Below are 100,944 nucleotides of genomic sequence, written 5' to 3' on the forward strand. Positions count from 1 at the left end.
GTATGTTCACTCAGAGACTTGGTATTCATTTATTGTCCGAAGACATTAAGAATCCATGTCACTTTGAGTGCCCACACAGATTGTCTGATAAATTGTTAAAGAGCAGTTGCAACGCGGCGTTAAGCTCACCGTTGCGAGGTCCCGTATATTACGTTTTCCTCATTCAGAGTCAAGCGATTATTTTTGCTTTTCTCTGCCGGCGTTCATCTCTGAACCCCGCTAACCCGGCGGCCTGTAAGCCGTTGTTCCGTGTCAGTGGAGGCGCATTATAGGGAGTTCTCAGACGTTGACAACCCCTCTTTTAAAAAAAACTTTCAACCGTCTCTTTTTTGCTCAAAACCGTGCTACAGCGCCAGTTTTTCGAGCGTTTCAAAGCCATAACGGCGTAAAACGGGTAAAAGTTGCTCAGTCTCTTTCGTGATGGCCATACAAAACGCGATATTCGCATCGGTAGATTTCGCATCCGGCGCTTCATGCTCCAGTAGCCAGGCCGTACGACGGGCGATAGCCGCGCCGGAATCCACCAGGCGCGTCCCCTCCGGCAATACCTCTAATAACTCTTCCTGTAATAGCGGGAAGTGGGTGCAGCCCAGCACAACGGTATCCGGAGGTTCGGGCATCCGCAGCCACGGACGAAGAATACGACGCAGCTCGTCGAGTGATACCGCTTTTCCATGCAGCTTCGCTTCAGCCATCTCCACCAGCTCAGCCGAACCCAGCATCGCAATCTGGCATTCGTTGGCAAAACGGTCGATCAGCTCGCGGGTATAAGGACGCTTTACCGTGCCTCGCGTTGCCAGCAAACCCACAATGCCGTTCGCCGTCAGGCGCGCGGCAGGCTTTATCGCAGGAACAACGCCCACAACCGGGAACTGGAATTTTTCACGCAGGGCGGGAAGAGAAACGGTGCTTGCCGTATTACAGGCGATGACGGCCAGCGCAAGGGGATAGCGCTTTTGTACAGCGGTGACGATTTCAACCACACGCTCAACAATAAAATCTTCGCTCTTTTCCCCATACGGGAAAGCGACGTTATCGAAGGCGTAGATGTAATGGAGATCCGGCAGGAGATGCCGAATCTCATCATAGACCGAAAGCCCACCGACGCCGGAATCAAACACCAGCACGGTGGGACGCGGATTAGAAGGTGTAGCTGCCAGACAAGGTGTATTCCCGTCCTGCAGTTTGGTAGCCATAAACTGTCTCGTAATCTTTATCGAACAGGTTGGCTATTTTACCACGAACTGTGAGATGTGAGGTGACAGGATACGAAACTGCGACATCCCACAGGCTGACACCACCCATTTTTACTTTCTCAGACGGATAAGCACCAAAGTCAGTGTCGTAACGCGTACCGAGATAGTGATAAGTCAGGCTCCAGTCGAAATCATAGATCTGCGTGTCGAGCTGATATTTCACCTGCTGCTTAGCACGACGGTCCAGAAGTTCGTTGGTTGCGGCATTGCGGGCATCCACATAGTCGTAGCCTACAGTATGCGTCAACGGGCCCGTATCAAACGATGCTGTCGCTTCCACACCTTTAATGCGCGCTTTACCAACGTTGTAATATTGCTGAAGGTTATTATCGAAGTCGATGAGATTATCGACGTCATTACGGTAGCCGGAGACGCGCCAGCTCACGCCCGCCGTCAGGCCTTCAAACGCACCTTCCCACTGCTTACTCTCTTCTGGATCAAGATGGTCATTGCCATAGAAACCATAGAGCTGACCCAGATTCGGAGCCTTATAGGCCGTACCATAAGAAGCAACGAAGCGGTAACCCTCCACGAACTCCCAGGCCGCACTACTTTGCCAGGTGCCATGGCGGCCGAACTGAGAGTTGTCATCGCTGCGAACCGCTCCTTCCAGAGTGAAGTCACCAAACTGCTGCAGCCCGGTCAGGTAAACGCCGGTGTTACGCAGGTCGTAGCCGTTGGTCACGTAGTTTGTACCCGGCTCGGTGCTCTGCTTCTGCCAGTCAACGCCCGCGCCAATGTTTCCATGGCCAACATCAACGGAGTTCAGCCACTGGACGTTGTACTGTTTGATTTCATCCAGTGTGGCTGTCGAATCGTAGCGGCCCAAATTTGGGTCGTAGTTATAGTCCTTGCTGTGACTATAGCTGGTGAGCAGCTGTGAATGGAAGATGTCATCATTGAAGCGCAATCCTGCATCCCAGGTCTGACTATAGAGCTGGCGGGTATCGACCAGTACATCGGGGGTAAATGAGCTGTAGTAACCGTCGTAGGCAGTACGGTTGCTGTAGCCAAAGCCGCGAACAAATCCGCTCCACTGCTCCGAGAATGCGTGATCCAGTGCACCATAGAGCGTTTTATTCATAAAGCCGTCGCGATCGGTCTGGGCAAAGCCACCATTGTTGCCGTCCGCAACCACATCAAACCCTTTGGTATAGGTGTAATCACCCGCAAGCGTGACGCGCGTGCTGTCGCCCAATGTTTGCTGAGTACTGCCGCCATAATTCTGGTAACCATGCGACCCTGCACCTGCATTCAGCGTGGTACCGTCCTTCGCGCGAGTGGTAATAATGTTTACGACTCCGCCGATCGCGTCCGAGCCGTATACCGCCGAACGCGGTCCACGAACATATTCGATACGCTGCACCAGGGAGATCGGGAACTGGCTGAGATCGGATGACCCCGTGACGCCCGCCTGGTTAAGGCGGATCCCATCAACCAGGATCAGGACGTGGCTGGAGTTGGTGCCACGTATAAAGAGAGAAGAGAGTTGCCCCATCCCGCCACTTTGCGCCGTATCCACGCCGGGCAGGCGACGCATAACATCCAGGACTGAGGTTGATTGCCAACGGTCAATATCGGCACGCGTAACAACGGAGGTTGCAGCCAGAATAGTTTTTTCAGGTTGTTCAAAACGATTTGCCGTCACCACCAACGAGTCGGCGCTATCCTGCGCCCAGCCCGAAAATGCCGTGACGGACAACGCCGTCAACAGCGATACTTTTTTAATCATTGTTAAAGCATCCACAATATAAGAAGGATGCCGCAGGCCTCATCGATAGCACGCGATGATGAAACCAAATGCGACGTGATCCCGGCAGGTCTTCGGGCTAGGTGGCTATATAAGGATGAAGACTTCCCATTTTCACAGTGTCTACAACGCTCATCCCGCCAGACTTTACCGCTGCGCGTCAGCTCCAGATTTACACTGGATTCCCTTTTCACTCTCAGGAGACCGGAAACAGAATGCTACAATTAGACACGTATGGATGTCCAGACAGCTATTGCCCATTAAATCTGGACATCCCCTGAACAATGCCTACAATCCCCGCGTAATTCTTTATCACTCAGGACGCATCATGACCCCAGAACACCTCCCGACAGAACAGTACGACGCGCAGCTGGCAGAGAAAGTCGTCCGCCTGCAAAGTATGATGACGCCTTTCAACGCGCCCGTTCCCGAGGTGTTCCGCTCTCCCGTCAGCCACTACCGCATGCGCGCCGAATTCCGCATCTGGCACGACGGCGACGACCTGTACCACATCATTTTCGATCAGCAGACGAAATCCCGTATCCGCGTGGACAGCTTTCCGGCGGCGAGCGAGCTCATTAACCAGTTGATGACGCTGATGATGGACGGCGTACGCAACAATCCGGTACTGCGTAACAAGCTGTTCCAGATTGACTATCTGACCACGCAAAGCAATCAGGCGATTGTCTCTCTGCTGTATCACAAAGCGCTTAACGACGAGTGGCGCGAGCAGGCAGAAGCGCTGCGCGATGCGCTGCGCGCGCAGAACATCAACGTTCACCTGGTTGGCCGCGCGACCAAAACCAAAATCATGCTGGATCAGGACTACATCGACGAGCGCCTGCCGGTGGCAGGTAAAGAGATGGTGTATCGTCAGGTAGAGAACAGCTTCACCCAGCCGAACGCCGCGATGAACGTGCAGATGCTGGAGTGGGCGCTGAAGGCGACGGAAGGGTCAACGGGCGATCTGCTGGAGCTTTACTGCGGTAACGGCAACTTCTCGCTGGCGCTGGCGCGTAACTTCGATCGCGTGCTGGCAACGGAAATCGCAAAGCCGTCGGTGGCAGCCGCGCAGTACAACATTGCCGCCAACCATATCGACAACGTGCAGATCATTCGTATGGCCGCAGAAGAGTTCACGCAGGCCATGAACGGCGTACGCCAGTTTAACCGCCTGGAAGGGATCGATCTCAAGAGCTACCAGTGTGAGACGATTTTTGTCGACCCGCCGCGCAGTGGCCTGGACAGCGAAACCGAGAAGATGGTGCAGGCGTACCCGCGTATTTTGTACATCTCCTGTAACCCGGAGACGCTGTGCAAGAACCTCGAAACATTAGGCCAGACGCACAAGGTTGAACGTCTGGCGCTGTTCGATCAGTTCCCGTATACGCACCATATGGAGTGCGGCGTTTTACTTACCGCACGGTGATCTGTAGGCCGGATAAGCGTAGCGCCATCCGGCGTTTTTGGCAGGTGGCGCTTCGCTTACCTGCCCTACAAATAATTCATTACTCTGGTAACTGGCTCTTACGGCTACGCATGCGCGAGCCAATCCAGAACACCAGCGCCACAGACAGTACCGCAGGGAAGAAGTTAGAGCCGATATCCGGATACTCCGCGCGAACAACGGTGCTATACAGCAATACGCCCAGAATAAAGCAGGCAGCGGCCAGCCCCGGTAACCCCACCGGCATGGTGCGGTTCAGGTAACGTTGATGCAGGCAGTAAACCGTCAGCACCAGCGCAATAAGCGGGAAAATCGAAAATGGAACGATTGAGCTAAAAATAGCGGCAAACGTACCATTAATGGATAAGCCAGCGATCAATGCCAGCAACAGCGTCCCTTTATCCTGACCTGACTGTTTCATTACTCACCTTCACTCTTCGGTTTGATGTGCCAGTTTCTCTTGTTCACGGCGATACCAGTAGTACGCGCCTTTGGAGATCATCCTGAGCTGCAATACCAGCCGCTCTTCAAGCTGCTTGCGTTGTTCAATGCTGACATCCAGCGCTTCGGCACCCGCGCTGAAAACAATCGTCACCATCGCCTCAGCCTGTGCTTCAGTAAACGCGCGCGGCATATGGTTTTCGAGTTCAAGATAGTCGGCAAGTTCCGCGATGAAGTGCTGAATTTCACGCGCGACGGCGGCACGAAACGCCGCCGATGTGCCCGAACGCTCGCGCAGAAGCAGACGAAACGCGTTGGGGTTATTGCCGATAAATTCCATAAAGGTCGATACGGAGGTGCGGATCACGCTGCCCCCTTTGGCGATACGCTGACGCGCCTGGCGCATCAGCTGGCGCAGCATCAGGCCGCTCTCGTCGACCATGGTCAGGCCCAGTTCATCCACATCACGGAAATGACGATAGAAGGACGTTGGCGCAATCCCGGCCTCGCGTGCGACTTCGCGCAGGCTCAAACTGGCAAAACTTCGCTCAGCACTCAGTTGACTGAATGCGGCTTCCACCAGCGAACGCCGGGTTTTCTCTTTTTGTTGTGCTCTTACGCCCATCACGATAGTTGAATCCTTCCAAAGGCCTGATGGCACTATACCAGAGAATAAAATTAATCTGTTTGCCTGGCTTTGTGAATGATTGTTTACGTGCGGTTTGTGCTCCACTGCCCGAAAAAAGCACAACGATAATTGGGTTACCCTGGCAATGATGTTATGATTCTGTTGCTTTTATGTATAAGAACAGGTAAGCCTTACCATGCCACATTCCTACGATTACGACGCAATAGTTATTGGTTCCGGCCCCGGCGGCGAAGGTGCTGCTATGGGTCTGGTGAAACAGGGAGCCAGAGTAGCGGTCATCGAGCGCTACCATAATGTCGGCGGCGGTTGCACCCACTGGGGCACCATCCCTTCGAAAGCCCTCCGCCACGCCGTTAGCCGCATTATCGAATTTAACCAGAACCCTCTTTACAGCGACCACTCCCGACTTCTTCGTTCATCCTTTGCTGACATCCTGAATCATGCGGATACCGTTATTAACCAGCAGACACGCATGCGTCAGGGATTTTATGAGCGTAACCACTGTGAAATTTTGCAGGGCAATGCGCATTTTGTGGATGAACACACCCTGGCACTCGAATGCCACGACGGTTCGGTTGAAACCATCACGGCTGAAAAATTTGTTATCGCCTGCGGCTCACGCCCTTACCATCCGGCCGACGTGGACTTCTCGCACCCGCGCGTTTACGACAGCGACTCGATTCTGAGCCTGCACCATGAACCCCGCCACGTCATTATCTATGGCGCAGGGGTCATTGGTTGTGAATATGCGTCGATCTTCCGCGGAATGGACGTCAAAGTTGACCTGATCAACACCCGTGACCGCCTCCTGGCGTTCCTCGATCAGGAGATGTCGGACTCCCTCTCCTACCACTTCTGGAACAGCGGCGTGGTGATTCGCCACAACGAAGAGTACGAGAAGATTGAGGGCTGTGACGACGGGGTGATCATGCACCTGAAGTCCGGTAAGAAGCTGAAAGCAGACTGCCTGCTCTACGCCAACGGTCGTACCGGCAACACCGATTCACTGCAGCTGGAAAATATCGGGCTTGAAACCGACAGCCGCGGTCAGCTGAAGGTCAACAGCATGTATCAGACCGCCCTGCCGCACGTTTACGCAGTCGGCGACGTGATTGGCTACCCAAGCCTGGCCTCAGCCGCTTACGACCAGGGACGCATTGCCGCACAGGCGCTGGTAAAAGGCGAAGCGACGGCGCACCTGATCGAAGATATTCCGACGGGCATCTATACCATCCCGGAAATCAGTTCTGTCGGCAAAACCGAACAGCAGCTGACGTCAATGAAGGTGCCTTACGAGGTGGGTCGCGCCCAGTTTAAACATCTGGCGCGGGCGCAAATCGTGGGGATGAGCGTGGGAACGCTGAAGATACTGTTCCATCGCGAGACCAAAGAGATCCTCGGCATTCACTGCTTTGGTGAACGCGCGGCGGAAATCATTCATATCGGCCAGGCGATAATGGAGCAGAAAGGCGGTGGTAACACCATTGAGTACTTCGTTAACACCACCTTTAACTACCCGACCATGGCGGAAGCCTATCGGGTAGCTGCGCTGAACGGCTTAAACCGCCTGTTTTAACGCGCTGTCGAAATGGCCATCCATCGAACCACGGATGGCCTCTGCCAGCTGCTCATAGCGGCTGCGCAGCGGTGAACCCGGACGATACACCAGGCCGATAGTGCGACGCGGCTCCGGCTTAATGCACGGCAGATAAACCACGCCATCACGTTTACGCTCGCGCGGCACGGCCAGCGCAGGCAGCAGCGTAATACCGCTTCCCGCCGCGACCATATTACGCAGCGTTTCCAGGCTGGTTGCGCGGAAATGGGTATCTTCATCCGCACCCGCTTCAAAGCAAAAGCCCATCGCCTGATCGCGCAGGCAGTGGCCATCTTCCAGCATCAGCAGCTTTTCACCGGCCAGATCGGCCATCGGTACGCGATCGCGGTTCGCCCACGGGTGATCTTCATAGATCGCCAGCATCATCGGCTCATCGAACAGCGGCACTTCAATAAAGGCTTCACTCTCTTTCACCAGCGCCAGAATGGCGCAGTCGAGCTTGCCGCTGTCTAACTGCGCCAGCAGCTGATGGGTCTGCGCTTCATGCAGGTACATTTCGAGTTTCGGGAACGTCTGGTGCAGCATCGGAATGATGTGCGGCAACAGGTACGGGCCAACGGTTGGGATCAGGCCAATATGCAGCGGGCCGGACATCGCCTCCCCCTGCTGGCTTGCCATTTCCTTGAGCACTTTGACCTCGCGCAGCACTGTGCGCGCCTGATCCACCAGCAGCAGACCTGCCTGTGTGAACAGAACCTTACGACTGGTGCGCTCCAGCAGCATCACGCCCAGCTCGTCTTCCAGCTTGCGGATCTGACCGCTCAGCGTGGGCTGGCTGACGTGGCAGGAGTCTGCCGCGCGGCGAAAGTGACGATGCTCGGCTAACGCTACCAGGTATTCAAGATCACGAATATTCATTATTCATCCTCCGTCGCCACGATAGTTCATGGCGATAGATAGCATAGCAACGAACGATTATCCCTATCAAGCATTCTGTTGAATAATACACCACATAGACGAGGCGGCACGTGTTTGACCCTTGACGTCCCCGCTCCGTCAGCGAGTTTCTCTCAAAACTCGAACAACTAAAGCCAACGTGAACTTTTGCGGACCCCGTGGTCCGCTTTTTTTTTGCGTAAAAAAAACCCGCAGATAAAAGCAAAATGGCAACCGAAGCTGCCATTTTTAGTGTTTGCTCCCTCTCCCCGTGGGAGAGGGCCGGGGTGAGGGCACCAGCCCGCACTGTTCAAACCAAATCAAACCAACCGGTTTTTCGCATCCGCTATCGCCTGCGCCACCTGCTTAGGCGACACGCCGCCTTTCGCGGCACGTTTATCCAGGCAAGACTGCAGCGCAAGGATCGGATACACATCATCCCCGATAACCGCGCTGAACTTCTGCAGGTCGGCCAGCGCCAGATCTTCCAGCGGTTTACCCTGACGAATGGCTTCCACCACCGCTTCACCCACAATATGGTGCGCTTCACGGAACGGTACGCCTTTCGCCACCAGATAATCCGCCAGTTCGGTAGAGTTCGCATAGCCCTGCTGAGCCGCTTCCTGGCAGCGCGGACGTTTCACCTGAATGCCGTCCAGCACCAGCGCGCCCATATGCAGACAGTCCAGCCAGGTGTCGAGCGCGTCGAACAGCCCTTCTTTGTCTTCCTGCATGTCTTTGTTGTACGCCAGCGGCAGCCCTTTCAGGGTCATCATCATGCCGGTCAGCGCGCCCTGCACGCGGCCACATTTGCCGCGGATCAGCTCAAGCGCGTCCGGGTTTTTCTTCTGCGGCATCAGGGATGAGCCTGAGGTCACGCGGTCAGACAGCTCGACGAAGCCCGCTTCGCCAGAGTTAAAGAAGATTAGGTCTTCGGCAAAGCGCGAAAGGTGCACCATTCCGATAGACGCATTGGATAGCAGCTCCAGCACGTGGTCGCGGTCGGACACGCTGTCCAGGCTGTTACGGGTGGCGGAGGCAAAGCCCAGCCAGCCTGCCAGCTGCTCACGGTCGATTTCATACGCCGTACCGGCCAGCGCGCCACTGCCCAGCGGGCTGACGTCCAGACGTTTCAGGGTATCCTGAAGACGGCTTTCGTCACGCGCCAGCATCTCGACGTAGGCCAGACACCAGTGTGCGAAGGTCACCGGCTGCGCGCGCTGCAGGTGGGTATAACCCGGCATCACCGCGTCCTGGTTGTTCTGCGCGGTCTCCACCAGCGCGCTCTGCAGCTGACGGTTAGCCGCCAGCAGTTCGCCAACGGTATCTTTACACCACAGCTTCAGATCGGTGGCGACCTGGTCGTTACGGCTGCGGCCGGTATGCAGCTTTTTACCCAGCTGGCCGACTTTGTCGATAAGCTTGCCTTCCACCCAGCTGTGAATATCTTCAGCATCGCTTTCGAGGATCTGCTGCGGATTAAGACGTACCTCTTCCAGCAGATTGTTCAGCGCCTCTTCCAGCCGTAATTGTTCGTCTGCGGTCAGTACGCCCACCGTCACCAGCGCTTTGGACCAGGCCACAGAGCCGACAATATCCTGTTCGGCCAGGCGGTAGTCGAAGCGCAAAGAGTCGTTGAACTGTTTGAACCGCTGATCCGCTGCCTGTGTAAAACGCCCACCCCAAAGTGCCATAACATGATTCCTTTATTCGTTAGTTCTGCCGGGTGGCGCTTCGCTTACCCGGCCTACGGTCATTCAATAAAAACTTACGCTAAAATACGCGTGCCAATCGGCGTGCCGTTGAACAGCGCAGGCAGTTGTTCCGCGTGGCGCCAGGAGGCGATATCCACCGGGCGGCCCAGCGTGCGTGCGGCATCCAGCGCGGCGTTCACTTTGACGATCATGCCGTCGGTAATAATACCCTGGGCAATCAGCTGCTCGGCTTTCTCAGCCGTCATTTCCGCAATGCGCTGGCCTTTGCCGTCCAGAATGCCGCTCACGTCGGAAAGCAGGATCAGATCCGCGCCCAGCGTTGCCGCCAGTGCCGTCGCCGCCTGGTCAGCGTTGACGTTCATCAGATCGCCCTCTTCGGTCACGCCGATAGAGCTCACCACCGGCAGGAAACCCCCTTCCAGCAGCGTGTTAATCAGCTTAGGCGAACCTGGCTGCGCCAGTCCAACGTGACCGAGCTCTTCGTCGAGCTGGGTCACTTTTACGCTGTCGCCATCGCCCAGATAGAGGCCCACGGACGCGATGTGGTGTTTCTTCGCCCACGCCAGCAGCGTTTTGTTCGCCGTGCCCGCCAGCGCGCCGGTAATGATGTCAATCTGATCGGCAGGCGTGACGCGCAGGCCGTTCTTCTTTTTCACCGGCAGGTTGAGCCCTTTCATCAGCTCGTCCACCACGCAGCCGCCGCCGTGCACAATCACCAGCGGACGCTGGTGTGATTCGCGATAGTTCACCAGCGCGGTAAACAGACGCTCCAGCGCTTCTTCGCTGTCCAGCAGTACACCACCGAGTTTGATAATTAATGGGTTCATCATCACACCTTAAATAAGAGCCTGCGTTTCAGGGAAGCCGAAACGAATATTTGCACACTGCATTGCCTGTGCGGCAGCGCCTTTGAGTAAGTTATCTTCCGCGGCGACCACAATCAGATGCTCGCCCTGCACGGCAAAGCCGATGTCGCAGAACGGCAGGCCGACCACGTTTTTCAGCGCCGGCACGCCTTTATCGTACAGGCGCACCAGCGGTTTATCCGAATACGCCTGCGTGAAGGCCTCGTTCACCTGCTCTTTGGTCACGCCCGGCTTCAGGCGACAGGTAATGGTTTCGAGGATCCCACGCGGGAAGCTGCCCAGGTGCGGGGTGAAAATAACGTCCGCGCCCAGATGCGTCGTGATTTCAGGGTGATGACGGTGATTAAACACGCCATACGGCTGAAGGCTCACTTCGCAGAAGCTGTTGGAGATAGCCGCCTTGCGGCCTGCGCCGCTCACGCCGCTGGTGGCGTTGATCACCGGCCACTGGCTCAGATCCAGCAGGCCCGCGTCGATCAGCGGCTTCAGGGAAAGCTGCGCCGCCGTCGGGTAGCAGCCCGGAACGGCAATCAGGTCCGCTTCTTTCAGTTTGTCTGCGCTCCACTCCGCCAGGCCGTACACCGCTTTTTCCAGCAGATCCGGATGCTGATGGGTGAAGCCGTAATATTTTTCGTAAAACGCACCGTCGTTCACGCGGAACGCTCCGGAAAGGTCGAAGACCACGCAGCCGGCCGCCAGGAACTGCGGCGCCAGGTCGTGGCTGACCTCGTGCGCGGTGGCTAAAAACACCACGTCGACGCCGTCGGTAAACTCGCTGATGTCAGACATGGGCTGCAGCGGCAGATCGACAATGCCCTTAAGCTGCGGATGCAAATCGGAAATTAACTTTCCTGCATCATTGCTTTGCGCTGACACGGTCAAAGCGGTTATGGTCATATGTGGATGGCGATTCACGTAGCTTACAAGCTCTGCGCCCGCATAACCGCTAGCGCCTACAATCAGCGTATTCAACATCGGGTTCCTTTATGCTCAACGTTAGTGTATTTTTATTCACATTTATTGCATGAATATTGATACTATCACGACCTAAGGTGTGTCAACAATGAAAATGAACTTACCGCCATTTATCGAGATCTACCGCGCCCTGATTGCCACACCGTCCATCAGCGCAACGGAAGAAGCGCTGGATCAGAGCAATGAGTCTTTAATCAATCTGCTGGCGGGTTGGTTTAGCGATCTTGGGTTTAACGTTGAGGTTCAGCCCGTCCCCGGAACCCGCCACAAATTTAACCTGCTCGCCAGCACCGGAACCGGTGCGGGCGGCCTGCTGCTGGCCGGTCATACAGATACGGTGCCGTTTGACGACGGCCGCTGGACGCGCGATCCGTTCACCCTGACCGAGCACGACAACAAGCTCTATGGTCTCGGCACCGCCGACATGAAAGGCTTCTTCGCCTTTATCCTCGACGCGCTGCGTGACGTGGACGTGACGAACCTTAAAAAACCGCTCTACATTCTGGCGACCGCCGATGAAGAAACCAGCATGGCGGGCGCGCGCTACTTCTCTGAAAACACGTCGATTCGCCCGGACTGCGCGATCATCGGCGAGCCGACGTCTCTGCAGCCGATCCGCGCGCACAAAGGCCATATTTCTACGGCCGTGCGCGTGCTGGGCCAGTCCGGCCACTCCAGCGATCCGGCGCGCGGCGTGAACGCCATTGAGCTGATGCATGACGCCATCGGCCGTATCATGACCCTGCGCGACGATCTGAAAGAGCGCTACCACTACGACGCGTTCACCGTGCCGTATCCGACCCTGAACCTCGGCAGCCTGCACGGCGGCGATGCCTCGAACCGCATCTGCGCCTGCTGCGAACTGCATATGGACATTCGCCCGCTGCCGGGCATGACCCTCAGCGATCTCGACGGCCTGCTGAATGAAGCGCTGGCTCCGGTGAGCGAGCGCTGGCCGGGCCGCCTGACGGTCTCCGAACTGCATCCGCCGATCCCGGGTTACGAATGCCCGCCGGACCATCAGCTGGTTGAGGTGGTGGAAAAGCTGCTCGGTGAGAAAACCGACGTGGTGAACTACTGCACCGAAGCGCCGTTTATTCAGACGCTTTGCCCTACGCTGGTCCTGGGCCCCGGTTCCATCAACCAGGCCCACCAGCCGGATGAATATCTGGAAACCCGCTTCATCAAGCCAACCCGCGAACTGATTACCCAGGTTGTGCATCACTTCTGCTGGCATTAAAACCGCACCGAAGAGTCCCCTCTCCCAGTGGGAGAGGGTTAGGATGAGGGCAACAAATCGCATGATCTCCGTCACATTCCCATAAGCATCTCTTATCTGACGCAATGCGAATTAAATTTCGTAAATTGCCCGCATTTATTCGTTTGCTGAACCGTTTTCGCAGCAATTGACGACGGGGGTTTTACGTGGCTTTATAAAGGGAGATGACAAAATAATGTCCAGAAAATTTTCGCCTGGGCATAAACAAAAATGATGGGGTGACTGGGTTTTTATGAACGAACAATATTCCGCGTTGCGTAGTAATGTCAGTATGCTCGGCAAAGTGCTTGGAGATACCATCAAAGACGCGTTGGGGGAGAACATCCTCGACCGCGTTGAAACCATCCGCAAGCTGTCTAAATCTTCCCGTGCCGGTAACGAGGCCAGTCGTCAGGAGCTGCTCACCACCTTGCAGAACCTCTCAAACGATGAGCTGCTGCCCGTTGCACGCGCATTCAGCCAGTTCCTGAACCTGGCCAACACCGCTGAGCAATACCACAGCATTTCGCCAAATGGCGAAGCGGCAAGCAACCCGGAAGTCATTGCCCGCACCCTGCGTAAACTGAAAGACCAGCCAGACCTCAACGAAGCCACCATTAAAAAAGCGGTGGAGTCGCTTTCGCTGGAGCTGGTGCTGACCGCACACCCCACTGAAATTACCCGTCGCACCCTGATCCATAAAATGGTGGAAGTGAACAACTGTCTGAAGCAGTTGGATAACAAAGACATTGCCGACTACGAACGTAACCAGCTGATGCGCCGTCTGCGCCAGCTGATTGCCCAATCCTGGCACACCGATGAAATTCGTAAGCATCGTCCAAGCCCGGTCGACGAAGCCAAATGGGGCTTTGCGGTGGTGGAAAACAGCCTGTGGGAAGGGGTGCCTAACTACCTGCGCGAGCTGAACGAACAGCTGGAAGAGAACCTCGGCTACCGCCTGCCGGTCGACTTCGTTCCGGTCCGCTTCACCTCCTGGATGGGCGGCGACCGCGACGGCAACCCGAACGTGACCGCGGAAATCACCCGTCACGTCCTGCTGCTGAGCCGCTGGAAAGCGACCGACCTGTTCCTGAAAGACATTCAGGTGCTGATCTCCGAGCTGTCGATGGTTGAAGCGACGCCGGAACTGCGCGCGCTGGCCGGAGAAGAAGGCGCCAGCGAGCCGTACCGTTTCCTGATGAAGAAACTGCGTGGTCAGCTGATGGCCACTCAGGCCTGGCTGGAAGCGCGTCTGAAAGGTCAGCGCCTGCCAAAACCAGAGGGTCTGCTCAGCCAGAACGAACAGCTCTGGGAGCCGCTGTATGCCTGTTATAAATCCCTGCAGGCCTGCGGGATGGGCATCATCGCTAACGGCGAACTGCTCGACACCCTGCGCCGTGTGAAGTGTTTCGGCGTGCCGCTGGTGCGTATCGACGTACGTCAGGAAAGTACCCGTCATACCGAAGCCCTGGGCGAGCTGACCCGCTATCTCGGCATCGGCGACTATGAAAGCTGGTCCGAAGCCGACAAACAGGCCTTCCTGATCCGCGAGCTGAACTCGAAGCGCCCTCTGCTGCCGCGCAACTGGGAGCCAAGCAACGAAACCCGCGAAGTACTCAACACCTGTAAAGCGATTGTGGACGCGCCGAAAGGATCGGTGGCCGCCTATGTGATCTCCATGGCGAAGACCCCGTCAGATGTGCTGGGCGTTCACCTTCTGCTGAAAGAAGCGGGAATCGACTACGCTCTGCCGGTCGCCCCGCTGTTTGAGACCCTCGACGACCTGAACAACGCCAACGACGTCATGACCCAGCTGCTGAATATCGACTGGTACCGCGGCTTTATTCAGGGCAAACAGATGGTGATGATTGGCTATTCCGACTCCGCGAAAGATGCGGGCGTGATGGCGGCATCCTGGGCGCAGTATCAGGCGCAGGACGCACTGATCAAAACCTGCGAGAAAGCCGGTATTGAGCTGACCCTGTTCCACGGACGCGGTGGCTCGATTGGCCGTGGCGGCGCGCCTGCACACGCAGCGCTGCTGTCGCAGCCGCCGGGAAGCCTCAAAGGCGGCCTGCGCGTCACCGAGCAGGGCGAGATGATCCGCTTCAAGTACGGTCTGCCGGAAGTGACCATCAGCAGCCTGTCGCTCTACACCAGCGCGATCCTGGAAGCAAACCTGCTGCCGCCGCCGGAGCCGAAAGCATCCTGGTGCCATATCATGGACGAGCTGTCTGATATCTCCTGCGATCTGTACCGCGGCTACGTGCGTGAAAACAAAGATTTCGTTCCTTACTTCCGCTCGGCCACGCCTGAGCAGGAGCTGGGTAAACTGCCGCTGGGCTCACGTCCTGCGAAGCGTCGCCCGACCGGTGGCGTAGAGTCTCTGCGCGCGATCCCGTGGATCTTCGCCTGGACGCAGAACCGCCTGATGCTGCCCGCCTGGCTGGGTGCCGGTGCCGCACTGCAAAAAGTGGTGGAAGACGGTAAACAGAACGAACTGGAAACCATGTGCCGCGACTGGCCGTTCTTCTCTACCCGTCTGGGCATGCTGGAGATGGTCTTCTCGAAAGCTGACCTGTGGCTGGCGGAATACTACGACCAGCGTCTGGTGAAACCAGAGCTGTGGGCGCTAGGTAAAGAGCTCCGCGAACTGCTGGAAGGCGACATCAAAGTGGTGCTGGACATCGCCAACGACTCACATCTGATGGCGGACCTGCCGTGGATTGCCGAGTCTATTCAGCTGCGTAACATCTACACCGACCCGCTGAACGTCCTGCAGGCAGAGCTGCTGCACCGTTCGCGTCTGGCAGAAGAAGAAGGGAAAGAGCCGGATCCGCGCGTTGAACAGGCGCTGATGGTGACGATTGCGGGCGTTGCTGCGGGAATGCGTAACACCGGCTAATACTCTATGCCCGGCGGCGCCGCGCTTGCCCGGACCTGTGACTGGTAGGCCGGGTAAGCGTTAGCGCCACCCGGCACATTTCGGTAGTCTTCTCATGCATTCCGATATCACCCGAATTTTGGCAGACCTGGTAAACCGCACGCTACCGCTGGGCCAGATTCATTTCTCAGCGCAGTCTGAACAGCATTCCCGAACATCTCCCTGCCTCGTCATTACCCTTGATGCCCCCTGTGAGGCGATATTTTCATCCTTTGGACATTTAACGCATCCATCGTCTAACGCCCTGAGCATACATTTCGGTAAGCAGCTGCTGACTATCGAGTTACAGCATGACAATACGCTTGTGCAGCAGCTCCAGGTTGCCCGCCGCGGTCCGCGAACTGGTGCTTTTCTTCTGCAGACGCTAACCGAATTACAGATGCAGCCGGATGAGCAAGAGACCGCGATACTGGTGGTATTAAGCTTGCTCAGCCACTGCCGGGATCTGCTTGGCAGCGATATCCACACCGCCAGCCGCAGCCGCGCCCTGTTTGAGGCCATTCGCCGCTTCATTGAAGAACATCACGCTTCGGCGTTAACCCGTGAATCCGTCGCGCAGGCGTTCTACGTCTCGCCGAACTACCTTTCCCACCTCTTTCAGAAGATTGGCAACGTGGGGTTCAACGAATATCTGACCCAAACGCGACTCGAGCACGCGCGCCAGCTGCTCAAAGGCTACGATCTTAAAATCAAAGATATCGCCGCACGCTGTGGGTTTACAGACAGCAATTACTTCTGCCGTCTCTTTCGCAAGCACACCGAACGCTCTCCTTCCGAATATCGTCGCCAGTATCACAGCGAGCTGACCGCCAAAAAATAGCATTGTGATCGCTCTCGCACTTCGCTAAGGACATTACATTTGTCCAGTATTTGGCAAAATTGGCCTGTATCCGCCCTGCTCGCCCGCGCCTTATCCTTTGTTCAACCTTTCTGACTTAAGGAAAAATAATGGAACTATATCTGGATACCGCCAACGTGGCGGAAGTTGAACGTCTGGCCCGCATCTTCCCTATTGCGGGCGTTACCACCAACCCGAGCATCATTGCCGCCAGCCGTGAATCCATCTGGGACGTGCTCCCGCGCCTGCAAAAAGCCACTGGACCGGAAGGCACGCTGTTTGCTCAAACCATGAGCCGCGATGCTGAAGGCATGGTAGCGGAGGCAAAACGTTTGAGTAACGCCGTCCCCGGCATCGTGGTGAAAATCCCGGTGACGGCTCAGGGGCTCATCGCGATTAAAGCATTGAAAAAAGAGGGTATAACCACGCTGGGGACCGCCGTTTATAGCGCGGCACAAGGTTTGCTTGCCGCGCTGGCAGGCGCGAAATATGTCGCGCCGTATGTGAACCGCGTTGACGCTCAGGGCGGTGATGGCATTCGCATGGTCCAGGAGCTGCAGTCCCTGCTGGAACTGCACGCACCGGAAAGCAAAGTGCTGGCCGCCAGCTTCAAAACGCCGCGGCAGGCGCTGGACTGCCTGCTGGCGGGATGCGAGGCAATCACGCTTCCCTTAGACGTAGCGCAACAAATGCTCGGCACGCCAGCGGTAGAGTCAGCCATAGAGAAGTTCGAGCAGGACTGGAAAAACGCGTTTGGTAACCTCAACCTCTAAGGGAGAACTGTTATGGACCGTATCATTCAATCGCCGGGAAAATACATCCAGGGCGCTGATGTGCTTACCCGTCTCGGCGACTATCTGAAACCCCTGGCCAATCGCTGGCTGGTTGTCGGCGATAAATTTGTTCTGGGTTTTGCCGAAGAGACCCTGCGCCAGAGTTTTAAAAAAGCCGAACTGCATGCCGAAATCGCGCCGTTTGGTGGCGAATGTTCACAAAATGAAATCGATCGTTTGAAAAAGCTGGCCGACAGCGCCGACTGTCTGGCGGTGCTGGGCATTGGCGGCGGTAAAACGCTGGATACCGCCAAAGCGCTGGCCCATTTTATGGACGTTCCCGTGGCTATTGCCCCGACGATTGCCTCCACCGATGCGCCGTGCAGCGCCCTTTCCGTTATTTACTCCGACAGCGGCGAGTTCGACCGCTATCTGATGCTGCCGCACAACCCGAACATGGTTATCGTCGACACCAAAGTAGTAGCGGGGGCGCCGGCACGTCTGCTGGCCGCCGGGATTGGCGATGCGCTGGCGACCTGGTTCGAAGCACGCGCCTGCTCGCGCAGCGGCGCGACCACCATGGCTGGCGGCAAATGTACGCAGGCTGCACTCGCGCTGGCCGAGCTGTGCTACAACACGCTGATTGAAGAAGGTGAAAAGGCCATGCTTGCAGCGGAACAGCATGTGGTTACGCCGGCGCTGGAACGCATTATCGAAGCCAACACCTATCTCAGCGGCGTGGGCTTTGAAAGCGGCGGACTGGCCGCAGCGCACGCTATTCATAACGGTATGACGGCGGTACCGGACGCGCACCACTACTATCACGGTGAAAAAGTGGCGTTTGGCACGCTGACGCAGCTGGTGCTGGAAAACGCGCCGGTAGATGAAATAGAGACCGTCGCGGCGCTTTGTCACAGCGTTGGGCTGCCGATCACGCTGGCGCAGCTGAACATCAAAGAGGATATTCCGGCCAAAATGCGTCTGATCGCGGAAGCCTCCTGTGCCGAAGGGGAAACTATCCACAACATGCCCGGCGGCGTAACGCCGGATCAGGTGTATGCGGCGCTGCTGGTGGCCGACCAGTATGGACAGCGGTTCCTGCAGGAGTGGGAGTAAATAGCGTGAATAAAAATCCCCGCATCAGCGGGGATTTTTTTGCCCGTACGCCGGGTAAGCGTCAGCGCTACCCGGCACAGGGGTTACTGCAGGTCAAACCGGTCCAGATCCATCACCTTCGCCCATGCTGCAACGAAGTCGCGAACAAACTTCTCATGCGCATCATCACTGGCATAAACCTCTGCCAGCGCGCGCAGAACGGCGTTAGAACCGAAGACCAGATCGGCGCGGGTGGCGGTGTATTTCACTTCACCGCTGGCGCGATCGCTTCCGGCAAACAGTTCATTAGATTCGTCGGTCGCCTTCCACTGGGTGTTCATGTCCAGCAGGTTCACGAAGAAATCGTTGCTCAGCACGCCCTCGCGGTCGGTGAACACGCCATTCTTGCTGCCATCAAAGTTGGCACCCAGCACGCGCAGGCCACCGATCAGCACCGTCAGCTCAGGCGCGGTCAGCGTCAGCTGCTGGGCTTTATCAATCAGCAGTGACTCTGTCGTGGACACATCCACCTGCGCACGGTAGTTGCGGAAGCCGTCGGCAATCGGTTCGAGCAGGTTAAACATCTCGATATCCGTCTGATCCTGACGCGCATCGACGCGGCCCGGGGTGAACGGAACGTTGACGTAAACGCCTGCCGCTTTCGCCGCCTGCCCAACGCCCACCACGCCCGCCAGCACGATGATATCCGCCAGAGAGGCTTTGTTGGTGGTGCGCTGGATAGCTTCCAGAGCCGGCAACGCGCGAACCGCTGCGGCGTTCACATCCCAGTCGCGCTGAGGGGCCAGCGCCAGACGCGCGCCGTTGGCGCCACCGCGCTTGTCGCCGCCGCGGAAGGTTGAAGCTGACGCCCAGGCAACGGAAATCAGTTCGCTCACGGAGAGGCCAGAGGCAGCGATTTCCGCCTTCAGGCTTTCAATGTCTTCTTTCGACGGATTGAACACCGCCTGCGGCAGCGGGTCCTGCCAGATCAGATCTTCTTTCGGCACTTCCGGGCCAAGGTAACGCGATTTTGGCCCCATATCGCGGTGGGTCAGCTTGTACCACGCGCGCGCGAAGGCTTCGTTGAAGGCCTGCGGATCGTTCAGGAAACGGCGGGAAATTTTCTCGAATTCCGGGTCAAAACGCAGCGTCAGGTCGGTGACCAGCATGGTAGGTTTGCGTTTTTTCGACGGGTCGAACGGGTCAGGCATGATTTCCGGCGCATCCACGGCTTCAAACTGAATCGCTCCCGCCGGGCTGCGGGTCTGCACCCATTCGTATTTGAACAGGTTCTCGAAGAAGTAGTTGCTCCACTGGGTCGGGGTTTGCGACCAGATGACTTCCAGACCGGAGGTAATGGCATCTGCGCCAACGCCCGTGCCGTGCGTGCTGGCCCAGCCCAGGCCCTGCGCTTCAATCGGCGAGGCTTCCGGGTCGGTGCCGACGTGCGTGGCTTCACCCGCGCCGTGGGTTTTGCCGAGGGTGTGGCCGCCCGCGATCAGCGCAACGGTCTCTTCGTCGTTCATCCCCATGTTGCCGAAGGTCGCGCGAATTGCCGCCGCAGCAGACAGAGGTTCACCGCTGGCGTTTGGCCCTTCCGGGTTAACGTAGATCAGGCCCATTTCGGTGGCGGCCAGAGGACGCTTGGCCAGCGCTTCCGGGTCACGGTGGGTCAGCCAGGCTTTTTCATCACCCCAGTTCACGTCCAGGTCTGGTTCCCAGACGTCTTCACGCCCGGCACCAAAACCAAACGTACGGAAGCCGGAGTTCTCCAGCGCCACGTTACCCGCGAGGATAAACAGGTCGGCCCAGGAAATTTTTTGTCCGTATTTTTGCTTGATGGGCCACAGCAGACGGCGCGCCTTATCCAGGCTCACGTTATCCGGCCAGGAGTTCAGCGGCGCAAAGCGCTGTTGACCGCGTCCGGCACCGCCGCGTCCGTCAACGGAGCGATAGGTACCCGCGCCGTGCCAGGCCATACGGATAAACAGGCCCGCATAGCTGCCCCAGTCGGCAGGCCACCACGGTTGAGAGTCGGTTAAAAGGGCTTTAAGGTCGCCTTTAAGGGCGGAGTAATCAAGTTTGCTGAATTCTTTGCGGTAGTCGAAGTCTTCACCCAGCGGGTTCGAACGATTGGAATGTTGATTAAGAAGATCGATGCGGAGTTGTTTTGGCCACCAGTCGCGGCTGCCTGTACCTGCCCCCGCGCTGTGATCGACGCCGCCCTGGTGGAACGGGCATTTGCCGACCGATGCCGCTTTATTGGTCTCGTCTGACGTGCTCATCGCTATGCTCCCTTTTACAGTGTTACCGTTACGATATACACCACTAGCAATAAGTTATAGTTGAATTAATCCACAGATTCGATAGCTAATACCTTTTAACTATTCGCGTGACAAAAAAGCCCTCGTAAAACGAGGGCTTTGTGCTTATTACGCTGGACGAACGCCCAGCGTATGGCAAATGGCGTAGCTCATCTCCGCGCGGTTCAGCGTATAGAAGTGGAAATCTTTCACCCCTTCACGGCTTAAAATTTTCACCATGTCCATCGCGATATTGGCCCCCACCAGCTTGCGGGTTTCTGGATCATCGTCCAGCCCTTCGTACATTTTGGACATCCACAGCGGAATGCGAACATTGGTCATATCAGCAAACTTCTTCGCCTGTTTGAAGTTAGAGACCGGCAGAATACCCGGAATAATTTCAACGTCGATGCCCGCGGAGACGCAGCGGTCACGGAAACGCAGGTAGCTTTCCACATCAAAGAAGAACTGGGTAATGGCGCGGTTCGCGCCGGCGTCCACTTTACGCTTCAGGTTAAGCAGATCGGCCTGGGCGCTTTTCGCTTCCGGATGCACCTCAGGATAAGCGGCAACGGAGATATCAAAGTCAGCCACGTCTTTCAGCAGCGCGACCAGATCGGCGGCATACATGTCCGGCTTACCGCTGCCCGGCGGCAGGTCACCGCGCAGTGCGACGATATGACGAATGCCGTTATTCCAGTAATCCTGGGCGATGGCCCGTAACTCGTCGCGGGTCGCGTCGATACAGGTGAGATGCGGCGCCGCTTCCAGACCGGTACGATCTTTGATGCCTTTAATGATGCTGTGCGTACGGTCACGCTCGCCAGAGTTAGCACCATAAGTCACGGAAACGAACTTCGGCTTCAGGCTGCTAAGACGATCGATAGAGCTCCACAGGGTTTGCTCCATTTCACTGGTGCGCGGCGGGAAAAATTCAAAAGAGACGTTAATCTGGCCGTTTACTTCGGCCAGGCTCTGATTCAGTGCTTCCCGCTGGTTGGCGTGAAAAAAGCTCATACCTTACCTCTATCAATCGCATGTCGTTATTTGTTGTGTTGTGAACTTCTATACGTTTAGACGTCCAGATGTAAAAATGACGGAAAAGCGGAGGGACGTCAACATAAATAATCAACAATAACGGTGAGGTTTGCTCAGGGAATATGAGGGAAATTCAGGATGAGGGTGAGTGCGGTCTGAGCCCTGACCCTAACCCTCTCCCACAGGGAGAGGGAAATTCATGCTTTACAGTAGCTTAGCCAGACGGTTGATGTCGGACTGAATGGCTCCAGCGGTGACATCGCGTCCCGCGCCCGGACCACGGATCACCAGCGGGTTATCGCGATACCAGCGGCTTTCGATGGCGAAGACGTTATCGCACGGCAGCAGCGCCGCCAGCGGATGTTCAGGACGCACCGCCTCGACGCCGACTCGCGCTTTTCCGTTGGCCTCGAAACGCGCCACGTAGCGCAGCACCAGCCCCATCTCGTTCGCCGCCTCCAGACGCTGTACCATCTGCTCGTTAAGCTCTTCACCATTTTCAAAGAAATGATCCACAGAACCTTCTTCACAGCCGGCAGGCACCAGCGATTCGACGCGTACGGCATCCGGTTCGATATCGTAACCGGCCTCACGCGCCAGGATCACCAGCTTACGCATCACGTCTTTACCGGAAAGGTCAACGCGCGGATCGGGCTCGGTTAAGCCCTGCTGCCACGCCTGATCCACCAGGTCGGTGAAGGGTACGGTGCCGTCAAACTGCAGGAACAGCCAGGAGAGCGTGCCGGAGAAGATACCGCTCAGCGCCAGAATGCTGTCGCCGCTTTCAATCAGGTCACGCACGGTGTGGTTAACCGGCAGGCCAGCCCCAACGGTGGCGTTATAAAGCCAGTGGCGCCCCGTTTTTTCAAACGCATCGTGGATCTGGCGGTATTTATCGGTACTGCTCGCCCCCGCCAGCTTGTTCGCACTAATAACGTGGAAACCGTGGCTGGCGAAATCCAGATACTGATCCGCAAGCTGTTCGCTGGCGGTAACGTCCAGCACCACCAGATCGTCATACGGGTGCGCGCGCATCCACAGGAACAGCGACTCTTCATCCTGCTCTACGGCTTCATCATTAAAGAAGGCAAGCGCGCGGCTGGCGTCCAGCCCTTCGTAGTTCAGCAGGCTGCGGCGGCTGTCCACCACGCCCGCAAGAACGAATTCGAATCCGGTACGCGCCGAGAGCGTCACCTGTTCGCGGGCAAACAGCTCCAGCCAGCGGGAACCGATGTTGCCTTTCCCGAACAGCACCAGACCGATGCGCTTTTCCGCGCGGAACAGAGAGGTGTGCAGGCCCTGGATCAGGCTCTCGGTTGGCCCTTTACGCAGAACGGCGACCAGGCTGATGCCCTCCTCCGACTGCCAGGTGAACTCCACCGGCTGGCCTTTCAGCTGCTGCCAGAAGCGGTGGCAGTGCAGCGGGTTACGGGTGACGCCCGCGCCCACCATCGCCACCAGCGCCAGCCCCTGACGCAGGCGAAGCTCGCCCGGCAGGCCAGCTTCATCCAGAATTTTCAGCGCGCTGTCCGCCACTTCAGCGGTGTAGCAGAACTGCAGCAGTTGACGATCGTTATGCACGCCAACGGCCAACGGACGCACCTGGGCGCGTTTAAGGATCGTGTCGATATCTTTATGCGCCAGCTTGAAGTCCTGGCCTGCAGGCACCTGGAACTCAATCAGGCAGATGTCGTCGTGGCTGGTGACAATACGCGCCCCGGTACCGGACGCCAGCACGCGCTCAATGCGCGTGGAGCCTTGATCCGGAGTGTAACTGCAGCGCAGCTGGAGGTCGATATCGCTGCCGGAAACCGGCTGCAGCGTGCGCGCGTGCAGCACTGGCGCGGCCAGACGCGCCAGCTCGCTGGCTTCGTCGAGACGCAGCAGCGGCAGCAGGCAGGCATCTTTTACTTTGCGCGGATCCGCGCTGTACACACCGGCCACGTCGCTCCAGATGGTGACGCGGGAGACGCCCGCCAGCGCGCCAATCTGCGTTGCCGAGTAGTCGGAGCCGTTACGGCCCAGCAGCACGGTTTCGCCCGCGTTGCTGCGGCTGATAAAGCCGGTGACGACAATACGTTTGCCCGGGTGCTGCACCAGCAGCTGTTGCAGCAGCGGGTAGGACAACCCTTCATCCACCTGTGGCTGCGCGGCGCGTTCGGCGCGCAGAAAATCACGCGCGTCGAGCCAGGCCGCTTCCACGCCCAGGTGCTGCAGCACGGCGGCCATCAGGCGCGCGGACCACACTTCACCGTGGCCCACCACTTCGGCATACACCGCGTCGGTAATCCCGCTGTCCAGCAGGGCAGCCAGACGCTCAAGGTCATGCGTGAAGGCGCCGATCAGCCCGTCCGCCACGTCCGCAGGCAGCAGGCCGGCAATCAGCTCGCTCTGGTAGCGGCGTAAGGACTGTTGCACCTGATGCGCAGAAAGGCGATCGGTCTGGCTCAGTTTCAGCCAGCTAATCAACTGGTTGGTGGTGCTGCCCGCCGCCGAGACAACCATCATGTCACCCGGCTGTGAATATTCCGTCATGATGCCTGCAACGCGCAGGTAACATTTCACATCAGCAAGACTACTACCACCAAACTTGTGCAGCTGACGACCCTTCGCCCCTGCCTGCGCTATCACACTCATGATTACCCCTTGGCTGCGACCCGGAAGCCATTTTCCAGATCGGCAATTAAATCTTCAGAATCTTCAATGCCGGTTGAGATACGCAGCAGCGTCTCGGAAATTCCGGCGGCGGCACGAGCTTCCGGTGCCATACCTGCGTGCGTCATGGTCGCGGCGTGGGAGATCAAGCTTTCAACCCCACCTAAGGATTCCGCCAGCGTAAACAATGACAACCCGCTCAGGAAGCGACGCAGCGTTTGCTCGTCACCGTCCAGTTCAAAACTTAACATCGCGCCAAACCCTTTCTGCTGACGCGCGGCAATCTCGTGCCCCTGATTTTCCGGCAGCGACGGGTGATAGAGCTTCTTCACCAGCGGCTGGGTTTTCAGGAAATCGACAATCGCCTGGGCATTGCGCTGCGCCACGTCCATGCGCGGCGACAGCGTGCGGATGCCGCGCAACAGCAGATAGCTGTCGAAGGCCCCCGCGGTGACGCCAATATTATTGGCCCACCATGCCAGTTCGGTGACAACGTCGGGATCTTTAGCAATCACCACGCCCGCCACCACATCAGAATGGCCGTTCAGATATTTAGTGCATGAATGCAATACCAGATCGGCACCCAGTGCGAGCGGGTTCTGAAGGGCCGGACTGAGGAACGTATTATCCACTACACTTATCGCTCCCGCATCCCTTGCGAGCTGACAAATTTTCGCAATATCGACAACGCGCAACAATGGATTGCTTGGACTTTCCACCAGAACCAGCTTCGGTCTCTCTGCCAGGGCCTGTTTCAGCGCTTGTTCGTCGTTTTGATCGACAAACAGCACGCGATAGCAGCCGCGTTTCGCCAGGCTGTCAAACAGGCGATAGCTGCCGCCGTAGCAGTCGTGCGGCGCAACCAGCAGATCGCCCGGTTTCAGGAACACCGTGGTCACCAGATGAATGGCGGACATCCCCGTATTGGTTAATACTGCACCTGCGCCACCTTCCAGCTCGGCCAGCGCGCGCTGGGTCACGTCACGCGTAGGGTTGCCACGACGCGAATAATCATGCGCGCGGGGTTCATTAAATCCGGTGAAGTTATAGGTACTGGAAAGATGAATCGGCGGGACAACGCAGCCGTACTGCTCGTCATCATTTAATCCGCTACGCACTGCAATAGTGGCCTGTTTACGCGTCATGGTGAGGGCTTCCTGGCGAATGAGGTGAAAAGTCAGGCACCAGAGTAAACATTGAAAGTATGGACGTCAATACATCTGGACATCTAAACTTCTTTGCGTATAGATTGAGCAATGCGCAAATAGCCGTTAAAATTATATGCTTTAGTGCACGCTGCAGCGGCAATATCCGTGCCACGGTATCGTCTCTACGGTAAACTAGACAAGATTGCGGTTCAAAACGGGTGGTTACAGGTTTTGCACCTTTAAATAAATGACTGAGAGGATTAAAGGTATCTCATGGCTGAATGGAGCGGCGAATATATCAGCCCATACGCTGAGCACGGTAAGAAGAGTGAGCAAGTAAAGAAAATTACGGTTTCCATTCCTCTGAAGGTGTTGAAGATCCTCACCGATGAACGTACGCGTCGTCAGGTGAACAACCTGCGCCACGCGACCAACAGCGAACTGCTGTGCGAAGCGTTTCTGCATGCGTTTACCGGTCAACCGTTGCCGAACGATGAAGATCTGCGCAAAGAGCGCAGTGATGAAATCCCGGAAGAGGCGAAGGTGATCATGCGTGAACTGGGTATTGACCCGGATACGTGGGAATACTGAGAAGCGGATACAAAAAAGGCACCTTGCGGTGCCTTTTTTTCGGGAAACTTATTTAGCGCCCGGGATGCTGAAACGCTTGTTGAAGCGGTCAACACGACCACCGGTTGCAACGTCACGCTGCTTACCAGTGTAGAACGGGTGGCATTTGCCGCACACGTCCAGGTTCAGATCGTGACCCACGGTAGAGCGGATCTGGATAGAGTTACCGCAAGAACAGTTTGCAGTAATCATTTCGTATTTCGGGTGAATATCTTTTTTCATGGGAGAACCTCAGTTAAGGCCGCGTCGCTCTTCCAGCCCTAACGCCAGACACCACGCGATGTTGATTGTAAGTTCTTTGGCGTAAAGTACACCAAAGGCGGCGAATCATACAGAATTTGACCAACGTATGCAAACTGATCCGCACGCCGCTTTTACTAATGTGTATACTAACGCGCCACTTTTCAAGTCAGGAAGATTCGATGCCCGTCGCTCACGTTGCCCTGCCCGTTCCGCTTCCCCGCACCTTTGACTACCTGCTGCCCGACAGCATGAGCGCCAAAGCGGGCTGCCGCGTGACCGTGCCGTTTGGCAAACAGCAGCGCGTGGGGATCGTCGTCTCCGTCAGCGATAAAAGCGAATTGCCGCTTAACGAGCTGAAGTCGGTCGTTGAGGTGCTGGACAGCGAGCCGGTTTACTCTACCAGCACCTGGCGACTGCTGCTGTGGGCGGCGGATTATTATCATCACCCGATTGGCGACGTGCTGTTCCACGCCCTGCCAATTATGCTGCGTCAGGGCAAGAGCGCCAGCCATGCGCCGATGTGGTACTGGTTTGCCACCGAGCAGGGCCAGGCGGTGGATATCAACAGCCTGAAGCGATCGCAGAAACAGCAGCAGGCGCTGGCGGCGCTGCGTCAGGGAAAAATCTGGCGACATCAGGTCGACGAGCTTGAGGTCAGCGAAACGGCGCTACAGGCCTTAAGAAAGAAAGGGCTGAGCGAACTGGCCAGCGAAGCCCCCGCTCTTTACGACTGGCGGGAGAGTTTCTCCGTTTCAGGGGATCGCCTGCGTCTGAATACCGAGCAGGCCACCGCCGTGGGCGCGATTCATAGCGCCTCCGATCATTTCTCTGCCTGGCTGCTGGCGGGGGTCACCGGTTCCGGCAAGACCGAAGTCTACCTGAGCGTGCTGGAAAACGTGCTCGCGCAGGGCAAACAGGCGCTGGTGATGGTGCCGGAAATTGGCCTGACGCCGCAAACCATCGCCCGATTCCGCGAGCGCTTTAACGCGCCGGTTGAGGTGCTGCACTCCGGCCTGAACGACAGCGAACGCCTCAGCGCCTGGCTGAAAGCGAAAAACGGCGAAGCGGCGATTGTGATCGGCACCCGCTCGTCGCTGTTTACGCCGTTTAAAAATCTTGGCGTTATCGTGATCGACGAAGAGCACGACAGCTCCTATAAACAGCAGGAAGGCTGGCGCTATCACGCCCGCGACCTGGCGGTTTATCGCGCGCACAGTGAGCAAATTCCCATTATTCTCGGCTCCGCCACGCCGGCGCTCGAAACGCTGCACAACGTGCGCCAGCGTAAATACCATATGCTGCGCCTGACGCGTCGGGCGGGGAATGCCCGTCCGGCCATTCAGCACGTGCTGGATCTGAAAGGCCAGCAGGTTCAGGCCGGGCTTGCGCCGGCATTGATTACCCGCATGCGCCAGCACTTGCAGGCGGGGAACCAGGTCATTCTGTTTCTCAACCGCCGCGGATTTGCCCCCGCACTGCTGTGCCACGACTGCGGCTGGATTGCCGAGTGTCCGCGCTGCGACCACTACTACACCTTCCATCAGGCCCAGCGGCATTTGCGCTGCCACCACTGCGACAGCCAGCGCCCGGTGCCGCGCCAGTGCCCGTCATGTGGCTCAACGCATATCGTGCCGGTCGGTCTGGGGACGGAACAGCTGGAACAGGCGCTTAGCCCCTTCTTCCCGGACGTGCCGATTTCTCGTATCGACCGGGACACCACCAGCCGCAAGGGCGCGCTGGAACAGCAGCTGGCGGAAGTGCATCGCGGCGGCGCACGTATCCTGATTGGCACCCAGATGCTGGCCAAAGGCCACCACTTCCCGGACGTGACGCTGGTCGCCCTGCTGGACGTGGACGGCGCGCTGTTTTCGGCAGATTTCCGCTCAGCCGAGCGCTTCGCCCAGCTTTATACCCAGGTGGCAGGGCGTGCCGGTCGCGCCGGTAAACAGGGCGAAGTGGTGCTGCAAACGCACCACCCTGAGCATCCGCTGCTGCAAACCCTGCTGCATAAAGGCTATGACGCCTTTGCCGAACAGGCGCTGGCCGAACGCCAGACCATGCAGCTGCCGCCGTGGACCAGCCACGTCATCATCCGCGCGGAAGATCACAACAACCAGCAGGCGCCGCTTTTCCTGCAGCAGCTGAGAAATCTCCTGCAGGCCAGCCCGCTGGTGGATAATCAGCTGTGGATCCTGGGCCCGGTGCCGGCACTCGCACCAAAGCGCGGCGGGCGTTTTCGCTGGCAAATCTTACTTCAGCACCCCTCGCGCGTTCGTCTTCAGCACATCGTCAGCGGCACGCTGGCGCTCATCAACACGCTGCCGGAAGCGCGAAAAGTGAAGTGGGTACTGGACGTCGACCCCATCGAAGGCTGAAGACGGATCGAAAAATTTAACGCTCCTCACACTTTTTATGAAAATTCTGTAACCGATTCCATTAACTATCTGTAAAAATGGTGATGTCAGAAGTTCGGTGTTCAGGCGAGGAGAAGACGTTGAAGTCCAGGAAAGAGGTTGCACCGGCGACCATGAAAGACGTTGCCCAGAAAGCACAAGTCTCTACGGCAACCGTGTCCCGCGCATTAATGAACCCGGATAAAGTCTCCCAGGCGACCCGTAACCGGGTAGAGCAGGCTGCGCTTGAAGTGGGCTATTTCCCACAGGCGATGGGGCGTAACGTCAAACGCAATGAGTCGCGCACCATTCTGGTGATTGTGCCGGACATCTGTGACCCCTTCTTCAGCGAGATTATCCGCGGTATTGAAGTCACCGCAGCGGAACAGGGTTACCTGGTGCTGATTGGCGACTGTGCTCATCAGAACCAGCAGGAAAAAACCTTCATCGATCTCATTATCACCAAGCAGATCGACGGCATGCTGCTGCTTGGCTCTCGCCTGCCGTTTGATGCCAGCATTGAAGAGCAGCGTAATTTACCGCCGATGGTGATGGCCAACGAGTTTGCGCCGGAGCTGGAGCTGCCGACGGTCCACATTGATAACCTCACCGCCGCGTTCAACGCCGTAAACTATCTCCAGGAACTGGGGCACAAGCGCATTGGCTGTATTGCCGGGCCGGAAGAGATGCCGCTGTGTCACTATCGCTTACAGGGCTACGTTCAGGCGCTGCGCCGTACCGGCGTCACCGTCGATCCGCACTACATTGCGCGCGGTGACTTCACCTTCGCCGCGGGTGGACAAGCGCTGGAGAAACTTCTGGACCTGCCTGAACCACCAACCGCCGTATTTTGTCACAGCGACGTGATGGCGCTGGGCGCATTATCGTACGCCAAACGCCGCGGCCTGCGGATACCGAAAGATTTATCGATCATCGGATTCGACAATATTTCGCTTTCAGAATTTTGCGATCCGCCGCTCTCAACGGTCGCTCAGCCGCGCTACCAAATCGGCCGCGAAGCGATGCTTCTTCTGCTGGATCAGCTTCACGGTCAAACAGTTAGCAGCGGCTCGCGGTTGCTGGACTGTGAATTGATTGTCCGCGGCACGACCCAGGCATTGACTTAAAGTAAACGTCTTTCGGATACCCTTATCTGGTCAAAGCCCCGCCGCTTAAGTAACATGGCGGACTGACGAACGAATAAATACAGCGAAACGATAGTGGCACAACGAGATTATGTACGTCGCGGCCAGCCGGCACCTTCGCGACGCAAAAAGAGTAGCTCAAGGAAAAAGCAACGTAACCTGCCTGCTGTCTCGCCAGCAATGGTCGCTATTGCTGCGGCTGTAGTCGTCGCCTTTATTGGTGGCCTGTACTTTATCACGCACCATAAAAAAGAAGAGTCTGAGGCGCTTCAGGCCAGTAAAGTTGCCGGAAACGGCCTTCCTCCGAAGCCTGAAGAGCGCTGGCGCTATATCAAAGAGCTGGAAAGCCGTCAGCCTGGGGTGCGTGCGCCAACCGAACCTTCTGCGGGTGGTGAAGTGCAGAATGCGAATCAGCTGACGGATGAACAGCGTCAGCTGCTGGCCCAAATGCAGGCCGATATGCGCCAGCAGCCTACGCAGCTGAACGAAGTACCGTGGAATGAGCAGACGCCGGCACAGCGCCAGCAAACGCTGCAGCGACGTCAGGCGCAACAGCAGATCCAGCAGCAGCAACAGCAGCAGTGGGCGCAAACCCAGCCGGTGCAGCAGCCGAAAGCACAGCCGCGGGTAACGGAACAGCCATATCAACAGCAGACGCGTACGGCGCAGTCTCAGCCTGTCCAGCAGCAGCCGAAAACGCAGCCGCAGAAACAGGCGGCTCAGCCGTATGAGGATCTGCTCCAGACGCCAGCGCATACCACCGCGCAGCAGCCGAAAACGCAGCAGGCAGCGCCGGTGACCAAAGAGACCGAAGCGCCGAAGCAGACGGCAGAGAAAAAAGACGAGCGCCGCTGGATGGTACAGTGCGGTTCGTTCAAAGGCGCAGAGCAGGCGGAAACGGTGCGCGCGCAGCTGGCCTTTGAAGGGTTTGATTCGCGTATTACCACCAATAACGGCTGGAATCGCGTGGTGATTGGGCCGGTCAAAGGCAAAGAAAATGCCGATGGCACCATTTCGCGGTTGAAAATCGCCGGCCACACAAACTGCATTCGACTCGCTTCCGGGGGTTGAAACCCCCAAAATCCCCCCCATCTATCATTTAATTCAGCCCTGAGCACAGGCTCAGGGCTTCTGTTTCCCGATTCTGTAACCAGGGGGTCTGCTCGTGACAACAATAGTAAGTGTACGCCGTAACGGCCATGTGGTAATCGCCGGTGATGGCCAGGCCACGCTGGGTAATACCGTCATGAAAGGCAACGTGAAGAAAGTGCGCCGTCTCTACAACGACAAAGTGATCGCCGGTTTTGCTGGCGGCACGGCGGACGCCTTCACGCTGTTTGAACTGTTTGAACGCAAACTGGAAATGCACCAGGGTCATCTGGTGAAAGCTGCCGTTGAGCTGGCGAAAGACTGGCGTACCGACCGCATGCTGCGCAAGCTCGAAGCGCTGCTGGCCGTGGCCGATGAAACCGCCTCGCTGATCATCACCGGTAACGGTGACGTCATTCAGCCGGAAAATGACCTGATTGCCATCGGCTCCGGCGGCCCTTATGCCCAGGCTGCAGCCCGCGCGCTGTTGGAGAATACCGACATGAACGCGCGTGATATCGCGGTGAAGGCGTTGGATATTGCAGGCGATATCTGCATTTATACCAACCACAACCACACCATCGAAGAATTGACCTCCAAAGCGTAAGGATCTCCCATGTCTGAAATGACCCCACGCGAAATTGTCAGCGAACTGAACAAACACATTATCGGCCAGGATAACGCCAAGCGTTCCGTGGCTATTGCTCTGCGTAACCGCTGGCGTCGGATGCAGCTTGACGAAGAGCTGCGCCACGAAGTGACGCCAAAAAACATCCTGATGATCGGCCCGACCGGCGTCGGTAAAACCGAAATCGCCCGTCGTCTGGCGAAGCTGGCGAACGCGCCGTTCATCAAAGTTGAAGCCACCAAGTTCACCGAAGTGGGCTATGTGGGTAAAGAAGTGGACTCCATCATCCGCGATCTGACCGATTCGGCGATCAAGATGGTGCGCGTCCAGGCGATCGAGAAAAACCGCTATCGCGCGGAAGAGATGGCCGAGGAGCGCATTCTCGACGTGCTGATCCCACCTGCAAAAAACAACTGGGGCCAGGCAGAGCAGCAGGCGGAACCGTCCGCTGCGCGTCAGGCATTCCGCAAGAAGCTGCGTGAAGGCCAGCTGGACGACAAAGAGATTGAGATCGATCTCGCTGCCGCGCCAATGGGTGTGGAAATCATGGCGCCTCCGGGCATGGAAGAGATGACCAGCCAGCTGCAGTCCATGTTCCAGAACCTGGGCGGCCAGAAGCAGAAAGCGCGTAAGCTGAAAATTAAAGACGCGATGAAGTTGCTGATTGAAGAAGAAGCGGCGAAGCTGGTAAACCCGGAAGAGCTGAAGCAGGACGCTATCGACGCGGTTGAGCAGCACGGTATCGTGTTTATCGACGAAATCGACAAAATTTGTAAGCGCGGCGGCAACAGCTCCGGCCCGGACGTGTCCCGCGAAGGCGTTCAGCGCGACCTGCTGCCGCTGGTTGAAGGCTGCACCGTCTCCACCAAGCACGGCATGGTGAAAACGGACCACATCCTGTTTATCGCTTCAGGGGCGTTCCAGGTTGCCAGCCCGTCGGATCTGATCCCGGAACTGCAGGGCCGTCTGCCTATCCGCGTTGAGCTGCAGGCGCTGACGACCGAAGATTTCGAACGTATCCTGACCGAGCCAAACGCCTCTGCTACCGTACAGTACAAAGCGCTGATGGCGACCGAAGGCGTGAACCTCGAGTTCACCGAAGACGGTATCAAGCGTATTGCCCAGGCCGCATGGCAGGTCAACGAAACCACCGAGAACATCGGTGCGCGTCGCCTGCATACCGTGCTGGAACGCCTGGTTGAAGATATCTCTTACGACGCGAGCGACCTTAACGGTCAAACCGTTACCATTGACGCAGAATATGTGAGTAAACATCTGGATGCGTTAGTGGCAGATGAAGATCTGAGCCGTTTTATCCTATAATCGCGGTTACTGGATTCTCATCACGTTTAATGGGGGCTAATGCCCCCATTTTTATTGGCTAAATACTTATGACTGACATCAGCCGTACTCAGGCGTGGCTCGAAAGTCTGCGCCCTAAAACGCTTCCTCTGGCCTTTGCCGCAATTATCGTCGGCACCGCCCTTGCCTGGTGGCAGGGTTATTTTGATCCGCTGGTCGCCGCGCTGGCACTGATTACCGCCGGCCTGCTGCAAATTCTCTCCAATCTCGCCAACGACTACGGCGACGCGGTAAAAGGCAGCGACAAGCCGGACCGCATAGGGCCACTGCGCGGAATGCAGAAAGGGGTGATTACCCAGGCGCAGATGAAACGCGCGCTGATTATCACCGTAGCGCTGATCTGCGTATCCGGCCTGGCGCTGGTGACGGTGGCGTCTAAGACCACCAGCGATTTCATTGGCTTCCTGGTGCTGGGCTTACTGGCCATTATCGCGGCCATCACCTACACCGTCGGCACGCGTCCTTACGGTTATATTGGGCTCGGGGATATCTCCGTACTGGTGTTCTTCGGCTGGCTGAGCGTGATGGGAAGCTGGTACCTGCAGGCGCATACGGTGATCCCTGCCCTGTTCCTGCCCGCGACCGCCTGCGGCCTGCTGGCGACGGCGGTGCTCAACATCAACAACCTGCGCGACATCGACAGCGATCGCGAGAACGGCAAAAACACCCTGGCGGTTCGTCTGGGGCCGGTCAATGCGCGCCGCTATCACGCCTGTCTGCTCATTGGCGCGCTGGTTTGCCTGGCGCTGTTTAACCTGATTTCCTTGCAGAGCCTGTGGGGCTGGCTGTTTGTGCTTGCCGCGCCGCTGCTGATTAAGCAGGCCCGCTTTGTGATGCGTGAACTCAGCCCGTCCGCCATGCCGCCAATGCTGGAACGTACGGTAAAAGGCGCGTTGCTGACTAACCTTTTGTTCGTCATCGGGATTGTTTTAAGCCAGACGCTGCGTTAGCTGACAAATATCAATTAACAATTGATGATTTTGCCAACAACGCATTTCGCACGATATACTGAACACATTCGCAGCAACTGAGCGTTAAACCTATGAAATACGATACCTCCGAGCTTTGTGACATCTACCAGGAAGATGTCAACGTCGTTGAACCGCTGTTCTCCAACTTTGGTGGGAGGTCGTCGTTTGGCGGTCAAATCGTCACGGTGAAATGTTTCGAGGACAACGGGTTGCTGTACGATCTGCTCGAACAGAATGGCCGCGGCCGCGTTCTTGTGGTCGACGGCGGCGGTTCCGTGCGCCGTGCATTAATAGATGCTGAGCTGGCCGGCATTGCCGTTCAGAATGAGTGGGAAGGCCTTGTGGTGTACGGTTCCGTACGTCAGGTGGACGATCTGGAAGACCTGGATATCGGGATTCAGGCCATCGCGGCCATACCGGTAGGGGCGGCAGGTGACGGCATCGGCGAAAGCGACGTGCGCGTCAATTTCGGCGGCGTGACCTTCTTCTCCGGGGATCATCTCTACGCCGATAATACCGGCATTATCCTTTCCGAAGATCCGCTGGATATCGAGTAGTAAAAAGTCAGCGAGAACCATAAAAAAGCCGGGTGGCGGCGACGCCTTACCCGGCTTATTTCATCTGTATTTCCCGAGAGAAATTAAACTTCTTCCATACGTCCCAGCAGCGCCTGCAGGCGATCCTGCCAGCCGTTCTGCTGTTCACGCAGCTGGTTGTTTTCGCGCTCCAGCTCTTCGCGGCCGTGCTGAGCGTTCTGAACTTCCTGCGCCAGGCTGTTGTTCTTTTCTTTCAGCTCTTCAATTTCCATCTGCAGCAGGGTGATGGTGTCAATCGCCTGCTGTACTTTCGATTCCAGTTTCTCAAACACTTCTAAAGACATGATGCTACCTCTCCTGAATTGCAAGGCGACGCTTTAACATAAACGCGCACGACATATACCGTCGATTGTATGGAGCGCGGCGCTCTGTGTCCAGCGACACACCGCGCAGATCGCGGTTTGCAACACTTTTAGGTCTGGTCCTGGTGTGTTCGCGTCATATACCCCTAAATTGTTAACTGATTCGTTAATGAAATGATTCAGCTCACATTCCTGTACTGATGCAAAAATGTGCTTTATGGCGCGAAAACGCTCATTTTATTGACACAGACCACACATTTTGATTTCGATATTTCTCGTTTTTGCTCGTTAACGATAAATTAACACTATGTCTACAGGGCATCGTGGCTGTCACGGGCGGCCATGCTAACAATAAACATCAATTTCTTCAGGATTCCGATTATGAGTCAGACATCAACCTTAAAAGGCCAGTGCATTGCCGAGTTCCTTGGTACCGGGTTGTTGATATTCTTCGGAGTGGGCTGTGTCGCTGCACTGAAAGTGGCGGGTGCCAGTTTTGGTCAGTGGGAAATCAGTATCATCTGGGGTCTGGGCGTGGCGATGGCCATCTACCTGACTGCTGGGGTTTCTGGTGCACATCTTAACCCGGCGGTGACAATCGCACTGTGGCTGTTCGCGTGCTTCGACGGACGCAAAGTTGTTCCTTTCATTCTTTCTCAGTTTGCCGGCGCGTTTTGCGCAGCGGCGTTAGTTTACGGGCTTTATTACAATCTTTTCATCGACTTCGAACAGACGCATCATATGGTACGCGGCAGCGTCGAAAGTCTGGATCTGGCAGGCATCTTCTCAACCTACCCTAACCCGCATATCAATTTTGTGCAGGCTTTCGCAGTTGAAATGGTGATTACCGCTATTCTGATGGGCGTTATCCTGGCGCTGACCGACGACGGAAACGGCATTCCGCGCGGCCCGCTGGCACCCCTGCTGATTGGTTTGCTGATTGCGGTGATTGGCGCATCCATGGGCCCGCTGACCGGCTTCGCGATGAACCCGGCACGTGATATCGGACCAAAAGCCTTCGCCTTTATCGCCGGCTGGGGCGACGTCGCCTTCACCGGTGGCAAAGACATTCCTTACTTCCTGGTACCGCTGTTTGCGCCGGTTGTCGGGGCTGCGCTGGGTGCGTTTAGCTACCGCAAATTAATTGGTCGCCACTTACCGTGCGACACCTGTGTGGAAGAGGAGAAGGAAACGACTTCTACCGCACAACAAAAAGCTTCGCTGTAATCTGACTACGGGACACATACCATGACCGAAAAAAAATATATCGTTGCGCTCGACCAGGGCACTACCAGCTCCCGCGCTGTCGTAATGGATCATGACGCGAACATCGTCAGCGTTTCACAGCGCGAATTTGAGCAAATTTATCCTCGTCCAGGCTGGGTAGAACACGACCCGATGGAGATTTGGGCGTCACAAAGCTCCACGCTGGTCGAAGTGCTGGCGAAAGCCGATATCAGTTCCGACGAGATTGCCGCGATTGGTATTACCAACCAGCGTGAAACGACGATTGTCTGGGAACGTGAAACCGGTAAGCCCATTTACAACGCTATCGTCTGGCAGTGCCGCCGTACATCCGAGATCTGCGAACAGCTGAAGCGCGACGGTATGGAAGAGTACGTGCGCAGCGCCACCGGTCTGGTGGTTGACCCGTATTTCTCCGGCACCAAAGTGAAATGGATCCTCGACCACGTAGAAGGTTCACGCGAGCGTGCTAAACGCGGCGAGCTGCTGTTCGGTACCGTCGATACCTGGCTTATCTGGAAGATGACCCAGGGACGCGTCCACGTCACCGATTACACCAACGCCTCGCGTACCATGCTGTTCAACATCAACACCCTGGAGTGGGATGACAAGATGCTGGACGCGCTGGATATCCCACGCGCGATGCTGCCTGAAGTGCGCAAGTCTTCTGAGGTTTACGGCCAGACCAACATCGGCGGTAAAGGTGGCACCCGTATTCCTATCGCCGGTATCGCCGGTGACCAGCAGGCGGCGCTGTTCGGCCAGCTGTGCGTCAAGGAAGGGATGGCGAAGAATACCTACGGCACCGGCTGCTTTATGCTGATGAATACCGGTGAGAAAGCGGTGAAATCAGAAAACGGTCTGCTGACCACCATCGCCTGCGGCCCGCGCGGCGAAGTGAACTATGCCCTGGAAGGTGCGGTGTTCATGGCCGGTGCGTCTATCCAGTGGCTGCGTGACGAGATGAAGCTGATCAGCGATGCATTCGACTCCGAGTACTTCGCCACCAAAGTGAAAGACACCAACGGCGTGTACGTGGTGCCTGCATTCACCGGTCTGGGCGCACCCTACTGGGATCCGTATGCACGCGGCGCGATTTTCGGACTGACGCGTGGCGTGAACTCTAACCACATTATTCGCGCCACTCTGGAATCCATCGCCTACCAGACCCGAGACGTGCTGGAAGCGATGCAGGCGGACTCCGGCATTCGTCTGCACGCCCTGCGCGTGGACGGCGGTGCGGTAGCGAATAACTTCCTGATGCAGTTCCAGTCCGACATTCTGGGCACCCGCGTTGAGCGCCCTGAAGTGCGTGAAGTCACGGCGCTGGGCGCGGCGTACCTTGCCGGTCTGGCGGTAGGCTTCTGGCAGAACCTGGACGAGCTGCAGGAAAAAGCGGTTATCGAACGCGAATTCCGTCCGGGCATCGAAACCACCGAGCGTAACTTCCGCTACAGCGGCTGGAAGAAAGCGGTGAAACGCGCCCTGGCGTGGGAAGAACACGAGGAGTAAGACAAACTTACCCCTCACCCTAACCCTCTCCCCAAAGGGGAGAGGGGACTTAAAACTCCCCTCCCCCACTCTGTGATAAACTTCGTGCAATTCCTTTTGATTGCACGAGTACCTCATGAAACGTGAACTTGCTATCGAGTTTTCCCGCGTCACCGAAGCGGCCGCCCTTGCAGGCTATAAGTGGCTGGGTCGTGGCGATAAAAATACCGCAGACGGTGCAGCCGTCCATGCCATGCGCATTGTACTTAACCAGGTCAACATCGACGGCACCATCGTGATCGGCGAAGGCGAGATCGACGAAGCGCCAATGCTCTATATTGGTGAAAAAGTCGGTACCGGCAAAGGCGATGCCGTGGATATCGCCGTCGACCCGATCGAAGGTACCCGCATGACCGCAATGGGTCAGGCCAACGCCCTGGCGGTGCTGGCCGTGGGCGATAAGGGCTGCTTCCTTAACGCGCCGGATATGTACATGGAAAAGCTGATTGTCGGCCCTGGCGCGAAAGGCGCAATCGACCTTAGCCTGCCGCTGGAAGAGAACCTGCACAACGTCGCCAAAGCCCTGGGCAAACCTCTTAGCGAACTCACCGTGACGATTCTGGCGAAACCGCGCCACGACGCCACCATCGCGCAGATGCAAAAGCTCGGCGTGCGCGTGTTTGCCATTCCGGACGGTGACGTTGCCGCCTCGATCCTGACCTGCATGCCGGACAGCGAAGTAGACGTGCTGTACGGCATCGGCGGCGCGCCGGAAGGTGTGGTCTCTGCGGCAGTGATCCGCGCGCTCGATGGCGATATGCAGGCCCGTCTGCTGCCCCGCCACGAGGTGAAAGGCGACAGCGAAGAGAACCGCCGTATCGGAGAAAACGAGCTGGCGCGCTGCGAAGCGATGGGCATCGAGGCCAATAAAGTGCTTGAGCTGGACGAGATGGCCCGTAGCGATAACGTGGTCTTCTCGGCGACTGGCATCACCAAAGGCGATCTGCTGGACGGCATCACCCGCAAGGGCAATATGGCGACCACCGAAACGCTGCTGATCCGCGGTAAATCACGCACCATTCGTCGCATCCAGTCTATCCACTATCTCGACCGCAAAGACCCGGACGTACAGACGCACATTCTGTAAAACCGTTTGATCGATAGAGCTTTCCGGCCCTGACGGGCTGGAAATTGTCACCACAAGTACGGAAGATAGAACAGAGAAACAGCACAGGAGAAGATCATGGCGGACTGGGTAACAGGTAAAGTCACAAAGGTACAGTTCTGGACCGATGCGCTATTTAGTCTCACCGTACATGCTCCCGTTCACCCGTTTAAAGCCGGGCAATTTGCGAAGCTGGGGCTGGACGTCGACGGCGAGCGCGTGCAGCGCGCCTACTCTTACGTTAACGCGCCTGATAACCCGGATCTCGAGTTCTATCTGGTCACCGTTCCTGACGGTAAGCTCAGCCCGCGCCTTGCCGCCCTAAAGCCCGGCGACGACGTGCAAATTGTGAGTGAAGCGGCAGGCTTCTTTGTGCTCGAAGAGATCCCCGACTGCGACACGCTCTGGATGCTGGCAACGGGTACGGCCATCGGCCCTTATCTCTCTATTTTGCAGTACGGCAAAGACCTGGAGCGCTTTAAAAACATCGTGCTGGTTCACGCTGCGCGCTACGCCGCAGACCTGAGCTATTTGCCGCAGATGCAGGCGCTTGAACAGCAGTACGGCGGGAAGTTAAAGATTCAGACGGTGGTCAGCCGCGAAACCGTAGCAGGAGCGCTTACCGGCCGCGTGCCGGCGTTAATTGAGAGTGGAGCCCTGGAAGACGCGGTGGGTTTGCCGCTGAACGCTGAGACCAGCCACGTCATGCTGTGCGGCAACCCGCAGATGGTGCGGGACACGCAGCAGCTTCTGAAGGATACCCGGCAGATGACGAAACATCTTCGCCGCCGACCGGGCCATATGACCGCCGAACACTACTGGTGATCAGCGGTATTTCACCTCAAGGGTGTCTTTACCGTATTTGTTTTCGCTCTGGGTGCCAATAAACGCGCCCAGATCGACAATCATCATCACGAAGATGACCGACGGCAGCAGCCTGCCCACGACCCACGGCAGGATGGACGGCAGCATCGCCCAGTTTCCGGCCACCAGCATCCACGCCAGAATAATCAGAAATGCCCACGCGCCGGAACGTCCGCGATCGTGCAGCCGTTTTACGACAACCGCCGCCGTTGGCCATAGCAGGCAGACCAGCGCGAAGGCCGCCGTTTGCGTGCTCAGCCAGGCATTGTAAGCAACGAAAAACAGAAGCAGCATGGCGATAACCCACGTCACCATCCAGATCCAGAAATCACGGCGTCCAATACGCCCTTTGAATGAAAACAGCCACTGCTGTATGGTCATGTAAGGTTCCTTATTATCGTATAGCGCGCATTTTACCCTGGAGTTGTGACCTTTTGACAAGCCGACCAGATATCGTTTTAATCATGAGCACTTACGGCCAGGGGCAATGTTGATGAAAAGTTCGGCACGTTCTCTTTTCCTGTGTTTAGCGCTGCTCAGCGCGGGTTATCCCCTGCACGCCGCCGAAACCACAGCCCCGACCACAGCACCCTATCTGCTGGCGGGCGCGCCGTCGTTCGATCAGTCCATCAGCCAGTTCCGTGAAACCTTCAATCAGACCAATCCCACGCTGCCGCTGGATGAGTTTCGTGCCATTGATGGCTCCCGCGATACCCCTACACTGACTCGTGCGGCAAGCAAGATAAATGAGAATTTGTATGCTTCCACGGCGCTGGAGCGCGGTACGTTAAAAATCAAAAGCATGCAAATCACCTGGCTGCCGATACAGGGGCCAGAGCAGAAAGCCGCTAAGGCGAAAGCGCTGGAGTACATGAGCGCGGTACTGCAGGCCTTTACCCCTGCGCTGACGAAAAAACAAAGTCAGCAAAAGCTGCAAAAACTCCTTACCGCCGGGAAAAACAAGCGTTACTACGCTGATACCGAAGGCGCGATCCGCTATGTTGTGGCGGACAACGGCGAAAAAGGACTGACCTTCGCTGTTGAACCGATTAAGCTGGCACTATCTGACACCCTCGGCGGGGCGAATTAATGACAAAAAGCAAAGCCTTTCGAGGGAAAATCTCTATACTGATTCACAGACCATGCTGCCCGACAGGGTGGCCATATTCCTTAATTCGCTTATTTAGCGTGGAGAATTGAAATGCGACATCCTTTAGTGATGGGTAACTGGAAACTGAACGGCAGCCGCCACATGGTAAACGAGCTGGTTGCGAACCTGCGTAAAGAGCTGGCTGGCGTGACGGGCTGCGCGGTTGCTATCGCTCCGCCGGATATGTACCTGGATCTGGCTAAACACGCCGCTGACGGCAGCCACATCATTCTGGGCGCGCAGAACGTTGACGTTAACCTGTCTGGCGCGTTCACCGGTGAAACCTCCGCTGAAATGCTGAAAGATATCGGCGCAAAATACATCATCATCGGCCACTCCGAGCGTCGCACCTATCACAAAGAATCCGATGAGTTCATCGCGAAGAAATTCGCCGTGCTGAAAGAGCAGGGTCTGATCCCGGTTCTGTGCATCGGTGAAACCGAAGCGGAAAACGAAGCGGGCAAAACCGAAGAAGTATGTGCACGTCAGATCGACGCAGTGCTGAAAACCCAGGGCGCGGCAGCGTTCGAAGGCGCGGTAATCGCTTACGAGCCAGTCTGGGCGATCGGTACCGGCAAATCTGCAACCCCTGCGCAGGCTCAGGCGGTTCACAAATTCATTCGTGACCACATTGCTAAAGCCGACGCGAAGGTCGCTGAGCAAGTGATTATTCAGTACGGCGGTTCCGTAAACGCTTCCAACGCTGCTGAGCTGTTCACCCAGCCAGACATCGATGGCGCACTGGTTGGCGGTGCATCCCTGAAAGCTGACGCTTTCGCGGTGATCGTTAAAGCGGCAGAAGCGGCTAAACAGGCGTAATTGCCTTTGTGGCGGGTGGCGCTTCGCTAACCCGCCCTACGGTTTTGTAGGCCCGGTAAGCGTCAGCGCCACCGGGCTTTTTTACAGCCGTCCCAGCAGGCTAAACCACAGATAATCCAGCGGCAGCAGCACCAGATACGTTGCAATAGCCAGCGCCAGACAAAGCATCATCCCCGCCCTGGCAGGCACCTTTCCTAGCCCCATCGCCACCACGATCGGCGACGCCTGATACGGCAGCAGCGGCGTGGAATAGCCCAGCACCTGAATCATGATCACCGACAGCAGCGGGAAACCGGTCGCGTCCGAGAAGCTCTGCGCCAGCGTGGTGTAAAGCGCCGGCACGCCGTTGGCGGTCATAATGAAGTTGAGCGCCGTGGTAATACCGGTCAGCGCCAGGAAGCTGGTGAACGGTCTGTCTGCATCCAGCGGCATAATGCGGAGCAACGCCTCGCCCACCGCCGTTCCGATACCGGTTTGCGTCACGACGATCGCCAGCCCCAGAATACCGGCAACGTAGATACAGGTGCGCATATTCACCCCCGCAGAAAACTCTTCCCCGGTAATGAAACCAATGCGCGGCAGCATAACGATGATCGACGCCGCCAGCCCCGTCCACGCGGGCCCCACGCCGTGCCAGCTCTCCGTAACCCACATCCCCAGCACCACCGCCAGCAGCCAGGCAAGACGCTTTTCGTCCCGCCCCATAGGCTCAGACGGCGCCTGTTCTTTCGGCGGTTTTGGGCTGCCGGGAAATAGCCAGCTGATGAGGCCAATCAGAATCAGGCCTTTGAGAATGCCCAGCACCGGCGTGTGCAGCAGCAGATAAGGGACATAGTTCAGATGGATGCCGTACGAACCTTCCGCCGCACCGCTCATCACCAGGTTAGGGACGTTAGCAGGCAGGATCGTCGCCGAAAGCTGGAAAGTCCCGAACCCCACCGCCAGCGCCAGCCCGAACCAGGCGCGGGAGCCGTCGGCGATACCGGCGCGTTTTGCCATCGCCGCGACAATCGGCATCAGCAGCGCAATACGTCCCATGTTCGACGGCATCACAAACGCCAGCGCGTAGCTCAGCAGCACCACGCTCGCCACCATCAACACCCAGGAGTCGGTGAGCTTTGCCGACAGCGCCCGGGCGGCCCTGTCCGCCAGTCCGGTTTTACGGATCGCCACGCCAAGCACAAAGCCGCTGAATACCAGCCAGAAAGCCGACGAGGCAAAACCGCCGAAGATGACCTCCGGCGGGGCGATTCTGGCGGTCATCGCCGCCGTGAAGAACAGCAGCGCGGTGATAAATTCCGGCAATAGCGACGTCGCCCACAGCACGATGGTGACGCCAACGATCAGTGAGGGCAGCAGCAGAGGATACGTTAACCAGAGCGACATACCTGTCTCCTGTAGAATTTTTCAGCAAGTCTACGGTGACAGGCAGCCCGAGTAAACGCGATTTATGGTGGGGTTACTTCAGGATAGCGCATTGATGATCCTGCAATTCCTCCGCAGACGCGCGGTTAAGCGTGAGCAGGTTACGCTCGGTCGCCAGCAAAACAAAAGAGCCATCCGACTGCTGCGCCATTGCCAGCGCGAAACGCCCCATATGCTCGCGCGCTTCCGGCAGCTCTTCCGCCAGCATCATAAACGGGCTGCGCTGGACCAGCTCATTCTCCGTCACCCGACGCGCAAGATACTCATGGCCTTCGAGCCCGCCCGGGAACGGCAGCCACTGGGTGCTGATTTCTCCCTGCGCCGCGTTGAGCTTCTCGCGCACGTCCGGGCGCAGGCAGGAGATATGAATATGAAAATGGTTCTGCGTGCGGCCAGTCGGCGAGTTAATCGTCAGCGAAATGGCGCTATCAGGCACCTCGGATCCACGCTTCAGGGTCATAAAGCTGCGCGACTGCCACGCCAGCCAGAAAAAGTTCGGCGTATGAGCGTCGGTCAGCAGCGGGCTCTCGGTACCTTTGATGCGATATGTTGGCATCAGCAGGTATTGCAGCGGCCCGTTGCGATCTTTAAATACCACATAGCCTGCATCCGTTTTCACCTGCGCACAGGGTGCCGGGTTACGGTTCTGGATCTGATTCGGCACACACTGGTCGAGAACGATATGGCGCAACGCATTCGGATTACCCGCTTTCATCCAGTACACGCCGCCAGCGGCAAGGGCGATGACAATAAGGATCAATAAGATAATTTTTTTCACAACGCGTTCCCTGTTTTCAATAGAGGCAAAAGAGTAACGCAAAATGATGACCAAATAAAAAACCCGGCGGATTTCTCACGCCGGGTCACCGTGTCACAGGCTAATGGTTAGCGCTGGCTAATTTGGTCGAAGGTACCGCCATTGGAGAAGTGCTCTTTCTGCGCTTTCGTCCAGCCGCCGAACACATCGTCAATAGTGAATAGCTTCAGTTTAGGGAACTCCCCTTCGTATTTCTTGGCGACCGCCGCATCGCGTGGACGATAGAAGTTTTTCGCCGCAATTTCCTGGCCTTCTGGCGAGTACAGATACTTCAGGTAGGCTTCCGCCACCGCTTTGGTATCTTTCTTCTCAACCACTTTATCGACCACGGAAACGGTCGGCTCAGCCAGAATCGATTCGCTCGGGGTCACGATCTCGAATTTGTCTTTACCCAGCTCGTGGGTCGCCAGCAGAGCTTCGTTTTCCCAGGCAATCAGCACGTCGCCAATCCCGCGCTCAACGAAGGTGTTGGTGGCGCCACGCGCGCCGGAGTCCAGCACCTCAACGTTTTTATACAGCGCTTTCACGAATTCCTGCGCTTTGGCCTGGTCGCCATTATTGTGATGCAGTGCATATCCCCACGCGCCGAGGTAGTTCCAGCGAGCGCCGCCGGAGCTTTTCGGGTTCGGGGTAATGACAGAAACGCCCGGTTTGATCAGGTCGTTCCAGTCTTTAATTTGTTTCGGGTTTCCTTTACGCACCAGGAAGACGATGGTCGAGGTGTAGGGTGCGGAGTTATCCGGCAGGCGTTTGATCCAGTTTTTGTCGATGCGGCCGCGCTCGGCAATCGCATCAACATCGTAGGCCAGCGCCAGGGTTACCACGTCGGCTTCGATACCGTTTATCACGGACGTCGCCTGCTTGCCGGAGCCGCCATGCGACTGGCGAACCACCACATTATCGCCGGTTTCCTGTTTCCAGTGCGCCGCAAACGCCTTGTTGTATTGCTCGTACAGTTCACGCGTCGGGTCGTATGACACGTTCAGTAACTGGATATCCTTAGCCAGAACGCTGGTCGATGCCAGCAATAATGTTAAACCCACGCCCCATTTATTCATCGCCCAGCTCTCTTGTGTAGTGTTTTGATGAATGCAGCGTGCCAGAAAGCGAATCGAGGATTAAAGAATAAAAAAAGATTGGCTATAACGTAGTGGAATAAAAGAAGTGGATGAGCGGCCTGATGCCCTCACTCCAACCCTCTCCCACGGGAGAGGGAGCAACCATAAAAAAACGGTAACCCAAGAGTTACCGTTTTGCATTTACCTTGCCGCCACCGGGCAACAGAGCCGATCAGTACAATTTTTTCGCGCAGTCCAGCCAGTCACCTTTGAACGGACGCTTCATGTTTTCAATCGCGTCGATGATGTCGTGGTGAACCAGTTTTTCGTTCTGAATACCGACGCAGCGGCCGCCGTGACCCTGCAGCAGCAGATCGATAGCGTACGCGCCCATACGGGACGCCAGAATACGGTCGTAAGGGCCTGGTGAACCGCCGCGCTGGATGTGACCCAGTACGGTCGCGCGAGTTTCGCGTTTGGTTTCGGCTTCGATGTACTTCGCCAGCTCGTCAACGTCACAGATGTGCTCGGTGATAGCCACGATTGCGTGTTTTTTACCTTTCGCGATGCCTGCTTTGATTTCAGCCACCAGATCTTCACGGCTAAATTCGACTTCTGGCACGACGATAAATTCACAACCGCCCGCAATGGCTGCCGCCAGCGTCAGGTCGCCACAGTAACGGCCCATCACTTCAACGATAGAGATACGCTGGTGAGAAGAAGAGGTGTCACGCAGACGGTCAATCGCTTCAACAACGGTACCCAGCGCAGTAAAGAAGCCGATAGTGTAGTCAGTACCTTTGATGTCGTTGTCGATGGTGCCCGGCAGACCGATGCACGGGAAGCCCATTTCGGTCAGACGTTTTGCACCCATGTAGGAGCCGTCACCACCGATAACCACCAGGGCGTCCAGGCCGCGTTTCTTCATGTTTTCGATAGCCACTTCACGAACGTGTTCATCACGGAATTCCGGGAAGCGCGCGGAACCGAGGAAAGTACCGCCACGGTTGATCATGTCAGACACGCTGTAACGGTCGAGCTGAACCATACGATCTTCATACAGGCCCAGATAACCGTCATAAACGCCAAAAACTTCCAGGCCTTCCGTCAGCGCTGCACGGACAACACCACGAATTGCCGCGTTCATGCCCGGCGCATCACCGCCGCTTGTCAACACACCGATTTTCTTAATCATGACTACCTCTGAACTTAGGAATGCAAAATTGAAATCTGTTGCCGGAAGAAACTTATCGACCAACGAATACTGCAAATAGTATATCAATCCCTTCCAGCTGAATTGATTCAGGTCAGACCAAACGGCGGTAATTTATACACAAAATGCTGGCCTGGCTCACTTTTTTACAACGAATTACGAAAGCCCAACATGACCGGGTACAACCGAGCAGGGATCCTGGTGAATGATGACGTCTGAACCAGGAAAACGCTGCAAAATCGCCTGCTCGACCTGCTCAGCAATAACGTGAGCCTGAACCAGTGGCAGGTTGTCTTCCATTTCAATATGAATCTGAATAAAGCGGGTCGGCCCTGACTGCCGCGTTCGAAGATCGTGTGCACCGCTGACGCCGGGCCAGGAGGTCACGATAGAAAAAATTTCATTACGTTCTGAGTCCGGGAGGGCGCGGTCAAGCAGTGATTGCACCGCTTCATACCCCATCCGCAGGGCGCTATATAAAATATAGATACCAATCCCTAACGCAAATAACGCATCGGCGCGATGCCAGCCATACCAGGCCAGACCGAGCGCAATAAGAATAGCCCCATTCATCATAACATCAGATTGATAATGAAGCATATCCGCCCGTACGGCCTGACTTTGCGTTTTGCGAACAACCCAACGCTGGAACGTTACCAGAACAAGTGTGCATATAAGCGCAACGATCGTCACAACTACACCCACGCCGGGATCGTTCATCGGTGTCGGCGAGACGAGATGCTGAATGCCGGTGAGAAACAGGAACAGCGCAGAACCGGATATAAACATACTTTGCGCCAGCGCGGCCAGCGACTCCGCTTTGCCGTGCCCAAACGTGTGCTCTTCATCCGCTGGCTGCAGCGAGTAACGCACGACCAGCAGGTTGGTCAACGAGGCGGCAATGTCCATCAGCGAGTCCACCAGCGCCGCCAGAATACTGACCGAGCCGGTGTACCACCAGGCAAAGATTTTAATCAGTAACAGGCTGGAGGCCATGACGGTCGCCGCAATGGCGGCCCGGCTTACCAGTCTTCCATAGGATTGATTCATAAACGCTCCTGTCATGTCATGCCGCTATTATAACGGAAGCATGGGGAGTCTAAGGATGAATAAACGGTTAACAGGGCGGATGCGGGGCAAAAAAAACCCCCACATCATGTGGGGGAAGACAGGGATGGTGTCTATGGCAAGGAAAACAGGGTTTACTGGTTACTACGGGTACTGCTATTGCTACTGAAAAACGACGTTTCTGAGCTTCGCTGCATCCGTGCAACCTCACGCAGCTGGTCCATTCGCTGCTGATGTTTAGTGTTCAAAACCGCTTGCTGCTCGGGCGTTAGCAGATGGAACATCTGGTTGCGGACCTTCGCCATCTCTACCTGGCGGGCAACCTGTTCCTGTGCCATTTTTTCGGCCTGAGCGCGTACAGCGCTTTCGTCAAAATTTTCTGCGGTGACAAGGCGATGCATTGTCTCCATTTCGCTAACATTAACAGGGGGCTGGTCGTGTCGTGCCCTCTGCATCAGATCTCGCATCTGTTGACGCTGATGTTCGGTTAAACTTATGCCGTCAAACATATGGCTTTGGCTGCTGTTCTGCGTTGCACCCTCTTGTAAGGGACTGTTATCGCTGATGATAGCTTCAGCAGCCTGGCTAAACGCACTGAACGCCAGCGTTGAGGCCATGACGGCAGCGGTAACTTTGCGCATCACTTGCTCCCAAAATCTTTCGTGTCGCGATTCAACGAGAGACAGTCTACGATTCAGGCTGCAAACATGCGTCAGGGGGTGTAAAACAACGTAAAGTCATGGATTAGATAGCCTTGATGTCGTAATTTCTGCCTCGGAGGTATTTAAACAATGAATAAAATCCTGTTAGTTGATGATGACCGAGAGCTCACATCCCTTTTAAAGGAGTTGCTCGACATGGAAGGTTTCAACGTCCTGGTTGCCCATGATGGCGAGCAGGCGCTGAGTCTCCTTGACGACAGCATCGATTTACTTTTGCTCGACGTGATGATGCCGAAGAAAAACGGTATTGATACGTTGAAAGAGCTTCGCCAGACACACCAGACTCCCGTAATCATGCTGACCGCACGCGGCAGCGAACTTGACCGCGTACTCGGCCTTGAGCTGGGCGCGGATGACTATTTACCGAAGCCGTTTAACGACCGTGAACTGGTTGCCCGTATTCGCGCTATCCTGCGCCGTTCGCACTGGAGCGAGCAGCAACAAAATACCGACAACAGCTCACCCACCCTTGAAGTCGATTCCCTGAGCCTGAACCCGGGCCGTCAGGAAGCAAGCTTTGATGGCCAGACGCTGGAACTGACCGGCACGGAGTTCACCCTGCTGTATCTGCTGGCGCAGCACCTCGGCCAGGTGGTTTCGCGTGAACATCTAAGCCAGGAAGTGCTGGGCAAACGCCTCACCCCGTTTGACCGCGCCATCGACATGCACATCTCTAACCTGCGCCGTAAGCTGCCGGAGCGTAAAGACGGTCACCCATGGTTTAAAACCCTGCGTGGTCGCGGTTATCTGATGGTTTCTGCTTCATGATAGGAAGCTTAACCGCCCGCATCTTCGCCATCTTCTGGCTGACGCTGGCACTTGTTTTAATGCTCGTTTTGATGTTGCCAAAACTCGACTCACGCCAGATGACGGAGCTTCTCGACAGCGAGCAACGTCAGGGCGTGATGATCGAGCAGCACGTGGAAGCCGAGCTGGCAAACGATCCGCCGAACGATTTAATGTGGTGGCGCAGGCTGTTTCGCGCTATCGACAAGTGGGCGCCGCCCGGACAACGCCTGCTGCTGGTGACCAGCGAAGGCCGCGTGATTGGGGCCGATCGCAATGAAATGCAGATTATCCGCAACTTCATTGGCCAGGCGGATAACGCCGATCATCCCCAGAAGAAGAAATATGGCCGCGTAGAGATGGTGGGGCCTTTCTCCGTCAGGGACGGAGAGGATAATTATCAGCTCTACCTGATCCGTCCGGCGAGCAACTCTCAGTCTGATTTTATCAACCTGCTGTTTGACCGCCCTCTCCTGCTGCTGATTGTCACCATGCTGGTCAGCTCGCCGCTGCTGTTATGGCTGGCGTGGAGCCTGGCAAAACCGGCGCGTAAGCTGAAAAATGCCGCCGATGAGGTGGCGCAGGGTAACCTGCGACAACACCCTGAGCTGGAAGCAGGTCCGCAGGAGTTCCTTGCCGCCGGAACCAGTTTTAACCAGATGGTGAGCGCGCTCGACCGCATGATGACCGCTCAGCAACGTCTGCTGTCGGATATTTCGCACGAGCTGCGTACCCCGCTTACGCGCTTGCAGCTTGGCACCGCGCTGCTGCGCCGCCGCAGCGGTGAGAGCAAAGAGCTGGAGCGTATTGAAACAGAAGCGCACCGCCTGGACAGCATGATCAACGACCTGCTGGTCATGTCGCGCAATCAGCAGAAAAACGCGCTGGTCAGCGAAACGGTGAAAGCGAATCACCTCTGGCACGAGGTGCTGGACAACGCGGCGTTCGAAGCGGAACAGATGGGTAAATCCTTCACCGTCAACTTCCCGCCGGGCCCGTGGCCGCTGTACGGTAACCCCAACACGCTGGAAAGCGCGCTGGAGAACATCGTGCGTAACGCCCTGCGCTACTCGCATACGAAGATTGAGGTGGCGTTCTCGGTGGATAAAGACGGGATCACCGTCATTGTCGATGACGACGGTCCTGGCGTCAGCCCGGAAGACCGCGAGCAGATTTTCCGTCCGTTCTATCGTACCGATGAGGCGCGCGACCGGGAATCAGGTGGTACGGGACTGGGTCTGGCGATTGTTGAAACTGCCATGCAGCAGCACCGTGGCTGGGTGAAAGCCGATGACAGTCCGCTGGGTGGACTACGGTTAACGCTGTGGCTACCGTTGTATAAGCGTTCTTAGTTTTCCCCTCATCCTACCCCTCTCCCCGTAGGGGAGAGGTGACTGCTCAGTGAGGTTTTTTCACCCTCACCCCTTTGGGGAGAGGGCCGGGGTGAGGGGCTGTTATTTCCCCCACAATCTCCGCGAATTATCTTCTATCTTGCTGCTTAAACGCCGCTTCTGCATCGTTCTCGTCCAGCTGGTCGATAGCCCCGCCGCCGACAGCAGGCGGTGATATTGTTCGTCGTCAAACGGCATATGCCAGGCAATGGCGCAGGCGTCATAAACAGACACATCGCTCAGGCGCGACGCCAGTTCAAGCGGGGCGTCCGCTGAAATCTGCCCAGCCAGCACCACGCGATACAGCCAGCCGGTTTTACCCGCTTTTTGCAGCTGGGCCGACATATCCTGAATACCGAAATGGTAGTTGAGCTTGAAGCACGGCGAGCGCGGCTGCGTCACCTGAATCAGGGCATCGCCCCAGCGGTAGATATCACCGATAAACACGTTCTTTTCGGTGAGCCCTTCGGTGGAGAGATTCTCGCCAAACGCGGGGGCGACGAAGAGGTCCGCCTGCTCGGGGAATTCGGTTTTCCAGTGCTGATAGTGTTCACGCGGGTAGTGGCACAGCGCGCGATCGGGCCCGCCGTGGATTTTCTTTTCGGCCTGCTCGTCACCCGCAAGCCCGAGGTCGGTTAACGTCAGCTCACCGTCGACCTGAATTTTGGCGATGGCACTCGGGCGGCTGCCGTCGTACTCCCTTACCTTGCCTGTAAATACATTCACCGGATAATGCATCGCTGCTCCTTTTATGCCCTAAATAATTCGAGTTGCAGGAAGGCGGCAAGAGAGTGAATCCCCAGGAGCTTACTCAGGTAAGTGACTGGGGTGAGCGAACGCAGCCAACGCACCTGCAACTTGAAGTATGACGGGTATACAGATACAAAAAAAGCGAGTCATAAGACTCGCTTCTCACAGGCGTCAATGTAACCTTATTTTTTAGCGGCGAAACGCGCTGCTGCTTCGTCCCAGTTCACCACGTCCCAGAACGCTTTGATGTAGTCCGGGCGACGGTTCTGGAATTTCAGGTAGTAAGCGTGTTCCCACACGTCCAGGCCCAGGATTGGGAAGCCGGATGCGCCAGAGATTGCTTCACCCATCAGCGGGGAGTCCTGGTTAGCAGTAGACACTACCGCCAGCTTGTCGCCTTTCAGAACCAGCCACGCCCAGCCAGAGCCGAAACGGGTTGCAGCGGCTTTTTCGAATTCCGCTTTGAAGTTGTCAACGGAGCCGAAGTCGCGCTCGATAGCCGCTTTCAGGTCGCCCTGCAGGGTGGTACCGGTCTTCAGGCCTTTCCAGAACAGGCTGTGGTTAGCGTGGCCGCCAGCGTTGTTACGCAGAACGGTTTTCTTGTCCGCTGGCAGCTGGTCCAGCTTGGTGATCAGCTCTTCAGCAGACAGGTTAGCGAACTCTGGCAGGCTTTCCAGCGCGGCGTTCGCGTTGTTCACATAGGTCTGGTGGTGTTTAGTGTGATGGATTTCCATCGTCTGCTTGTCGAAATGCGGTTCCAGTGCGTCGTAGGCATACGGCAGGGATGGCAGTGTATAACTCATAATCCTCTCCATTATTGTCGGGCGGCACAGCTGTTAATGCCGCGTAAGCAGTTGGTTCATTATAGTTAATTAAATGATATTGAAAATGATTATCAATGCCGTAGTTTTTATAAGGTTATTTGATTTTTGCCTTATCACAAAATTGTGAGTCTGCTCACCCGGTTAACGTGCTGATTGCCATCCAAAACTAAATTGCGGCAACAGTCTGAAGGTTCCTGAACTGCCTAATTTTTACACTCATCAAGCCGGGGGGAAGCCACCGGCTATAAAAACGATGAGGACGTAAAAATGAATCATGCGATTACGATGGGTATCTTCTGGCATTTGATAGGCGCGGCCAGTGCAGCCTGTTTCTATGCCCCGTTTAAAAAGGTGAAAGGGTGGTCGTGGGAAACCATGTGGTCAGTTGGCGGTACCGTGTCCTGGCTGATTTTGCCGTGGACCATTAGCGCCATGCTGCTCCCGGATTTCTGGGGCTACTTTACTTCCTTCAGTGCCTCCACCCTCCTGCCAGTGTTTCTGTTCGGGGCGATGTGGGGCATCGGCAACATCAATTACGGCCTGACCATGCGCTACCTCGGGATGTCGATGGGTATTGGCATCGCAATTGGCATTACGCTCATCGTCGGCACGCTGATGACGCCCATTCTTAACGGCAATGTCGACGTGTTGATCAACACCAAAGGCGGGCAAATGACGCTGCTTGGCGTGCTTGTTGCGGTGATAGGCGTGGGTATCGTCACCCGCGCGGGACAGTTGAAAGAGCGCAAGATGGGCATCAAAGCCGAAGACTTTAACCTGAAGAAGGGGCTGCTGCTGGCAGTGATGTGCGGCATCTTCTCGGCGGGCATGTCGTTCGCCATGAACGCGGCAAAACCCATGCACGAAGCGGCCGCCGCGCTGGGCGTCGACCCGCTGTACGTGGCGCTGCCAAGCTACGTGGTGATCATGGGCGGCGGCGCGTTGGTAAACCTCGGCTTCTGCTTTATTCGTCTGGCAAAAGTGAAGGATTTGTCGGTAAAAGCCGATTTCTCACTGGCAAAATCCTTAATCATCACCAATGTGCTGCTGTCGATGCTGGGCGGCCTCATGTGGTATCTGCAGTTCTTTTTCTACGCCTGGGGCCACGCCAGCATCCCACCACAGTACGACTACATAAGCTGGATGCTGCATATGAGCTTCTACGTGCTGTGTGGCGGACTGGTTGGGCTGGTACTGAAGGAGTGGAATAACGCCGGGCGTCGTCCGGTGGGCGTGCTGAGCCTGGGCTGCGTGGTGATTATTATCGCGGCCAATATCGTGGGCCTCGGCATGGCGAACTGATTACGCTGCCTTTCGACTGCGATGACGCCACTGAACCGGCGTCATCCCCACCTCGCGGTTAAACACCACCGAAAAGTAATTACTGTCCTCAAATCCGCTGCGCATCGCCACTTCACTGACCATCAGCTCGGTATGCTGCAACAGGTACTGGGCGTGGCAGATGCGCAGCTGACGCAGGTAGTGGTTGACCGTCATCCCCGTCTGGGTGCGGAACTGCTGGCGCAACGCGCGCTCGCTGCACTGCTCCTGCTCGCAAAACTTTTCCAGAACGAAACTTTTGTTCAGGCTGCCCGCAAGCCGGGCAATCAACTTGTCCAGCAGCGCTTCCTGGACGGTTGCGGAGGGGTTATCGGTCGCGTAACGATGACGTTTGAGGGTCATCACCAGCTGGGCGAACAGCAGTTCCGCCATCGGATTTGCCACGGGATCGTGCTTCTGGCTCTCCTGCTCCAGCTGGGCGATCGTCTGGCGCACCTGAGCCATGCCGTTGCTGCTTAAGCGCCAGTGGGGTTCGCCTCTGGCATTGAGAAAACCGGGGATATGGGCCGGCCAGTCGACATTCAGTTTAAGGCTGTCCGGGCAGTAGATAACGTTCTGCAACACCAGATCGTTAACCGAGGCGTAAGCGTGTTTGTCTTCGGCGCGGATGTAAAACAGATCGCCACGCGTGATGCGGTAGGGCCGGTCGTTGAGGATGTGTAAGCCGTTGCCGCGCCATACCAGCACCAGCTCGCAAAACTCGTGGGTATGCTCGGCAAAGACATTTTGCGGGTAGCGGTCGGCCACCGCGACGGCCTGACTCGCGGAGGCAAAAAAATCATCTTTGCGAAGAATTAACTGAGCGGCCACACCACCACCTCAACGGTGAATAACCGGATATTATTAGCCTTTTTGCGGCAATAAAACGGTGATTGCATTCGCGTTACTGGAGTGAAGCATCCTTTCCCTGACGGATATCGCGCGGCGACCAGCTAAATTCCCGGCGAAACAGCGTTGAAAAGTGATTGCTGTCGCCAAAACCACAGCAGTAGGCAATATCCGTGACGCTTTCGTCGGTGTGACGTAAAAGATGACGCGCTTTGATCAGGCGCAGACGGTTAAGGTAGCGCTGCGGCGTCAGCCCGGTGTGCTGCTTAAGCTGGCGATGCAGGGTGCGCAGGGACAGTGAAAAATCATCCGCCAGCGTATCCCAGCAGACATCCTCGGTGAAATGATCTTCCAGCCAGGCCATCAGATGGTTCAGGCGCGCGTCGTTATTTTCCAGCCCTTCCACAAGGCTGCTGCGACGCAGCAGCACCAGCAGTTGCATAAACAGCAGTTCGCGGGAGGCAATAGCATACGTCTCCTGCCCGCCCTCGCTCTGCGCCAGTTGATTCACCAGCTGGCGCACCTGCTGCAAGGTGGACTGATTGACCCGCCAGTGAGACGGGTAGTGTCCATCCTGCTCCTGGGGCAGTAGCTTGTTCAACCCCGACAGAAACTGGAACGCGTCCGGCGAACGATAGAGCACGTTGGTCAGGCACAGGTTGTTGGTATGTTCATACAAATGCCTGTCGTGATCGCGCACGAAGCACACCATACCGCCGCTGATGGTGTAGGGCTGGCCGTTGAAGACATGAATACCCGTTCCATGCTCGACAATCACAATTTCATGAAAATCATGATGATGTTCAGGAAACGCAGCCTGCGGGAGCCGGGGCTCTATCGCAACCGGAGACGTTCCCGACGGGAAAAAATCGACGCTGTGCAATACGGTCATAACGGCCCCCACCAATGAGGAAAGTTCTCGAATAGTAATTAAGGCCTTCCGCACTCACCTTAAATTTTTGACAGCAAACGGCGCAAAAGCCGTCAGTTTTTCAAGAAACAGACGGAAAAACCGGGAAATGCGGTCAGCGTCACATTGCCAGAAAACCCTGCCATAACAGGAAATTGTGAACTTCCTCACGATCATCTTTGCTTTCTTGCCAGCGCGAGATTCGTGCTGTCAGTGACGAGAAGGTGGTCTTTTCGTCCCTTTTTTACACTCAGCACCAATGACTTAAGAAGGGACCTGACCATGACTTTTCGCCATTGTGTGGCTGTCGATTTAGGCGCATCCAGCGGCCGCGTAATGCTCGCCACCTGGGACTGCGATCGGCGCATACTTACGCTTCGCGAAATGCACCGTTTCGCCAACTGCCTGCAAAAACAGGACGGTTTTGATACCTGGGATATTGATGCCCTGGAAGCGGAGATCCGCACCGGGCTGAACAACGTCTGCAATGACGGCATTCGCATCGACAGCATCGGCATCGATACCTGGGGCGTGGACTACGTTCTGCTCGACAGCCGCGGCGAATGCGTCGGCCTACCCGTCTCGTATCGCGACAGTCGCACCGACGGGCTGATGACACACGCCATCGCACAGCTTGGCAAGGACAACATCTATGGCCGCAGCGGTATTCAGTTTCTGCCGTTTAACACGCTCTATCAGCTGCGCGCGCTGGTTGAGCAGCAGCCGGAGCTGGTCAAAAAGGTGACGCACGCGTTACTCATTCCGGACTACTTAAGCTATCGGCTGACCGGCAACATGAACTGGGAATACACCAACGCCACCACCACGCAGCTGGTCAACATCAACACCGATAGCTGGGATGAAACCCTGCTGACCTGGACGGGCGCCTCGCCCTCCTGGTTCGGCACGCCAACGCACCCCGGAAATGTGATAGGTCGGTGGATTTGCCCGCAGGGGAATGAAATCCCCGTCGTTGCCGTCGCCAGTCACGATACCGCCAGCGCAGTAATTGCATCCCCGCTGGCCAGTAGAGACGCGGCCTACCTCTCGTCCGGCACCTGGTCGCTGATGGGTTTTGAGAGCAAAACGCCGTACACCAGCGACGCCGCGATGACGGCGAACATCACTAACGAAGGCGGTGCAGAAGGGCGCTACCGCGTTCTGAAGAACATCATGGGCCTGTGGCTGCTTCAGCGCGTGCTGAAAGAGCAAAACGTTAACGACCTGCCCGCGCTTATCGCAGAAACCGAAAAGCTGAAGGCCTGTACGTTCCTGATTAACCCGAATGACGACCGCTTTATTAACCCGGTGCATATGAGCGCCGAAATCCAGTCCGCCTGTTTCGAAGCCGGGCAGCCGGTGCCTTCCCGTCCTGCCGAGCTGGCGCGCTGTATTTTTGACAGCCTCGCCCTTCTCTACGCAGATGTACTGAGCGAGCTGGTCGACCTGCGAGGCGCACCGTTCAGCCAGTTGCATATCGTGGGCGGAGGCTGCCAGAACCAGCTGCTGAACCAGCTCTGCGCCGATGCCTGCGGCATCACCGTGGTGGCGGGTCCGGTGGAGGCTTCGACGCTCGGCAACATCGGTATTCAGCTGATGACCCTGGACGAACTTTCTGATGTCGATGAATTCCGTTCGGTGGTCACCGCGAATACCTGCCTGACCACCTTAACCCCCAATCCCTGCCATGAAATAGCCCGCTACCGGGCGCAGTTTCAGAAAAAACGACTGACTAAGGAGCTTTGCGCATGACCACTCAATTAGAACAAGCCTGGGAGCTGGCTAAACAGCGTTTCGCCGCCGTCGGCGTGGATGTCGAAACGGCGCTGCGCCAGCTCGACCGTCTGCCCGTCTCTATGCACTGCTGGCAGGGTGATGACGTCGCCGGCTTCGAGAACCCGGGCGGTTCTCTGACGGGGGGGATTCAGGCGACGGGTAACTATCCGGGCAAAGCGCGCAACGCCACCGAACTGCGTGCCGACCTGGAGCTGGCGCTGAGCCTGATCCCGGGGCCAAAACGCCTTAACCTGCATGCGATTTATCTGGAGTCCGACGCACCGGTAGCGCGTAACGAGATCAAACCGGAACACTTTAAAAACTGGGTGGAGTGGGCGAAAACCAACAATCTTGGTCTGGACTTTAACCCGTCCTGCTTCTCGCACCCGCTGAGCGCCGATGGTTTTACCCTCGCGCACGCCAACGACAAAATCCGTCAGTTCTGGATCGACCACGTGAAGGCCAGCCGCCGCGTTTCGGCGTATTTCGGCGAGCAGCTCGGCACGCCGTCAGTAATGAACATCTGGATCCCGGACGGCATGAAAGACATCACCGTCGACCGCCTGGCCCCGCGTCAGCGCCTGCTGGCCGCGCTGGATGAGGCCATCAGCGAGAAGCTGGACCCGGCGCACCACATCGACGCCGTGGAGAGCAAGCTGTTCGGCATTGGCGCCGAGAGCTACACCGTCGGCTCGAACGAGTTCTACATGGGGTACGCCACCAGCCGCCAGACCGCGCTATGCCTGGATGCCGGTCACTTCCATCCGACCGAGGCGATCTCCGACAAAATCTCCGCAGCCATTCTCTACGTGCCGCGCCTGCTGCTGCACGTCAGCCGCCCGGTGCGCTGGGACAGCGACCACGTGGTGCTGCTGGATGACGAAACCCAGGCGATTGCCAGCGAAATTATCCGTCACGACCTGCTCGACCGCGTGCACATTGGCCTCGACTTCTTCGATGCCTCCATCAACCGCATCGCGGCGTGGGTTATTGGCACCCGCAATATGAAAAAAGCCCTGCTGCGCGCGCTGCTGGAGCCAACCGCAGTGCTGAAAAAGCTGGAAGAAAACGGCGACTACACCGCGCGCCTGGCGCTGCTGGAAGAGCAGAAATCCCTGCCGTGGCAGGCCGTTTGGGAGATGTACTGCCAGCGTAACGACGCTCCGGCAGGCAGCCAGTGGCTGGAAAACGTGCGCGCGTACGAGAACAACGTGTTGAGCAAGCGCGGGTAATTTTGCCCTCACCGCGATAACTGGAAAATAAAGACTATGCAGACTATCACCCACTCCTGGTTCGTTCAGGGCATGATCAAAGCCACCTCCGACGCCTGGCTGAAAGGCTGGGACGAGCGCAACGGCGGCAACCTGACGCTGCGTCTGGACGACGCGGATATCGCGCCTTACACCGGAGATTTTCACCAGAAGCCACGCTATATTGCCCTGAGCCAGCCCATGCCGATGCTGGCCAACACGCCGTTTATCGTCACCGGCTCCGGCAAGTTCTTCCGCAACGTTCAGCTTGATCCACAGGCCAACCTCGGCGTGGTGAAAGTGGATAGCGACGGCGCGGGCTACCACATTCTGTGGGGCCTGACCGATGAGGCGGTACCCACGTCTGAACTGCCGGCGCACTTCCTCTCTCACTGCGAGCGCATCAGGGCGACTAACGGCAAAGATCGCGCGATCATGCACTGCCACGCCACCAACCTGATCGCCCTAACCTATGTGCTGGAAAACAGCGCCGATTTCATCACTCGCAAGCTCTGGGAAGGCAGCACCGAGTGTCTGGTGGTGTTCCCGGATGGCGTGGGCATTCTGCCGTGGATGGTGCCGGGTACCGACGAAATTGGCCAGGCAACCTCCAGAGATATGCAAAAACATTCGCTGGTGCTGTGGCCGTTCCACGGCGTGTTCGGCAGCGGTCCGACGCTGGATGAAACCTTCGGCCTGATCGACACCGCCGAGAAATCGGCTGAAGTGCTGGTGAAAGTTTATTCCATGGGAGGAATGAAGCAGACCATTACCCGCGAAGAGCTTATTGCGCTCGGCAAGCGCTTCGGCGTGACCCCGCTACGGTCAGCGCTGGAAATCTATGCATAAACCCTCGCTGACCGGACGGTACGGGCGATAGTTAAGGAGAATTATCATGAGCTTTATGTTGGCACTTCCAAAAATCAGCCTTCACGGCGCGGGCGCTATTGGCGATATGGTTAACCTGGTGGCGAACAAGCAGTGGGGAAAAGCGCTGATTGTCACCGACGGCCAGCTGGTAAAGCTGGGCCTGCTCGACAGCCTTTTTGCCGCACTGGACACCCATCAGATGTCGTATCACCTGTTCGACGAGGTGTTCCCGAACCCGACGGAAGCGCTGGTGCAAAAAGGATTTGCGGCATACCGGGACGCGGAGTGTGATTACGTGATCGCCTTCGGCGGCGGCAGCCCGATTGATACCGCCAAGGCGATTAAAATCCTCACCGCCAACCCCGGGCCGTCCACCGATTATGCCGGCGTCGGCAAGGTGAAAAACGCGGGCGTGCCGCTGGTGGCGATCAACACCACCGCAGGCACGGCGGCGGAGATGACTAGCAATGCGGTAATCATCGACTCTGCGCGCCAGGTGAAAGAGGTGATTATTGACCCGAACATCATCCCTGACATCGCCGTGGACGATGCCAGCGTCATGCTGGATATTCCACCCTCCGTGACCGCCGCAACGGGGATGGACGCGTTAACCCACGCCATAGAAGCCTACGTGTCCGTTGGCGCGCACCCGCTGACCGATGCCAACGCGCTGGAGGCAATCCGCCTGATCAACCTCTGGCTGCCGGAAGCGGTCGAAGACGGTCATAATCTTGAGGCGCGCGAGCAGATGGCGTTTGGTCAGTATCTGGCGGGCATGGCGTTTAACAGTGCGGGTCTCGGCCTTGTGCATGCCCTGGCGCACCAGCCGGGCGCGACGCACAACCTGCCGCACGGCGTGTGCAACGCCATCCTGCTGCCGATCGTCCAAAGCTTTAACCGCCCGAACGCAGGTGCCCGCTTCGCCCGCGTGGCGCAGGCGATGGGCATCGATACTCGCGGCATGAGCGTTGAAGCCGCCAGCATGTCCGCCATTCAGGCGATTCGCGACCTGAGCGCTCGCGTCGGCATCCCTTCCGGCTTCAGCCAGCTCGGCGTGACCAAAGCTGATATTGAAGGCTGGCTGGATAAAGCTCTCGCCGACCCGTGCGCGCCATGCAATCCGCGCACCGCCAGCCGCAACGAGGTTCGCGAGCTGTATCTGGAGGCATTATGATCCGCAAAGCCTTTGTTATGCAGGTTAACCCGGACGCGCATAAGGAGTACGCGCATCGCCACAACCCCATCTGGCCCGAGCTGGAAGCGGTACTGAAAGACCACGGTGCGCACCGCTACGCCATCTATCTCGACAGAGAACGCAGCCTGCTCTTTGCCACCGTGGAGATTGATTCGGAGGAGCGCTGGAACGCGGTCGCGAGTACTGACGTCTGCCAGCGCTGGTGGAAACACATGCGTGATGTAATGCCGTCGAACCCGGACAACAGCCCGGTGAGTATCGGGCTGCAAGAGGTGGTTTACCTGGACTGACCGGTTAACGCTGCCGCACCCGCGGCAGCGGCTATCTCCTGCCTGCTGCTCAGCGTAAACGCCGACACTACCGTAATCGCCAGCACGAAACAGCCCAGCATCAGATACGTCTCCTGGAAGCCGATCCGGTCATACATATTCCCGGCAAAAGCGGAGAGGAAAATGGCCGCCGACTGCTTGGCGAACTGGAAGCCGATCAGATAGATAGTCGCTGACAGTCGGGTATCAAACACCCCGGTGATGTACTTGAATGCCCCCACCAGCAGGAACGGCACCTCCAGCGCGTGCAGCATCTTCAGGGCAATCACTTCTACAGCGGTGGTGGCAAATGACGAGCCAATGATGCGCGTCGCCATAATCACCCCGGCGATCAGCAGCGTGTTTTTCGCGCCGATGCGGTTAATGATCCACGGCGAACAAAACATGATGATCGCGTTGCAGATTTCCCCCGCCGTGGTAGCGAAACCAAAGGCGCGAGTACCTTCCTGCGGCGTGGCGAAGAACGTTTTGAAGAAAGTGGCAAACTGCTGGTCAAATACGTCATAGACGCAGGCTACGCCAATCACGTACAGAATAAACATCCACATCCTGCGCTGACGGAACAGGCTAAAGACCGTTTTCGCAGTGATCTGCGGCTGTTTGGCACCCAGCGCATTCATCACCTGCGCCGTCTGGTTGGGTTTTGGCTTCGCGACCACCAGCAACAGCATCAACAGCAGCGCCGCCGCAGACCCCATCCAGAAAACATATGACGGATCGATGCCGAACAGGATCCCGCCCGTGGAGGCGCATAGCCCCCAGCCGAGGCAGCCAAACATGCGCGCCTTACCGTATTCAAAGAAACTGTTACGGCTCACGCGTTCAATGTAGGCCTCAATTGCCCCCGAGCCCGCCGAAAAGACAAAGCCGATATACAGGCCACCGCTCAGCGCGCCCAGCCAGATGTTGGCTTTCAGCAACGGCGCAAAGACGTAGAGGAAGAAAGGGGCAAACAGGAACAGCAGCACGGAGATGATCCACAGCAGGTGTTTTTTCAGCCCCAGCTTGTCCGAGATCACGCCAAGCACCGGCTGGAAGGCGATAGCCGACAGCGAGATGCAGGAGAAGACAATCCCGGTATGGGTTTTATTCAGGCCGATGATGTCCGACAGCCAAATCGGCAGGAACGGAAAGCAGGTGGCCATGATGAAGAAGTAGAGAAAGAAGAACAGCCCAAAGATCCAGAAGTTAGGGTTGTCTTTGTGGGTACAGGTTGTTGTGTTCATTATTTTTATCCTCAACGGAGGGTCGGCTGCCCGGCCCGTCACCCTTACACGCGTTCAACGCCAATCAGAATGGCGGTTTCCGGATCCAGAATCGGCAGCGCAATGCCCGCCTGCATCAGCCACTCGCCGCTCACCGTTTGCGGCGTTTCCATCCACGCCGGTAGCTTGCGCATGGTGTGCCCTCCCTCGCCCGTAATCTGAATATTCGGGTGATCGAGCAGCGTGACGCGGTACCGCGCGCTGGCCTCCAGCCCCGCCATGCGCAGCGGCATCATCAGGCTGTAGTCCGGCATCGCGAGCTGGCTGACCATAAACAGCCCCTGCGCCTTATCTTCGCTTACAATCCCCTGCGCCAGCGTGGTGGCGTCCGGCATATCAATTCGCCACTGGGTGCCGTGATGAATGACGTCGCGCCACTGCTTGTGTAGCGCGGCGTAATGGCGATAGCCTTCGCGCTCCTGTTCGTCCACGGTGAGCGGATCCAGCTCTAGCCCCATATGGCCAAACAGGGCCGTCAGCCCCCGGAAGGCGATGCCGTGCTGGCGGAAGGTGGCGTGGCATTGATGATGACCGATATGCGCGCCCATCACCTCCGGTGGGAAGAAGTAGCTCATGCCGCGCTGGATGATGCTGCGCTCCAGCGCGTCGTTGTTGTCAGACGCCCAGAAGCGGTGGCTGCGGGTCAGTACCTCATAATCAATGCGACCGCCGCCGGAGGAGCAGGATTCAAACTCAATATGCGGGAAGCGCTCGCCCAGCACGTCCAGCAGGCGGTAAAACTGGCGGGTCTGGGCGTCGGCGGCGGCTTTACCGTTGTGTCCAGGCTGCACCAGCTCGCGGTTCATGTCCCACTTCACGTAGTCGACCGCATGCTCGCCCAGCAGCCAGCTCATACGCTCCACAAGGTAATCAAAGGCCTCCGGGATGTTGAGATTGAGGACCAGCTGGTGTCGTCCGGTCGCCTGGGGATAGCCCGGCAGCGCCAGTACCCAGTCAGGGTGCGCGCGGTACAAATCTGAATCCGGGTTGATCATCTCCGGCTCAACCCAGATGCCAAACTCCATGCCGAGCCGTTTGACGTGGTCGATCACCGGCGTCAGGCCGTTCGGGTATTTTTTCTCGTCCAGATACCAGTCGCCCAGCGCGGCATGGTCGTCATTGCGGCCTTTGAACCAGCCGTCATCAATGATGAAGCGCTCCACGCCCAGCGCGGCGGCCTCGTCGGCCATGCGCTTGATGTACTTCGGATCGTGGTTGAAGTAGATCCCTTCCCAGGTATTGAGGTGCACCGGGCGCGGTTTGTTTTCCGGGAAGCGGATGATGTTGTCGCGCAGGTAGCGGTGAAACGGCTGGCTCATGCCGTTCAGGCCCTGCGTGGAGTAGCTGGCATACAGGCGCGGCGTCCAGAGCGTATCGCCCTCCTCAACCACCATTTCACCCGGCAGGTAGAGCGCTTCGGCCTGGAGATAGCGACGACCGTCGGTTTTCGCTTCCGCGCGCAGGCGGTGATTACCGCTCCAGCCCAGATGCACGCCCCAGACGTCACCCTGCATTTCGCTGAACGACGGCGTACCGGCAATCAGCGCCGGGAAGTGCTCGTGGGAGGTTTTACCCCGACGGTTTTCAATCACGAAGCTGTCATGTTCAAGCTTTACGCGGTGCGGCTGAAACTCCCTGATCCAGCGACCGTGGAAGGCCATTACCTCCTGCGCGCGCTCGGCCACCGGCAGCGTGACGGCAAAACGGTCCACCTGCCAGGGGATCGCTTTCAGGTTCGTTAAACCGTGACGAACCACCAGCACGCCGCTGGCATCCAGCGCCAGCTCGCTGGTCAGGCGCAGTCCCGCGCATTCATCTTCGGCGGTAATCGTCAGGGTGTTAACGCCCTGCTGCACCTGCGTGGTTTTGAACACCGGGGAACCGTCCACCCCCTGGCGATGCCCCTCAATGCCAGGCGAGCCAAACAGGCCATGCCCCAGCTCGGCCATCAGCGTGACCGGGGAGTCGACGTCAAGCCTGCCGTTGGCAACAGGACGCGCGAGCATAGCAACATCCTGTGGCGAAAAGTACTGAAGGTGCGGCCCCCAGTAGAGAATTTCGGCGAACGGATGGGTTTTGATCACCACGTCTACCGTCGTGGTTTCGAGTCGTAAAACGGAATCTTGCATCAGACATCTCCTGTCATCGGGAAGATCTGAGTGTTGATCCGAAACGTTTCGGATACAAACCAAAACGTTTCGGTTTTGTGATCGACTTTAGAAAATGGAGAGATTCAGGCCGTCTTGCCGGGAGAGAATTCGGGCTGCCAGAGCACCTGAAGTTGTTCAATATCGTCGCCGCTAATCAGCTGGCGCACCATATCGGCAATCTGTTTCCCGACGCCCTGGCGGGTGGACTGGATCACCGACGCCACGTCAATATCGACGATGCTATCCTGCGGCAGGCCGTCATAGACCACCAGCGAGACGGCGTTGTCGCCGGATAAACGCCCCAGCTGCGCCAGCGCCATCGCCGCGCCGTCGCCGTGGGTGTTACAGTCGGTGATGATGGCCGTGGGCGGCTGCGGCAGGGCAAGCAGTTCTTTGGTGGTGGCATACCCGACTCGGCGCGAAGGCGGCATGGCGCGCAGCCATTCGCTGGAAAGCCCGGCTTCCCGCAGGGCGTCCAGATAGCCCTGACGGCGCTGGGTGATAAACGCCTGATTGTTGCTTTCGCCCAGTAGGGCAATGCGCTGATGGCCTTTCCCGATCAGCCAGCGGGTAGCATTGTACGTACCGGCATAGTTGTCGAAGTCGAACCACGCGTACGGCTGCGGTAGCTGGCTTCGACCAAGCGCCAGAAAGGGGAATCCGGCCGCCTGCAGCTGCTCAAGTCGCGGATCGCGATCCAGCGTGTGGGCCACAATCAGCGCGTCCACGCGGCGGCTTTGCACCATGCGCATATAGCTGTGCTTATCCGCCAGATCGTCGTCGGCGATGAGCAATAAGTCGATCTCATGTCGCGCCAGTTCGTGGCTAATTTCGCCGACCATGTCCATAAATACGCTGTTATTGAGCGGAACAGGATGTACGGGAAACACCAGCCCGACGGCGTCAATTTTGCCCATCTTCAGGCGGCGGGCGAAGGTGTTAGGCCGATAGCCGCGTCGCTGGGCTTCCGCTTCAACGCGAGCGCGCGTCTCGTCAGAAACGTCGTCATATCCGTTGAGGGCGCGGCTGACGGTGGTAACAGAGAGCCCCAGTTCTTTGGCAATGGCTTTAAGCGACATGATTTTCCTTATCTTCGTTAGTTTTGTTCCGCCACCAGCAGCGCGTAAGTGTCTGGCTCCAGGGCCTTGAAGATATGCGGCTGGTCGGCGGGATAACAAATGTAATCCCCTGCGCCTAGCTCTTCTGCCGCGTCGAGCAGGCCGACCAGCGCCCGCCCCTGCGTCACAATAATATGCTCAACCGAGCCCGGCGGATGCGGCTGGGAAATACGGTCTGCGCCCGGTTGGGTCATCAGAAGATAGACATCGCGGCGCGCGCCCGGAGGGCATGCCGCCAGCAAAATGGCTTCATAATTAGCCTGTCCGGCAACCACTTTCGTCCCTTCACCACGGCGGATCACCTGCGTGGTCGGCAACTGCGGCTCAAGCAAGCGGGCGAAAGGAATATCCAGCGCCACGCACAGCGACCACAGCGTTTCCAGGCTAGGGTTACCGTTGCCGGACTCCAGCTGGGAAAGCGTTGATTTTGCGATCCCGGCACGGCGGGCAATTTCCGCCAGTGAAAGCCCGGTTCGCAGGCGTTCTCGCACCAGACTTTTGGCGATCAGGCTGATCGGCTGCGTCATATAACGGCCTCTTGTTCTATAAAACGAACGAATCGTTCGTCTTGAAAATCAGTTTCGTTGCGTTCATTATAATGGATACACGTTCGATATGGCTAAAATTGTATGAAGCATCATCTCTCTTGCCTGAAAGGCGACACCATAAAAGCAATCATCCTGGTCTGCCTCGCGGTCGGCGTGGTCGGGATGTCATACGGCTCCCTGGCGATGGCCTACGGTTTCCCGGTCTGGGTACCGTTTGTACTCTCCATCACCGTACTCGCGGGCGCGTCAGAGTTTATGTTTATCGGCATTGTGGCAAGCGGCGGTAACCCGCTGGCGGCTGCGGCCGCGGGGTTGCTGGTCAACGCGCGGCACGTGCCGTTTGGCGTGACGGTCCGTGAGCTGGTCGGCAAACGTGGTCTGAGCCTGTTGGGCTGCCACATCATGAATGACGAAAGCGTGGTGTTTGGCCTGTCTCAAAAAACGCCCGAACAGCGCAAAGCGGCGTACTGGCTATGTGGTTTAGGCGTGGCGATTGTCTGGCCGCTGGGGGCCCTGCTGGGCGCTATGGTCGGTAAACTGCTGCCGGACCCGGAAACCATCGGGCTGGATGCAGTATTCCCGGCCATATTGCTGGCGCTGGTGGTGCCCGCGTTTAAAAACCGCACCACGCTGATCCGCGCCTGCAGCGGAGCCGCGCTGTCACTGGCCGCCGTGCCGTTTGCCCCGGTGGGATTACCGGTGCTGCTCTCTTTACTGGGTCTTGCTGCGAGGAAAAAATAATGGGAAATATGACGTTTTTTATTCTCGGCATCGCCATTTTGTCTGCGGGAACGTATCTGATGCGTCTTGGCGGGGCAAAACTGGGCAGCAGGCTGGCATTGTCAGAACGTTCACAGGCGCTGCTGTCAGATGCGGCAACGGTATTGCTGTTTTCCGTGGCGCTGGCGACCACGTTTTATGAAAGTGACCACTTTGCCGGCATGGCGCGCGTGCTGGGCGTGGCGTTTGCGGTATTTCTGGCCTGGCGAAAGATGCCGTTAATTGTGGTGATCGTGGCGGCGGCAGTGGTAACCGCGCTGCTGCGCGTGGCGGGCATAAACTAAAAAAGCGCCCCGGGGGCGCTCTTTCGACGGTGTGACAGCTTATTTCGTCAGTTCAGCAGTCATGTGTACGCGGTTACCTGAGAACGCCTGGGTAATTTTGTAAGATGACGCGCCGGCTTCCTGAGCCTGAGCCGCGATTTTCGCTTCTGCGCCGTCAATGGTTGACGCGGTTGCGGTCACGGTCTGAGCAGCGAAAGAACCGAAAGAAGTAGCCAGAGCGATTACAGCGACAAAAGTTTTGATGCTTTTCATAATATAAACCCTTTCATTAAGTTGTTTAGGTAAGGCACCGTGCCTTGATGAGATAAATACTAGACCTCATCATGAACAACTAAAAGCGGAAGGATTTGCTATTATCATTCAAAATTATTGATCAACTATTAATCGCTGAGGATGGGTATAAACGGTCGCCCTTCCCGGCTTGCAGAAGCCCACCAGCGTCAGGTTGCAGCGCTCCGCCACCTCCACTGCCAGCGTGGTCGCCGCCGATACCGCAAACAGAATTTCCACACCGCACATCGCGGATTTTTGCACCATCTCATAGCTGGCGCGGCTGGAAACGAGTGCCGCCCCCTGCTTCCACACGTCACTTTCACGCGCCCGGCGACCGAGCAGCTTGTCCAGCGCCACGTGGCGGCCAACGTCCTCGTTTCCCCCGGCAATATCTCCCGACGGCAACACCCATGCCGCCGCGTGCGTGCAGCCGCTCAGCTGGCCGACGGGCTGTACATCATTCAGGTGCTCGAGCGCATGGTCGAGGTGCGCCAGATTAAAGGTCTGAGTAAACGGCAGTGGCGCTACGGGTTTGCCAATATCGTTGAGCTGCTCAACGCCACACACGCCGCAGCCGGTACGCCCGGCCAGCGCGCGGCGGCGCTCTTTCAGCCCTATAAAGCGGCGGCTGGAGAGTTCGATTTGCACTTCAAGGCCGTTGCAAGCCTGCACCACGTCCATGCCGTAGATCTCCTGCGGATGGTCAATGATGCCTTCCGAGAGGGAAAAACCGATGGCGAACAGCTCGAGATCTTTCGGCGAAGCCATCATCACCACATGGGAGATACCGTTGTAAACGAGCGCAACGGGCACCTCTTCCGCCAGATAATCGGGCGAGGCATGGGTAATGTGGGGCGGTCTGTGTACCGACAGTTCCACAATACCCGCAGGCAGTGGCGACAAGTGGGGAGCACGGTTTTGTTTAGACACAGCGGTATTCCTGAACAACCACGGAGGTGAGCCTGCTATTGCATCACAAACAACAGGGCTTACGCATAGTATGGATCAACTTTTCGACAACCATTCTCCTACTCATTTAGCAGGGGTGCAACCTGCCACCCGCTACACCGCTTTAACATGCAGAGCTGTTAATGTGATCGATATCACACTTTATAATCAACATGGTGATAATACGTTCACTTTGTATTAACGCCATTAGAACAGCGGTACCGACAATGTGGTATTCTGATGATATCCCTCGTGGAATTGAGGGATTAACGCAAATTTTTCTCCTTTGCGGTCAATTCTCAGCCGCGAAGTTAAAACTACATATGTAAGCAATGTCGAAACAAGGAGTGACCCATGCAGGTCAGCAGAAGGCAGTTCTTTAAGATCTGCGCTGGCGGTATGGCAGGCACCACGGCAGCGGCACTGGGCTTTGCGCCCGGCGTAGCGCTGGCGGAAACGCGGCAGTATAAACTGCTGCGCACCCGTGAAACCCGTAATACCTGTACGTACTGCTCTGTCGGTTGCGGGCTGTTGATGTATAGCCTCGGCGACGGTGCTAAAAACGCCAAAGCGTCTATTTTCCATATCGAAGGCGACCCGGATCATCCGGTCAACCGCGGCGCATTGTGCCCGAAAGGGGCCGGTCTGGTGGACTTTATCCACTCCGAAAGCCGCCTCAAATTCCCGGAATATCGCGCGCCAGGCTCCGACAAATGGCAGCAAATCAGCTGGGAAGAGGCGTTCGACCGCATCGCAAAACACATTAAAGAAGACCGCGATGCCAACTTTGTAGAGAAGAACGCCGACGGCGTTACGGTCAACCGCTGGCTCTCCACCGGGATGCTGTGTGCCTCTGCTTCCAGCAACGAAACCGGTTATTTAACCCAGAAATTTACGCGCGCACTCGGTATGCTCGCGGTCGACAACCAGGCGCGTGTCTGACACGGACCAACGGTAGCAAGTCTTGCTCCAACATTTGGTCGCGGTGCGATGACCAACCACTGGGTCGACATCAAAAACGCCAACCTCATTGTGGTGATGGGTGGTAACGCCGCTGAAGCGCACCCTGTCGGGTTCCGCTGGGCGATGGAAGCCAAAATCCACAACGGTGCGAAACTGATTGTGATCGATCCCCGCTTTACGCGAACTGCGTCAGTGGCGGATTTCTACACCCCTATTCGTTCAGGTACTGACATCACTTTCCTGTCAGGCGTATTGCTGTACCTGATGACCAACGAAAAATATAACCGCGAATACACCGAAGCCTATACCAACGCCAGCCTGATCGTGCGTGAGGATTACCACTTCGAAGATGGCCTGTTCAGCGGTTACGACGCCGAAAAACGCAAATACGACAAAACCAGCTGGAACTACGAGCTGGATGAGAAAGGCTTTGCGAAGCGCGATACCACCCTGCAACACCCGCGCTGCGTGTGGAACCTGCTGAAAGAGCATGTTTCCCGCTATACGCCGGAGGTGGTTGAGAATATCTGCGGTACGCCGAAGGCAGACTTCCTGAAGGTGTGCGAGCTTATCGCCGAGACCAGCGCGAAGGACAAAACCGCGTCGTTCCTGTACGCACTCGGCTGGACGCAGCACTCCATCGGCGCGCAGAACATCCGTACCATGGCGATGGTTCAGCTCCTGCTCGGCAACATGGGGATGGCAGGCGGCGGCGTGAACGCCCTGCGCGGTCACTCCAACATTCAGGGTCTGACCGACCTCGGCCTGCTGTCTCAAAGCCTGCCGGGTTACATGACCCTGCCGAGCGAGAAACAGACCGACCTGCAGACCTACCTGACGGCCAGCACGCCTAAACCGCTGCTCGAAGGCCAGGTCAACTACTGGGGCAACTATCCGAAGTTCTTCGTCTCGATGATGAAAGCGTTCTTCGGTGATAAAGCGACGGCGGAAAACAGCTGGGGCTTTGACTGGCTGCCGAAGTGGGACAAAGGTTACGACGTTCTGCAGTATTTCGAGATGATGCATCAGGGCAAAGTGAACGGCTATCTGTGCCAGGGCTTTAACCCGGTTGCCTCGTTCCCGAACAAGAACAAGGTTGTTGAGTCTCTGTCGAAGCTGAAGTTCCTGGTGACGATTGACCCGCTCAATACCGAGACTTCAACTTTCTGGCAGAACCACGGTGAATCGAACGACGTCGATCCGTCGAAGATTCAGACCGAAGTGTTCCGTCTGCCGTCAACCTGCTTCGCGGAAGAGAACGGTTCTATCGTCAACTCCGGACGCTGGCTGCAGTGGCACTGGAAAGGTGCGGACGCCCCGGGCATCGCCATGAACGACGGCGAGATCCTGGCCGGCATCTTCTTACGCCTGCGTAAGATGTATGCGGAAGAAGGCGGCGCGAACCCGGAACCGGTGCTGAACATGACCTGGAACTACTCGACGCCGGAAAACCCTGCGCCGGAAGAAGTGGCGATGGAGAGCAACGGTAAGGCGCTGGCGGACGTTATCGACCCGGCCACCGGTACCGTGCTGGCGAAGAAAGGCGATCAGCTCAGCACCTTCGCGCACCTGCGCGATGACGGTACCACGTCAAGCGGCTGCTGGATCTTCGCCGGTAGCTGGACGCCAAAAGGCAACCAGATGGCCAACCGCGATAACGCCGACCCGTCGGGCCTTGGCAATACGCTGGGCTGGGCATGGGCGTGGCCGCTCAACCGCCGCATCCTCTATAACCGCGCATCCGCTGACCCGCAGGGCAACCCGTGGGATCCGAAGCGTCAGCTTCTGAAGTGGGACGGTGCGAAATGGGGCGGCGTGGATATTCCGGACTACAGCACTGCCGCACCGGGCAGCGACGTTGGGCCGTTTATCATGCAGCCTGAGGGGATGGGACGCCTGTTTGCTATCGATAAGATGGCGGAAGGTCCGTTCCCGGAACACTACGAGCCCTTTGAGACGCCGCTGGGTACCAACCCGCTGCACCCGAACGTGGTCTCTAACCCGGCAGCCCGTATCTTTAAGGGCGATTTCGAAGCGCTGGGTAAAAAGGACAAGTTCCCGTACGTGGGTACCACCTACCGTCTGACCGAGCACTTCCACTACTGGACCAAGCACGCGCTGCTTAACGCCATCGCGCAGCCGGAACAGTTCGTGGAGATCGGCGAGAAGCTGGCGGGCAAGCTCGGCATCGCCCATGGCGATACCGTGAAGGTTTCCTCTAACCGCGGCTATATCAAGGCCAAGGCGGTGGTGACCAAGCGTATTCGCACGCTGAACGTTCACGGTCAGCAGGTGGATACCATCGGTATTCCGATCCACTGGGGCTATGAGGGCGTGGCGAAGAAAGGGTTCATTGCGAACACCCTGACGCCGTTCGTCGGCGATGCGAACACGCAGACGCCGGAGTTTAAGGCCTTCCTCGTGAACGTGGAAAAGGTGTAACGGAGACGACTTATGGCTTATCAATCTCAAGACATTATCCGTCGTTCCGCGACTAACGGTTTCACGCCCGCGCCTCAGGCGAGGGACCACCAGCAGGAAGTGGCGAAGCTTATCGACGTGACCACCTGTATCGGCTGTAAAGCCTGTCAGGTGGCCTGCTCTGAGTGGAACGATCTGCGTGACGAAGTGGGTCACAACGTCGGGGTGTACGACAACCCGGCGGACCTGACCGCCAAGTCCTGGACGGTGATGCGTTTCTCGGAAGTGGAGCAGAACGACAAGCTGGAATGGCTTATCCGCAAAGACGGCTGTATGCACTGTGCGGATCCGGGCTGCCTGAAGGCATGTCCGTCAGAAGGGGCTATCATTCAGTATGCCAACGGCATCGTCGACTTCCAGTCTGAACAGTGCATCGGCTGCGGCTACTGCATCGCCGGCTGCCCATTCGACGTACCGCGCCTGAACCCGGAAGACAACCGCGTTTACAAATGCACCCTGTGCGTTGACCGCGTCACCGTCGGCCAGGAGCCTGCATGCGTGAAGACCTGCCCAACCGGCGCGATCCACTTTGGTTCTAAAGAGGATATGAAAACGCTGGCGGCAGAGCGCGTAGGCGAGCTGAAAACCCGTGGTTACGACAACGCGGGCCTGTACGATCCGGCCGGAGTTGGCGGTACGCACGTAATGTACGTGCTGCACCACGCCGACAAGCCGAACCTGTATCACGGCCTGCCGGAGAACCCGGAAATTAGCGCCACCGTGAAGTTCTGGAAAGGCATCTGGAAACCGCTGGCAGCGGTCGGTTTTGCTGCCACCTTCGCAGCGAGCATCTTCCACTACGTCGGCGTTGGTCCGAACCGCGCGGAAGAGGAAGACGACAACCTGCATGAAGAGAAAGACGAGGTGCGCAAATGAGAAAACGTGACACCATCGTGCGCTACACCGCGCCGGAACGCATCAACCACTGGGTCACCGCCTTCTGCTTCATGCTGGCGGCGATAAGCGGGCTGGGGTTCTTCTTCCCGTCCTTCAACTGGCTGATGCAGGTACTGGGTACGCCACAGCTGGCGCGTATTCTGCACCCGTTTGTGGGCGTCATCATGTTCGCGTCGTTCATCATTATGTTTTTCCGCTACTGGCACCATAACCTAATCAATCGGGATGATATCTTTTGGGCGAAGAATATTCGTAAGATCGTCGTCAACGAGGAAGTGGGTGATACCGGGCGTTATAACTTCGGCCAGAAATGCGTATTCTGGGCGGCGATTATCTTCCTGGTCCTGTTGCTGGTGAGCGGCGTGATCATCTGGCGTCCGTACTTTGCGCCTGCTTTCTCAATCCCGGTGATCCGATTCGCGCTGATGCTGCATTCATTTGCCGCAGTGGCGTTAATTGTGGTTATCATGGTGCATATCTACGCCGCCCTTTGGGTGAAAGGCACCATTACCGCGATGGTGGAAGGATGGGTAACCAGTACGTGGGCGAAGAAACATCACCCGCGCTGGTACCGTGAAGTCCGCCAGAAACAGGAAAAGTCATCTGAATGAGTATTCGCATAATCCCGCAAGATGAGCTGGGGTCGAGCGAGAAACGCACGGCGGATTATATTCCGCCGTTGTTATTCCCCAGACTCAAGAACCTCTACAACCGCCGCGCAGAGCGTCTGCGCGAGCTGGCAGAGAACAACCCGCTGGGCGATTTTCTGCGCTTTGCCGCGCTGGTTGCCCATGCGCAGGAAGTGGTGCTGTACGACCACCCGCTGCAAATGGACCTGACCGCGCGCATCAAAGAAGCCAACGCGCAGGGCAAGCCGCCGCTGGACATTCACGTCCTGCCGCGCGACAAGCACTGGCAAAAGCTGCTGCATTCGCTCATTGCCGAGCTGAAGCCGGAGATGAGCGGTACCGCGCTGGCGGTCATCGAGAATCTGGAAAAAGCCTCTGACCTGGAGCTGGAAGAGATGGCGAGCGCGCTGTTTGCCGCCGACTTCGCTCTGGTCAGCAGCGATAAAGCGCCGTTTATCTGGGCTGCGCTGTCGCTCTACTGGGCGCAAATGGCAAGCCTGATCCCCGGTAAAGCCCGCGCCGAATACGGCGAGGCGCGCCAGTTCTGCCCGGTCTGCGGCTCCATGCCGGTATCGAGCATGGTGCAAATTGGCACGACTCAGGGGCTGCGCTACTTGCACTGCAACCTGTGTGAAACCGAGTGGCACGTGGTGCGCATCAAGTGCAGCAACTGCGAGCAGACCCGCGATCTGAATTACTGGTCGCTGGAAAACGAAGAAGCGGCGGTGAAAGCCGAAAGCTGCGGCGACTGCGGCACTTACCTGAAGATTCTGTATCAGGAAAAAGACCCGAAAGTCGAAGCCGTGGCCGACGATCTCGCCTCGCTGATTCTGGACGCGAAGATGGAGCAGGAGGGCTTTGCCCGCAGCTCGATCAACCCGTTCCTGTTCCCGGGTGAAGGGGAGTAATTTCCTCTGACAGTGCCGGGCGGCGCGAGCTTGCCCGGCCTACAGTTGGTAAGGTGAAACGACTCCAGTAATGCCCGAAAAGTCTTTCGTGTTTCGAGAAATCAACGGACAATTTCTGCTCTGAGCTGTGGCCAGAATGATAGCATCAGGCAGTTTCATTCCATGCTTCTCGCGCAGAATTACACTTCTTTCAGCGATATCTCGGGTGATATCAATAATCTCAAATACGCCCATCACTGTCGCAGTTTTCGCTTCGTGACCATGTTTGCGGGCACCCACCATGACTTCCATCCATGTGATCAGGCTAATTGCTCGATGCGAAGCTGTGCGATCAATTGCATCCGCAGCCTCAACGCGATTATTAAATAGATCAATGAGTATATTGGTATCGAACACCGCCATGTGCTCCATAATTACCACTCCTCACGCAGCTTGCGTTCATACTCAAGCCCATCTTCCTGCTGGTTTCCCCACAAGCCAAGCGCATCGCGGATAACCGATGAACTCTGCTGGTCGAGATATTGCTCAATGGCTTCCCGAAGCAATTCGGCACGAGGCCGGTTACGCAGCTGCTTCAGATTATCCAGTCGTTGAATTACGTCATCAGACAAATCGATCAGAATTCTGCCCATATCAAGATCCGCGGAAAGACTCATATATCACCTTAGTATATCACCATTGTCTATTTTTAAGGCAACATACGCTTTTATTCAGAAGGGTTAAAGCACGTAGCTATAGTTTTCCTGCTATTTGCGAAGCGCTTTCCAGATTTTTAGTACTCGACAATTTTCTTATTTTCTTTTGAATTAAACCAGGCTATAAAGCTGTATATCCATACAGTTAAAGGGAATTTTCATGGCACTGGAACAGGGTATTGCGCAGCTGGTTCAGGGATTTATCGCTGCAGGCCGGCCTTCGTCACGTCGACAGACCATTGAGGTACGACGAGCAGGGTACATTGCCAGCGCGGGGCTTGCCGGGAAGATAGAAACGCGCGTTCAGGTGGAGACGCTAGTGCTTGAGGGCCTTACCATTCGAGTATTTTCACCTCTTAATGCCCCTGAAATATTGCCTGCTGCCATCTACTATCACGGCGGATGCTTTATCAGCGGCGGCTTTGATACCCATGACAACCAACTCCGCCAGTTAGCCTCCTACGGCAATTGTCGGGTGATCGCCGTTCAGTACAGGTTAGCGCCGGAGCATACCTTCCCCGCCGCACATGACGATGCTGAAAGAGGTGCAGATCTGGTCTGGCAGTATGCGGACAAATTAGGCGTGGATAAGAATCGGCTCACCCTCTGTGGAGACAGTGCAGGAGGGCATCTGGCGCTGGTAACGGCGCTGAGGCTTAAGGTTAAAGGGCTGTGGCAACCTGTACAGCTTATTCTTATCTATCCCATGCTCGACGCCACGGCCAGCTTTGAAAGCTATGCCCTTAATGGCACGGATTATATTATCACCCGCGATACCCTGCTCAGCGGGTATGAAATGTATCTCGCAGAGACTGACCGCCAGCATCCGGAAACCAGCCCGCTGTGGCGCGATGATTATTACGGACTTCCGCCAGTGCACATCATTACCGCAGAGTACGATCCGCTGTGCGATGAGGGAGAAATGTTGTATCAGCATCTGACTGAGCAGGGTGTGAAATGTACTGCTCAGCGCTGGCTGGGCGTCATCCATGGCTTCTTTCAGCTTGGCGGCGTCAGCCAGTCAGCGCGAGACCTAATGCGGGATATCGCCGGGCGGATTCAGCACGCCCGGATAACGTGAACAGAAGATTACTCCTCCTCGTTCCCACCCTCTTCATACGCACCGAAGGGCTTCGCTGGAAGAACAATGTAGGTGCCTTCAAACACCGCCCCTGGTGTTTTATCGCCAAACAGTTCAACCTGCATTTGTACGCGGGCTTTGCGGCCGCGTGCCAGGCGGTCGAGATCGCCACCCAGTGACCCCAGATCGGCCACGGCGCTCGGCTTGCCGCTTATCGGTGCGCTATAGCGAATGTGTGCATCGGCGAGAATGATGGTTCCGCCCAGATGACGCTCGCGAAGCATCAGCCAGATGAGACCCCACCCGGTGAGCGTCGCGAGGGAAAACAGACTTCCGGCAAACAGGGTGTGGTGCGGGTTCTGATTGCCGGTTTCCGGCATGGTGGTAATAAATTTTTGTCCGGTGTACTGCTGAATGCGCACGCCCATTTTTTCGCTGAGCGGAATGTGCTGATACCAGGCCTGCTGCAGCTGCCCGCACCAGTCGGCGCGATGAAGAATATCATCCAGCGTGGCGATGGGTTTGATCATCAAAAAATGACGAATCGGCGTGGTTTGCGGGGTTGTGATTTCCCCCTGATTCACAAAACCGAGCTTGGCGAAGAATTCTACGGCATCTTCGCGGGCGCTACAGGTGACGCGCTTAACGCCTTCCTGACGGGCGACGGACTCAAGGGTCATCGCCATTAGCGTTCCCAGACCTTTGTCCTGAACGGAGGGATGAACCGCCATAAAGCGAATCGACGCTTCGTTATCGGCGTTGATATACAAGCGCCCGACGGCGACGAGGTTACCCTCTTCGTCCATCACCATCTGATGGTGGGCCATCGCATCCCAGGCGTCTCGTTCAGATCCTTTTGGCTGATGCAGTGGCTTGCGCAGCATTTCCCAGCGGAACTGGTAATAAGCGTCTAACTCTTCTTCCGTTTGCGGTACTCGAAGGTGATACATAGCTGTACTCTCTCTTGTTACCCGCGGCCACGCCGCCAGTTGGCTCATACCTGGAGCCAGAATGTGACGGGGCCATCGTTCACCAGCGAAACCTGCATATCTGCAGCGAATCGTCCGGTTTGCGTATTCATTTCCTGCTGACGACAACGCTCAACAAAGTACTCGTAAAGTGCTTCCGCACGATCCGGCGCGGCGCCTTTAGAGAAGCTCGGGCGCATGCCGCGCTCGGTATCCGCTGCCAGCGTAAACTGGGAAACCACCAGCACGCTGCCGCCCGCCTGCTGGACGTTCAGGTTCATCTTGCCTTCCGCATCGCTGAAAATACGGTAGCCCAGCACGCGCTCACACAAGCGGTTGGCTTTTTGTTCGTCATCATCCTTTTCGACACCTAACAACACCAAAAGTCCTGGGCCAATTTCACCCGTCACCTCTCCCTCCACGGTGACGCTGGCACGGGTTACGCGCTGTATCAATGCAATCATGGTTGGTCTGCTTCTAATTGTTTTTCAGCTTCTGCTGCTTTTTTAAGTTCGCGGTATACACCGAGAGTGACAGTTATTTCAGCACCAAGCAAGACGATACACCAGGTCCAGTAGACCCAGACAAACAAAATGGGGATCACCGCCAGCACGCCGTAAATCAGCTGATAGGACGGAAACATGGTGATGTAGAGGGCAAACCCTTTTTTACCGAGCTCAAAAAGCAACGCCGCCACCAGCGCCCCCAAAACCGCATCTCGGTTAGGCACGCGCGTGGTCGGCACGACGCTATAGAGCAGCCAGAACGAGAGCCACGACAGGATCAGCGGAAAGATGCGAAGCACATTATCGATCACACCGTTTAAATCACTCGCCCACCGTAGGGAAAGCAGATACGAACTGATCGCCAGGCTCGCCCCAGCCAGCAGCGGTCCCAGTGTGAGAATCATCCAGTACACGGCAAAGGAATAGACCTTTGGCCGCGCTTTTTTACTCCGCCAGATCGTGTTCAGCGCGTTATCGATGGCGTACATCAGCAGCAGCGCTGTAACGATAAGACCGCATGCCCCCACTGCCGTCATCTTATTGGAGTTGGCAACGAACTGCTCAATGTAGTTCTGGATGACATCCCCGGTTGCCGGAATAAAATTCGCGAAGACAAAATGGCGAAGCTGCAGGCTGACGTCCGCAAACATCGGAAAGGCCGAAAACAGGGCAAAAATGACCGCCACCAGCGGCACTAATGAGAGCAACGACACGTAGGCGAGGTTGCCCGCCAGCGTGGTCATGTTGTCCTCATCAATACGGTGCCAGAGCAGTTTCAGCCATGCCCTCAGCGGGCGAGTATGATGCGTGGCTTTTTGATGAACGGTTTTTAGCATAGCTGCTTCGCAAAGTAGTTTGGTATCGTCTCTTTTCCGGTCACCAGAATTGACGTTATACCTAACTGGTTAGCTCCCTCTACATTATCGGCGTTGTCGTCGAAAAAGACCGCATCGGCCGCGGTGAATCCCTCTGACTGCAGAACAGCCTGATAAATTCGCGCTTCAGGCTTACGCATACCCATCTCCTGCGAAAGATAGATCTTGTCGGCCGCCCCCTTAACTTCAGGGTATTCTTCAGGCCAGAATGTGGTGTGCAGACGGTTGGTATTTGATAGCACAACGACCCGATGGCCCTGCTCGCGCAGTTTGTGCATGATGTCGATCACCTCAGAGCGAACCGCCACAAATACCGCCTGCCAGCCGTGGGAAAACTGTTCATAGCTTAACGAAAGCCCCATCTCCTGGCAGAAACGTTCAGCGAATTCTTCATCACCGATCTCGCCGCGTTCATGCTGATGGAAGGTCTCGCCCATCGCGAAATTCTGCTTCAGTGTCGCCAGCGGAACACGGCTAAAGTCGCTCCACGCACCCAGCACGCGATTAAAATCGATATCGACGATTACGTTTCCTAAATCAAAGATATAAAGCATGGTTATCTCCTGCTCGCCGTGGAGAGGTAACTGTAGCGGGAAAGATAAAGTTTGGCTATGCACGAGATTCAGCTGAGAGGGAGCAGTATGAAGAACAAAAATTTAGCAAGGAAGATGATATTGGCTTTCGGGCGATAGGCTGGGATGAGTTTTATTTAAGTGCGTTTTTCCGAAGATATACGTTTTAGTTCATTTTGCAAAAAATTATAGAAAAACGCTTCCATAAGCTTTTTCTCATCACCATATTCCGCCCAGTTTTTGCCATGGCAATCCCATTTCTCGCGGCTTTGCGAGAAATTGCAACAAGCTCACTTTACTTAAATTTACATTTAGATACAAATACTCTATTTATCTTCTTTTTTATAATGCTAAGTTTACATTACTTTACACATGGAGCTGCTCTTTCGTGAAGATTAAAAAGGGATACGTCCTCAGTGCCGTTTTAATAGCAATACTCTGCGCATTCGCTATTTATTCATACAATGCCTACCAATTTAAAAAAGCCAGCAGAGATATTTTATATCAACTCTCTAGCCAATTAATTGTGAAGCAAGGGCTTGAACCAAAATCTTCAACCCACCTCGTTTTTGATACGTTATATATCGACGGAAACATATCCAAAGATGATGACAAAATCATTGTGGGACTTATCAAAAAAAACCTTATCCCTGTCAGAACAATATCGATAAACAGTGGTGGTGGTGATGTCGAAACTGCAATCAATATAGCACGAATTATTCATGATAAAGAAATTAACATTGAGGTCAGGCGATTATGCCTTTCTTCCTGTGCTAACTATCTTTTCCCAGCGGCAAAAAACAAAATCATCAACTATGGTTCGATTATTGGTTTCCATGGGTCACCTAATTCTGATGACAATAAGTTAACAACTACAGTTAACGGAGAAATCAATACAGACACAACGATAACAGATCGCATTTTCTCAGAAATAAGAAAAACGGATAAAGCATTCTACAAAGAAATAAATGTGTCATGGATGATGCCACTTTGCGGGCAAAAAGAAAATATTGGTGATCCAGACACAGGTCTGTCGACGTACAGCGAAAAGGATTTTACGCGTTTTGGCGTAAAAAACATTTCATTCACGGATGGTGAAATGGTATGGAAAAAGTCTATGGATATTATGGGTATACCTTTTGCTCACTATTGCAAGGAACATTAATAATGCGTGAACTCAATGAAAGTGAATTAAGTAACGTCAGCGGTGCAGGAATGTGGGGTTCTATCGGTAGTGCGATTGGTGGGATGTTCGGTGGTGGTAGTGCTGGTTGTAATGGCAGCTATTCTCACACCAGCACCACTAATAAAGATGGTTCTCACTCTGAAAGCACATCCTTTAGCGGTGGTTGCTCGGTTAACGTTGGTGGTAAAAGCGGTGGTTCATCAAAAGGTAATGGTGGTTCGAAAAGTGGTGGCGGCCGCCAGGGTAATGATCACGGTAGACATTAATTCCTGAATCAATATAACTCATAGCCGCTGATATTTAGCGGCTATTTCCACCCTGCAAGAGGCCAGATATGTTTCGCAAGGAAGCTATTGAATATCAGAATACCCGGTGGGAAGGGAAAGCCGTTCTTCTGCCGGGCATCCCTTTTTCTTTTATCATATTGCTCAGCACTGTTTTTATTGCTTCCATTTCTATTTTTATTACCAAAGGTTCCTATACCCGTCGCGTCATCGTTCACGGTGAGGTAACCACTTTCCCTGGCTCAGTGAATATCTCTGCATCAATTCAGGGTACAGTCGTGAAGAGTTTTGTTAATGAAGGCGATCGCGTAAAAAAAGGTGACGCTCTCTTTCTCATTCATTCGGGTGTATCGACACAATCAGGCCTGGTTGATGAAAATAAAAAAAAGGAGATCGCGCTACAGATAAACAGTATCAGCGTAATGATGTCAAATTTGAACTCTTCAAAAAAACGTACTCTCGCTGCGCTAACAACTCAAAAAGATCATTATCAGTCCAGTTTTAATACCTCATCTGGGTTACTCGTGCAGGCTGAACGGGAACTGAATCAGATTGAGAAGAACGTTAACGATTACCGTAGTTATCAGGAAAAAGGTCTGGTCACCAAAGACCAAATGAGTAGTCAAAACGCACTACTCTATCAACAGCAGAGCAATGTTTCTGACCTGGTCGCCAGAAAATCACAAGACCAGGTTCAGGTCGATACGCTCAATCAGCAGATCCAGTCCCAGGGCGCTGATTATGACCATCAGATTTACCAGCTTGAGCAACAAAAATACGAGCTGGAAAAAGAAAAGTTAAATACAGAAGCGGAAGGTAATTATGTCATCGAGGCAACAGCCGATGGCTTAATCGACTCCATCAATACGGCGCAAGGTAAGATGATCGGCGCAGGCGATGTACTGGCGCGAGTTCAGCAGAATATCCATTCACCATGCTATCTCGAAACCTGGGTTCCCGATGAAGTTCTTCCTTATCTGGCGATTGGCCAGCGCGTTAATGTCAGTTACGACGCCTTTCCTTATGAAAAATTTGGTCAGTTCAGGGCATCAATATCAGCAATATCCAGGCTTCCGGCATCGAAGCCAGAACTCCTGTCAAAACAGACCATCGCACACGAATTCTATGACGATAAAAAGTCCTGGTACAAAATCATGATCAAACCTGACCTACAGTCTGTGCAAGTTCATGGAAAACAACTCTTACTGAGCCAGGGAGCCAAAGCGCAGATTTCTCTTTTCCTTGAAAAGAGACATATCTATGAGTGGTTATTATCGCCCTTTTACGAAATGAAAATGAGCGTAACGGACGCGGGTAATGAATAAACTTTATACACTTGAGACGCTGCTGCGCAAGTTGGATCTGAGGATATTTAAACGCATCCCAGTTGTCTTTCAAACTGAAGCGTCCGAATGTGGCCTGGCCTGTCTTTCAATGATATGCAGTTTTTATGGCAAGCAGGTCGATCTACTGCAACTCCGGCAACAATTCAATTTGTCATCACGTGGGGTCAACCTCCATGCGATAAAAGCAATTGCCAGTGAACTGGAGATGTCGTCACGCGCATTGTCCGTGGACCTTCAGGAATTACATGCCGTGCGTAAGCCCTGCATATTGCATTGGGATTTTAACCATTTTGTCGTACTGATTAAGGTCGATAAGAACAGCGCGGTGATCCACGACCCTGCGTTTGGACGACGGGTGATTAGCATGCCTGAATTGTCCCAACATTTTACTGGTGTTGTGCTTGAGGTATGGCCGGGAACCACTTTCTCAGTTCAAAAGAAGCAAAACAGGTTAAAAGCCTCCACGTTATTAAAGAATATCAACGGACTGATGACATCACTGGCGAAGATATTTTTCTTATCGCTGGTGATTGAGTTGATCAGCCTGCTGTTGCCTGTGGGAACACAATTAGTCACGGATAATGTCATTGCATCCGGAGATTACGGTTTACTTAATATCATCTGTCTTGGGCTGTTTATTCTGATTCTGTTACGTTTGACGATCAGTATCATTCGCTCCTGGACAATGCTGATACTGGGAACACTCATCGACGTCCAGTGGAGTTTTAGCCTTTTTTCTCACCTTATTAAGCTACCAACCACCTTTTTTGAAAGACGCAAACTGGGGGACATTCAGTCTCGTTTCCACTCGCTTGATGTTATACGGGCCACTTTTACCACAGGTTTAACTGGTAGCATTATTGATACGCTAATGCTCATGGGTTTGCTGGTAATGATGTTTTTATACAACCTTCAGCTCAGTATGATAGTGGTCTCTTTTACCGCAATATACACCTTCATTCGGTTTGCTACCTATCGATACTATCGCCAGTTATCCGAAGAAGAGTTAATCAAGGAAGCACGTCTTAATTCTTATTTTATGGAAACCCTGTACGGTATCGCGACGATTAAGATTCAGGGGATGACTGACCTGAGAATCAATAACTGGTTTAATCTTTTTTCAGATAAGGTCAATACCGGCATTCGTTTGACGCGAATGGATCTCTTCTTTGGTGGTGTCGTCTCTTTTATCGCCGCCTGCGATCAAATTGTTATCCTGTGGGTTAGCGGCAGGCTGATGATGGATAGTCATTTAACCATCGGTATGTTTATCGCGTTTAATACCTTCAGGAGTCAGTTCTATGACCGAATAAATGCCCTGATCAACTTTATCATTCAGCTGAAGCTCATCAACTTACATAATGAACGCGTTGCCGATATTGCGCTGCAGGAAGCATCTTCTTCAACGGCCACCAGCCCGCTGCGTTTACCACACGGAGCCTTAACGCTCGAAACTCAGGATTTGACCTACCGTTATGATAACCATGCGGACCCTATATTCAGCAAACTGAATCTGACCATTCATGCCGGGGAGAGTATTGCTATTACGGGCGTATCGGGTGCAGGTAAAAGCACCTTGATGAAAGTGTTGTGCGGTTTATTCGAACCGTCGAACGGCTGCGTCCGAATTAATGGCATTGATATTAAGCAACTTGGTTTTGAGCATTATGCTGAACGCATTGCCTGTATCATGCAGGAAGATAAGTTGTTTTCAGGCTCTATCAAAGAGAATATCACCGGTTTTCGGCCTGACATTGACGAGCAGTGGATGGTGCAATGCGCCATCGCAAGCCATATTCATAATGACATTTTAAAGCTACCAATGGGTTACGAGACACTGATTGGTGAACTTGGGGAAGGGTTGTCCGGGGGTCAAAAACAGCGGATTTATATTGCCCGGGCATTATACCGCAAACCGGGTATTTTATTCATGGACGAGGCGACCAGCCACCTTGATAAAACCAGTGAAAGTCAGGTCAATCAGTCTATACAGGAGATGAACATCACCAGGATTATTATCGCGCATCGCGAAACCACGATTTCATCTGCAGATCGGGTGTTCGTGATAAATGGAGCAGAGTTACTCTAATCCCTGAATTTCGCAGGAAAGAGATAGCTTCGGGACATAACGCCCCAGGTAATGAAGAATTCTGGCGAACATCGAATAAAAAAGCCGCTGAGAGATCAGCGGCTTTTTAGTTGTCGGGTGGCGCTCACGCTTACCCGGCCTAGAGATTGACCGTATTACTCTTCTTTCGCACCGCGCATAGCACGTTTACGATCGTTCTCGGTCAGGTGACGTTTACGGATACGAATTGACTGTGGAGTCACTTCTACCAGTTCGTCATCATCGATGAATTCCAGAGCCTGCTCCAGGGTCATCTTGATCGGTGGAACCAGAACCGTTGCTTCGTCAGTACCGGACGCACGCATGTTGGTCAGTTTCTTACCGGTCAGGCAGTTTACGGTCAGGTCGTTAGAACGACTGTGAATACCGATGATCTGGCCTTCATAAACTTCAGCACCGTGACCCAGGAACAGCTTACCGCGATCCTGCAGACCGAACAGCGCAAACGCAACAGCTTTACCCTGACCGTTGGAGATCAGTACGCCGTTGTTACGCTGGCCCACTTCGCCCGGACGAACGTCGTCGTAGTGGCTGAAGGTGGAGTACAGCAGGCCGGTACCGGAGGTCATGGTCATGAACTCAGAACGGAAGCCGATCAGGCCACGGCTTGGGATCACGTAGTCGAGACGTACGCGGCCTTTGCCATCTGGATTCATGTTTTTCAGGTCGCCTTTACGCTCACCCAGAGCCTGCATCACAGAACCCTGATGCTGCTCTTCAACGTCCAGCGTTACGTTTTCGAATGGCTCTTGTTTACGGCCATCGATCTCGCGGAAGATTACTTTCGGACGGGAAACCGCCATTTCGAAACCTTCACGACGCATGTTCTCAATCAGAACAGACAGGTGCAGCTCACCACGACCAGAAACGCGGAATGCATCAGCATCTTCGGTTTCTTCAACGCGCAGCGCAACGTTGTGCACCAGCTCTTTGTTCAGGCGGTCAAGGATCTGACGAGAGGTAACGAATTTACCTTCTTTACCACAGAACGGAGAGGTGTTGACGTTGAAGAACATGGATACGGTTGGTTCATCAACGGACAGGGCTGGCAGCGCTTCGACATTCTGCGGATCGCAGATGGTGTCGGAGATGTTCAGTTCACCCAGACCGGTGATAGCGATGATGTCGCCCGCTTCCGCAACGTCACTCTCGATACGCTCAAGACCCAGGTGAGTCAGTACTTTACCGACTTTACCGTTACGGGTTTTGCCTTCGCTATCGATGATAGTAACCTGCTGGTTAGGCTTCACTTTACCGCGCTTGATACGACCAATGCCGATTACGCCAACGTAGTTGTTGTAGTCGAGCTGAGAGATCTGCATCTGCAGGGTGCCGTCGAGATCGACGTTTGGTGCAGGAACACGGTCAACAATCGCCTGATATAGCGGGGTCATGTCTTCAGCCATGTCTTCGTGGTCCAGACCTGCGATACCGTTCAGCGCAGATGCGTAAACGATAGGGAAGTCCAGCTGCTCGTCGGTCGCATCGAGGTTAACGAACAGGTCGAAGACCTGGTCAACAACCCAGTCAGGACGCGCGCCAGGGCGGTCAACTTTGTTGATAACAACGATTGGCTTCAGACCATGGGCAAAAGCTTTTTTGGTCACGAAGCGCGTCTGTGGCATTGGGCCATCCATTGCGTCAACGACCAGCAGAACGGAGTCTACCATGGACATTACACGTTCAACTTCGCCACCGAAGTCGGCGTGCCCTGGGGTATCAACGATGTTGATACGGTAGTCATTCCATTTAATCGCGGTGTTTTTCGCGAGGATGGTAATCCCACGCTCTTTCTCCAAATCGTTGGAGTCCATCACGCGTTCTTGGGTTTCGGCACGCGCATCAAACGTACCGGATTGCTGCAGCAGCTTGTCAACCAGGGTAGTTTTACCATGGTCTACGTGCGCGATGATGGCGATGTTACGCAAATTTTCGATCACAACTTTGCCTCAGGCATTTAGAAATAGCGCGTTATTGTACACGGATTAATCGCACTACAAAACAGGATCACAAACATCCCCCGCAAACAAGTATCGCAGAGATGCTTTGTGATCGCTTTCACGGAGCGGTAAAAGGGCACTTTAACGTAAATTGCACCAATATAGTGCTCAATGTTCACATTGAAGCACTATACTGGTGCAACAAATCCATTGTGGTGCAGCCCTTTTGCACTATGGTGCGCATGATAACGCCTTTTTGGGGTGATTTAAAAGTTGGCACAGATTTCGCTTTATAAAAAATACATGGCACCAGCCAGTACAAACAGAAATTGAAGACCTCGTTACCACGACGACAATGACCAATCTGGAGAGTTAAGTATGTCCGCTGAACACGTTTTGACGATGCTGAACGAACATGAAGTGAAGTTTGTTGATCTGCGCTTCACCGATACCAAAGGTAAAGAACAGCACGTCACAATCCCTGCTCATCAGGTGAACGCCGAATTCTTTGAAGAAGGCAAAATGTTTGACGGCTCCTCCATTGGTGGCTGGAAAGGCATTAACGAATCCGACATGGTTCTGATGCCAGACGCGACCACTGCGGTCATTGATCCGTTCTTCGAAGAACCAACCCTGATCATCCGTTGCGACATCCTCGAGCCAGGCACGCTGCAGGGCTACGACCGCGACCCACGTTCTATCGCGAAACGCGCTGAAGAGTACCTGCGTTCTACCGGCATCGCAGACACCGTTCTGTTCGGGCCAGAGCCAGAATTCTTCCTGTTCGATGACATCCGCTTCGGTGCCTCTATTTCTGGCTCCCACGTGGCTATCGACGACATCGAAGGTGCATGGAACTCTTCCACCAAATACGAAGGCGGTAACAAAGGTCACCGTCCTGGCGTGAAAGGCGGTTACTTCCCGGTTCCTCCGGTCGACTCTGCACAGGACATCCGTTCCACCATGTGTCTGGTGATGGAAGAGATGGGCCTGGTTGTTGAAGCTCACCACCACGAAGTGGCGACTGCTGGTCAGAACGAAGTGGCAACCCGCTTCAACACCATGACCAAAAAAGCGGACGAAATTCAGATCTACAAATACGTTGTGCACAACGTTGCGCACCGTTTCGGTAAAACCGCGACCTTCATGCCAAAACCAATGTTTGGCGATAACGGTTCCGGTATGCACTGCCACATGTCTCTGTCCAAGAACGGTACCAACCTGTTCTCTGGCGACAAATATGCCGGTCTGTCCGAGCAGGCGCTGTATTACATCGGTGGTGTTATCAAACACGCTAAAGCGATCAACGCCCTGGCGAACCCAACCACGAACTCCTACAAGCGTCTGGTCCCGGGCTACGAAGCGCCAGTGATGCTGGCCTACTCTGCACGTAACCGTTCTGCTTCTATCCGTATTCCGGTGGTGGCTTCTCCTAAAGCGCGTCGTATCGAAGTTCGCTTCCCGGACCCAGCGGCTAACCCATACCTGTGCTTCGCAGCACTGCTGATGGCCGGTCTGGACGGTATCAAGAACAAGATCCACCCGGGCGAAGCGATGGACAAAAACCTGTACGACCTGCCGCCAGAAGAAGCGAAAGAGATCCCACAGGTTGCTGGCTCTCTGGAAGAAGCCCTGCAGGCGCTGGACGCAGACCGCGAGTTCCTGACTGCAGGTGGCGTATTCACTGACGACGCTATCGATGCCTACATCGCCCTGCGTATGGAAGAGAACGACCGCGTGCGTATGACTCCACACCCGGTTGAGTTCGAACTGTACTACAGCGTTTAATAAAAGTTGTTTTACCCGGCGTGATAAACGCCGGGGGTAGTTGCCGTGGAAACTTTTAGCCCATCTCCGGATGGGCTTTTTTCTCCACCAACAACCTGATCTCACGCGCTTTTTACGCCGAAAACGCTATACTGCACTAAATTAGTGCAAACGACTCCAGGAGACTGCTGAATGGCAACTGGCACGCTGCCCGATGCTGGGCAGATCCTCAATTCTTTGATTAACAGCATATTGCTGGTCGATGACGAGCTGGCCGTTCATTACGCCAACCCGGCCGCGCAGCAGCTGCTCGCCCAAAGCGCACGTAAACTGTTCGGTACCCCGCTTCCTGAACTCCTGAGCTATTTTTCGCTGAATATTGGCCTGATGCAGGAAAGTTTGCAGGCTGGCCAGGGGTTTACCGATAACGAAGTCACGCTGGTGATCGACGGGCGCTCGCACATTCTGTCGTTAACCGCGCAACGGCTTCCCGAAGGTCTGATCCTGCTGGAAATGGCGCCGATGGATAATCAGCGTCGACTGAGCCAGGAGCAGCTTCAGCATGCGCAGCAGATTGCCGCCCGTGATCTGGTGCGCGGTCTGGCGCATGAAATCAAAAACCCGCTGGGTGGATTACGCGGCGCGGCGCAGCTTCTGACCAAAGCGCTGCCCGATCCCGCGCTGGCGGAGTATACCAACGTCATCATTGAGCAGGCGGACCGTCTGCGGAATCTGGTAGACCGTCTTCTTGGGCCACAGCAGCCGGGAATGCACGTCACAGAAAGCATCCATAAAGTGGCTGAGCGGGTGGTGAAGCTCGTCTCAATGGAGCTGCCAGAGAACGTCACGCTGGTACGTGATTACGACCCAAGCCTGCCGGAACTGGCCCATGACCCGGACCAGATTGAGCAGGTCCTGTTGAATATTGTGCGTAATGCCCTGCAGGCGCTGGGGCCTGAAGGCGGTGAGATTATTTTACGCACCCGCACCGCCTTCCAGCTCACGTTACACGGCGTGCGCTACCGGCTGGCCGCCCGAATCGACGTTGAGGATAACGGGCCCGGCATTCCATCGCATTTGCAGGACACCCTGTTCTACCCGATGGTAAGCGGTCGCGAAGGCGGAACCGGCCTGGGCTTATCCATTGCCCGCAGTTTGATCGATCAACACTCCGGGAAAATTGAATTTACCAGTTGGCCGGGACATACCGAGTTTTCGGTTTTCCTGCCGATTAAAAAATAAAGGTGACGTTTATGCAACGAGGGATAGTCTGGGTAGTCGATGACGATAGCTCCATCCGTTGGGTGCTTGAACGCGCGCTCACAGGGGCAGGATTAAGCTGCACGACGTTTGAGAGCGGCAGCGAAGTGCTCGACGCACTCACCACCAAAACGCCAGATGTTCTGCTTTCGGATATTCGTATGCCGGGCATGGACGGGCTGGCGCTGTTAAAGCAGATCAAACAACGCCACCCTATGCTTCCGGTCATCATAATGACCGCGCACTCCGATCTGGATGCCGCAGTGAGCGCCTATCAGCAAGGGGCATTCGATTATCTGCCCAAACCCTTTGATATCGACGAAGCGGTGGCGCTGGTTGAGCGCGCGATTAGCCATTATCAGGAGCAGCAACAGCCGCGCCACGCGCCCGATTTTGGGCCAACCACAGACATTATCGGTGAAGCGCCGGCGATGCAGGACGTGTTTCGCATTATTGGTCGTTTATCCCGCTCGTCCATCAGCGTATTGATTAACGGTGAGTCGGGAACCGGTAAAGAGCTTGTGGCGCATGCATTGCACCGCCACAGCCCGCGGGCAAAAGCGCCGTTCATCGCCCTGAATATGGCGGCGATCCCGAAGGATTTGATTGAGTCCGAACTGTTCGGCCATGAAAAAGGGGCATTCACCGGCGCCAATACCATTCGCCAGGGGCGGTTTGAACAGGCCGACGGCGGTACGCTGTTTCTGGATGAGATCGGCGATATGCCGCTGGATGTCCAGACCCGCCTGCTGCGCGTGCTGGCCGACGGGCAGTTTTATCGCGTGGGCGGCTATGCGCCGGTGAAGGTGGACGTGCGTATTATCGCCGCGACCCACCAGAACCTGGAACAACGCGTGCAGGAAGGAAAATTCCGTGAGGATTTATTCCACCGTCTGAACGTCATCCGCGTTCATCTGCCGCCGCTGCGTGAGCGTCGGGAAGATATTCCCCGCCTGGCACGTCATTTCCTGCAGGTGGCCGCCCGCGAGCTGGGTGTGGAAGCCAAGCAGCTTCACCCGGAAACCGATGCCGCTCTGACGCGTCTGGCGTGGCCGGGCAACGTGCGTCAGCTGGAAAACACCTGTCGCTGGTTAACCGTGATGGCCGCCGGGCAGGAAGTGCTGATTCAGGATTTACCGGCCGAGCTGTTTGAAGCAACCGCGCCTGAAAGCAGTACCGGGCACGCGCTGCCGGACAGCTGGGCGACGCTGCTGGCGCAGTGGGCCGACCGCGCGCTGCGTTCCGGTCATCAAAACCTGCTGTCTGAAGCTCAGCCAGAGATGGAGCGTACGCTGTTAACCACCGCGCTTCGCCATACGCAGGGTCATAAGCAGGAAGCCGCTCGCCTGCTGGGATGGGGACGTAATACCCTGACGCGCAAGCTTAAAGAGCTGGGAATGGAGTGATCGCACGCCGCTGTGTAAAGGTTATTAATTGAGCGCAAATTGCCGTTATTTTGCGCTTTACTGTTCCGATGAGTTTTGTATGATCGTGCCCGGAAATTGGGGGTGAACATCATGCTGGAAACAATCGTGAATATGCTCTCTAGCGGAGCCGCTGAAAGCCACACGCCACAAACAGCCGTTGCGGCTATGTTGTGTGCGGCGCTGGTTGGGCTGTTTAGCTAGCGAGTTGAACGTAAAAGCCGGGTGGCGGCTTCGCCTTACCCGGCCTACGTTTAGTGCTTTTGGCAATGCGCCTTAAATCACCCGCGAGAACTGCTGCAGTCGCGCTTTCTGACGCAGATACGCGTCAAAGCACATGCAGATATTACGGATCAACAGACGCCCTTTCGGCGTGACCTCAATCGCGTTCTCCGACACATCCACCAGCCCGTCTTTCGCCAGCGGTGCAATCAGCTTCAGGTCTTCCGCAAAATAATCGCTGAAATGAAGATCCCACTGCGACTCAACGTCGCTGAAATCGAGACGGAAGTTGCAAATTAGCGCCTTAATCACATCGCGCCGGATGCAGTCGTCGCGCGTTAACGCAATGCCGCGCCACAGCGCGTTGCCCGTTTCATCAACCTGCTGGTAGTAAAGCTTCAGCTCTTTCTGGTTCTGCGCGTAGCAGTCGCCAATCATGCTGATAGCGGAGACGCCCATCCCCAGCAAATCGGTATCGCCCTGGGTTGTGTAGCCCTGGAAGTTTCGGTGCAGAACGCCTTCATGCTGCGCAATCGCCAGCTCGTCATCCGGACGGGCAAAGTGATCCATCCCGATAAACTGATAGCCGGTTTCGGTCAGCGAGGTGATGGTTTCCTGCAGGATATCCAGCTTCTGCTGGGCAGAAGGAAGATCGGCATCTTTTATTTTGCGCTGAGCGGCAAAGAGCGTCGGCAGATGCGCATAGTTAAAGACGCTCAGGCGGTCCGGGTTGAGTTCGGCCACGCGCTTCAGGGTGAAGGCGAAGCTTTCCGGCGTCTGCTTTGGCAGGCCGTATATCAGGTCAATATTGGTCGAGGTGAAACCAATCTCACGCGCGTGATTGAGTAAGGCAAAGATAAATTCTTCGTCCTGCTCGCGGTTCACCAGACGCTGAACCTCTTTATTGAAATCCTGCACGCCCATGCTCAGACGATTGAAGCCTTCGGCGCGTAAGTGATCCAGTACATCCAGCTCAATTTCACGCGGATCGACTTCGATCGAGATTTCAGCGTCGGCGTTAAAACTGAAATTGCCGCGCAGCAGGGTCATCAGGCGGCTTATTTGCGCTTTATTCAGATAGGTTGGCGTACCGCCGCCCCAGTGAAGCTGGCTGACGTGACGGCCAGCAAACAGCGGCGCGCGATGCACAATTTCTTGTTCGAGTGCATCAAGATACTGGTCGGCTTTGTGCTGCTGACGGGTAACGATTTTATTGCACCCGCAGAAGTAGCAGAGCTTGTGGCAGAACGGAATATGGACGTAGAGCGACAGCGGACGCTCAGGATAGCGCGCGACAGCCTGCTGGAAATCAGCCTCGCCGAAGGCATCGGAGAACTCCAGCGCGGTGGGGTATGACGTATAACGCGGCCCGGAATAGTTATATTTCTGGATTAGGGCCAAATCCCAGTCGATAGTTGGTGCTGACATGCTCACTCCTTCCGTTGGTGTCGCGTTCGTATACGGCGGCCCGTTCTGGCCCCATCGCGGGCCATCATTCGGGTGCGCAGCCACTTCTGTCGCCGCGACAACCGCCGTAGTTTAACGAATAACCACACCAGATAACATATAACCGGAAGGGTTATAAGCAGGACTATCGTGCCTGCCGGGTGCAAATGTTAGTTTCCACCCTTCAGAAGACGCATCATATCTTCCTGCTTTTCGTCTTCTTCTTCATCTTCGTCATCGTCGTATGACAGGCCCAGCTTCTGCATCAGTTCATCGATACGATCCAGTTTGGCATCCACCCATGACTGCTCTTCAGCGGTCAGGGTTTCACCCTCTTCAAGACGTTCCAGCAGCGCGTCCAGGCGCTCATCGTTCTCCAGCAAATCCAGCTCAGCCTGCGGTGAAAGCATAGGTTTCTCGCTCTTTGGTTTGTGCTGCTTAGTGACCGGGGTGTCTGTCACGCCCAGTGGAATGGGAGTTTTACTGCCGATACGAGGGTCTTTCTGCTGTTTGCCTTTCGCAGAAGCACCCGCTGCACCACCACCGTTGGCACGGCTACCCGCAGCATGACCGCGATGTTTTTTATCGCGTTTGCGATCGCGCGCTTCCTGGTTCAGTTCTTCGCGCGTTTTGCGGCGTGCTTTTACAGGGCGTTTCGCGCCTGCAGCGGAGGTTGGTTTTTTCATGATGTTTTATCTTTAAGTCGTTTTCTTCAGTATAGAATTGCGGCGAAATCTAGCAGAAAGCAAGCAAAGAAAAAAGGCGACAGAGCAATCTGTCGCCTTTTTTCCTGACTCACAACCCTTAGCGGGTCAGACATTCCGTGTTTGCCAACAACAAACCCTGTTTATCCCTTGGCTAATACCGTCCGTGATACGGTTCCATTTCCTTTTAAAACGCCTCCAGGCGCTGGTCATCCTGACAATCCTGCGTCTTCGCCTCCTGGCGCTCCTGACCCTCATCCTTAAGTCGATTTCCTGTTGGCTTCCTCGCCCTGACGCACACTTTACCTTGTTCAGTTAAACTAACAAGCAACGAAACGGTACAAAGAGGGATTTTCAGATAATTACCTGGAAATAAGCTTATGATTTAAAACAGTTTGAATTTTTTTACGCCTGCGAATTCTCTGAAATCTCGCATAGCATTACTGGCCGATCTCTCACACCGGTTGTGGCATTCGTCTACTGCTCATAGCAATCAGAAAAGCCTTTTGCCTGCATTCGGGTATAATCCCCTTCAGATTACGATTTTGGAGACGACCACGTGACTACCTGGAACTACCAACAGACGCATTTTGTCACCAGTGCGCCCGATATTCGCCACCTTCCTTCTGATACCGGTATTGAAGTGGCATTTGCTGGCCGCTCCAATGCGGGGAAATCCAGCGCCCTGAATACGCTGACCAATCAGAAGAGCCTGGCGCGCACCTCAAAAACACCTGGCCGTACCCAGCTGATCAACCTGTTTGAAGTCGCAGAGGGCAAACGCCTGGTCGACTTACCGGGCTACGGTTACGCGCAGGTACCGGAAGAGATGAAAATCAAGTGGCAGCGTGCGCTGGGTGAATACCTGGAAAAACGCCTGTGTCTGAAAGGTCTGGTGGTGCTGATGGATATTCGCCATCCCCTGAAAGATCTGGATCAGCAGATGATCGACTGGGCTGTAGCAAGCGATATCGCCGTGCTGGTGCTGCTGACGAAAGCCGATAAGCTGGCGAGCGGCGCGCGCAAAGCGCAGGTGAATATGGTTCGCGAAGCGGTGCTGGCGTTCAACGGTGATGTGCAGGTTGAGCCGTTCTCCTCGCTGAAAAAGCAGGGCGTGGACAAGCTGCGTCAGAAGCTCGATACCTGGTTTAGCGAGCTGGAACCCGCGACGGAAGCGGAAGAAGAGTAATACGGAGCGCGGCGATAGCCGCGTTTTTTTTGCCTGAATTTTTCTTTGCCGCAATAAAAAACGCCCCAGTCATTACTGACTGGGGCGGCTAAAATATTCAGCCAAATCCGATTACGTGAAGTAAAAGGTCTGAAAGATAGAACATCTTACCTCTGTACCCTACGCCGACAACTCTACCCCTTTTTGTGCTGCAGAAAAAGCACTTTTTGTAGTTTTTTTTCATTCTTTACATAGGGAATTCTAATGATTGTCACAAAACGCGCGTTGTTATGTTGCAAACTTACATAAAAAGCGCGTTATGCGAAGAACCGTTAGTGAGCCTGATCCCAGTTTTCTCCACTTCCCACTTCCACCAGCAACGGCACGTCGAGCGTCATGCTGCTTTCCATCAGTTCGTGGATCTTCTTCGACACGGCGTCGAGGTCGTCTTTGTGCACTTCAAATACCAGTTCATCGTGTACCTGCATGATCATTTTCACGCGAGGCTTCTCTTTTTCCAGCCAGGCATCAACGGCGATCATTGCACGCTTAATAATGTCCGCCGCGGTACCCTGCATCGGGGCGTTGATCGCCGCACGCTCTGCGCCAGCGCGACGCGCCGCGTTGCTGGATTTGATGTCCGGTAGGTAGAGACGGCGGCCATCCAGGGTTTCGACGTAACCTTTTTCCTTCGCCTGCGCGCGGGTGCGTTCCATATATTCCAACACCCCCGGATAACGCTCGAAATAGAGATCCATATACTTCTGCGACTCTTTGCGTGGAATGTTGAGCTGGCGCGAAAGACCAAATGCGCTCATGCCGTAAATCAGACCGAAGTTGATCGCCTTAGCACTGCGGCGCTGCTCGTTGGTCACGCTGTCCAGCGGCAAGCCGAAGACTTCCGCCGCGGTTGCCCGGTGGATATCCTTTCCTTCGGCAAACGCGGTCAGGAGGCCTTTGTCGCGGGACAGATGCGCCATAATGCGCAGTTCGATTTGCGAGTAGTCAGCAGAGACAATCAGATAATCCTCTGGTGCGATGAAAGCCTGGCGAATACGGCGGCCTTCTTCGTTACGTACCGGGATGTTCTGCAGGTTGGGGTCGGTTGATGAGAGACGACCGGTCGCCGCAACAGCCTGATGGTACGACGTGTGCACACGACCCGTTTTCGGGTTGATCATCAGCGGGAGCTTGTCGGTGTAGGTAGACTTCAGCTTCGCGAGGCCTCGGTACTGCAGAATCACTTTTGGCAGCGGGTAATCCAGCGCCAGCTCTTCCAGCACCTCTTCAGAGGTTGACGGTGCGCCGCCAGGGGTTTTCTTCAGCGGCTTGATGCCCTGCTTTTCAAACAGAATGGTTTGCAGCTGCTTCGGTGAAGAGAGGTTAAACGGCTCGCCTGCAAGCTCATGCGCTTTTTGCTCGAGCTCGGTCAAACGCTGCGCCAGCTCCCCGGAGTGGTTATGCAGCACCGTTGGGTCAATCTTCACGCCGTTGCGTTCAATGCGGGATAGCACGGGCACCAGCGGCATCTCGATATGCTGGAACACGTTCAGCGGACCTTCATGCTTCTGCAGTTTTGGCCACATCTTCAGGTGCAGCTGCAGCGTGACATCAGCGTCTTCCGCCGCGTAGCGCCCCGCTTCTTCCAGAGCAATCTGGTTAAAGGTGAGCTGATTTTTCCCTTTACCGGCAATCTCTTCAAAGGTGATCGTTTTGTGCTTGAGCCAGCGGTCAGATAAGGAATCCATATCATGGCGGCCCGCGACGCTGTCCAGAATGTAGGATTCAAGCATGGTATCGAAGGCAATCCCGCGCAGTTCAATGCCGTAATTTTGCAGAATGCCGCGGTCGTACTTGAGGTTTTGCCCGACCTTGAGCGCCTTTTCGTCTTCCAGGATCGGCTTCAGCAGTTCGAGCACGCGTTCACGGGAGATCTGCTCCGGCGCATCCAGGTAATCGTGCGCCACAGGGACGTAGGCGGCAATACCCGGCTCTGTCGCAAATGACAGGCCAACCATATTGGCAGAGATGTTATCGAGGCTGTCGGTTTCGGTATCAAAGGCGAAGACCGGCGCCTTTTTCAGTTTATCGATCCAGGCGATCAGCCGTGACTCTTCAAGAATGGTTTCGTAGTTGTCGAAGGAAAGCGCCACGGCTTCTTCTTCCGCCTGCTCTTCTGCGTCAACGACGATTGTCTCCTTCGGCTTTGCAGCAGGTTTAGCCCCTTTCGCCTGCAGCCATTTACCGGCTTCCACGTCAGCGGTCCAGCGCTTGAATTCGTATTTCTTAAACAGGCTCAGCAGATCGTCAGCGGAAGGCTGTTGCACTTCAAGCTGCTCACAGCCCAGCTCCAGTTCGACATCGGTTTTGATTGTGGCCAGCTTATAGGAGAGATAAGCCACCTCTTTGTTCTCTTCCAGTTTTCCGGCCATGGTTTTTGCGCCACGGAAGGAGAGCCCGGCGATTTTGTCTGGCTCCGCGTAGAGCGTATCCAGACCACCTAGCCCCTGGAGCAGCGCCTGCGCGGTTTTTTCACCGACGCCAGGGACACCCGGGATGTTATCCGAGGAATCGCCCATCAACGCGAGGAAGTCGATAATCAGCTCAGGCGGCACGCCATACTTTGTGACCACTTCTTCTGGCCCCAGAATGGTGTTGGTCATGGTGTTAATCAGGGTGATGCCTGGCGTCACCAGTTGCGCCATATCTTTATCACCGGTGCTGATCAGCACAGGACGCCCCATCTTTTCTGCTTCACGCGCCAGCGTGCCGATAACGTCATCAGCCTCAACGCCAGAGACGGCCAGCAGCGGCAGCCCCATCGCTTTTACCATGGTATGCAGCGGCTCAATCTGCGCACGCAGATCGTCAGGCATTGGCGGACGGTGAGATTTGTAATGCTCAAACAGCTCATCGCGGAAAGTTTTACCTTTCGCATCAAAGACTACAGCCGCATGGGTTGGCTGATACTGAAGGATCAGGCTGCGCAGCATGTTCAGCACGCCGTACATTGCGCCGGTAGGTTCCCCTGCGCTATTGGTCAGAGGAGGAAACGCATGGTATGCCCGATACAGGTAAGAAGAGCCATCGACGAGAATAAGAGGGTTTTCTGGGATCTGAACCATAATGTCCGTGCCTTTAATCAATTTATGGGTAAAGGATGCCACAGAAGGATGAAAACATCAGGTATTAGCACCAGATACAGGAAAAGATTTTGCGATCGTGAGGATCGCTCGCAAAAATCAAACTGTGGATAAGTTTGTGCATATTTTCACTTCATATGAATAACAGACGTAAAAAATACATATGAGTTAATTTTTAGATCTTAATTATCATGCTGTTATCACCTTAGATCTTATCTATATGGCCAACCGATGGCAATTTAGTCTATGTGGATATAAGCCTTGATAAGCGCGGAATCACAGTGAAATCGTCTACGGCAGGGTAAAAGCGGCCAAATCATCACATGAAAGCGCCATTAATTTGTCCGTTTTCTGGTAAAATCAGCGCCCAGCGTCGAATAGCCGGCCGCTCACTTACAGCTAACCATTTGAAAAAGCTCATCATGTCGAGATTGCTCGCTGCAATAACATTACTGTTAAGCATCATTTTAACTATCCTGGTGACTGTCGCCTGCTCTGTGCCGATCATTATCGCCGGGATCGTTAAACTGCTGTTGCCTGTCCCTGTGGTGTGGCGAGCCGTGTCCGCATTTTGTAATTTCATGATGTACTGCTGGTGCGAAGGACTGGCGATCCTGCTGTGCCTGAACCCGCATCTGAAGTGGGATATCAAAGGGCTGGAGAGTCTTAGCAAGAAGAACTGGTATCTGCTGATTTGCAATCACCACAGCTGGGCGGACATCGTGGTGTTATGCGTACTTTTTCGCAAACAGATCCCGATGAACAAATACTTTCTGAAACAGCAGCTCGCCTGGGTGCCTTTTATCGGGCTGGCCTGCTGGGCGCTTGATATGCCGTTTATGAAACGCTATTCGCGCAGCTATTTGATTCGTCATCCCGAGCGTCGCGGCAAAGATGTGGAGACCACACGCCGTTCCTGCGAAAAGTTTCGCGCGCATCCTACGACCATCGTAAACTTTGTTGAAGGCTCCCGATTTACGGAGGAGAAGCACCAACAAACCCGCTCTCCTTACCAGCACTTGCTGCCGCCAAAGGCTGCGGGTATTGCGATGGCGCTTAACGTGCTGGGATCGCAGTTCGATAAACTCCTGAACGTCACGCTCTGCTATCCGGAAAACGATAAGACGCCGTTCTACGATATGCTCAGCGGCAAACTGACGCGCATTGTTGTGCGTGTCGATCTGGTCCCGATAGATGCCGGGCTGCACGGTGATTACGTTAACGATAAGAGTTTCAAGCGTCGTTTCCAGCAGTGGCTTAATACGCTCTGGAAAGAGAAAGACGAACAGATAGACAATATTAAATCTTTATACAAAAACGCCGGTCAGTGACCGGCGTTTTTACATCAGCGAAATTACTTCTTCTCAACCAGGTATTTCACGGTATCAGCATACTGCTGTACGAAGATATCCATGCTGCTGGTGTCCATGCCCTGCATGTTCAGCTGGTATTTGCCGTTAACAAACATCGCCGGAACGCCCTGAAGCTGGAGGTCAGCAGCCGCTTTTTCCTGCTGAGCAACCAGAGATTTCACCACAAAGCTGTTCCATGCAGCGTCATACTCTTCACCTTTCACGCCGGCATCAACGAACACTTTACGGATATCCGCAGTGGTCTGAACGGTCTGGGTTTTCTGTACGGCTTCAAACATTGGCGCAGTGATCTTATCTTCCACGCCCAGTGCCATCGCAACCGCCCACGCCTGGGTCAGGTCTTTACCCAATGGGCCCAGGAACTCGACGTGGTACTTGGTCATTTTGGTGCCTTCTGGCAGCTTTTTCTTCACGCTATCCGAAACATGCAGCACCTGCTCGAACTGATAGCAGTGTGGGCAGTAGAACGAGAAAAACTCCAGAACCTGTGGCTCGCCAGCGACCGGTTTGTCCAGCGTGGTGTACTGTTTGCCGTCGGTAAACTGCGCAGCAGAAGCGCTAAATGCCAGAATCATACCTGCCAGCGCCAGCCAAATTTTTTTCATGATTAACTCTCTCCTGGGTGTGTCCAATTAATACATCGGCGTTAATTGCAGAGGGGGTTCCTGAAGAACCTTGACCTGCTCAGTAAATGTAGATATCTGGCTACGCCAGTAATCCTCTCCGGTAAGCCACGGGAAATTCCGGGGAAATGCGGGATCGTCCCAACGCCTGATTAACCATGCGAGATAATAAACAAAACGCATCGCACGTAAAGGCTCAATCAGGGCAATTTCGTCTGAATTAAACGGGTTAAATTCTTCATAAGCTTCAATAATGGTTTCAAGCTGCATGCGTTGCTCGGCTTTGTCGCCATTGAGCAGCATCCACAGGTCCTGAACCGCGGGCCCCATACGCGCATCATCGAGATCGACAAACAGCGGGCCATCACGCCAGAGGATATTTCCGGCATGACAATCGCCATGCAGGCGCAGGACGGAAATATCGTCACGCCAGCAGGTTTTAACAGCTGCAATGAGCTTATCGGTGGCGTTGAGGAAATCATCCTTTAACGCAGTGGGGATCATGGCAGACGTTTCGAATATTTCGCGTGGCTCAAGAAGGTATTCCTGAATTCCGATAGTCGGGCGGGCAATAAAGACTTTTTTGCGTCCCGTCTGGTGTATGCGCCCAAGATAGCGGGCAACCCACTCCATCTGATCGATATTATCCGCTTCAAACTGGCGGCCACCCAGGCTCGGGAATACAGCGTAGTAAAACCCTTCGTGCGTGAGGAGCGTTTGATTATTGAATTTTAGCGGCGCGGCAACGGGAACATCGTCATCCAGCAGATCGTGAGCAAACTGATGCTCTTCCTGAATTTGTTCTGCGGACCAGCGTTCTGGACGATAGAACTTTACGACGAAGCGCTGACGATCCTCGTCCTGGAATTGATAGACGCGGTTTTCGTAGCTGTTTAACGGGGTTAGCCCGGAGTCCACCCGAATACCCTGTTCAAACAGGGCATTCATAATGGTGTCCGGGTGTAATGTCTGGAAAGTAAAAGCCTGGTCGTTCATCCGATCATCCGGAAATTATACGAATGATTCAGGATATCATCTTGTGGCGATTTCGGTGCCGCCGCTTACAAGCTTTTACTCTTTAATTACGCCTCGGGCGCGCAGTAATGCGGTCTTAAAATCTTCCTCATAATCCTTCTGAATACCAGGAATAACAGCATCTTTGGCAGAGTCACGCATTTTAAGGTGGTAGATCAGGATGTCGTCAGAAAGGTCTGCCAGTTCGCCGTCAAAACCTGACTCTTTCGCCAGTTTCTGTAAAAATTGCATCAGATTTAGCTCTGGCTCTTTTTGCCAGGCGGGCTGGAGGAGTTCAATAACTTCATTCAGACGTTTACATTTCATGGTGGTGCTCCTTTCATTTAGAGTGACACGTTAGCAGGGTAAATCCCACAATAAAAGAGGCGATATTCGTGAATCTTAGCCAGGAAATCATTGGGGTCGTTCTGGCAGGTGGCAGAGCGACGCGAATGGGGGGAAAAGATAAGGGGCTTCAACGCCTGAACGGCAAACCCTTATGGCAATGTGTCGCTGATACGCTCGCAGGCCAGGTGTCGACAATGGTCATCAGTGCTAACCGGCATATCGACACTTACCAGCTCAGCGGGTACGCCGTTTACCAGGATATCCTTGAGGATTACCCGGGACCGCTGGCTGGTATGCTTTCGGTCATGCAACAGTCTCACGGAGAGTGGTTCATCTTCTGTCCCTGCGATACCCCGTTTATTCCGTCCTGTCTTGTCGAACGTTTGTTGCTGCTTCGGGGTACGGCTCCTGTGGTTTGGGTACATGACGGCGAGCGTGATCATCCTGCTATCGCATTGATGCACCGATCCCTGGCGCCAGCCCTGCAGTCCTATCTGGCTGCGGGAGAGCGCAGGGTGATGGCTTTTATGCGCGAGTCTGGCGGTCATCCCGTTGATTTTAGCGATTTAAAATCAGCTTTTGTGAATGTGAATACGCCTGACGATTTGCAGATGATGCAGGAGAAAAGATGATACCTGTCGTAGCCATTTCTGCCTGGAGTGGGACCGGGAAAACCACGCTGCTGAAAAAGCTCATTCCTGCGCTTTGTGCCAGAGGTATCCGTCCAGGATTGATTAAGCACACCCATCATAATATGGATGTCGATAGACCGGGCAAAGATAGCTATGCATTGCGTAAAGCGGGTGCAGCGCAAACGATGGTGGCAAGTACTCAACGCTGGGCGCTGATGACAGAAACGCCGGATGAGGCGCCGCTGGATCTCGCTTATCTGGTCAGCCGGATGGATCATACCACGCTGGATCTGGTGCTGGTTGAGGGATTTAAGCATGAGGCCGTGCCTAAGATCCTACTGTTCAGAAGCGATGCCGGGCATGATTTCAGCGAATTAACGCTGGATGAGCATGTGATTGCGGTGGCCAGTGATGTTGTATTGCCGCTTGAAGTTCCGACGCTGGATTTAAATGATGTGGAAGGGATTGCGGAGTTTATAGTGGAGTGGAGTGCGATCTGACTTACCGGGTGGCGGTTTCGCCCTACCCGGCCTACAAATCTCTGTGATGCTAAAACGCAAAAAGGCCATCCTTACGGATGGCCTCTTCACTTATTTAATGCCTGGCAGTTCCCTACTCTCACATGGGGAGACCCCACACTACCATCGGCGCTACGGCGTTTCACTTCTGAGTTCGGCATGGGGTCAGGTGGGACCACCGCGCTA

The 100,944-nt window shown here is 55.5% G+C and carries 93 protein-coding genes, 1 rRNA gene and 1 riboswitch; of the genes, 48 read left to right on the top strand and 46 right to left on the bottom strand.

All coding sequences use genetic code 11. The annotated features are described in order from the left end of the window. Positions 1 to 344: 344 nt before the first annotated feature. Both murI and btuB read right to left on the bottom strand, forming a co-directional pair. A complete protein-coding gene (murI, locus tag ACOTZC_RS21320; RefSeq protein ID WP_023309660.1) occupies positions 345 to 1,196 on the bottom strand; it encodes a glutamate racemase in 852 nt (283 codons plus the stop codon). Next, positions 1,141 to 2,988 (bottom strand): TonB-dependent vitamin B12 receptor BtuB, encoded by a 1,848-nt coding sequence (btuB, locus tag ACOTZC_RS21325; RefSeq protein ID WP_045404257.1) that lies wholly within the window; start codon positions 2,986 to 2,988, stop codon positions 1,141 to 1,143. The genes murI and btuB overlap by 56 nt, the downstream gene beginning before the upstream one ends. A 66-nt stretch (positions 2,989 to 3,054) precedes the next feature. Continuing rightward, a riboswitch (cobalamin riboswitch) is annotated at positions 3,055 to 3,230 on the bottom strand. Positions 3,231 to 3,334: 104 nt separating this feature from the next. Between btuB and trmA the strand changes: the two genes are divergently transcribed. Continuing rightward, the gene (gene trmA, locus ACOTZC_RS21330; protein WP_421636016.1) at positions 3,335 to 4,435 is read left to right on the top strand and encodes a tRNA (uridine(54)-C5)-methyltransferase TrmA; all 1,101 of its coding nucleotides are present in this window, start codon (positions 3,335 to 3,337) and stop codon (positions 4,433 to 4,435) included. 79 nt (positions 4,436 to 4,514) lie between these two features. Here trmA and ACOTZC_RS21335 read toward each other — a convergent pair whose 3' ends face one another. Further along, positions 4,515 to 4,874: a YijD family membrane protein gene (locus ACOTZC_RS21335; RefSeq protein ID WP_008501783.1), complete on the bottom strand. Its 360-nt coding sequence runs from the start codon at positions 4,872 to 4,874 to the stop codon at positions 4,515 to 4,517. 9 nt (positions 4,875 to 4,883) lie between these two features. Beyond that, positions 4,884 to 5,522: an HTH-type transcriptional repressor FabR gene (gene fabR / locus ACOTZC_RS21340; protein ID WP_008501784.1), complete on the bottom strand. Its 639-nt coding sequence runs from the start codon at positions 5,520 to 5,522 to the stop codon at positions 4,884 to 4,886. Positions 5,523 to 5,718: 196 nt separating this feature from the next. Here fabR and sthA point away from each other — a divergent pair, with 196 nt between their 5' ends. Next, positions 5,719 to 7,119, top strand: a complete 1,401-nt coding sequence (gene sthA, locus ACOTZC_RS21345) for a Si-specific NAD(P)(+) transhydrogenase (protein WP_008501785.1) — start codon at positions 5,719 to 5,721, stop codon at positions 7,117 to 7,119. On the opposite strand, the gene oxyR is transcribed toward sthA, so the two are convergent. The 4 genes from oxyR to argC form a co-directional block, all read right to left on the bottom strand. Further along, a complete protein-coding gene (gene oxyR, locus ACOTZC_RS21350) occupies positions 7,102 to 8,019 on the bottom strand; it encodes a DNA-binding transcriptional regulator OxyR (protein ID WP_023309664.1) in 918 nt (305 codons plus the stop codon). The two genes, sthA and oxyR, sit on opposite strands and share 18 nt — an antisense overlap. A gap of 338 nt (positions 8,020 to 8,357) precedes the next feature. Then, the gene (gene argH, locus ACOTZC_RS21355) at positions 8,358 to 9,731 is read right to left on the bottom strand and encodes an argininosuccinate lyase (protein WP_023309680.1); all 1,374 of its coding nucleotides are present in this window, start codon (positions 9,729 to 9,731) and stop codon (positions 8,358 to 8,360) included. 74 nt (positions 9,732 to 9,805) lie between these two features. Next, complete coding sequence (gene argB, locus ACOTZC_RS21360; protein ID WP_100245666.1) at positions 9,806 to 10,582, bottom strand: acetylglutamate kinase; 777 nt, start codon at positions 10,580 to 10,582, stop codon at positions 9,806 to 9,808. A gap of 6 nt (positions 10,583 to 10,588) precedes the next feature. Continuing rightward, a complete protein-coding gene (gene argC / locus ACOTZC_RS21365; RefSeq protein ID WP_045619687.1) occupies positions 10,589 to 11,593 on the bottom strand; it encodes an N-acetyl-gamma-glutamyl-phosphate reductase in 1,005 nt (334 codons plus the stop codon). Positions 11,594 to 11,681: 88 nt separating this feature from the next. On the opposite strand from argC, the gene argE reads away from it, so the two are divergent. From argE to gldA, 5 genes are all read left to right on the top strand, one after another. Next, on the top strand, positions 11,682 to 12,833 hold the full coding sequence (gene argE, locus ACOTZC_RS21370; protein WP_045619686.1) for an acetylornithine deacetylase: 1,152 nt from the start codon (positions 11,682 to 11,684) through the stop codon (positions 12,831 to 12,833). A gap of 271 nt (positions 12,834 to 13,104) precedes the next feature. Beyond that, entirely contained in the window at positions 13,105 to 15,756 is a 2,652-nt protein-coding gene (gene ppc, locus ACOTZC_RS21375) for a phosphoenolpyruvate carboxylase (protein ID WP_023309665.1), read from the top strand. Between the two features lie 94 nt (positions 15,757 to 15,850). Next, the gene (locus ACOTZC_RS21380; protein ID WP_045404254.1) at positions 15,851 to 16,615 is read left to right on the top strand and encodes a helix-turn-helix transcriptional regulator; all 765 of its coding nucleotides are present in this window, start codon (positions 15,851 to 15,853) and stop codon (positions 16,613 to 16,615) included. Positions 16,616 to 16,743: 128 nt separating this feature from the next. Then, the gene (gene fsa / locus ACOTZC_RS21385; protein WP_023309673.1) at positions 16,744 to 17,406 is read left to right on the top strand and encodes a fructose-6-phosphate aldolase; all 663 of its coding nucleotides are present in this window, start codon (positions 16,744 to 16,746) and stop codon (positions 17,404 to 17,406) included. A gap of 12 nt (positions 17,407 to 17,418) precedes the next feature. Continuing rightward, on the top strand, positions 17,419 to 18,522 hold the full coding sequence (gldA, locus tag ACOTZC_RS21390) for a bifunctional L-1,2-propanediol dehydrogenase/glycerol dehydrogenase (protein WP_059446024.1): 1,104 nt from the start codon (positions 17,419 to 17,421) through the stop codon (positions 18,520 to 18,522). Between the two features lie 83 nt (positions 18,523 to 18,605). On the opposite strand, the gene katG is transcribed toward gldA, so the two are convergent. The 4 genes from katG to metB all read right to left on the bottom strand — a co-directional run bounded on the left by katG (position 18,606) and on the right by metB (position 25,642). Next, on the bottom strand, positions 18,606 to 20,786 hold the full coding sequence (gene katG / locus ACOTZC_RS21395) for a catalase/peroxidase HPI (RefSeq protein ID WP_421636017.1): 2,181 nt from the start codon (positions 20,784 to 20,786) through the stop codon (positions 18,606 to 18,608). Positions 20,787 to 20,933: 147 nt separating this feature from the next. Then, positions 20,934 to 21,821 carry a methylenetetrahydrofolate reductase gene (metF, locus tag ACOTZC_RS21400; RefSeq protein WP_023309676.1) on the bottom strand — a complete coding sequence of 296 codons (888 nt, stop codon included), beginning with the start codon at positions 21,819 to 21,821 and terminating at the stop codon, positions 20,934 to 20,936. A 225-nt stretch (positions 21,822 to 22,046) separates the two neighbouring features. Next, entirely contained in the window at positions 22,047 to 24,479 is a 2,433-nt protein-coding gene (locus tag ACOTZC_RS21405) for a bifunctional aspartate kinase/homoserine dehydrogenase II (protein WP_023309681.1), read from the bottom strand. Between the two features lie 2 nt (positions 24,480 to 24,481). Next, entirely contained in the window at positions 24,482 to 25,642 is a 1,161-nt protein-coding gene (gene metB, locus ACOTZC_RS21410; RefSeq protein ID WP_126304437.1) for a cystathionine gamma-synthase, read from the bottom strand. Positions 25,643 to 25,918: 276 nt separating this feature from the next. Here metB and metJ point away from each other — a divergent pair, with 276 nt between their 5' ends. Then, positions 25,919 to 26,236: a met regulon transcriptional regulator MetJ gene (metJ, locus tag ACOTZC_RS21415; protein ID WP_007369220.1), complete on the top strand. Its 318-nt coding sequence runs from the start codon at positions 25,919 to 25,921 to the stop codon at positions 26,234 to 26,236. Positions 26,237 to 26,284: 48 nt separating this feature from the next. Here the strand turns inward: metJ and rpmE are convergent, their stop codons facing one another. Next, a complete protein-coding gene (gene rpmE, locus ACOTZC_RS21420; RefSeq protein ID WP_003862040.1) occupies positions 26,285 to 26,497 on the bottom strand; it encodes a 50S ribosomal protein L31 in 213 nt (70 codons plus the stop codon). Between the two features lie 200 nt (positions 26,498 to 26,697). Between rpmE and priA the strand changes: the two genes are divergently transcribed. The 7 genes from priA (at position 26,698) to rraA (ending at position 34,663) form a co-directional block, all read left to right on the top strand. Next, entirely contained in the window at positions 26,698 to 28,893 is a 2,196-nt protein-coding gene (gene priA / locus ACOTZC_RS21425) for a primosomal protein N' (protein WP_248169871.1), read from the top strand. 119 nt (positions 28,894 to 29,012) lie between these two features. Then, entirely contained in the window at positions 29,013 to 30,038 is a 1,026-nt protein-coding gene (gene cytR / locus ACOTZC_RS21430) for a DNA-binding transcriptional regulator CytR (RefSeq protein ID WP_023309683.1), read from the top strand. A gap of 93 nt (positions 30,039 to 30,131) precedes the next feature. After that, positions 30,132 to 31,127: a cell division protein FtsN gene (gene ftsN / locus ACOTZC_RS21435; RefSeq protein WP_421636018.1), complete on the top strand. Its 996-nt coding sequence runs from the start codon at positions 30,132 to 30,134 to the stop codon at positions 31,125 to 31,127. Between the two features lie 94 nt (positions 31,128 to 31,221). Further along, complete coding sequence (gene hslV / locus ACOTZC_RS21440) at positions 31,222 to 31,752, top strand: ATP-dependent protease subunit HslV (protein WP_008501802.1); 531 nt, start codon at positions 31,222 to 31,224, stop codon at positions 31,750 to 31,752. 9 nt (positions 31,753 to 31,761) lie between these two features. After that, the gene (gene hslU / locus ACOTZC_RS21445; RefSeq protein ID WP_023309685.1) at positions 31,762 to 33,096 is read left to right on the top strand and encodes an HslU--HslV peptidase ATPase subunit; all 1,335 of its coding nucleotides are present in this window, start codon (positions 31,762 to 31,764) and stop codon (positions 33,094 to 33,096) included. A gap of 68 nt (positions 33,097 to 33,164) precedes the next feature. After that, entirely contained in the window at positions 33,165 to 34,085 is a 921-nt protein-coding gene (menA, locus tag ACOTZC_RS21450; protein WP_023309686.1) for a 1,4-dihydroxy-2-naphthoate polyprenyltransferase, read from the top strand. 92 nt (positions 34,086 to 34,177) lie between these two features. Next, a complete protein-coding gene (gene rraA / locus ACOTZC_RS21455) occupies positions 34,178 to 34,663 on the top strand; it encodes a ribonuclease E activity regulator RraA (protein ID WP_023309687.1) in 486 nt (161 codons plus the stop codon). An 83-nt stretch (positions 34,664 to 34,746) separates the two neighbouring features. Here the strand turns inward: rraA and zapB are convergent, their stop codons facing one another. Then, positions 34,747 to 34,986, bottom strand: a complete 240-nt coding sequence (gene zapB / locus ACOTZC_RS21460; protein ID WP_010436935.1) for a septal ring assembly protein ZapB — start codon at positions 34,984 to 34,986, stop codon at positions 34,747 to 34,749. A gap of 399 nt (positions 34,987 to 35,385) precedes the next feature. Between zapB and ACOTZC_RS21465 the strand changes: the two genes are divergently transcribed. The 4 genes from ACOTZC_RS21465 to fpr all read left to right on the top strand — a co-directional run bounded on the left by ACOTZC_RS21465 (position 35,386) and on the right by fpr (position 39,730). Next, entirely contained in the window at positions 35,386 to 36,231 is an 846-nt protein-coding gene (locus ACOTZC_RS21465) for an MIP/aquaporin family protein (RefSeq protein ID WP_014885705.1), read from the top strand. A gap of 21 nt (positions 36,232 to 36,252) precedes the next feature. Continuing rightward, the gene (gene glpK, locus ACOTZC_RS21470; RefSeq protein WP_023309688.1) at positions 36,253 to 37,761 is read left to right on the top strand and encodes a glycerol kinase GlpK; all 1,509 of its coding nucleotides are present in this window, start codon (positions 36,253 to 36,255) and stop codon (positions 37,759 to 37,761) included. 115 nt (positions 37,762 to 37,876) lie between these two features. Continuing rightward, positions 37,877 to 38,887 carry a class II fructose-bisphosphatase gene (gene glpX, locus ACOTZC_RS21475; RefSeq protein WP_045404242.1) on the top strand — a complete coding sequence of 337 codons (1,011 nt, stop codon included), beginning with the start codon at positions 37,877 to 37,879 and terminating at the stop codon, positions 38,885 to 38,887. A gap of 96 nt (positions 38,888 to 38,983) precedes the next feature. Beyond that, the gene (fpr, locus tag ACOTZC_RS21480) at positions 38,984 to 39,730 is read left to right on the top strand and encodes a ferredoxin--NADP(+) reductase (RefSeq protein ID WP_045355538.1); all 747 of its coding nucleotides are present in this window, start codon (positions 38,984 to 38,986) and stop codon (positions 39,728 to 39,730) included. Here the strand turns inward: fpr and ACOTZC_RS21485 are convergent, their stop codons facing one another. Further along, the gene (locus tag ACOTZC_RS21485) at positions 39,731 to 40,150 is read right to left on the bottom strand and encodes a DUF805 domain-containing protein (protein ID WP_045404241.1); all 420 of its coding nucleotides are present in this window, start codon (positions 40,148 to 40,150) and stop codon (positions 39,731 to 39,733) included. Positions 40,151 to 40,262: 112 nt separating this feature from the next. Here ACOTZC_RS21485 and ACOTZC_RS21490 point away from each other — a divergent pair, with 112 nt between their 5' ends. Both ACOTZC_RS21490 and tpiA read left to right on the top strand, forming a co-directional pair. After that, the gene (locus ACOTZC_RS21490; protein ID WP_023309692.1) at positions 40,263 to 40,859 is read left to right on the top strand and encodes a DUF1454 family protein; all 597 of its coding nucleotides are present in this window, start codon (positions 40,263 to 40,265) and stop codon (positions 40,857 to 40,859) included. A 111-nt stretch (positions 40,860 to 40,970) separates the two neighbouring features. After that, positions 40,971 to 41,738, top strand: coding sequence for a triose-phosphate isomerase (gene tpiA, locus ACOTZC_RS21495; protein WP_014172206.1), 768 nt, complete (start codon positions 40,971 to 40,973; stop codon positions 41,736 to 41,738). 81 nt (positions 41,739 to 41,819) lie between these two features. Here the strand turns inward: tpiA and ACOTZC_RS21500 are convergent, their stop codons facing one another. The 6 genes from ACOTZC_RS21500 to cpxP all read right to left on the bottom strand — a co-directional run bounded on the left by ACOTZC_RS21500 (position 41,820) and on the right by cpxP (position 47,960). Next, positions 41,820 to 43,124, bottom strand: coding sequence for an SLC13 family permease (locus ACOTZC_RS21500; protein WP_045404240.1), 1,305 nt, complete (start codon positions 43,122 to 43,124; stop codon positions 41,820 to 41,822). 73 nt (positions 43,125 to 43,197) lie between these two features. After that, entirely contained in the window at positions 43,198 to 43,941 is a 744-nt protein-coding gene (locus ACOTZC_RS21505; RefSeq protein ID WP_045404239.1) for a CDP-diacylglycerol diphosphatase, read from the bottom strand. A 107-nt stretch (positions 43,942 to 44,048) separates the two neighbouring features. After that, complete coding sequence (locus tag ACOTZC_RS21510) at positions 44,049 to 45,038, bottom strand: sulfate ABC transporter substrate-binding protein (RefSeq protein ID WP_023309695.1); 990 nt, start codon at positions 45,036 to 45,038, stop codon at positions 44,049 to 44,051. A gap of 232 nt (positions 45,039 to 45,270) precedes the next feature. Further along, on the bottom strand, positions 45,271 to 46,233 hold the full coding sequence (pfkA, locus tag ACOTZC_RS21515; protein ID WP_023309696.1) for a 6-phosphofructokinase: 963 nt from the start codon (positions 46,231 to 46,233) through the stop codon (positions 45,271 to 45,273). 174 nt (positions 46,234 to 46,407) lie between these two features. Further along, complete coding sequence (gene fieF, locus ACOTZC_RS21520; protein ID WP_023309697.1) at positions 46,408 to 47,301, bottom strand: CDF family cation-efflux transporter FieF; 894 nt, start codon at positions 47,299 to 47,301, stop codon at positions 46,408 to 46,410. A 152-nt stretch (positions 47,302 to 47,453) separates the two neighbouring features. Then, positions 47,454 to 47,960, bottom strand: coding sequence for a cell-envelope stress modulator CpxP (cpxP, locus tag ACOTZC_RS21525; protein ID WP_023309730.1), 507 nt, complete (start codon positions 47,958 to 47,960; stop codon positions 47,454 to 47,456). 150 nt (positions 47,961 to 48,110) lie between these two features. Here cpxP and cpxR point away from each other — a divergent pair, with 150 nt between their 5' ends. Both cpxR and cpxA read left to right on the top strand, forming a co-directional pair. Beyond that, the gene (gene cpxR / locus ACOTZC_RS21530) at positions 48,111 to 48,809 is read left to right on the top strand and encodes an envelope stress response regulator transcription factor CpxR (protein WP_006179159.1); all 699 of its coding nucleotides are present in this window, start codon (positions 48,111 to 48,113) and stop codon (positions 48,807 to 48,809) included. Continuing rightward, on the top strand, positions 48,806 to 50,179 hold the full coding sequence (gene cpxA, locus ACOTZC_RS21535) for an envelope stress sensor histidine kinase CpxA (RefSeq protein WP_023309731.1): 1,374 nt from the start codon (positions 48,806 to 48,808) through the stop codon (positions 50,177 to 50,179). Before cpxR ends, cpxA begins: the two co-directional genes overlap by 4 nt. Positions 50,180 to 50,281: 102 nt before the next feature. On the opposite strand, the gene yiiM is transcribed toward cpxA, so the two are convergent. Both yiiM and sodA read right to left on the bottom strand, forming a co-directional pair. Further along, complete coding sequence (gene yiiM, locus ACOTZC_RS21540) at positions 50,282 to 50,956, bottom strand: 6-hydroxyaminopurine reductase (RefSeq protein WP_023309732.1); 675 nt, start codon at positions 50,954 to 50,956, stop codon at positions 50,282 to 50,284. A 194-nt stretch (positions 50,957 to 51,150) separates the two neighbouring features. After that, positions 51,151 to 51,771, bottom strand: a complete 621-nt coding sequence (sodA, locus tag ACOTZC_RS21545; RefSeq protein WP_004203668.1) for a superoxide dismutase [Mn] — start codon at positions 51,769 to 51,771, stop codon at positions 51,151 to 51,153. 288 nt (positions 51,772 to 52,059) lie between these two features. Here sodA and rhaT point away from each other — a divergent pair, with 288 nt between their 5' ends. Beyond that, a complete protein-coding gene (gene rhaT / locus ACOTZC_RS21550; RefSeq protein WP_023309733.1) occupies positions 52,060 to 53,094 on the top strand; it encodes an L-rhamnose/proton symporter RhaT in 1,035 nt (344 codons plus the stop codon). On the opposite strand, the gene rhaR is transcribed toward rhaT, so the two are convergent. Both rhaR and rhaS read right to left on the bottom strand, forming a co-directional pair. Next, positions 53,095 to 53,943 carry an HTH-type transcriptional activator RhaR gene (gene rhaR / locus ACOTZC_RS21555; RefSeq protein ID WP_126304456.1) on the bottom strand — a complete coding sequence of 283 codons (849 nt, stop codon included), beginning with the start codon at positions 53,941 to 53,943 and terminating at the stop codon, positions 53,095 to 53,097. A gap of 73 nt (positions 53,944 to 54,016) precedes the next feature. After that, positions 54,017 to 54,853 carry an HTH-type transcriptional activator RhaS gene (rhaS, locus tag ACOTZC_RS21560; protein WP_421636019.1) on the bottom strand — a complete coding sequence of 279 codons (837 nt, stop codon included), beginning with the start codon at positions 54,851 to 54,853 and terminating at the stop codon, positions 54,017 to 54,019. A gap of 300 nt (positions 54,854 to 55,153) precedes the next feature. On the opposite strand from rhaS, the gene rhaB reads away from it, so the two are divergent. Genes rhaB through rhaM form a run of 5 tightly spaced genes read left to right on the top strand, consistent with a single transcriptional unit; the run spans position 55,154 to position 60,252 of the window. After that, a complete protein-coding gene (gene rhaB / locus ACOTZC_RS21565) occupies positions 55,154 to 56,623 on the top strand; it encodes a rhamnulokinase (protein WP_126304460.1) in 1,470 nt (489 codons plus the stop codon). Beyond that, positions 56,620 to 57,879 (top strand): L-rhamnose isomerase, encoded by a 1,260-nt coding sequence (gene rhaA / locus ACOTZC_RS21570; protein ID WP_421636020.1) that lies wholly within the window; start codon positions 56,620 to 56,622, stop codon positions 57,877 to 57,879. Before rhaB ends, rhaA begins: the two co-directional genes overlap by 4 nt. A 36-nt stretch (positions 57,880 to 57,915) precedes the next feature. Then, positions 57,916 to 58,746, top strand: coding sequence for a rhamnulose-1-phosphate aldolase (gene rhaD, locus ACOTZC_RS21575; RefSeq protein ID WP_248163046.1), 831 nt, complete (start codon positions 57,916 to 57,918; stop codon positions 58,744 to 58,746). A gap of 46 nt (positions 58,747 to 58,792) precedes the next feature. Continuing rightward, a complete protein-coding gene (gene fucO / locus ACOTZC_RS21580) occupies positions 58,793 to 59,941 on the top strand; it encodes a lactaldehyde reductase (protein ID WP_348595443.1) in 1,149 nt (382 codons plus the stop codon). After that, positions 59,938 to 60,252 (top strand): L-rhamnose mutarotase, encoded by a 315-nt coding sequence (gene rhaM, locus ACOTZC_RS21585; protein ID WP_126304466.1) that lies wholly within the window; start codon positions 59,938 to 59,940, stop codon positions 60,250 to 60,252. Before fucO ends, rhaM begins: the two co-directional genes overlap by 4 nt. Here the strand turns inward: rhaM and ACOTZC_RS21590 are convergent. From ACOTZC_RS21590 to ACOTZC_RS21605, 4 genes are all read right to left on the bottom strand, one after another. Then, positions 60,240 to 61,517 carry an MFS transporter gene (locus ACOTZC_RS21590; protein ID WP_126304468.1) on the bottom strand — a complete coding sequence of 426 codons (1,278 nt, stop codon included), beginning with the start codon at positions 61,515 to 61,517 and terminating at the stop codon, positions 60,240 to 60,242. The two genes, rhaM and ACOTZC_RS21590, sit on opposite strands and share 13 nt — an antisense overlap. Before the next feature lie 44 nt (positions 61,518 to 61,561). Continuing rightward, on the bottom strand, positions 61,562 to 63,685 hold the full coding sequence (locus ACOTZC_RS21595; protein ID WP_126304470.1) for an alpha-galactosidase: 2,124 nt from the start codon (positions 63,683 to 63,685) through the stop codon (positions 61,562 to 61,564). Positions 63,686 to 63,789: 104 nt separating this feature from the next. Further along, positions 63,790 to 64,785: a LacI family DNA-binding transcriptional regulator gene (locus ACOTZC_RS21600; RefSeq protein WP_023309743.1), complete on the bottom strand. Its 996-nt coding sequence runs from the start codon at positions 64,783 to 64,785 to the stop codon at positions 63,790 to 63,792. A 17-nt stretch (positions 64,786 to 64,802) separates the two neighbouring features. Then, positions 64,803 to 65,351 carry a helix-turn-helix domain-containing protein gene (locus ACOTZC_RS21605; protein WP_023309744.1) on the bottom strand — a complete coding sequence of 183 codons (549 nt, stop codon included), beginning with the start codon at positions 65,349 to 65,351 and terminating at the stop codon, positions 64,803 to 64,805. 102 nt (positions 65,352 to 65,453) lie between these two features. Here ACOTZC_RS21605 and ACOTZC_RS21610 point away from each other — a divergent pair, with 102 nt between their 5' ends. Together ACOTZC_RS21610 and ACOTZC_RS21615 are read left to right on the top strand one after the other, a co-directional pair. After that, positions 65,454 to 66,113: an AzlC family ABC transporter permease gene (locus tag ACOTZC_RS21610; protein ID WP_023309745.1), complete on the top strand. Its 660-nt coding sequence runs from the start codon at positions 65,454 to 65,456 to the stop codon at positions 66,111 to 66,113. Beyond that, positions 66,113 to 66,436: an AzlD domain-containing protein gene (locus ACOTZC_RS21615; protein ID WP_047174098.1), complete on the top strand. Its 324-nt coding sequence runs from the start codon at positions 66,113 to 66,115 to the stop codon at positions 66,434 to 66,436. The genes ACOTZC_RS21610 and ACOTZC_RS21615 overlap by 1 nt, the downstream gene beginning before the upstream one ends. A gap of 39 nt (positions 66,437 to 66,475) precedes the next feature. Here the strand turns inward: ACOTZC_RS21615 and ACOTZC_RS21620 are convergent, their stop codons facing one another. Then, positions 66,476 to 66,688, bottom strand: coding sequence for a DUF1471 domain-containing protein (locus tag ACOTZC_RS21620; RefSeq protein ID WP_023309747.1), 213 nt, complete (start codon positions 66,686 to 66,688; stop codon positions 66,476 to 66,478). Positions 66,689 to 66,802: 114 nt separating this feature from the next. Continuing rightward, a complete protein-coding gene (gene fdhD / locus ACOTZC_RS21625) occupies positions 66,803 to 67,639 on the bottom strand; it encodes a formate dehydrogenase accessory sulfurtransferase FdhD (RefSeq protein WP_421636021.1) in 837 nt (278 codons plus the stop codon). A gap of 372 nt (positions 67,640 to 68,011) precedes the next feature. Here fdhD and fdnG point away from each other — a divergent pair, with 372 nt between their 5' ends. From fdnG to fdhE, 4 genes are read left to right on the top strand one after another with little or no spacing between them, the layout of a single operon-like run. Then, complete coding sequence (gene fdnG / locus ACOTZC_RS21630) at positions 68,012 to 71,062, top strand: formate dehydrogenase-N subunit alpha (RefSeq protein WP_126330977.1); 3,051 nt, start codon at positions 68,012 to 68,014, stop codon at positions 71,060 to 71,062. A 12-nt stretch (positions 71,063 to 71,074) separates the two neighbouring features. Continuing rightward, positions 71,075 to 71,977, top strand: coding sequence for a formate dehydrogenase subunit beta (fdxH, locus tag ACOTZC_RS21635; RefSeq protein ID WP_008501831.1), 903 nt, complete (start codon positions 71,075 to 71,077; stop codon positions 71,975 to 71,977). Next, entirely contained in the window at positions 71,974 to 72,609 is a 636-nt protein-coding gene (gene fdoI, locus ACOTZC_RS21640) for a formate dehydrogenase cytochrome b556 subunit (RefSeq protein ID WP_023309750.1), read from the top strand. Before fdxH ends, fdoI begins: the two co-directional genes overlap by 4 nt. Next, on the top strand, positions 72,606 to 73,535 hold the full coding sequence (gene fdhE, locus ACOTZC_RS21645) for a formate dehydrogenase accessory protein FdhE (protein WP_045404233.1): 930 nt from the start codon (positions 72,606 to 72,608) through the stop codon (positions 73,533 to 73,535). The genes fdoI and fdhE overlap by 4 nt, the downstream gene beginning before the upstream one ends. A 39-nt stretch (positions 73,536 to 73,574) precedes the next feature. On the opposite strand, the gene ACOTZC_RS21650 is transcribed toward fdhE, so the two are convergent. After that, complete coding sequence (locus ACOTZC_RS21650; RefSeq protein WP_080298642.1) at positions 73,575 to 73,946, bottom strand: type II toxin-antitoxin system VapC family toxin; 372 nt, start codon at positions 73,944 to 73,946, stop codon at positions 73,575 to 73,577. Positions 73,947 to 73,948: 2 nt separating this feature from the next. After that, the gene (locus tag ACOTZC_RS21655) at positions 73,949 to 74,191 is read right to left on the bottom strand and encodes a ribbon-helix-helix protein, CopG family (RefSeq protein ID WP_023309753.1); all 243 of its coding nucleotides are present in this window, start codon (positions 74,189 to 74,191) and stop codon (positions 73,949 to 73,951) included. A 199-nt stretch (positions 74,192 to 74,390) separates the two neighbouring features. On the opposite strand from ACOTZC_RS21655, the gene ACOTZC_RS21660 reads away from it, so the two are divergent. After that, positions 74,391 to 75,311, top strand: coding sequence for an alpha/beta hydrolase (locus tag ACOTZC_RS21660; protein ID WP_126304472.1), 921 nt, complete (start codon positions 74,391 to 74,393; stop codon positions 75,309 to 75,311). Positions 75,312 to 75,319: 8 nt separating this feature from the next. On the opposite strand, the gene fabY is transcribed toward ACOTZC_RS21660, so the two are convergent. Genes fabY through yihX form a run of 4 tightly spaced genes read right to left on the bottom strand, consistent with a single transcriptional unit; the run spans position 75,320 to position 78,214 of the window. Next, positions 75,320 to 76,261 (bottom strand): fatty acid biosynthesis protein FabY, encoded by a 942-nt coding sequence (gene fabY, locus ACOTZC_RS21665; RefSeq protein WP_023309755.1) that lies wholly within the window; start codon positions 76,259 to 76,261, stop codon positions 75,320 to 75,322. Positions 76,262 to 76,305: 44 nt separating this feature from the next. Then, positions 76,306 to 76,743 carry a D-aminoacyl-tRNA deacylase gene (dtd, locus tag ACOTZC_RS21670; protein ID WP_008501836.1) on the bottom strand — a complete coding sequence of 146 codons (438 nt, stop codon included), beginning with the start codon at positions 76,741 to 76,743 and terminating at the stop codon, positions 76,306 to 76,308. Then, positions 76,740 to 77,621 (bottom strand): virulence factor BrkB family protein, encoded by an 882-nt coding sequence (locus ACOTZC_RS21675; protein ID WP_023309756.1) that lies wholly within the window; start codon positions 77,619 to 77,621, stop codon positions 76,740 to 76,742. The genes dtd and ACOTZC_RS21675 overlap by 4 nt, the downstream gene beginning before the upstream one ends. Beyond that, positions 77,615 to 78,214 carry a glucose-1-phosphatase gene (gene yihX / locus ACOTZC_RS21680; protein WP_248169881.1) on the bottom strand — a complete coding sequence of 200 codons (600 nt, stop codon included), beginning with the start codon at positions 78,212 to 78,214 and terminating at the stop codon, positions 77,615 to 77,617. The genes ACOTZC_RS21675 and yihX overlap by 7 nt, the downstream gene beginning before the upstream one ends. A 406-nt stretch (positions 78,215 to 78,620) precedes the next feature. On the opposite strand from yihX, the gene ACOTZC_RS21685 reads away from it, so the two are divergent. The 4 genes from ACOTZC_RS21685 to ACOTZC_RS21700 all read left to right on the top strand — a co-directional run bounded on the left by ACOTZC_RS21685 (position 78,621) and on the right by ACOTZC_RS21700 (position 83,137). After that, positions 78,621 to 79,397 (top strand): hypothetical protein, encoded by a 777-nt coding sequence (locus ACOTZC_RS21685; RefSeq protein WP_023309758.1) that lies wholly within the window; start codon positions 78,621 to 78,623, stop codon positions 79,395 to 79,397. 2 nt (positions 79,398 to 79,399) lie between these two features. Continuing rightward, on the top strand, positions 79,400 to 79,684 hold the full coding sequence (locus ACOTZC_RS21690; protein ID WP_023309759.1) for a hypothetical protein: 285 nt from the start codon (positions 79,400 to 79,402) through the stop codon (positions 79,682 to 79,684). A gap of 68 nt (positions 79,685 to 79,752) precedes the next feature. Further along, the gene (locus ACOTZC_RS21695) at positions 79,753 to 81,027 is read left to right on the top strand and encodes an HlyD family secretion protein (protein WP_421636022.1); all 1,275 of its coding nucleotides are present in this window, start codon (positions 79,753 to 79,755) and stop codon (positions 81,025 to 81,027) included. Next, a complete protein-coding gene (locus ACOTZC_RS21700) occupies positions 81,020 to 83,137 on the top strand; it encodes a peptidase domain-containing ABC transporter (RefSeq protein ID WP_047749199.1) in 2,118 nt (705 codons plus the stop codon). Before ACOTZC_RS21695 ends, ACOTZC_RS21700 begins: the two co-directional genes overlap by 8 nt. A gap of 155 nt (positions 83,138 to 83,292) precedes the next feature. On the opposite strand, the gene typA is transcribed toward ACOTZC_RS21700, so the two are convergent. Continuing rightward, the gene (typA, locus tag ACOTZC_RS21705; RefSeq protein ID WP_023309762.1) at positions 83,293 to 85,116 is read right to left on the bottom strand and encodes a ribosome-dependent GTPase TypA; all 1,824 of its coding nucleotides are present in this window, start codon (positions 85,114 to 85,116) and stop codon (positions 83,293 to 83,295) included. A 378-nt stretch (positions 85,117 to 85,494) separates the two neighbouring features. Between typA and glnA the strand changes: the two genes are divergently transcribed. From glnA to ACOTZC_RS21725, 4 genes are all read left to right on the top strand, one after another. Further along, a complete protein-coding gene (glnA, locus tag ACOTZC_RS21710; protein WP_023309763.1) occupies positions 85,495 to 86,904 on the top strand; it encodes a glutamate--ammonia ligase in 1,410 nt (469 codons plus the stop codon). A gap of 171 nt (positions 86,905 to 87,075) precedes the next feature. Further along, positions 87,076 to 88,125 (top strand): nitrogen regulation protein NR(II), encoded by a 1,050-nt coding sequence (gene glnL, locus ACOTZC_RS21715; RefSeq protein ID WP_008501857.1) that lies wholly within the window; start codon positions 87,076 to 87,078, stop codon positions 88,123 to 88,125. An 11-nt stretch (positions 88,126 to 88,136) separates the two neighbouring features. Then, positions 88,137 to 89,549 carry a nitrogen regulation protein NR(I) gene (gene glnG / locus ACOTZC_RS21720; RefSeq protein ID WP_023309765.1) on the top strand — a complete coding sequence of 471 codons (1,413 nt, stop codon included), beginning with the start codon at positions 88,137 to 88,139 and terminating at the stop codon, positions 89,547 to 89,549. Positions 89,550 to 89,660: 111 nt separating this feature from the next. Beyond that, complete coding sequence (locus ACOTZC_RS21725; protein ID WP_023333898.1) at positions 89,661 to 89,771, top strand: YshB family small membrane protein; 111 nt, start codon at positions 89,661 to 89,663, stop codon at positions 89,769 to 89,771. A gap of 72 nt (positions 89,772 to 89,843) precedes the next feature. On the opposite strand, the gene hemN is transcribed toward ACOTZC_RS21725, so the two are convergent. Both hemN and yihI read right to left on the bottom strand, forming a co-directional pair. Beyond that, a complete protein-coding gene (hemN, locus tag ACOTZC_RS21730; protein ID WP_248169885.1) occupies positions 89,844 to 91,217 on the bottom strand; it encodes an oxygen-independent coproporphyrinogen III oxidase in 1,374 nt (457 codons plus the stop codon). A 188-nt stretch (positions 91,218 to 91,405) separates the two neighbouring features. Further along, positions 91,406 to 91,921, bottom strand: a complete 516-nt coding sequence (gene yihI, locus ACOTZC_RS21735) for a Der GTPase-activating protein YihI (RefSeq protein WP_023309767.1) — start codon at positions 91,919 to 91,921, stop codon at positions 91,406 to 91,408. A gap of 577 nt (positions 91,922 to 92,498) precedes the next feature. Here yihI and yihA point away from each other — a divergent pair. Continuing rightward, positions 92,499 to 93,128 carry a ribosome biogenesis GTP-binding protein YihA/YsxC gene (gene yihA, locus ACOTZC_RS21740; protein ID WP_023309768.1) on the top strand — a complete coding sequence of 210 codons (630 nt, stop codon included), beginning with the start codon at positions 92,499 to 92,501 and terminating at the stop codon, positions 93,126 to 93,128. Positions 93,129 to 93,439: 311 nt separating this feature from the next. Here the strand turns inward: yihA and polA are convergent, their stop codons facing one another. Beyond that, positions 93,440 to 96,232 (bottom strand): DNA polymerase I, encoded by a 2,793-nt coding sequence (gene polA, locus ACOTZC_RS21745; protein ID WP_023309769.1) that lies wholly within the window; start codon positions 96,230 to 96,232, stop codon positions 93,440 to 93,442. Between the two features lie 337 nt (positions 96,233 to 96,569). Next, entirely contained in the window at positions 96,570 to 96,833 is a 264-nt protein-coding gene (locus ACOTZC_RS21750; RefSeq protein WP_223825995.1) for a hypothetical protein, read from the bottom strand. On the opposite strand from ACOTZC_RS21750, the gene ACOTZC_RS21755 reads away from it, so the two are divergent. Beyond that, positions 96,730 to 97,581, top strand: a complete 852-nt coding sequence (locus tag ACOTZC_RS21755) for an acyltransferase (protein ID WP_229218479.1) — start codon at positions 96,730 to 96,732, stop codon at positions 97,579 to 97,581. The two genes, ACOTZC_RS21750 and ACOTZC_RS21755, sit on opposite strands and share 104 nt — an antisense overlap. A 23-nt stretch (positions 97,582 to 97,604) precedes the next feature. On the opposite strand, the gene dsbA is transcribed toward ACOTZC_RS21755, so the two are convergent. The 3 genes from dsbA to ACOTZC_RS21770 form a co-directional block, all read right to left on the bottom strand. Beyond that, on the bottom strand, positions 97,605 to 98,228 hold the full coding sequence (dsbA, locus tag ACOTZC_RS21760) for a thiol:disulfide interchange protein DsbA (protein ID WP_032662678.1): 624 nt from the start codon (positions 98,226 to 98,228) through the stop codon (positions 97,605 to 97,607). Positions 98,229 to 98,255: 27 nt separating this feature from the next. Next, on the bottom strand, positions 98,256 to 99,242 hold the full coding sequence (locus ACOTZC_RS21765) for a serine/threonine protein kinase (protein WP_045405307.1): 987 nt from the start codon (positions 99,240 to 99,242) through the stop codon (positions 98,256 to 98,258). Positions 99,243 to 99,317: 75 nt separating this feature from the next. Next, positions 99,318 to 99,587, bottom strand: a complete 270-nt coding sequence (locus tag ACOTZC_RS21770; protein ID WP_003861904.1) for a YihD family protein — start codon at positions 99,585 to 99,587, stop codon at positions 99,318 to 99,320. Positions 99,588 to 99,655: 68 nt separating this feature from the next. Here ACOTZC_RS21770 and mobA point away from each other — a divergent pair, with 68 nt between their 5' ends. Continuing rightward, entirely contained in the window at positions 99,656 to 100,240 is a 585-nt protein-coding gene (mobA, locus tag ACOTZC_RS21775; RefSeq protein ID WP_045405305.1) for a molybdenum cofactor guanylyltransferase MobA, read from the top strand. Next, positions 100,237 to 100,740, top strand: a complete 504-nt coding sequence (mobB, locus tag ACOTZC_RS21780) for a molybdopterin-guanine dinucleotide biosynthesis protein MobB (protein ID WP_045405302.1) — start codon at positions 100,237 to 100,239, stop codon at positions 100,738 to 100,740. Before mobA ends, mobB begins: the two co-directional genes overlap by 4 nt. A 99-nt stretch (positions 100,741 to 100,839) precedes the next feature. Here mobB and rrf read toward each other — a convergent pair. After that, positions 100,840 to 100,944, bottom strand: a 5S ribosomal RNA gene (gene rrf / locus ACOTZC_RS21785); the annotation flags it as partial.

The organism is Enterobacter cloacae complex sp. SHL009 (assembly GCF_049237205.1).
Lineage (GTDB): Bacteria > Pseudomonadota > Gammaproteobacteria > Enterobacterales > Enterobacteriaceae > Enterobacter > Enterobacter cloacae_M.

Bases quoted from the DNA above. Each gene is read 5' to 3' on its own strand.
- murI (WP_023309660.1), bottom strand. From the start codon at position 1,196: ATGGCTACCAAACTGCAGGACGGGAATACACCTTGTCTGGCAGCTACA.
- btuB (WP_045404257.1), bottom strand. From the start codon at position 2,988: ATGATTAAAAAAGTATCGCTGTTGACGGCGTTGTCCGTCACGGCATTT.
- trmA (WP_421636016.1), top strand. From the start codon at position 3,335: ATGACCCCAGAACACCTCCCGACAGAACAGTACGACGCGCAGCTGGCA.
- ACOTZC_RS21335 (WP_008501783.1), bottom strand. From the start codon at position 4,874: ATGAAACAGTCAGGTCAGGATAAAGGGACGCTGTTGCTGGCATTGATC.
- sthA (WP_008501785.1), top strand. From the start codon at position 5,719: ATGCCACATTCCTACGATTACGACGCAATAGTTATTGGTTCCGGCCCC.
- oxyR (WP_023309664.1), bottom strand. From the start codon at position 8,019: ATGAATATTCGTGATCTTGAATACCTGGTAGCGTTAGCCGAGCATCGT.
- argH (WP_023309680.1), bottom strand. From the start codon at position 9,731: ATGGCACTTTGGGGTGGGCGTTTTACACAGGCAGCGGATCAGCGGTTC.
- argB (WP_100245666.1), bottom strand. From the start codon at position 10,582: ATGATGAACCCATTAATTATCAAACTCGGTGGTGTACTGCTGGACAGC.
- argC (WP_045619687.1), bottom strand. From the start codon at position 11,593: ATGTTGAATACGCTGATTGTAGGCGCTAGCGGTTATGCGGGCGCAGAG.
- argE (WP_045619686.1), top strand. From the start codon at position 11,682: ATGAAAATGAACTTACCGCCATTTATCGAGATCTACCGCGCCCTGATT.
- ppc (WP_023309665.1), top strand. From the start codon at position 13,105: ATGAACGAACAATATTCCGCGTTGCGTAGTAATGTCAGTATGCTCGGC.
- ACOTZC_RS21380 (WP_045404254.1), top strand. From the start codon at position 15,851: ATGCATTCCGATATCACCCGAATTTTGGCAGACCTGGTAAACCGCACG.
- fsa (WP_023309673.1), top strand. From the start codon at position 16,744: ATGGAACTATATCTGGATACCGCCAACGTGGCGGAAGTTGAACGTCTG.
- gldA (WP_059446024.1), top strand. From the start codon at position 17,419: ATGGACCGTATCATTCAATCGCCGGGAAAATACATCCAGGGCGCTGAT.
- katG (WP_421636017.1), bottom strand. From the start codon at position 20,786: ATGAGCACGTCAGACGAGACCAATAAAGCGGCATCGGTCGGCAAATGC.
- metF (WP_023309676.1), bottom strand. From the start codon at position 21,821: ATGAGCTTTTTTCACGCCAACCAGCGGGAAGCACTGAATCAGAGCCTG.
- ACOTZC_RS21405 (WP_023309681.1), bottom strand. From the start codon at position 24,479: ATGAGTGTGATAGCGCAGGCAGGGGCGAAGGGTCGTCAGCTGCACAAG.
- metB (WP_126304437.1), bottom strand. From the start codon at position 25,642: ATGACGCGTAAACAGGCCACTATTGCAGTGCGTAGCGGATTAAATGAT.
- metJ (WP_007369220.1), top strand. From the start codon at position 25,919: ATGGCTGAATGGAGCGGCGAATATATCAGCCCATACGCTGAGCACGGT.
- rpmE (WP_003862040.1), bottom strand. From the start codon at position 26,497: ATGAAAAAAGATATTCACCCGAAATACGAAATGATTACTGCAAACTGT.
- priA (WP_248169871.1), top strand. From the start codon at position 26,698: ATGCCCGTCGCTCACGTTGCCCTGCCCGTTCCGCTTCCCCGCACCTTT.
- hslU (WP_023309685.1), top strand. From the start codon at position 31,762: ATGTCTGAAATGACCCCACGCGAAATTGTCAGCGAACTGAACAAACAC.
- menA (WP_023309686.1), top strand. From the start codon at position 33,165: ATGACTGACATCAGCCGTACTCAGGCGTGGCTCGAAAGTCTGCGCCCT.
- rraA (WP_023309687.1), top strand. From the start codon at position 34,178: ATGAAATACGATACCTCCGAGCTTTGTGACATCTACCAGGAAGATGTC.
- zapB (WP_010436935.1), bottom strand. From the start codon at position 34,986: ATGTCTTTAGAAGTGTTTGAGAAACTGGAATCGAAAGTACAGCAGGCG.
- ACOTZC_RS21465 (WP_014885705.1), top strand. From the start codon at position 35,386: ATGAGTCAGACATCAACCTTAAAAGGCCAGTGCATTGCCGAGTTCCTT.
- glpK (WP_023309688.1), top strand. From the start codon at position 36,253: ATGACCGAAAAAAAATATATCGTTGCGCTCGACCAGGGCACTACCAGC.
- glpX (WP_045404242.1), top strand. From the start codon at position 37,877: ATGAAACGTGAACTTGCTATCGAGTTTTCCCGCGTCACCGAAGCGGCC.
- fpr (WP_045355538.1), top strand. From the start codon at position 38,984: ATGGCGGACTGGGTAACAGGTAAAGTCACAAAGGTACAGTTCTGGACC.
- ACOTZC_RS21485 (WP_045404241.1), bottom strand. From the start codon at position 40,150: ATGACCATACAGCAGTGGCTGTTTTCATTCAAAGGGCGTATTGGACGC.
- ACOTZC_RS21490 (WP_023309692.1), top strand. From the start codon at position 40,263: ATGAAAAGTTCGGCACGTTCTCTTTTCCTGTGTTTAGCGCTGCTCAGC.
- tpiA (WP_014172206.1), top strand. From the start codon at position 40,971: ATGCGACATCCTTTAGTGATGGGTAACTGGAAACTGAACGGCAGCCGC.
- ACOTZC_RS21500 (WP_045404240.1), bottom strand. From the start codon at position 43,124: ATGTCGCTCTGGTTAACGTATCCTCTGCTGCTGCCCTCACTGATCGTT.
- ACOTZC_RS21510 (WP_023309695.1), bottom strand. From the start codon at position 45,038: ATGAATAAATGGGGCGTGGGTTTAACATTATTGCTGGCATCGACCAGC.
- pfkA (WP_023309696.1), bottom strand. From the start codon at position 46,233: ATGATTAAGAAAATCGGTGTGTTGACAAGCGGCGGTGATGCGCCGGGC.
- fieF (WP_023309697.1), bottom strand. From the start codon at position 47,301: ATGAATCAATCCTATGGAAGACTGGTAAGCCGGGCCGCCATTGCGGCG.
- cpxP (WP_023309730.1), bottom strand. From the start codon at position 47,960: ATGCGCAAAGTTACCGCTGCCGTCATGGCCTCAACGCTGGCGTTCAGT.
- cpxR (WP_006179159.1), top strand. From the start codon at position 48,111: ATGAATAAAATCCTGTTAGTTGATGATGACCGAGAGCTCACATCCCTT.
- cpxA (WP_023309731.1), top strand. From the start codon at position 48,806: ATGATAGGAAGCTTAACCGCCCGCATCTTCGCCATCTTCTGGCTGACG.
- yiiM (WP_023309732.1), bottom strand. From the start codon at position 50,956: ATGCATTATCCGGTGAATGTATTTACAGGCAAGGTAAGGGAGTACGAC.
- sodA (WP_004203668.1), bottom strand. From the start codon at position 51,771: ATGAGTTATACACTGCCATCCCTGCCGTATGCCTACGACGCACTGGAA.
- rhaT (WP_023309733.1), top strand. From the start codon at position 52,060: ATGAATCATGCGATTACGATGGGTATCTTCTGGCATTTGATAGGCGCG.
- rhaS (WP_421636019.1), bottom strand. From the start codon at position 54,853: ATGACCGTATTGCACAGCGTCGATTTTTTCCCGTCGGGAACGTCTCCG.
- rhaB (WP_126304460.1), top strand. From the start codon at position 55,154: ATGACTTTTCGCCATTGTGTGGCTGTCGATTTAGGCGCATCCAGCGGC.
- rhaA (WP_421636020.1), top strand. From the start codon at position 56,620: ATGACCACTCAATTAGAACAAGCCTGGGAGCTGGCTAAACAGCGTTTC.
- rhaD (WP_248163046.1), top strand. From the start codon at position 57,916: ATGCAGACTATCACCCACTCCTGGTTCGTTCAGGGCATGATCAAAGCC.
- fucO (WP_348595443.1), top strand. From the start codon at position 58,793: ATGAGCTTTATGTTGGCACTTCCAAAAATCAGCCTTCACGGCGCGGGC.
- rhaM (WP_126304466.1), top strand. From the start codon at position 59,938: ATGATCCGCAAAGCCTTTGTTATGCAGGTTAACCCGGACGCGCATAAG.
- ACOTZC_RS21590 (WP_126304468.1), bottom strand. From the start codon at position 61,517: ATGAACACAACAACCTGTACCCACAAAGACAACCCTAACTTCTGGATC.
- ACOTZC_RS21595 (WP_126304470.1), bottom strand. From the start codon at position 63,685: ATGCAAGATTCCGTTTTACGACTCGAAACCACGACGGTAGACGTGGTG.
- ACOTZC_RS21600 (WP_023309743.1), bottom strand. From the start codon at position 64,785: ATGTCGCTTAAAGCCATTGCCAAAGAACTGGGGCTCTCTGTTACCACC.
- ACOTZC_RS21605 (WP_023309744.1), bottom strand. From the start codon at position 65,351: ATGACGCAGCCGATCAGCCTGATCGCCAAAAGTCTGGTGCGAGAACGC.
- ACOTZC_RS21610 (WP_023309745.1), top strand. From the start codon at position 65,454: ATGAAGCATCATCTCTCTTGCCTGAAAGGCGACACCATAAAAGCAATC.
- ACOTZC_RS21615 (WP_047174098.1), top strand. From the start codon at position 66,113: ATGGGAAATATGACGTTTTTTATTCTCGGCATCGCCATTTTGTCTGCG.
- ACOTZC_RS21620 (WP_023309747.1), bottom strand. From the start codon at position 66,688: ATGAAAAGCATCAAAACTTTTGTCGCTGTAATCGCTCTGGCTACTTCT.
- fdxH (WP_008501831.1), top strand. From the start codon at position 71,075: ATGGCTTATCAATCTCAAGACATTATCCGTCGTTCCGCGACTAACGGT.
- fdoI (WP_023309750.1), top strand. From the start codon at position 71,974: ATGAGAAAACGTGACACCATCGTGCGCTACACCGCGCCGGAACGCATC.
- fdhE (WP_045404233.1), top strand. From the start codon at position 72,606: ATGAGTATTCGCATAATCCCGCAAGATGAGCTGGGGTCGAGCGAGAAA.
- ACOTZC_RS21650 (WP_080298642.1), bottom strand. From the start codon at position 73,946: ATGGAGCACATGGCGGTGTTCGATACCAATATACTCATTGATCTATTT.
- ACOTZC_RS21655 (WP_023309753.1), bottom strand. From the start codon at position 74,191: ATGAGTCTTTCCGCGGATCTTGATATGGGCAGAATTCTGATCGATTTG.
- ACOTZC_RS21660 (WP_126304472.1), top strand. From the start codon at position 74,391: ATGGCACTGGAACAGGGTATTGCGCAGCTGGTTCAGGGATTTATCGCT.
- fabY (WP_023309755.1), bottom strand. From the start codon at position 76,261: ATGTATCACCTTCGAGTACCGCAAACGGAAGAAGAGTTAGACGCTTAT.
- dtd (WP_008501836.1), bottom strand. From the start codon at position 76,743: ATGATTGCATTGATACAGCGCGTAACCCGTGCCAGCGTCACCGTGGAG.
- ACOTZC_RS21675 (WP_023309756.1), bottom strand. From the start codon at position 77,621: ATGCTAAAAACCGTTCATCAAAAAGCCACGCATCATACTCGCCCGCTG.
- yihX (WP_248169881.1), bottom strand. From the start codon at position 78,214: ATGCTTTATATCTTTGATTTAGGAAACGTAATCGTCGATATCGATTTT.
- ACOTZC_RS21690 (WP_023309759.1), top strand. From the start codon at position 79,400: ATGCGTGAACTCAATGAAAGTGAATTAAGTAACGTCAGCGGTGCAGGA.
- ACOTZC_RS21695 (WP_421636022.1), top strand. From the start codon at position 79,753: ATGTTTCGCAAGGAAGCTATTGAATATCAGAATACCCGGTGGGAAGGG.
- ACOTZC_RS21700 (WP_047749199.1), top strand. From the start codon at position 81,020: ATGAATAAACTTTATACACTTGAGACGCTGCTGCGCAAGTTGGATCTG.
- glnA (WP_023309763.1), top strand. From the start codon at position 85,495: ATGTCCGCTGAACACGTTTTGACGATGCTGAACGAACATGAAGTGAAG.
- glnL (WP_008501857.1), top strand. From the start codon at position 87,076: ATGGCAACTGGCACGCTGCCCGATGCTGGGCAGATCCTCAATTCTTTG.
- glnG (WP_023309765.1), top strand. From the start codon at position 88,137: ATGCAACGAGGGATAGTCTGGGTAGTCGATGACGATAGCTCCATCCGT.
- ACOTZC_RS21725 (WP_023333898.1), top strand. From the start codon at position 89,661: ATGCTGGAAACAATCGTGAATATGCTCTCTAGCGGAGCCGCTGAAAGC.
- hemN (WP_248169885.1), bottom strand. From the start codon at position 91,217: ATGTCAGCACCAACTATCGACTGGGATTTGGCCCTAATCCAGAAATAT.
- yihI (WP_023309767.1), bottom strand. From the start codon at position 91,921: ATGAAAAAACCAACCTCCGCTGCAGGCGCGAAACGCCCTGTAAAAGCA.
- polA (WP_023309769.1), bottom strand. From the start codon at position 96,232: ATGGTTCAGATCCCAGAAAACCCTCTTATTCTCGTCGATGGCTCTTCT.
- ACOTZC_RS21750 (WP_223825995.1), bottom strand. From the start codon at position 96,833: ATGAAATTACAAAATGCGGACACGGCTCGCCACACCACAGGGACAGGC.
- dsbA (WP_032662678.1), bottom strand. From the start codon at position 98,228: ATGAAAAAAATTTGGCTGGCGCTGGCAGGTATGATTCTGGCATTTAGC.
- ACOTZC_RS21765 (WP_045405307.1), bottom strand. From the start codon at position 99,242: ATGAACGACCAGGCTTTTACTTTCCAGACATTACACCCGGACACCATT.
- ACOTZC_RS21770 (WP_003861904.1), bottom strand. From the start codon at position 99,587: ATGAAATGTAAACGTCTGAATGAAGTTATTGAACTCCTCCAGCCCGCC.
- mobB (WP_045405302.1), top strand. From the start codon at position 100,237: ATGATACCTGTCGTAGCCATTTCTGCCTGGAGTGGGACCGGGAAAACC.